Source organism: Nostoc sp. LEGE 06077 (assembly GCF_015207705.1).
Taxonomy (GTDB): domain Bacteria; phylum Cyanobacteriota; class Cyanobacteriia; order Cyanobacteriales; family Nostocaceae; genus Nostoc_B.
Genome location: NZ_JADEWI010000026.1, coordinates 1 through 84,106, shown reverse-complemented (window position 1 = coordinate 84,106; position 84,106 = coordinate 1). Strand labels below are relative to the sequence as shown.

Here is an 84,106-nt window from a genome sequence, read left to right as displayed (position 1 = left end):
TGTTGGGTGAGCGTCTCGACGTAAATGTTTCAGGATTTGTAATTCCACATCCATTGCCCTGCTTACCTTCCAGAGTTTTTTCTTTTAATCCTTTTATTTAGAATACTCGGAAAGTGACAGAAGAGGGATATAACTAAATTCAGTCGCCGCTGATTATCTAAAATTAAATCTCTGACTTTGCCAACCAGTTGCCCTTGGTTATCAATTACATCAAAATTGGCAACCTTTATTTTTAAAGTTGCTAATAAATTATAAATACTAGGTTTTCGATTAATTTGTTCAATATTATTTATCATTGCTTGGCTATTCATCACCCTAATTTGAGAATTTTTAGTACAGGTAAAGCCAAGTAAACAGCATCACCTGTACTAGGTCTAATTAATAATTAGTAAATAATTAAGTAAAAGAGAACAAGACTGATTTCGGGATAGGAGGAAATAGGGAAAATTTGATACTTTTAATTTATTTTCTCTTCCCTATTACCTGTTCCTTATTCCCTACCCCAAAGGGGTTTATTCACTCATCATTTTGTTAATTAGCGTTCTTCAATTGGGAGGCCGGGAGCATTCACATCTAACTCTTCCCGACGGATTGTTTCTTGAGCCTCAACGGTGTCTTGTTCGACCACTTTTCTGACTCGGACTTCTTCTCGGACAAATGCTTCTTTGCGAATGTCAGCAGTTTCTTCGTAGATTTCTACACGCGCAACTTCGCCTTCACGGAAGTCAGCTTCGCCAGGAGAAATCGTCCTACCCGCATCATCTGGGGTGATGCGTTCAATTACAACATGTTCGCTTTCTACTGGTACTGCAACTCTTGCAGTTTCAGTTTCTATGCGCTTACCAACATTTACTTCACCAGTTTTTTGTCTTCTCTTGTTAGCAACCAAACGCTCTTCATATAGTTTCAAGGTTTGATGATTTTGCTCATTTAAACCAAATAAAGAAGGCTCTTCGTTATAGTTATAGCTGTCACGGCTGAAAGTTGGCGTGGTGACTGGAGTAGTTGGTGTAGCTGTATAACCAGTATCTAATGTTGCAGTTGTATCTAGAGGTGTGGCTGTGTCTACATTTGTGCTGCTATATTTGGGATTACGATAAACACCACGTACCCGTTCTTCATAATCGTAATCAACTTGGCGTTCATCAAATTCTGGCAAGTCTTCTGCTTGTTCTCTGGTCATACCAACAGCGTAAACGCGATCGCGACCATAATCAATGCGGCTTCGACCTACTGGCAATAATACTTTTTTCCCAAAAATCCAGAAACCTAAGTCAACAACTAAATAGCGAAAATGTCCTTCGTCGTCTACTAAAACATCATTGACGCTACCTATTTTTTCATCGGTTCCTTCTGTATACACACCCAATCCTTTAATATCGTTACCTTGAAAAGATTCACGATAGTCAGGATCAAATTCATTTAATTTGTAAAGAGCCATTATATTTTACCTCTGAACTCTCATAAGACTTTCAATTATTAATGTAAAATTTTATTCATTAAGATACCTCTTTCTATCGAATGAATTACATCAAGTAAAGATTATCAAAAGTCATAGATTTTTATACATGGATAAATCCAAGTTTAATTAGCTCATGATTCGGAATACAAAATGAAATTTTTGCTGATTCCGTCTCACTAAAATTTATCTATAAATAAATGATTATGAGTCAATAGCCATGTGTATATACAAATGACTATTGATCTAGGAAGATTTTTACAGGTGGTTAAGCAATTTAGCGGAATCGTCGCTTAATTAAATAGTTTCCTGTCTATTCCGAGCCGCATCATCTACACGCAATTCACCTGTAGTGTTAATATCTAACTCTTCCCGACGAATTGTGTCTTCTGCTTCGACTGTATCTTGCTCTACTAATTTTTTAACTCGTACTTCTTCGCGGACAAACGCTTCTTTACGAATTTCTGGTGTTTCTTCATAAACTTCTATGCGTGCTACTTCACCTTCATGAAATTGAAGTTCATTAGAATCAACAACAGTTCCTGTTTCTGTGGGTGAAACTCGCTCGATGACAACACGCTCTTTTTGAATGGGGACTGTAACTCGTGCAGTTTCTGTTTCAATATGTTTACCCACTGCTACTTCTCCGGTTTTAACGCGATGCTTATTAGCAATTAGACGTTCTTCGTAAAGTTTGAGAGTTTGATGAGATTGATCATGCAAATCGTATAAATTAGGTTCTTGTTGATAATTATATGTATTGCGATCGTAGTTTACGTTACTGTCTACTGGACGAAATACACTGCGAACTTTTTCTTCATAATCTTCATTAACTGTATAGCTTTCGTGGTATTCAGGTAACATTTCTACTTGCTGCTTACTAAGTCCATCAACATATACCCTTTGTTCGGGATAATTGATATGGGAAAGACCAATTGGTAGTAATATTCTCTTCCCAAGAGTATCAAAGCCTGTGTCTATAACTAAATAGCGAAAACGCCCGTCTTGGTCAACTAAAGCATCACTTACTGAACCAATTTTGATTCCGCCTTCAGTATAGAGATCCAAATCTTTAACATCATCACCGCCAAATGTTTCCCGGTATTGGGGGTCAAATTCTTCGAGTTTATAAAGAGGCATAGCTGAGAAATTATTGAGGATATATTTTTATATCTCTAAGCTAAAAATTATTGGGTTTTAAATCCTCTGGCTGACGGCTGACTTTAAGTAAGAGATTTATTGTTAACGACTGATACTTTATGATGAAAATATCAATAGATTACTCTGGATTCATCACCAGTTAGCTTAATACTTAAGTTGGATAAGATAGCACAAAAAATATTCCACCAGCAGGAAGATAGTTTAAGCGATCGCCTGCATATCATAACCAGGTCGATGTTAAGAATTGTCGTTATGAGCAGCCAGAAGGCAAGAGGGTTTTAGTACAGTTGATTTTTCTGGGTAGTTATACTTAATTTGATCTATAAATGTGTCACGCTGGTAGAAAAGAATTTTATGCCTTATTTCAAGTCCCAGCGAGAATGTCTAATCAAGATTGGTTATTACAGTTGCGAAAAAACAGAGCGATCGCCGTTGTCCGTGCCTCAAAAATAGAATTAGGCGAACAGATGGCAATGGCGGTAGTATCTGGGGGAATGCAGCTAATAGAGATTACCTGGAATAGCGATCGCGCCGCAGAACTGATCGCTAAACTCCGCATGAAATTACCTGATTGTTTGATTGGTACAGGTACATTATTCAACGTGCAACAGTTACAAGATGCGATCGCCTCTGGAGCGCAATTTTTATTTTCGCCCCATCTTGACATAGAAATGATTAACGCCGCCGTCGCTAAAGATGTGCCAATTATTCCTGGGGCGCTGACTCCGACGGAAATTGTCAATGCTTGGCATCATGGCGCTAGTTGCGTGAAGGTATTTCCGGTGCAAGCTGTGGGAGGAGTCAGTTATATCAAGAGTCTACAAGCCCCATTGGGGCATATTCCTTTAATTCCAACTGGTGGAGTGACACTAGAAAATGCGCCAGAATTTATCCAAGCTGGGGCTGTGGCTGTTGGATTAAGTAGTGAATTGTTTCCGAAAAAGTTGGTAGCAACAGAAAATTGGGAGGCGATCGCTCAATCTGCCAATAATTTAATTCAGCATTTAGCGTAGCAAAATACACACTTACTGAATTTTTAGGCTACAAAGTAAAAAGGAAAAAATTCTTAAGACTCCCTCATTCAAGTGCATACATCATGAAAAGTCTGATTGATTCTCACCCCATACGCCACTTAAAAAAATTGGTTATAGGTGCAGCAATATGTTTGAGTGTGATTGGTGTTGGCACAAATGCAGTCACAGCCAGTTCTAAAAACGAGACAATCAAACAAAACATCCAAACTCTACAAAAATCTAACCAACGTTGGATTCAAATTAATCTCTCAACCCAAAGATTAACCGCATGGGAAGGGAAAAAACCTGTTTATGCAGTGACTATTTCCACTGGTAAACAATCCACGCCCACAAGGATTGGTAGCTTTAAAATTCAATCTAAGCATAAATCAGCACGAATGCGCGGCAGAGATTATGACGTTCCCAACGTTCCTTATACAATGTTTTACCAAGGTAACTACGGAATTCACGGAGCCTACTGGCATAACAAATTTGGTACACCAGTAAGTCACGGTTGCATCAATGTTGCACCTAATCATGCTAAATGGCTATTCAATTGGGCATCGTTAGGAACACCTGTGGTCATTCATAAGTAAGCAGATAGGCAAATGACAGCAAATCAAGACATTGCTATAGTCATACTCCGGAATCGCCATAACTTAACTTGAAGTAAGAAATAGAAGACTAGAGTACTCTAGTCAGCCGATATATTTTTGCGTAAGTCCTGTGGAAAATTACAAGTGCAAATATCGAATTAAGTAGTTTGCACTTTTTCAATTCACAAAGTTAAATAAATCGCCGTCAATACTCGAACAAAGTTGAGATAACTTCAGCAGTGAGAGGCAAATCAACTCTAGGCACAAAGGGATAGAAATGTAGGGGTATAAGTGATGAAAACCCTGGTATTCCTACTTCTTTCGACCTAGTTACAAGATCCAACCTTGGTACGTAGCTGTTTTAGCGGTCTCACCTGATACTGGTATTGGCGGATAATTCGCGTAGACATTCCATAAACAACTAGAAATTGTTTTGGCAATTTGGAGCGTTTATGAAAACTACAACATATTTTTCGCGTTGTTAGCAGGTGATGCAGAATGCAAACCCGAAGTAGAACTGTTGGAATTCGTCGCTCAGGAAATTTTTGTACAGGTGTCGCGCTGCTGTTAGCCACTTTTCTCTCCTCAGCGCTACCAACAGCTGACCCAAATTCTGTGATAGCTACAGCCGCGTCACTCAACAACAACAGCATCAAAATATCTGACAGTCGGGGAGTATCCCAACCTCGCCGGATTGAAATTGATTTATCCCAGCAACGCTTACGAGCCTGGGATGGTGAAAAGCTGGTTTACAACTTCCCCGTATCCACAGGTAAACGCGCTACCCCTACACCCATTGGTAGATTTCATATTCAGTCGAAGTATCGCACTAATAGAATGCGGGGTAGGGGTTACGACATTCCCGATGTTCCTTACACAATGTATTTCTATGAAGGTTATGCGATTCATGGCGCTTATTGGCATAACCGTTTTGGTACTCCAGTCAGCCACGGTTGCGTGAATTTACCAGTGAAACAAGCGCGGAAGTTGTTCAACTGGACGAAGCCAGGGACTGTAGTAGTGGTGAAACGGTAAGGATTAATTTTGTTGAGGATAGGCTTTTATAGCAGAAGGCAATACTTTTCGGTTAAGACATCTCTTCGTTGAGGCAGCAGGGGTACAGGGGGGATAGGGAGAATGAGCAGTATTGACTACCGCTATAGCTTGTCCTCAATTACTTTATTCTTTGACTGATTGCAGTGCTAAAAGTTCTAAAATGACTCCATTAGTCCAACCAAAACCTATTTCGTTAGAACTGTAGCCAAAGCAAATCTCATCAGAAACTTGGGCAGAACATCGCTCAACGTCATATTTTTCGACAAAAAAGCCACATCGTGTAAATTCTTTAATTGCCATAGTGAGGAATTTATCAGCAATATCATTGGCCTCTGAATGATATCCATAACGGTGCAGACCTTGGACAGCAATTAATGTTAATGGCCCCCAGCCAAAAGGCGCATCCCATTGATTTCCGGTGACGTGGGTACTGGTGAAAATTCCCCCAGGTGCGGCGAATAAAGTCAAATTTTTGACAATCTTTTGGGCTTGGGTAGAAGAAGCCAGCCCTGTCCATAGAGGATAGAAGGTAGTAGCAAACTCATAATGACGACGTTGGTTACTGTAGAAGTGATAGTCTAAATACAGTCCTTGGTCTTCATCCCAAAGGTATTGATTGATACGTTCATGGCGGAGACTAGCGCGATCGCTCCATTGTTGTCCAAGTTCAGGATTCCCTAAAATTTCGTGGATTTGCGCCAAGTCTTGTTCCATTTGATAAAGCAGACTGTTTAAGCACACTGGCGCATAGTGGATGATATCAACACTAAAGGGGCCAAAGCGGTTAGTGATATCAAACCCAGACTCGCGCATGGAGCGATCGCCTTTGTAAAATAAGTCTGTCAGTTCGTCTTTTTCTCGGTCATAATACAGACTGACATCATAGTCATCAATCTCAAATTTTTGATAATATTCCTTGACGCGTTCGTAGTGGCTGCGTCCGGCTTCATCTAGTTCCGAAAACAAAACTTCTGGTGCTGGCCCTTCGCCTAAAGCATAATACCGAGATAAGCCTGTTGCCGAATTCAGGTGGGGCGGTACTACCCAGTAGTAATAAAATTGTTCTAATAATGGCAGGGTTGATTTTAACCATGCTTGGTCTTGGGTATGTTGGAACAACGCCAACACCATCATACTCAGGACGGGGGGTTGCGATCGCGTCAGCATATAGGTACGGTTGGCATTGAGAATCGTCCCGTAATGCTGGACTTGATAAAGTAATTGATCTACTTGACTTTGAGCAAGTTCCCATTCTTCATCTCGCAGTAAACCGAGCAAGATAAAATAGCTATCCCAACCATACATTTCGTTAAAACGTCCGCCAGGAACAACATAAGCGCCAGGGAGATATAACAACCCGTGTTCTTCGATGGCTTCGACTTCGCTGGGTAAGGTGCGAATTTCTATTTGCTGCATTTCTTGGGCAGATAGCGATCGCTCTAATACAGATTTGACTGTATTACAGTCTTCTTGGGGGGAGATGTAAATTAGCCACGGGGTGTTGGGTTTGTGTTCTAGTTTGGTGTCTTGGGCTGATTCTAATAAGTGTTGGTGGGAACGGGTGAGGGTTTTCCAGGTTTGTTTGATGTAGGTGCGGACGCTGGTTATTGGGGGGCTGGTAAGTTGTTGGGTCATGTTTTTTAACGCAAAGGTACGCAAAGGTTGGCGCGGAGGTACGCGGAGAGGGGGAAAGAGAGATTTTCTGATTACGTGGGTTGTATAAGTTACTCAGAAATTAATAGGGCTACGGGGAGATAGGAGAGGGCGGTGGCGATGGGTAGGGTGTTTTCTGTGTGGAGAGTTTGCTGGGTGAGGAGATTTTGCCAAGTTTTGCTGGGGAGTTTTAGGTGTGTATCTTGCCATACCGACTCGCCGAGTGGGGTTTGTCCTGGTTGGATGAGGGTGGTGAGGAAACGGGGGATAATGGCGATCGCGGTTTGATTGTGATGTTGTCTGGCAAAGGCGATGATATGGTTGGCGTGGGTTCCGTGGATTTCTATTGGTTGGTATTCGCCGTTTTGGAATAATGAGAGATATTTGATTCTGGCTGTGAGTGCTTGTAGTGTTAGAAACAGTTTGATTCTCCCATCGGTTTTATTGGTGAGGAGTTCTGTAATTAAACTGAGAATATCGGTTTTGATTTGCTCTTGGATGGTACTCAAGTAAGTACGTCGTAATTCAAAATCTACGGGACGGCGGTTATCTGGATCAACTAAGCTTAAATCCCAGAGTTCTGTTCCTTGGTAGAAGTCGGGGACACCAGGCGCAGTGATCTTCAGGAGAGTTTGAGAAAGGGAGTTAAATATGCCATATTCGGCAATTTTTTGGTGAAAAGGGCGGAAGCTTTCGAGAAATTGCGGTGATAAGTTGGGGTCAAGAATTTTCTGGATTAAGGTGGTACAGGCTGCTTCGTATTCATCATCAGGGCGCAACCATGCAGTGTGAACTTTTGCTTCGCGGATGGCTTTAATCATATAGTCTTGCACCCGTTCGACAAAAGAGGCTTGTTCGTGTTCCGCAAAGGGAAATGCGCCGACTAAAGTTTGATAAAGAAAATATTCATCGTTGCGATCCACAAGGCTACGATGTTGTTGATTGAGTTCACTCCAGTTATTTACTTGTTGTTCCCATTCTTGGGGAATTTCGGACAACACATTTAACCTAGCTCTGACATCTTCACCGCGTTTGGTGTCATGGGTAGCTGTGGCGTTCATGGTGTGAGGCCAATTCGCTTGATGCTGTTGGTTAAAGTGATGAAATTGCTCGATAGTAATTCCAAAATGACTAGGGTTTCCGCCGACTTCGTTGAGTGAAATTAGTCGGTTGTAAACATATAAAGTAGTATCTTCCACACCTTTAGCCATGAGTGGGCCTGTGTATTGCTGCATCCGCAAGACAAAATAGATCCACTGTTCTTTTTCTGTTTGGCTAAGAGACTCATCAAACTGCAACAACATGACTTTTTCTAAAAAGTTCATTTCATGCTGTAACAGAGGTACTTGTTTTCTCGCCGTGTTAATTACTTGTTGAATACAGGCTTTATCACTATCTGGAATTGTATCGGGAGTGATATAAGTACGGTAGACGGGGAATAACATCAGGACTTCCGCGATCGCTCGTTTCAATCCATTCAATGTAAAATCATTACCATAGCGATATTTGCTGGCAATATTCTTCAGCAAGCTGGCTAAATTATCCACGTCACCCGCTAAATTCTTTTCGAGAATTAGATGTTTTTTCTCTTGCACAAGTGATGGATAATTAAAGCGTGAACCAATAAAGTAACTGTATATCTTATCAAATAATTTTTCATTTTGAACTTGACAAAATACACCATTAACATAATTCAAAAAGTCATATCCTGATGTACCTTGAATCTGCCAATAATTGGGTAAATCTTCTGTTAGTTCTAAAATCTTCTCGACGGTAATATAAACATCGCCCATTTTTTCTTGCAGCCGTTCTAAATACTGCGTCGGGTTATATAAACCATCAATATGATCAATTCTTAAGCCAGTGAATACACCCTCGTCTACCAACTTATGAATCAAACTATGAGTATTGTTAAACACGCGCATTTCTTCAACTTTCACCGAAATAAGTTCGTTAACAGTAAAGAACCGGCGATAGTTCATTTCCTCCGCGCCAACTTTCCAGAAAGCGAGACGATAAAACTGGTCGTTGAGTAAATCATCGAGTAAGTTAAAACTTTCTGAATTACCTGGCTCTCCATTAAATATTTTCAGATTTTCGGTAATGAATTCTCGGATATCATCATTACTGTTATACAGTTCCCAAATCAAACCTTTAATAAAAGCAATTTGGTCTTGACGCTGCTTCCCTGCAACTTCCGAGGGAACGCTTTTGAGAATATAAAGAATACCTAAAAGTTTAATAAAATCAGGATGATTCCTGCCTAAAGTGCGGGTGAGTTTCCCTAAATTGTAACTAATAAACTTAGTATAAGACTCTAAACGCAAAGGTAATTTTAAACTGTAATAGTTAACAGTTAAACCATTTTGTTCATATTGCAGTTGAATATCTCCCTTTTCCAGAGCTTCACCATAGAAATCTCCCAACAAAGGCGCAAGGATTCGCTCATGGCTATTAGCAAATGGAGAATTCCAGCAAACATCAAAATAGTCTGTATAGCTAGAATCTGCACCATGCTCCAACACATCCATTAAATAGGGATTTTCGCTACTATAAGCATTATGATTCGGCACAATATCCTGTAGCCAACCCATCCCCAAAGATTGTAATTTCGCTACTAAATTCTCAAAGTCTTCTGTAGTTCCCAATTGAGGATTTAACTGCGTAGCGTCTACCACATCATAACCATGTGTACTATCAGTCCTCGCCTTAAAAATTGGCGAAGCATACAAATCAGAAATACCTAAATCTGATAAATAGGCTGCGATCGCTCTAGCATCATCAAACCCAAACTGGGGTGTAAACTGAATCCTATAAGTTGCCTTCGGTATCCGCATAAATTCCTCCTCTAGTTCTCAAAAAACACTCCGCGCCCCTCAGCGCCTACCTCAGCGCACCTCTGCGTTAAAAAGCTTTTAAACCTCCACCTCATACAAAACCAAACTTGTGGGTTGTAATCTAACTTCGTCCCCCACAGATAGTTTGTCAGAGGCTTGAGAACTGTCTGCTGAGTCCAACAACTTCCGCGCACGTTGCTGAATAGGTAAACTCACCCCCACCGACGACGAATTAAAATTCATCGCCAATATCACTTCCTTCGATTCACACCAACGCCGTACCACAACTATCTTTTTCTCCTCATCACTCGTTGCGGCGATACTGTCGCGGTCATAATTCAACAACGCCGGATGAGTTTTGCGTAAATGAATTAACTGACGATACCAATCCCATAAAACCTTGTGCTGTCCTTGGTGACGTAATTCCCAATTCAATTTACATTGCAAAAAAGTCTCCGCCGATTCGGGATCTGGTGGATCTTCTGCATAATGGAACGCCTCAAACTCTTGTTTGCGTCCAGCACGCACAGCTTGAATTAAATCGGGGTCAGAGTGGCTGACAAAATAGATAAAAGGTGCAGTTTCACCATATTCTTCACCCATAAACAGCAACGGTAAATAGGGTGACAACAACACCGCACCAGCCGCTAACTTCAAACCTGCAAAGGAAATCCGCGCACTTAAGCGTTCCCCCTTCATTTGATTCCCTATTTGGTCGTGGTTTTGAATACAGACAGAAAACTGAGATAATGGGCGATCGCGGCAAGATATCCCATGAAATCGATGACGATGGGGAGCATAGCGCCAATCGTAGACAAAAGTATCTTGATAAGCTTTAGCTAAATCTGCACATTTACCGAAGTCTTGATAATATCCTAAGCGATCGCCTGTTAACAATGTGTGCAATGCGTGGTGAAAGTCATCACTCCACTGTGCATCAATTCCATACCCCCCCAACTCTGGCGGGCGGATAATTTGGGGATTATTCAGGTCACTTTCCGCAATTAAATGGCGTTTCCATGTCTCCCCACGAGAGAAATTATGTACAACTTCCGCCAGTTCCCACAAAAAATGCTTTGCGCCTAAATCATAAATTGCTTGAATCGCATCTAGCCGCAAAGCATCTATGTGAAAGTCCCTCAACCAATACAAAGCATTTTCAATAAAATAATTTCGCACACCTTGACTATGGGCATCATCGAAATTCATCGCGTTGCCCCAAGGTGTCTTATATGTTTTTGTAAAATAGGGCGCAAACTGACCCATATAATTACCTTCTGGGCCAAAGTGGTTATAAACCACATCCAACACCACAGCAATTCCATTGGCGTGACAAGCATTCACAAAGTGCTTTAAATCCGCTGGACTACCGTAGGAATTCTGTACTGCATAAGGATAAACGCCATCATATCCCCAGTTACGGTATGCCAAATCAGGCTGAATATGAGTATCGCCGGGAAATTGAGCGATCGGCATAATTTCAATCGCGTTAATTCCTAACTCCCGCAGTTCTGGTAAACGAGGAATAATCGCTGCAAAAGTTCCTTCTGGCGTGAATGTCCCCACATGGAGTTCATAAAAAATCATCGCTTCTAAAGGAACACCCGCCCAAGCTGCATCTGTCCAATCAAACTGATGATCGATAACTTGGGAGGCTCCATGAACGCCTTGGGGTTGAAACTGCGAAGCTGGATCAGCAAAGGCTTCCAGGTCATTTAATCTATATCGATAAAGTGTATCTGGATACACATCATTGACTTTTATCTGCCAGTATCCTTCTGCTTGGGGTTTCAGCGGAATTAACTGCGGCTCTGGCGTTAAAATTTCTACTGCAATACTGTTTAATGTGGGAGACCAAACAGTAAACTCACACTCTCCGTTACCTAAGTAGTGAGCGCCAATTTTCACACAGTATCCTCCCTTTACATAATGTTTTAAATAAATATTTGCTAACGGCAAATGTCATCAAATACACACTTTTTCGTCATTTTCCAGATAGCATCATGGTCTGTTTCTCAGTTATTTCACCAGTGCCAAAAGACAGATTTATGAGTAAGCATTTATTTGCAAATAAAAAGACCAGCCTCCCACAGCTGGTCTATCAAATGTTTTTTCGCGTTGTCTTCTCAATAGAGTTAAAACCCGATTGCGCGTTCCCAAAAATGCAACGGGCAACTTTTCTTAACAATATTGTAACAGCCAACACAGTTTTTTCTTAAAAATTTACTAAAAAAAGATAAAACCATTTCGGATTTACTTCCATCTTTGAGAATATTTCACCAAACCGCAAGAGATAGGGGAAGAAGGGGTATGGGGGTCTAAGGGTGTAGGGATTATCTGCAAGATATGTGAGAACTAAGTAGAACGGCGCGCAAAAACAAAAGTACATAACAAACAGTAAAGTTGCCCAAAAGCTTCTTACCTCCTGCCTCCTGCCTTGTCATAACGACAATTTTTAACGCCCACCTACTTATTAACTATTGGCCCTTAACTGATTGCGGTTTCCCCCAGAGAATGCGCTCTTGTTTGTAAATTGCAATTCCCGGCTTGGCTCCTTTGGGTTTGTAAACGTGTTTTGGTTGAGTATAGACTACTGGTACTTGGTCACTTTGTCGGGCGCGACTGTAGTAAGCAGCGAGGTTAGCCGCAAATTGCAGGTCATCTTTGTCGGGAACAGTACCCGGTTCTAAACGCATTAGGAGATGGCTTCCGGGAATTTCTTGGGCGTGGAACCACAAGTCATAATCTCCGGCTATGCGAAAAGTTAATTGGTCATTTTGCCCATTATTCCGGCCAATTAAGATTTCTACGCCGTTAGGAGTGCGATAACGACGGAAGTTAGTGATAGCAGTTTCGTTAGTACTGCGATTGCGATATCCTGGATCTTCTAAATATTTTTGTCCAACTAGCTCATCGCGGATTTCTTCTAAAGCTTGCAAGTCTTCGGCTGTTTCGTAGTTTTCAATTTGGGCGATCGCTGCCTCTACTTGCTCTAAATAATCAATTTCTGACTGTACTTCCAATAATAGCGGTTCTACTGCGGAACGAGCGCGTTTGAGTTTTTGGTGCTGCTTGTAAAAATATTGAGCATTTTGTACGCCATTTTTATCAGGCTGAAGTGCGATCGCGACTGGTTCCCCTGTCTCAAAATCAGCTAAGGTGATTTCTTTCATTCCCGGTTCCCAATTTTGCAAGTTAGCCATCAACAAATCTGCTTTTTGACGATAATCATCAGCTTGATCTGATTGCTGCAACCGGGTTGTAAAGGCTTGTGCTTTAACTTTTAACTTCGCCAGAATATTGTTTAACTTCTGACTCAGTTGATGGCGTAATTGGCTAAATACCTGTTGATTTAGTTGGTCAGTATAATACTTATTCAACAATGATTGAGTATCTTTAACTGGTGCAACAGCACCCCAACCCATCACGGTGTAACCCGTTGCTGTCCAAGCTGGTTGAAATTTACCTACATCTAAAGCTTGTAACCATTCTTGCCAACATTGAAACAGTTTTTGCCAATCTTCAGAACTAAGTTGATCAGTTGTGGTTTCTGGTGCAATATTCGCGGCCAACAATAGAGAATCTACCAGCGCCGTACTTAAACCGCTATAACTTTTGATTAGCTGACGCTTAATTGCACCGGGAACTAAGCTCACCCTTTCTTGCCAACGTGCGGGAGATTCGCTCAAACTGGGAACTGGGCCTGTAAGCTTGGGGGGAAATTCGTAAAGTTGTCCAGTTTGAATCGGTCGAACACTGGATTGTTGCTCACTAACTTGATGGGCAGCCGTAATGATGAAATTATTGGCATCAGTGAGAATAGCATTACTGTATTTGCCCATAATTTCCACATACAAGTGATATAGGGCAGATTCTCCCGGACGACGAGCAAATTGTAAATCTATTGCCCTCTCCCAAGGAGCGATCGCTTCAATCCCAATTAAAGCCAAACCACCCAATTGGTGTACTAATTGTTGGCTAAAAGTAAAAGTATCCGGCGATCGCGGTGGCGGATCACCAATACAAATTCTTGCAGCTTGGGGATGCCAAGAAACTTCCAGCCAGCCCCGTTGTTTGAGGGTGCGTAATGCAATAGAAATAGTGTAGCGATCGCGCTGATAAACTTGTTCTAAACGCGATGGCAGCCAGTAAGCGCGTAGTTCGCTACAAGCAGAAGTCAGGGTCGTAAAGTCAACTGGTTGCACAACAAAAAGTCCGATGCTCAGTATATGCTATCTTGTCTATAGGGTTCCTACGGGATTTTTGTCAAAATTCCGTACTGCGGCCAAAGTTTTTCCTGTTCCCTGTGGCCTTCCGAGAAAATAATTTCAGGAACCAAATCAGATTGCTATAGCTCTGCTTGGCACAACATGAAAAAGATGAAATACTCCATATCCTACAGCCTAGTTATGGCTACATTGGTGACTATAGAAGCATTGTTATCAATCACTCCAATCAATGCTCAACAAATCCCTGAAACTGTAGCTAACGGTATATACCATCCCAGAGAATCCAGCTTTTTCCGCGAGGGAAGAGAAAAATTTGAAAGAGAAATCGGATTTTTGCAACAAAATAGCAGTTATTCCCCAGAAAGCATTCTCAAAATTACTCCACAATCAACACCCATCATCAAGCAGCCACCTCTTGAAAATCCTCAATATTTACCGAATAACAAAGCTCTACCATCAGATTAATCAGGGAATCATTAGTGAACGAATAGATACCCGACTTCTTCAAGAAATCGGGTATCTAAGCTTTTTAATGATATTATCGTTTGTCTGACAGCTTACCGTTTAGGCGCACTCAAACCACGACGCTCAAGAATTTGTCGCACCTCTGGGCTAGGAGTGTAGTTATAGCCGTAAGAAGAATTTTCCGAATCATCCATAACTTGAGGTGTGAGTAACACAATTACCTCATTACGCTGATTGTTTTTGTTTGTTCTTCTAAACAGTGAACCAATCAGTGGTAAATCTCCCAAAATAGGGATTTTAGAAACGGTTACTCGGTCTTGGTCTTGAATAATCCCTGAAAGAATTAGTGTCTGACCATCACGTAAACGAATTAAGCCAGAATTGAGCGATCGTTCAGATACTAAGAATATACTTTGACTATTACCACCAACATTAATCTCTGCTGAAGATTGAGGAGCCTTAACAACAGGAGCTACTGATAATGAAACAAAACCATTATCATCAATTCTGTCAACTTTGACAGCTAATGTTAGACCCACACTTGTTTTCTCAGCAGTAACTGTTTGCACAGAAGTATTATCACCACGAGTTACTTCATTCTTAATATTGCCTACTACTTCTTGAGTCAGGTTAACATTAGCAGTCTGACCTTCTTGCACAATTAACGTGGGGTCTGTCAAAATCTTGGCATTACCACTTGTCACCTGAGCTTGCAAACTAGCAAGGAAACGTCTAGGGAATTGATACAGAGATGGCAAGCTGTATGTGTATGTAGCCGGAGTACCCGCAGTTGTAGTGGTCTGAAAGCCGTAGCTAGTTGGTTGTCCCGTAGTAGGATCAATTGCAGTTGGTACAATCGCAGTTGTACTTGTTCCCGCAGTTCCTGGTGTATATGCTGTAAGTCCTGTTTGTAAAGGGTTGGAACTAACACCAGCACTAGGTGTTCCTGTACTCGGATCAGTTGAGTTGAGGAAAATATTACCTGATTGAAGTGGGTTACTAGTAACGGGAGTACCAGTTAAGTTATTTGCTGCCTCAGCACTAGTAGCTGGTCTAGAACCACCAAAGTTTAGAACTGCTGCACCACCATCATTAGTAAAGTAATTATTGCCAACACCAAAGGAAAAACTAGTGTTAGTATTATGAGTATTTAAAAGGTTAACATCGACAATTTTGACGTTAACTGCCACTTGACGACGACGGATATCCAGCTGTGTTAGTTGAGAAATTGCTATATCAATCTGTTTAGCAGGGCCAATCAAAGTTATAGAATTTGTCCGTTCATCCCCTAATGCTTGTAACCCTCGCAATAAAGGTGTTGTGTATTTAGAATCATCAAGAGTGAGGCGTTCAATTCTTGTTTCTGTAGTTGTCTGACTTTGAGTGACTGGGTTAGATCCAGCGCCCACAGGTACAGCCGTAACATTGGTTACTTGCCTTTCTCTGGTGACTGCACTTTCAGCCCCCATCCCTACTAAAAAGTTCAACGCAACTCCCACGTTTACCTGATTTAGCCGCAGGCTACGCACAACAACATCACGAGTTGAATTAGGTAATTTAGTACCAACAAAAATTGTACGACCGTTGCGGTTAGCTTCTAAACCACTTAAACGCAAGACATAGTTAAACACATCTTGCACTGGCTCATTTTCTATATCTAAAGAGATTGTTTGAGAGCCAGCAGCATTTGCAGGAGCAGCACCTTGTTGACCTCCAGAAGTATCAGCGCTGATGTAAGCTAAATTGAGATTAGCTGCACGAGCCAAAAGAGATAAAACTTCTCGTACTGGCGCATCTCGCAACACCAACCGAGGAACGCGTTCTTGGCTTCCTAAATCAATCACGCTCGGAGAAGCATCTGTAGCCGAAACTGCGATATCTCCCACCGGTGGCGCGACGGCTCTAGGCAAAAAAGGCGGAGCTTGGCTTGCTGGTTGACCAGGGCCTGCGGCTTGAGCAGGTCTGCCATCAATACTAATTTCCGGGTTAGGAACAAGAACATCTGGCTTTTGATTTGGTTGCACAGGCACAGGCACATTTGCAGAAGGCACTGTCGATGTTGTTGGTGTTGGGACTGATGCAGTAGTTCCTGTTGATGGGGTAAAGCCGAGGGTGATTCTGTCATCTTTTCGCAATACTGGTTGACTACCAGGCGCATCGTTGTCACCAGTTACTATCACCCGAATACTATTAGCATCTAGTTGAACGACTTCAACAGAAGCAATTCCCGCCGCAGGTTTATCTTGACGAAAGTTACTGCCCCGTGGTAAACGTAGTTGAGCATTAATAATATCAGAAACTAACGTTTTGCCTCTTTTTGTTGTAAAAACTTGCGGACGAGAACCTAAAGAAGTTTTTAGAACAACGTTAATGCCACCATCAACAGGATTTAACTTGACCTCATTAACTTGAGTTATCTGCGCCCACCCTGGTTGAGCTGCCAAAAATGTCAAAGCAGCAGCACCCAATATTAAACTATTACCGTGAAGCTGTTTCACAGTTCATTCCTCACTTGATAAACATTTTTAAGCAACACTTATTGAGAAAAAGCACTTAGCAATTTCATTAAGGCTTAGGCGGCGCTTTAGGAGCGGCCGCAGCCAATTCTTCTGGCGTAAGTGGTATCAAAGCCTGTAATTGGAAAGATGTAGTAATTGGCGGAGGCCCTACTTGACGTACGACTTTGCCTGATTGGGTATTAGCTTGTACTGGAGCTAATACCGACTGATAATCTCTAACTATTAACAAAGGCTGTAAACGCTCTATATTCCGCAGAATCGATTGGGTTTGCTCATAAGTACCAATAAATTCGACATTTATATTCAAACGTTTCAGCTTGTTGTTAACTGCTGCACCCAAAGAGCCATCTGTAATAATTTCTGCTTGATTAGTAACAGGTGTAAATTTTTGAAGTTTAGCTTTGACAGCGTTAGGAGGTACTTGAGCATTACCAGACTCAACCAGTCGATTTAAATCTAGCAGCAAAGTATCTAAAGTTTTTTCATTAGAAAACAAACCTAATACCTGAATTTTTTGTTGTTTTGCATCGGCTAAGTCTTTTTTTACTTGGTCGATTTGTTTGAGGGTGGCTTTTTTCTGGTCAATTTGTCCTTGCAGTTCACCACTTTTTGCTTGCTGCTGTTGATAGTTATCCCATGCTGGTAGCACAAGGTTGAGTACGATGAATAAAGCTCCAGCAAGTCCCAGTACTCCCGCGATCATGCCAATAATTTGGGGAGTAAAGGTAATACCAAAGACTACGGGATAGGGTGATGCACCTGAATCAAATTCTTCGCCTTGATCGGCAAAATTTAAATCTTCACTCAGCGTCATTTTGGGATGACTCCTGTTTGTTGCATAGTGCGAATTCGAGCTACTAGTCCTATCGTGCCTTTCTGTTCTAACTCCCGGACTAACTCAGAAGCGGGAACATCACTTAAACTTGATTGGATACTGTATTTAACTATTGGTGGCGGTTTGATTTGTACTTTAGATGTGGCCGCAGTTGGTGGTAGCGGCGCATCTATTAAGTTTGCAGTGGTAATTCTGCTTTCTGAAGCTTTTAAAAATTGAGACTGTTGCAGACTCAATAAGAAATCGTTGACCTCATTAAAAGACCGAGCGACTCCTGTGATTTCGATACCACCAGCCGGATTACTAGGCGGTTGACCTTCGGCGGCTGCAATAGGTGGAATTTGTTTGACGTTTTCAATTTGGACTGCGGCTGGAATGCGATCGCGCAAATCTTGTAACATCGCTGACCAAGGTCGAATTTGGTCAAATACAGTTACTAAACTTTGAGTTTCTCCTTTAACTGCATTTGTTTCTTCCTTGATTTTGTTAATATTTCCTATTTCTGTATCTAATTTAGTGACTTCTTGCTGTAACTGTGCTATGTTCTGCTCTAGTTCACCATTTTTACCTTGCAGTATCCACCAACCAGCCCCTGCAAAAATCGGTAAACATAAGCCCAAGCCAACTCCCAAAACAATTGGTTTAGGGTCTCCCGCTGGAAGCTTTCGACCCGCTTTTCTATCACTCTTATTTTGGTAAATTGGGCGATCTTTAAGAAAGTTAACATCTAAACTGTACATTTCGTTATACCTCCCGCATTCCGAGGCCAAGTACAATCGCTAAACTAGAGCGTTGTAAAGCTGGATATTTTTGTTCGTCAACTTGCAAAGATAATCCTCCAACCGGATCTATTGCAGTAGTTGGCAAACTTAAGCGTTGTGTGAAGAACTCATCTAGCTGTTGCAGCCCGCCACCTGGCCCAGCCAATAAAATCTGCGCGATTTCCAAATTTTCACTTTGATTCAAGTAAAAATCGATAGAACGGCGTAGTTCATCCGTTAGTTCTCCCAAAACTCTCATCATCGCTGCCATACCAGGGTTGATTCCTGTCACCCCAGTTTGCCCACCATCCATAGGAGTTGCCGGAATGGTCATTTCCTGCAAAAGTTCCATATCTCGTGATGTCGGTAAACTCATAGCCCTGGCAAGGGCTTCTTGCATTTGATAAGTGCCAATCGGCACAGTCCGCGAAAATTGTGGTACTCCGTTCACGATGATGGCTATTTCTGTACTATCAAACTCAATGTCAACTAGTACAGCCGCTTCCTGTGGGCCAAATTGCCGCAGTTGGTCACGGATTGTCCGAATCAGTGCAAAACTGTTAATCTCTAAAACATCGATTTGCAATCCTGCCTGCTCAAACGTACTTAGATAGGCATCTGTTACCTCCTTGCGAGTGGCAACTAATAATACCTGTACTTTTTCAATGCCATCCTCATCTACAAAGTACCCAAGTTTTTGATAATCTACATCAGCCTCCTCACGGGGATATGGTAAATACAAGCCAGCTTCATGATTTAGCACCATATCCCGTAATTCTTTGTCATCCAACTCAGATGGCACTGGGATAAGACGTACGATAGAATCTCGTCCAGGTACACCGGTAGCAACACGAGAAGCCTTAATTTTACTTTCAGCCAATCCTTGCTGAATGATTTGTGCCATTGTTGGAGGGTCAGTTATTTGACCATCTGTCACCACACCTTCGGGAACTGGTACAGATATCAAAGATTCTAGTTTTACGCCTTGGCGCTGCTTGCGTAACTGAACGATATTTACCCGTTCTGATGCAAGTTCGATGCCAACCCCTTTATTAGATTTGCCAAACAGGCTATTAAAGCTTTTCACCACAGTTCCGCCGGACTACTAAAATTGAAAATTTAAATTGTCAACGCAGTATATTGCGTTTTTACGGGTAATTGATTTAGCCTATAATCTCGTTAATTCTCCATAAGCTTTTCATTTCTATCAAGGGTGAAAATACTGGTAAAATGATTCGATTGCAAAAATTCAAACAACTAACAGCTTGGGCAATAATTGGCTTATTGACCAGTTGGATTATTAGTTGCAGTTCAGGTAACGTCGGCACAAGTCCAAAACAAGCGACAACGGAAGTAGCCAATATTGAGTTTTGGACAATGCAACTCCAACCTCAATTTACTGACTACTTTAAAACTTTGATTTCTAATTTTGAGTCACAAAATCCCGGTGTAAAAATTAACTGGGTTGATGTGCCTTGGTCTGCTATGGAGAACAAAATTTTAACAGCTGTCTCCGCAAAAACGCCACCTGATGTTGTTAACCTCAATCCAGATTTTGCGTCCCAATTAGCAGGACGAAATGCGTGGTTAGACTTAGATACCACAATTCCCCAAGATGTGCGTTCTGCATATTTACCTAATATTTGGAAAGCCAGTACACTTAATGGCAAAAGTTTTGGAATTCCCTGGTATCTCACAACACGGTTAACTATTTATAACACTGATTTATTGAAACAGGCAGGTATCAGTAAACCACCGGCTACATACGCAGAATTAGCACAAGTCGCACAACAAATTAAAGATAAGACTGGTAAGTATGCTTTCTTTATCACTTTTGCACCGCAAGATTCCGGTGAAGTGATGGAGTCTTTGGTACAGATGGGAGTGACTTTAGTCGATGCTGAAGGTAAAGCAGCTTTTAACTCACCACAAGGTAAAGCTGCATTTCAATATTGGGTTGATTTATACAAAAAAGGACTACTCCCCAAAGAGGTGTTAACCCAAGGCCATCGTCATGCTATTGATTTATATCAATCTGGTGAAACTGCGTTTTTAGCTTCGGGGCCAGAATTTCTCAAAACCATAGCTAATAATGCGCCAAAAATTGCACAAGCATCAGCTATAGCACCACAAATTACTGGCGATACAGGTAAGAAAAATGTAGCAGTGATGAATGTAATTATTCCTCGCGCTACTAAACATCCTGATGCGGCGACTAAGTTTGCTTTATTTGTGACTAATGATGAAAATCAATTAGCTTTTGCTAAAGCTGCTAATGTTTTACCTTCGACAACTAAAGCACTATCTAATAGTTACTTTAAAGATATGTCAGTTAATGCTTCTACAGTTGAAAAAGCCAGAGTTATTAGCGCTACACAATTACAACAAGCTGAGGTTTTAACACCAAAACTAAAAGATTTCAAGAAATTGCAAAAAGCAGTTTATGACAATTTACAAGCAGCTATGTTAGGTCAGAAAACTGTAGATAAAGCTGTTGAAGATGCAGCGCAACAGTGGAATAATCGTTAACTTTGAAAGTCTCATAACCCCGACTTCTTGAAGAAGTCGGGGTTATTTTTGTTTATGCGTGATTTAATGTTGCTAAGAAATGACCAATTAAATAAAGGGAACCACACAAAACTACTAAATTATTTGTGTCAGTAAATGCAGATTCTAATGCTGAGGATAAATCATTGTATGTCTGACAAAAACTTAGTCCTGGAAAAATATTATTAGCCAGATTTGCTAATTCTGTGGGATTGGCTGAACTATTATCTGGGACTGGGACTAAATATAATTTATCGCCTGTTCGGAGTAAAGCTTGAAAAATTTTGCTATGCTCTTTTGTTGAGAGCATTCCCATGATCCAAGTTACATTTTGATTATTTAAACTATCAATATAATTACGCAATACCTGAGCCGCTGCGGGGTTATGTGCGCCATCAATTAATAGTTTATGATTGTGCCAAATCAGCCATTGCATTCGTCCTGGCCATTTGGTGTTTCCCATACCGTTGATGATGGCTGATTGAGAAATTTTCCATCCTTTTTGTTGGAGAATTTCTAATGTTGCTAAAGCTAAAGCTGAATTAGTTAATTGAATTTGCCCTTGTAATGGTAAAGGATATTGAAGTGTCTGATATTCTGCCCATCCGGGAGATATTTGCAGGGCGGGTTGGGGTGTAAATATTGGAGATTGTAATTCTTCGGCACGCGATCGCACAACTTTTTCGGCATCAGTTGGCAATGAACCCATAACAACCGGACACCCAGGCTTGATAATTCCTGCTTTTTCTCTAGCAATATCAGCTACCGTCGGCCCTAATTGTTGCCAATGTTCGCGGCTAATGGAAGTAATCACTGTCACTAAAGGTTCAGAACAGACATTAGTCGCATCTAAACGGCCACCTAACCCAACTTCTATTACTGCGATATCAATTTGTTGCTGGGCAAAATACAACCAAGCTGCTGCGGTAATAATCTCAAACTGAGTGGGATATTCGTCATCACCAGAAACAGCCGCCTGGACTGTTTGTACAAGTTGACTCAATTCCTCTGAAGAAATTGGCTGTTCATTGATACAAATTCTTTCTGTCCAATCAATGAGATGGGGCGAAATGTAACGCCCTGTGCGATAACCCGCTTCTGTAAGTACTGAAGAGAGATATGCACAGACAGAACCTTTACCATTTGTACCAGCAACGTGAATTACTGAAATGCGATCGTGGGGATTGCCTAGGTTTGCCAACAGTTTGACAATGCGTGAGAGTCCCAGATTTACACCAAAATGTTGCAAGGGTTGAAGTAAGGAGTCGATATTCACAAATGAAGTATGAAGTGTGAAATTTTATTTTTTAACCTTCTGCCTCTGGTTGGTGAGCGACTTGCCTTGAGCGAAGCCGAAAGGAGCCGAACCACTGCCTTCTGCCTTCTATCAACAAAACCGACTGCCCTTTACCAGAAACAGTCGGTTTGAAGGTGGTAATGTAAATTTATGTTTAGGCTTCTCTGTTTAAAAAGTTTTGAACTTGTCTCAAAGCTGCTGCACCAATGTTAAACACAGCCCAGCCAGCTGCAACAGCGATAGGCGCTAAAACGATCGCTACACGAAAATCGATATCCATAATTTAGAACCCCTCTGTTAAGTAGAAATTAAAGTTTTATCAACTCTTCTCATTTTTATTTTTAGCTGAAGTGGGCATTTTTTCCCAACTTCTATGTAAAGAAAGATTAAATTTTGTCATTAGTCATGAGTTCTTTTCCCTTCCCTTGTTCCATTTTCTCCTTCACGGAGCATAAAACCCAAGTCACTACCCTTGCCAGCATGAACTAAGGCTAACTTTTTGTAACGTTCAGCGTGTTCGATTAGTTCTGCGGCTTCGGTTTCGCTCAGTTGACGTAAAACTTTACCAGGAACACCCACAACTAAAGATAAAGGCGGTACATCTTTGGTCACGACTGCGCCTGCACCGATAATACTACCACTGCCCACCCTGACACCATCTAAAACTACTGCCCCGATGCCAATCAAACTGCCACGTTCAATATAGGCAGAATGTATCACAGCACGATGTCCTACAGTCACATGATCTTCTAAAATAGTGGGCAAACCAGGGTCGCCGTGGAGAATGGCTCCATCTTGGATATTGGTGCATTCACCAATCTCAATTCGTTCGACATCTGCCCTAATGACTGCTCCATACCAAATGCTTACACCTGCTTGAATTTTCACAGAACCAATAACAACAGCGTTATCTGCGACGAAGGCTGCTGGAGAAAAATCAGGAGATGGCCAGTAAGAAGCAGTAGACACGATAGAATAGAAATATGGTACCCAGGAACACTGGAGAAACTCCAACCTTTGCGGGGCTGGTTACACAACTAGATTATCATGTTGTTAAACCTCTACACTGAGGAAAACACAGTTTACAATTGTTCTAAACTGCAAACACGTTTCCGTGCAGTTGCCAACAATTTGCCCAAGATGGAGGAGCCGAAGTGTAAAATCGAACCTAATGGTGCTAGTGAAGAAGAAATTATGTTTGTACGCACTTCATGATGAATCCAGGTTTGCAGTACCCAATATTTGGTCACGAAATTCAGTGTCCCCATTGTCGGCAAACTATTCCGGCTTTGACACTTACAGATACCTACCTTTGTCCTCGTCATGGCGCGTTTGAAGCCAACCCTACGACTGAGGAGTTAATTCATCTACAGTCAGGTCGTCATTGGCGCAGATGGAATGGGGAATGGTATAGACAACACACTCATCCTGATGGGATACGGTTTGAAATTCACGAAGCTTTAGACAAACTGTATACCCAAGGCTACCGAGCAACAAGGGTAGTTATCGCCAGACGTTATCAGGAGTTGATGAGTGGCTACTTAGAACGCAGCACTCCTTGGCGTTCTGGACAGCCAGAGACGACATCGGCGCGACTTTATGGCTTACCAGTAGAATTTAGTCCCGATTCCGCAGAAGAACCGTGCTGGGAAGTGATTAATTTCGATTTGGAAAAAGAGCCGGGAGTTCCTGTGCGCTACCCTTATTTTAGGTTGTTTGAATAAGACTGAAGTATGAAGTATGAAGTATGAAATTACTTTAACTATTAAATCTGGGAATTTTTCTAGGTATAAAAAGTGAGTAAGTACAAAAGATTTCTTAACTTTATCCTTCATACTTTACACTTCATACTTTTTAAACTATGCACCACGCTTCTATCCGTACTGGGAATATTTATCGAGCGATCGCATTTTATGAGTTGTTGGGGTTTACAGTATGTGAACGCTTTACTACAGGCTATACCCTGGCTTGTTGGATGGAAGGATTAAGCGGTCGAATTGAACTGATTCAAATTCCCGAACCAAAACCAGCGCCCGATGCTTTTGATGATGAGCATTATGTGGGGTACTATCATTTATCCTTTGATTTAACGGATTTCACCCCAGATTTACCTAGCTGGCTAAGAGATTTAAAAACACGCTTTGCATTAGCATCACAAAGCCAGCCAGAACAATTATCACCCCTCAAAGTCCTGTTAGAGCCAACACAACAGCAAATAGGCGATCGCATCTGGGAAGTAGCCTTTATTGCAGACAGTGATAATTTACCTTTAGAATTTATTCGGCTTTTAGCTCAACTTGGTTAAGTTAGCTGCTCTCTTTATATACTTTTATTACTAGACTAATTTTTATTTGGTAGTGTCGCTGATTTCACTGATCCCAAAGAAAGACTAGACTATTGTGAACCGCGCTTATAAATATGTAATTTAATTTAAATACATCTACCAAAAAAATGTCTGTGTTTTTTAGAGGGTATAGATATCGTTGGTCATTATTACTGTTAAGTCTCTGGATAATTACAGTATTTTGTCTAGTTGATCAACCAGCTAACAGCAAGTATACAGCTATATTAAAATCCGAAAATATTAAAACAAAATTGATTGCAAGTCATATAAATAACTCAACTATCACAGCAAACGTGCGTAAAACCGTATTAGAAAATGGTCTGACTATTCTCACTAAAGAAGTACATACTGCGCCAGTTGTGAGTGTGCAAATGTGGTACAAAGTTGGCTCACGCCACGAAATACCAGGGGTGAATGGGATTGCACATCAACTGGAACACATGATGTTCAAAGGTACAAAAAACCGTCCAGTTCAATTTGGTAAGTTATTTAGTGCTTTAGGTAGTGACTCAAACGCTTTTACTAGTTATGACCAAACAGCTTATTATGGCACCGTAGAACGTGACAAACTCAAAGCACTGCTAATTCTAGAAGCAGATAGAATGCAAAATGCTCTCATTGAGCCTGAGCAACTAGCCAATGAAAAACGGGTAGTAATATCAGAATTACAAGGCTACGAAAATAGTCCTGAATATCGCCTCAACCGTGCTGTCATGCAAGCACTATTTCCCAACCATGCTTACGGATTACCTGTTGGTGGTAACAAAGCAGATGTAGAAAAGTTCCAAGTTGAGCAAGTTCGGGAATATTATCAGAAATTTTATACTCCTGATAATGCTGTATTAGTGATTGTCGGAGATTTCCAAACTACAAAAACTCTAGAAACAGTCAAAGAGATATTTGGTAAATTACCGAAGAGGCAGGAGGCAGGGGGCAGGGGGCAGGAGGAAGGGGAAGAATTTTTTACTCAAAACTCCACACGGGCTAAACGCCCCGCTACAGAATTCAGCACTCAGCACTCAGCACTCAAAACTCAGCACTCAAAACTCAGCACTCCCATCTTACTTAAAGAACAGGGCGCTACAGCAATGCTGCAAGTAGTTTATCCACTACCTGATTTAAATCACCCAGATATCCCTGCTTTAGAAGTGATGGATTACATTTTGACAGAGGGAAGGAATTCGCGGCTATATCAGGCTTTAGTGGAATCTGGTTTAGCGAGTGAAGTCACAGCATCTGTCTCCACCTTGCAAGATGCTGGCTGGTATGAGTTGCTAGTTACAGCAGATGATCATCAAGATTTGCAAAAGATTCAAACCGTATTAAATCGAGCGATCGCTAATTTAGCGCAAAAAGGAGTCAAGCCAGAGGAAATCACTAGGGCTAAAATGCAGGTAGAAGCTGGAGTGATTTTGAGTAATCGTGATATCACCAGCCAAGCAATGCAATTAGGTAACGATGAAACAACCGCAGGTGACTATCGTTATACTGAACGTTATTTAGCCGCTGTTAGTCAGGTGACAGGCGCAGATATTATTAATGTAGTCAACAAATACCTCAAACCAGAAACCCGTGTAGTTGGGTTGTTCCAGCCAACTACTCCAGACGCAAACGAAACTGGTAAAAAATTACACTTAAACCAAACTACAGAAAATTTAGCTGTTGCTACCTCTGCAACTGTATCCGAGTTAGATAAGTACCTACCAGCAATCGAGGAAACCACAGAGGTTGTTAAGCAAGCCTCCCACAGTGCAAATCATAAAACTTCTAACCCAGCGCTACCAGAGCAATTCACTTTAGATAACGGTCTACGAGTATTACTATTACCAGATAAAAGTACTCCTACTGTAACTTTAAACGGCCATATCAAAGCCGGAACAGAATTTGATTTAGAAAATCAAGCTGGACTAGCATCTCTGGTGGCTGATAACTTAATGAGTGGGACAAAAAGCAAAAATGCCTTAACTCTGGCTAAAGCCTTAGAAGATAGAGGCGCATCGCTCGATTTTACCGCTTATCGTGAAGGTGTCAGAATTGAAGGTGATGCTTTAGCCGCAGACTTACCCATCTTGATTCAAACTTTAGCGGATGCTGTGAAAAACAGTACATTTCCCAAAAAAGAATGGGAATTGAATCGCCAGCAAGCTTTAACTGACTTAAAACAAGAATTAGATGATCCCGCAGAAGTTGCCAAAAGAATTTTTGTTCAATCCATTTACCCGAAACAACATCCCCTGCATACTTTTCCCACCCAAAAGAGTCTGCAAAGAATTAAGCGTGAGGATGTGATTGCTTTTAAAGCCAAACATTACCGTCCAGATACAACAGTGCTAGTGATTGTAGGAGATTTTGCACCTATCGAAGTGCGATCGCTCATCCAAAAAGCATTTGACGACTGGCAAGTTAGCGGTCAAGCACCAACAATACAATATCCAACAGTGAATGTACTTAACAAGGGATTAAGTGTAAACCCTGTAATTGTCGGTAAAGCTCAGTCTATTACTTTTATGGGTAACACAGGGATTAACCGTCAAGACTCGCGATATTACGCGGCTTTAGTATTGAATCAAATCTTGGGGGGCGATACCTTATCTAGTTACTTAGGTGCAGAAGTGCGCGATCGCCAAGGCTTAACCTACGGTATTTATAGCTACTTGCAAGCGCAAAAAAATGTCGGGACATTTTGGATTGAAATGCAAACTAGTCCTGAAGATAGTCACAAAGCGATCGCTAGTACCCGCAAACTCTTACAAGAAATTCATCAACAAGGCGTAACAGCAAATGATGTTGAAACAGCCAAGAACACCTTAATTAGTACCTACAAAGTTTCCCTCGCTGACCCAGAAGAATTAGCACATACCATGCTGATGAATCAGGTACGAGGTATGGAAATCACAGAACTACATTCCTTCGCGGATAAAATCAAACAAGTTACCCTTACCCAAGTCAATCAAGCCGCCCGTGAGTTACTCCACCCAGATAAAATTGTGGTGGTGACAGCAGGGCCGACTGTTGTCGCAGATAAATAATCATTTATCATTTGTTTTTAGCGAGGACAAAGAAGTAATGAAAAAATTCCCTGTCAAAGCATTTAGACTTCAGACTTTATATTTCATACTTCAATTGTCTTTGATACTAAGTCTAAATTTCATCCTACCTCCTGCTTCAGCTATTGCAGAAAATGTATCTAGTGATTTGCTAAAGCAACCAGCCACAGAAATTACCGTCAACTTAAGTAATTCTGCTAACGAACTCAAATTTGTACCAAATCATCTAGAGTTAATTGCTGGTAAACGCTATCTACTACAACTCAAAAATCCTAGCCAATCAAAGCATTACTTTACAGCTAAAGATTTTGCTGATGGCATTTGGACACAAAAAGTAGAAGCAGGCAAAGTAGAAATTAAAGGCGCAATTCACGAACTAGAATTAAAGCCAGGTGCTGAAGCTGAATGGGTTTTTGTCCCCTTAAAAACCGGAAAATATAGCTTACGCTGTCCCATTCCAGGACACACTGAAGCCGGAATGACAGGAGAAATTATCATTGGTAATTCGTAATTACTTTGAATAAATCAGTTATCAGTTCTGAGTTAGATGAGGACATAAACTAATCAGCGAACTCTAGACACCAACAGACTTTCAAGGGTATTACCTGTTATAACTTAGATATAGATATAGTTTCTCAATTATCCTAGAACAAGCACCGACACCGTAGCGACAAAGCATTAGTAATTATTATCAGCACATGAACATTTTTAGCAACTTGCTTTCTCAACCAGTTAAAATCACACCGTCCAAAAAACAACGCCGAGGAATAGAACTGAAATCGCCGCGAGAAATTGAAATTATGCGGCAATCGGCGAAAATAGTCGCAACGGTATTAAAAGAAATTTCTGCACTGGTCAAACCAGGAATGACAACAGCTGACTTGGATGCTTACGCAGAAAAACGCATCCGGGAAATGGACGCAACTCCCAGCTTTAAAGGATATCACGGGTTTACTGGCTCTATTTGCTCCAGTATTAACAATGAAGTAGTACATGGTATTCCCAGTCCGAAAAAAGTCATCCGTGCTGGAGATGTATTAAAAGTAGATACAGGCGCTTATTATCAAGGTTTCCACGGCGATTCTTGCATCACAATTGCTGTCGGTGAAGTTACCCCAGAAGCTGCTAACTTAATTCGTGTAGCTGAAGAAGCTTTATATAAAGGTATAGAAGAAGTCAAAGCTGGTGCATATTTACTTGACCTAGCTGGCGCTATAGAAGACCATGTAAAAGCTAATGGCTATAGTGTCGTGGAAGAATTTACCGGACATGGTGTTGGTCGGAACTTGCACGAAGAACCTTCAGTATTTAACTTTCGCACACGAGATATGCCGAATGTGAAATTGCGCGCGGGAATGACTTTAGCCATTGAACCTATTTTAAATGCAGGTTCCAAACACACGCGCACATTAGCTGACCGTTGGACAGCGGTAACAGTAGATAATTCTCTATCGGCTCAGTTTGAGCATACAGTATTGGTGACAGAAACTGGTTATGAAATTTTGACCGATCGCACTAAAGTTTAGCAGGTGATAGGTGACAGGTTACAGGTGACAGGTTACAGTCTTTTACGGTCATTTATAATTGCCTGATATCGTGACTGTGTTAGCGATCGCAATTCATCCCAACAGCGCACTTGATAAATTAACGTTGGGATGAATTTTTGCTGTTTAAGTTCAATATCTGGAAAGTTCATCCTAGAGAGACTGAACACAGAAACCAGAAATTAGTTCAATCAAGAAGTAGATAAGACTTTAGCGTTTGCGAAAATGACCACTATTCAGTGCCAAAATCTAGAGAATCAACAGCAGGCTAAAACTAGTCTGCCAAACTTAGGCTTAGTTTGTATCACAGTTTCTCAGCAAGTCCGCTTTAAAACAATTACCCGTACACGCTATTTAAAACTCTCCCTGGATGAACGGGAAAGTATCTTGAGAGAACTTTATCAACATAACTTGCGGCGTTTACATGATGCGCTTTCTTTTTGTAAGCAAAATCAAATTCGCCTTTATCGAATGACTTCTAACTTATTCCCGATGAATGATTTAGAAGACCAAATTGGCGAGAATATCTTAGAAGAAATGAGCGCTGATTTGGGCAAAATTGGTCAACGAGCAGTAGCATTGGGTATCAGAATGGTACTACATCCTGATCAATTTGTCGTGCTGAGTTCCGATTCGCCGGAAATTGTGCAAACAAGTATCAAAATATTATCAAGACACGCGCGGGACTTAGATTTACTCGGTTTACCTCGTTCGCCTTGGTCGTTGATGAACATTCATGGTGGTAAATCTCAACGCGCCGAACAGTTAGTAAAAGTGATTTCTCAATTACCAGAAGCGATTAAAAGTCGCTTAACTTTAGAAAACGACGAATACGCCTATAGTGCTAGTGAAATTTTAGCAGTCTGTCAAGAAGCTAAAATACCCTTAGTATTTGACGCTCATCACCATATTTGCCACGAAAATTTAGATAGCTATGATGATCCGAGTGTCGCTACTATGCTTGCAGCAGCGCAATCAACTTGGAAAAATCCTGATTCGCAATTAGTGCATATTTCCAACGGTGAAACAGCTTTTAAAGATCGAAAACACAGCGATTTGATTACTGATATGCCCAGTATCTATCATCAAGCACCGTGGATAGAAGTGGAAGCCAAACGCAAAGAAGAAGCGATCGCCCATTTGCGTAGTTGGTGGCTTATGGGACAATAATATGTTTGTTGAGAAAATTTTGCGCCTTTCGATGAAATAATAAAGAGACTATGGCGATCGCAATCGATTTTGGTACTAGTAACACAGTTATTGCCCGTTGGAACCCTGTCACCCAAAAGGCAGAAACTTTGTCTTTACCTGGTTTATCAATTCAACAAAGTCTCAATCCCCCACTCATCCCCAGCTTGGTGTATGTAGAAGACGCAGCCCAGGGTAAAGTTTTAGTAGGGCAACAAGTACGCGATCGCGGTTTAGATCTCAAAGGCGAAGCAAGATTTTTTCGCAGCTTCAAGCGCGGTATCGGCGCAGAAATTCAAGGCTTTTTACCAGAATTAGACGGACAAGCAGTCACCTTTGAACAAGTAGGACAATGGTTTCTCGATCAAGTAATTGCACAACTAGCACCCTTAGAAGGAGGCTTAGACTCGCTCATATTAACCGTCCCGGTAGATAGTTTTGAAGCTTATCGCCACTGGTTAGGAACGGTTTGTCAAAGCCTTCCCGTCGAACAGGTGCGGATGCTAGATGAACCTACAGCCGCCGCCTTGGGTTATGGCTTGGCTGATCAAGAAAATTTATTGGTGATTGATTTTGGTGGCGGTACTTTAGATTTATCTCTAGTCAGCTTGGATAAAGGCGCACAAGGAAATACTAAACCCATCGGATTTTTGCTGAAGTGGGGGAACAAATCTTTAGCCGAAAATTCCAAGCAAAAAGTCAAAACAGCGCGTGTATTGGCGAAAGCTGGGCAGAATTTAGGCGGTACAGATATTGACAATTGGTTAGTTGATTACTTTGCCAAAACTCAAGGCTTGGCAACCAGTCCATTAACAACGAGATTAGCAGAAAAAGTCAAAATTCAACTATCAACGCAAAACCAAGCCAGTGAAGTTTATTTTGATGATGAAACATTTGAGAGTTACGAATTAAATTTAGACCGCGATAATTTAGAAAATATCCTCAAAGAACACGGATTTTTTGAGCGATTAGATGAGTCGATGACAAATCTGTTGCAGCAAGCCCGTCGCCAGGGAATAGAATTAACAGATATCAATGCAGTGTTGTTAGTTGGGGGAACGGTGCAACTCCCAGCAGTGCAGACATGGGTAAAACAGTATTTTGAGCCAGAAAAAATCCGTTGTGAACGGCCGTTTGAAGCGATCGCCCAAGGTGCATTGCAGTTATCCCAAGGCGTGGAAATCAAAGACTTTCTCTACCACAGCTACGGAATTCGTTACTGGGATCGGCGCAACCAACGCCACAGTTGGCATCCGATTATCAAATCAGGACAAGCTTACCCGATGAATCAAGCTGTAGAGTTATTTTTAGGCGCATCTGTCGAGAATCAACCCAGCATTGAATTAATTATCGGGGAATTAGGCGCAGACACAGGCAACACCGAAGTTTATTTTGATGGCGATCGCTTAATTACTCGCCGTCTCGATAGCGGTGAAACCACCGTCAAACCTCTAAATGATAGTGCAGGCGCGAGAACTATTGCTCAACTCACCCCACCAGGATATCCGGGGAGCGATCGCGTGAAAATCCTCTTTCAAGTTGATGACAAACGCTTTTTGCGTATCACCGTTGAAGATTTGTTAACAAATGACACATTGCTAGAAAATCAACTCGTGGCACAGTTGAGTTAATAATAGACAGTAAAAACTTTACGAACCAATAACTCAAAACGCCGCAGACAGATAATCTTTCGGTGGTCAAGTGCATTGGGTTTTTATATGCTTATCAGTAATCATAATCACCATCTACCCACCAGTCTGGAGCAATATTTCCAAAATCTATACTGATAGGCGATTTGGTCTCAACTTCAACATCATCCACTTCAACCTCTGCACCAATTTTATCCAAGTCACCTACAAACGTAATTAAAACTTCTATCTCCAAATAAGCTTGAGTATTTACACTATTGCCACCCATTCCGATGTAATCTTTGTCGATAGAGTCATATACTGAGAAAGAAAAACTACACTCAATGTTAACATCAACAATCAGTTTTGATTCAACAATCAAACCATTATCATAATTGACCGGCCTAAATATTAAATTAGGAGTTTCAAGTACTCTAAAATCAAATCTATTAACATTTATATATTTTTCTTCTTCTTCATACTCAAAAGAAGAATGAACTTCTGGATAAATATCAATATCAGAAATGTGATACTCTAAAGCATTTATAACAGCTTCTTTTACATCATCAAGATAACCTTGCTTATATCTTTCCGATAAATATCTACATATATCCTCAGCATCTTGAAGTTGAAACAGTCCCAAAGCTCCTGCAAAATCATTGGTAGAGCAAAGTCTTTCAGAATCTTTGCAGAAGTTAGCCCAGTCATTATCCGAGGTGACAACAATAATTTTTGTTTGATTTTCCTTAGCCCATGCTTCAAGTGACATTAAAGCGATTGCATCAGGAAATTCACTTTTCTTTTTTCCTGATTCTGAAAATGGTGGTTTAGCTTGAAAATATTTTTGTATTAAATCACTGACGATTAGATAGTTTTGAGCCTCTATAATTTCTAAAGATGTAGCATCTATAAATTTACTAAATCTATCTAATGTAATTTCTTGTGCATCACGTCCATCAAAAACTAATTTTTTAATATTTTCAATCTCACGATTCTCAAGTTGCCAATAATCCTTAGCCTGTTTTAAATATTTCTCAAGTTCTCTTTGTGCATTTTTTGTTTTTTCAGTTAGGTGTGATAATACTTCTTCTTTAACTATCTCAGAAATAATCACCTTGGTAGAACTATCTCGAAATTGCTCTAATTGTTTAAGTAATCCAGATTCCAGCCTCAAACCTTGAGCATCAAAAACTGAAGTATCTATAGTAATTGCACCAAATTTCCCCTGTCTGACAAGGCTCTTCAGTTCATCTAACTCCATATTTTTATTCATAGCGATATAGATGACTCTCGTAGCTCAAAGATGTATATTATTTTATTATCGCGTTTTAGAAAATATCTAGAAATTCTCATTTAAATATTGAATTTTGTGATCACTTAATTATCCGCACTTTAGATAGCGGTCAACCAATCACACCTTGTTAGAAAATCAGGTTATTGCACATTTGAGTAAAGATAAAAAGCTTTGTTACAAAAATCAGTATATTTGTACTATAGACAGATTTCGTCTATAATGATGTTTGTTGGTGTTCTACAAACTTGTTAAGATAGAATGCTTATCTCAAGCTGCCTATTAGGCTATGATAAACTGTCTTATTGCGGCTCGTTACTTTATTATGAGAGCTTATGAAGATTGTATAGAAGCTGAAATGACCAATATGAAAGTTCAGAAGCTTCTGTATTATGCTCAAAGCGTACATTTGGCACTCTACAATGAACCTTTGTTTGAAGAGGAAATTCAAGCATGGCGCTACGGCCCTGTTTGTCCTCCCGCATACAGATTTTATAGTGAGTTTGAGGCTAAACAGTTACCTATCCCTGGTCAAGAAACCTTGTTGGAACTTCCTGGGGAGCAGAAAGAACTTTTAGAAGAAATTTGGGAATACTTTGGTGGATACCATGCTTATCGATTGAGTAATATGACTCACGGAGAATTTCCTTGGAGGAAAGCTCGTAAAGGTCTACCACCTAAAGCAAGCTCAACAGAGCCAATACTTCTAGATGATATGAAAGCATTGGGCTATCAAAAACTTGATTTGATAGAACGTGATAATCCTGCATATCAAATAACAATGTCTGAAACTTTGCAGGATACATTAGCTTCAGAGTCCTCAAATCGGATTGGTAAAGGAGAAGTGCGTGACTGGCTCAACTCCCTTCTCGATTGAGGAATCCGATAATTTCAAGCGTTCTTTTAAAAAACTTGCAAAAGTTTATAAAGATAACTTTGTTGAACTGATTGCAAAAACATTAGAAGATTTGATTGATGACCAGTACCCAAACAACTCTCGTAACGAACCTCTACCTGCAAAGATTCAGTTACCAGAAGGATGGACATTTCATAAGCTAGAAATTTGGTTTTCCAAAGGGGCTTCAGGGCAAATTAGGCTGATGTACTTGGTCAATGCAGAGACTTACACAATTAAGCTAGTTTGGATTTATAGTCATGAGCAATTTGCAAAACGCCCTGCTGATGTAGATTTGAAGAGTGTGATTAGAGAAATTCTAGATTTTTAAGTTTGTGTTTTAATAGGTGATTATTCTTTAACAGCGATCGCATAAATACTTTAAGACTATTTTGGATATTTTGCGAGAGAAAGCCTCATTTCGTATCTTAAGAGTGATCGCCTCATTCATATTTTGTTTCTCAATCAATTGCTGAAACGCGGCTCAAATTTTTTGATTGTGCTTTGCAACAAGTCCAATCAATTGTCGAATTTACGTTTGTTTCTTTCCAAAAATGGGTAACTTGAGTAAGTAACATACGGAAATGAATCCATGCTCATGTTACTGTTTAACGTTGGCAATGAACGGTACGCGATCGCCTCTCAAAAGGTTGTGGAAGTTATCCCGCTGGTTTTGCTGAAAACCTTACCACACACACCACCACATATAGCTGGCGTATTTAACTATCGTGGTCGCATTGTACCAGTAATTGATGTATGCCAATTGATGGAGGGTAAACCCTGTGGCGATAACTTGAGTACGCGAATTATATTAACTAACTATTGTCGAGATAATCATACTCAACATATTTTGGGCTTGATGGCAGAACAAGTTGTGGAAACATTACACAAATCTGCAAGTGAGTTTATTGATTCTCGTATTCAAATAGAGACTGCACCATACTTGGGCCAGATGATCTTAGATGAAAAAGGGATGATTCAGTGCGTACAAATTGAGTACTTGTTATCTGAAGCCGAACAAGTTAACTTCTTGGCGGAAAATTTTTTAAATCCAGCTATTTAGTTTAAAGACAGTAATAATGGCACAGTCTGTCATCGAAGCTTTACTGAGAAGCAAAATTGGTTTAGATGTGAACTCAATTGGTTCTGGTGCGATCGCTAGTGCTATTTCTCAAAGAATGGCAGATTGTAGTATATCGCAAATATCTGACTATTTAAGACATTTCCAGGATTTTCCTCAAGAATGGGATGCACTGATCGACCGTGTAATTGTCCCAGAAACTTGGTTTTTTCGTGAGCCGGAATCATTTGCACTGCTCAAAAGCTATGTATTATCGGAATGGTTGCCCAAGAAACCACAATGTGTATTGCGAGTTTTGAGTGTACCTTGCGCTACAGGTGAAGAACCATATTCGATTGCGATCGCTCTTTTAGAAGCCGGATTAACATCTGCTCAATTTCACATTGATGCTGTTGATATTAGCAAACAATGCTTATTAAAAGCTCAACGAGCAATTTACGATAAATATTCATTTCGAGGGAATAATTTTGATTTTCAGGAACGCTATTTTCAATCAATAAATTCACAATATCATCTACAAGCCTCAGTCAAAAACTTAGTAAATTTTATTAACGGCAATTTAGCTGATGCTAATTTTTTAGCTAATCAAAAAGTTTATAATGTGATTTTTTGCCGCAACTTATTAATTTACTTTGATAGTGTTACTAGAGAACAAACTACTCACATTCTCGAAAATTTACTAGTTACAGGTGGGTTATTATTTGTCGCCTACGCTGAAGCTGCATTACTTATGAAAACGCAATTGCTATCTGTACGTCAATCGTCGGCTATTGCTTATCGAAAGTTGAGTAAACAGCAAAATTTTGTGCAGAAATCTGATATCACTAATAAACCAATAATTTTGCCGAAATTACCCGAACTCGCTATCAACAACAAAGTAGAAATTGCTCCACAAAAACAGATAGTAGGAAACAACCTTAATACAGACTTATTAGACCTAGCTAAAACTGCGGCTAATCAAGGTTGCTTAGATGAAGCCGTACAACTATGTAACGACTACATCAATCAAAATCAAATGAATGCTGAAGCTTATGTTCTCCTGGGGGAAGTGCAGCAAGCAATGGGAGAAAATGAGCAAGCGGAGCAATATTTTCGCAAAGCAATTTATATCCAACCTAATCATGAAGCAGCATTAACTCATCTAGCATTACTCAAAGAACAACAGGGAGATAGAGTTAGTGCTAGTTTGCTGTGGCAGCGTATCTACAGATTAAAACGCTAGAAGTGAAGACAGCATCTTAGTCAATTGAGCAAAATTTACACTTATTTAAGTAAATTAATAATATTTCTAAAATTTAAATATATTAATTGTTACTTTGGTCTTCAATTTGGGAATTTTAGTATTTGTAAGCTTTTCTAGTTTTAATATTAGTCTCTGACTATTTTTAGGTTAATCATTCAAAGACTTTATTAATTAACTTGTGAATTATATAAATAATTCTAGCAGGACTAATTGGCTAGAAAAATATAGTTTTAGGCTTGCATTTTTCTTCTAATTCAATATAAAACATAAAAATGCTAAATAAATGGAAGCTCAAAGATAAAATTTTACTAGGATTCTCGATACCCACAATTTTAATTTTTATTTTTAGTGTCATAGTATATGCCACTAGCAATCAGACAAGAATCATCTATAGACAAGTGGGCAGGTCAAACGAAGCCATTATTGGGACAAATTATATGGCTTTAAGTATAGCTAATATGAATCTGGCAATTCGTCGATATTTATTTGATCCGCAAAAGCACCAAGATGCACTGGAAAGATACAGGATTTTTCACAAAGGTTTCCAGGATAATTTTAATCGCACATCTAATGTTGTTGAAGATAAATTACAAATGCAAAGATTACAAGTAATGCAAAATATCTTGGAGGACTTTGATAGTTTAGTGAAAGTTACTATTACAACACCAGGGTTCGATAAAAATAAACAATTAATTGATCAATATCTGGAAAAATCCAGAGATATGTCCGATAAATTTCGCCAAATAAATGAGGAGTTTGCCAATCGACAAAAAGAAATTATGGGACAAAGAATTGAAGGTACAAAATTAATGCTCAATTTTATGAGCTTATTAGCAGTGTTGGTCACACTTGCAAGTGTAGCGATCGCAGTTTTTACCACGTCAGTAATTTCCCAGTCTTTGGGTAACAGAGTAGCTAAGGCTTTAACTGTAGCCAATCAGATTTCTGCTGGTGATTTAACCTTATCTTTGGCTGAGAGTGAATTTAATCATCAAGATGAAATTGGCCAAATCTTGGAATCTTTTAAAAAGATGACGCAGAAATTGAGTAGCTTAATTCGCCAAGTGCAAGGATCAGGAATTCAAGTGACAACCTCAGCGACACAGATAGCAGCATCAGGGAAACAATTAGAAGCAACACTAGCAGAACAAGTAGCTTCAACCAATCAAGTCACAGCCACAGCCAAAGAAATCGCCAGCACAGCCAAAGAACTAGTGAACACAATGGAACAAGTGGTCACAATGTCACAAGCCACAACCAGCGCCGCCAACATCAGCCAAAAAGATTTAAGGGGAATGGAAAATAGTATGCGCCAGTTGGCACAAGCCACAAATACCATTGCATCTAGGTTGGGAATTATTAGCGAAAAAGCCAACAACATCAATAATATTGTTCTGACCATTACGAAAGTCGCCGACCAAACAAATTTGTTATCGTTAAACGCTGCCATCGAAGCTGAAAAAGCCGGGGAATATGGCTTAGGCTTTGCCGTAGTCGCCAGAGAAATTCGCCGATTAGCAGATCAAACCGCAGTCGCCACCCTGGATATTGAACAGATGGTTAAACAGATGCAATCTTCTGTATCGACAGGGGTAATGGAAATGGACAAATTTGCCGCGGAAGTTGGACGGAGTGTGACAGATGTCAGCAGCATTAGTACGCAGATTGGGCAAATTATCCAACAAGTACAAGACTTAAATCCACGTTTTGCATCTGTAAATCAAGGGATGGAAATACAGTCGGAGCGCAACAAATTAGTGAAGCAATGGTGCAATTGAGTACTACCTCAGTGCAAACTGCTGATTCTCTGCGGGAAATTAATCAGGCGATCGCTCAACTTAATCAAGTTTCCCGTGGTTTGCGTCAAGAAGTTTCTATCTTCAAAGTCAACAACAATATTGTGGAACCGACTTTATCGTAAGTTCAATATAATTATCCTCAAATACGGATGTCAATCTTCCTCTAAAAAAGCTATTAATGGCTAATTCGCCTAGCTTCAGCTTTTGTTACATATTCAACTTTACCAATGATAAAAACTATTCTTAGCTATTCATAATTAATAGCTATTTTGATAAAAGCAAAAATAAACTAGGAAAATAATATGGCACAAGCTATCAAAATTAATCAATTTGTTATGGGTGGATGTGCAATTATCGTTGCGTTAACAGCTTTTACTAACTATATTTCTAATTCAACTACCAATTCCTTAATAGATTCTAACACTTGGGTGAATAATACTTACGCCATTAAAGCTCAGTTAAAAGAACTGGAGAAATTTTTAATTGATGCGGAAACTGGTCAACGGGGTTTTATAATTACCAAGGAAGAAAGGTATCTAGAACCATTTAATGTAGCAAAAATAAAATTAAAAGATACTTTTTCAGAAATAAATAATAAAATTTTAGATAATTCATCTCAAATTAGAACTCTGAGAGAAATTGAAAATTTGAGCCAAATCAAAATGATGGAGTTGGAAACAACTATCAACATGAAACGAGTTGGTAAAGAAAAAGAATTATTAGCTCTGATTCTTTCAGATAAAGGCAAAAAACTGATGGATGAAATCAGAGTCAAAATGAATAAAATGTTGGAAGTGGAAGACAAAAGTTTAGCAGAACAAAAAAAACAAGCTAATCAAGTTCAGAGCTTTGTAGTCTTGGTTAATTGGGGAAACTTTTTCTGTATTGTGATTGTGACAATTGCTGTTTGTTTAGGGATTATCCTCATTCCCAGTCGGGAGTTGGCTCGTGCTTTACAGACTGCATTTCATTTAGCAGACCGAGTTTCTACCGGAGATTTGACGAGTAATGTGGAAATCACCGCCGATGATGAGATTGGCAAGTTAATGACAGCACTCAAAACAATGACGCAGAAATTGAGTAGCTTAATTCGTCAAGTGCAAGGATCAGGAATTCAAGTGACAACCTCAGCGACACAGATAGCAGCATCAGGGAAACAATTAGAAGCAACACTAGCAGAACAAGTAGCTTCAACCAATCAAGTCACAGCCACAGCCAAAGAAATCGCCAGCACAGCCAAAGAACTAGTGAACACAATGGAACAAGTGGTCACAATGTCACAAGCCACAACCAGCGCCGCCAACATCAGCCAAAAAGATTTAAGGGGAATGGAAAATAGTATGCGCCAGTTGGCACAAGCCACAAATACCATTGCATCTAGGTTGGGAATTATTAGCGAAAAAGCCAACAACATCAATAATATTGTTCTGACCATTACGAAAGTCGCCGACCAAACAAATTTGTTATCGTTAAACGCTGCCATCGAAGCTGAAAAAGCCGGGGAATATGGCTTAGGCTTTGCCGTAGTTGCCAGAGAAATTCGCCGATTAGCAGATCAAACCGCAGTCGCCACCCTGGATATTGAACAGATGGTCAAACAGATGCAATCTTCTGTATCAACAGGGGTAATGGAAATGGACAAATTTGCCGCGGAAGTTGGACGGAGTGTGACAGATGTCAGCAGCATTAGTATGCAGATTGGGCAAATTATCCAACAAGTACAAGACTTAAATCCCTATTTTGCATCTGTAAATCAAGGGATGGAAATACAGTCATTAGGAGCGCAACAAATTAGTGAAGCAATGGTGCAGTTGAGTAGTACTTCAGTGCAAACTGCTGATTCTCTGCGGGAAATTAATCAGGCGATCGCTCAACTTAATCAAGTTTCCCGTGGTTTGCGTCAAGAAGTTTCTATCTTCAAAGTCAAAAGCGATGATCTTTCATCCTTAAACCCAGTTGATGCAGCTGCTTAATCAAGAGTTAAGGAGTCCGGGGTGCAGCGGCGGCGGGGAGAGAATAACGAGCTAACAACTAACTATTGACTGTAAACTATTGACTCTTGACTTATGACCACTAAAGTTGAACGTTGTTGGAATGTAATTGGGATTGAAGGCGATCGCACTTGTTCGCAATTATCTACCTATGCTCATTGTCGCAATTGTCCAGTTTATTCGGCGGCTGGTCGCTACTTACTAGAACGCCCAACCCCAGAAAAATATCGTCATGAGTGGACACAATTACTGGCAGAATCTTCATCTGAAAAAAATTCCCATTTGCCTACCTACGCTGTGCGGACAACGGAAACTTTGACAGTGGTGATTTTTCGTTTGCAACGAGAATGGCTGGCGCTTCCGGCTCAAGTCTTAAAAGAGACAACTCCTCCTAGCGTGATTCATACCCTACCCCATCGTCACAACCAAGTCTTAAGGGGATTAATTAATATTCGTGGTGAATTGCTATTGTGTGTTTCCTTAAGTCACTTGTTAAATATCGAATCTAGCGATGATACTCCTCTACAAGGGCTGAGTCCAGTAGTGCATTCCGGAATGGTAGTCATTGAAAAGGCAGGTAACGCTTGGGTATTTCCAGTAGATGAAATCTATGGTGTCCACCGATTTCATAGTCGAGAATTGCGTGATGCTTTGAGAAAGATGACTCAATCAACCCAAACTTATACGAAAGGGTTATTTTCCTGGCAACCTGCTAATCACCACATATCGCACACAGTCAGTTATTTGGATGATGAACTCTTATTTACTACTTTGGCGAGGAAGGCGCAATAATGATCGAAGACTCCGATCTTAGCCAGCTGTCTTTGTTGGATTTATTCAACATGGAAGTCAAAACTCAGGTTGTGCTACTCAATAACTATTTGTTGGCGCTGGAAACTAACCCTGAACCCCAATCAGAATTAGCAGCCTTAATGCGGGCAGCCCATTGTATTAAAGGCGCTGCGAGAATTGTCCGCATTGAGCCAGCTGTCACTCTAGCCCATGTCATGGAAGATTGTTTTAGTGCAGCGCAAGCAGGGACAGTTAATTTAACCACAGATTGCGTTGATGTGTTGTTGCAAGGAGTAGATATGCTGCAAGACATCGCCGACAATCCCAATTTGCAACAAGGTAATCATCCGCAGATTCAATCTCTCGTGGATGCGATCGCTAATATTTCCACTGCTGTCACTATCCCCGCAATTATTCCCCAAGTCCAGATTTTCCAGCCAGAAATCACCCCTTCATCCCCAATAGAAGAATTAGTTAATCCGCAAAACCGCACAGTGCGAGTTAGTACAGATAATCTCAATCGCTTGATGGGATTAGCAGGAGAAACGATAGTTGCCAACAAATGGTTAGAGTCATTTACAGAGTCATTTTTGCAAGAGGTCTAATAATTGGTCTTCCAGGCTCAGTTTCCCAGGTCGTCCTGTTTTCAGCTTGATTTTTGAGCGCGAGCGCACTACCTCTGCCATCTGGCTAAAAGTCTCCGGATGCACACCACACAGCCGTTTGAATTCTTCTGGTTTGAGGTTCTTTACCTTTTCGTAGCTCATAGATGTCAAGAAAGCTCTCAGCTACTTTTCCCACGCTCATGGGACTTTTGCAAGAGGTCTATTGTTTCTAGTGGACAACTTAGTCAGATAAATCAGACCACGCAGCCAACATTGACCAAAACTTACAAGCGAATTTTAGTGGTCGATGATTCCATTACCGTCCGAGAAATGGAACGCAAACTTTTAGAGAATAACAGTTATCAAGTTGATGTCGCCGTTAATGGGATGGATGGTTGGAACGCAGTGCGCGGTAGTGATTATGACTTAGTAATTACAGATATTGATATGCCACGGATGAACGGCTTTGAACTCACCAAGCAAATCAAAAGTCATGCTAAGTTAAAACAACTAATTCAAACCGAAAAAATGTCGAGTTTGGGTAGAATGGTTGGTGGATTAGCCCATGAAATAAATAATCCTATTAGTTTTATTCATGGTAATTTTAATTATCTCCATGAACATATTCACACTCTTTTAAGGTTAATACAGATGTACCAGAAAGAGTATCCTGAAGCGGAAAAATTCATAGAAAATGAAATTGGTGATATTGATCTGGACTTTATCATCGATGACTTTCAAAAAATCCTCTCATCCATGAGAGTAGGCACTGATAGAATTAAAGATATAGTGCTATCTTTAAGAAACTTTTCCCGGTTGGATCAAGCTGATAAAAAAGCTGTCAATATTCATGATGGAATTGAAAGCACATTATTTCTATTAAATCATCGGCTGAAGCAAGAAATAGAAATAATTAAAGAATATGCAAATCTACCACTGGTAGAATGTTACCCAGCAGAATTAAATCAAGTATTTCTCAATGTTATTAACAATGCCATAGATGCTTTATTAGAGAATAAAAATGCTGACGTTCAAAAGCAAATTATTATTAGAACTGAAGGCACTGACTCAAAAACAATCAAAGTTAGAATTATAGATAATGGTGCGGGAATTAACTCAGAAATCCAAAGTAGAATATTTGACCCATTTTTCACCACTAAACCTGTTAATAAAGGTACAGGTCTAGGTTTAGCAATTAGCTATCAAATTATTGAAAAACATCACGGTAGTATTGATGTAAAGTCTGAGCTTGGTAATGGCGCAGAATTCATCATTGAAATTCCAGTTAGCATCAACAGTTAATAGCAGAATTTCTCCCCAAACTAAAAGTGTGCCAATTATCAGCCGTGTATGAGACTGAGCGTTGACACAATTATTCTGGTAATATTTACTCAAATTAACCGAAGATACCAGCGAAGAAATCAAGTGTTTCCTTTAATGCTTTGATGAATACGTCAATTTCCGCACGGGTATTGTAGAAAGATAAACTTACCCGTGCGGTTGCTGGTAAATCTAAATAGCGGTGCAATGGTTGAGTACAGTGGTGTCCAGAACGGATGGCAACGCCTTCTTGATCTAATAATGTAGATAAGTCGTTGGCGTGGACATCTCCGGCTGTGAATGCAGCTAAAGCGGCTCTACCTTCTCCATAAGCATTAGGCTTGGGGCCGTAAATGCGAATTTGGGGAATTTTCTCTAATTGTTGGAATAAATAAGCGGTTAACTCAGCTTCATAGGCATGAATTTTATCCATCCCTATACTTGATAAATAGTCTATCGCAGCACCGAGGGCGATCGCTTCTCCAATTGCAGGTGTCCCAGCTTCAAATTTGTGGGGCAATTCTGCATAGGTAGAATGATCTAAATATACCTCGGCAATCATTTCCCCACCGCCAAAAAATGGTGGCATTGCTTCTAACAATTCCAGCTTGCCATATAAAAAGCCTATGCCAGTGGGAGCGCACATTTTATGTCCCGAAGCCACCAACCAATCACAGCCGATGTCTTGAACATCGACTTTCATGTGTGGCACACTTTGACAAGCATCAACTAAGAATTTCGCACCGTATCTGTGAGTAATATCAGCGATTTCTTTCACTGGGTTAATACAACCCAAGGTGTTAGAAACATGAACAATTGACACCAGTTTTGTTTTTTCAGAAATCAGTTGTTTAAACTGTTCTAAATCAAATGTTTCTTCTGGTGTTAAGCCAACGAATTTGAGAATTGCACCTGTTTTTTGTGCCACAAATTGCCAAGGCACAATATTACTGTGGTGTTCCATCACCGACAGAATAATTTCATCACCCTGCTGCAAATTGTTCATCCCCCAGCTATAAGCAACTAAGTTAATTGCTTCGCTGGCGTTGCGGGTGTAAATAATTTCCTGACGGGATGCAGCATTAATAAATTGGGCAATTTTATCGCGTGCTGCTTCATAAGCATCAGTGGCTTTTGCACTTAGAGTATGAGCGCCACGATGGACATTAGCATTGTATTGCTCGTAATAATTCCGCAGGGCATTTAAGACAAGCAAGGGTTTTTGCGATGTCGCCGCATTATCGAGATAAACCAAGGGTTTACCGTTGACTTCCTGGTGTAATATCGGGAAGTCAGCGCGGACTTTATCTGCAAGGGTTTTGGTAGCTGTAAAAGTCATTGGTTAAGAAAAAGTATGAAGTGTGAAGTATGAAGTGTGAAGTGTGAAGTATGAAGTGTGAAATATATAAATTTTGTCCTTAAGTTTTTACTCTTCGGATTTTCAGCTTTCATTGTTCATGCTGCAAATTTTTTCAGAATTCAGACTTCAGAATTCAGACTTTTTTAGTCGTTTGTCAGAGACTTAAAACTAGTGACTGTGTTTAGCAAGATGTCTCTCAGGGAAGCCACAGGAACTTTGTTGATGATTTCGGTGGCGAAGGCGTTAATTAATAAATTCCGCGCTGCACTTTCATCAATTCCGCGGCTTTGCAAATAGAAGATTTCATCATCTTCTAACTGACTCACAGTTGCACCGTGAGCGCATTTGACGTTATCGGCGGTAATTTCTAATTGGGGCTTGGTATCGACTCGCGCCTTGGAGGACAGTAGTAAATTGCGATTTAACTGGGCTGCGTCAGTTAGCTGGGCTGGTTTAGGTACAAATACTTTACCATTGAACACAGCATGAGCGCGATCGCCAACAATACATTTGTGCAATTGTTCACTTTTACCATAAGGATAATTAAGAGCGATCGCACTGTGAGTATCCGCGACTTGCTTCCCGGCTATCATCGCCAAACCGTTGAGCGTTGTTTCTGTTTGCTCACCAGTTTGCAAAATCTCTAAATTGTGACGCGATAACTTTGCCCCTAAACTAAAAGCATTACAGGTATAGCGACTATAACGAGCTTGGTTAACCGCAGTTTTACCAATATGAAACGCCTCAGCGCCTTCTCTCTCCACCCTAGTATGATTTACCGCCGCATTCTCACTAACCCAAACCTCCGTCACCGCATTGGTAAAGTAACTCTTACCCTCCGCGCCCTCTGCGCCTCTGCGGTTCGTAAACTCTTCTATTAAAGTCACCTGCGAACCAGTTTCCGCCACAACCAAACAACGCGGCTGAGAAATCGTCGCTGTCTCCCCAGCACCCGAAATAAATAGCAGATGAATAGGTGTGTCAACCACGACATTTTTACTCACCCAGACAACTGCTGCATCCGTTAAACCAGCAGTATTCAGAGCCGTGAATACTTCCAACGCGCCCTCAGCTTGAGCGAGGTATTTGCGGATGCGATCGCCTTCAACTGTTAAACCAGCTAAATTACCAACTACAATACCATCAGGTAAATTAACAGCAGACAACTCCGGCACATAAACACCATTAACAAACACCAACCGATTATCAGTTAGATAAGTTACCTTCAACGCCGCTACATGATTAACTGGCTGCGCCTTGCGAAATTCCACACCCCGCAACTCAGACAAATCAGTAAACCGCCATTCTTCTTCGCGGGTAGTGGGGATAGTTGAGTGACGCACCCAATTTGCAGCTTGTTGGCGTAACTCCGCTAACCCATCTGCTTGAGTTACACTTACTTGATTTAACAACCCAGTCAAATAACCATCTCTATCCAACAGAGAAGATCCCAAACTGACTGCATCCGAATTAGGAATAGCACTAGGAGAAACTTGAATAGACATTACACACCCACCTCAACCGCACTTTCCTCCAAAATCCAGTCATAACCGCGCGACTCCAACTCTAACGCCAGTTCCTTACCGCCACTGGTGAGAATTTGTCCCCGCGCCATCACATGCACAAAATCCGGCACAATATAATTCAAAAGACGTTGGTAGTGGGTAATCATAATCGTCGCATTGTCTGGATTAGTCAGCTGATTTACCCCATGCGCGACAATTTTTAGCGCATCAATATCTAAACCTGAGTCTGTTTCATCCAAAATTGCCAACTTAGGTTCTAACAACGCCATTTGCAGAATTTCATTCCGCTTTTTCTCACCACCAGAAAAACCTTCATTCACACTGCGGTTGAGGAAAGCTGCATCCATCTTCACCACATCCAACTTTTCCTCAATCAAATCATCAAAATCAAACGCGTCTACCTCTTCCAACCCCTGCGCCTTGCGCCGAGAATTGTAAGCCACCCGCAAGAAATCCAAATTACTCACACCAGGAATTTCTAGAGGATACTGAAACGCCAAAAACACCCCAGCCCTAGCCCGTTCTTCCGGCTCCATTTCCAACAAATTTTGTCCTTGGAAAATCACCTCACCGCCAGTCACCGTATACGCCGGATGTCCCGACAACACCTTAGAAAACGTACTCTTACCAGAACCATTCGGCCCCATAATCGCATGAATCTCTCCGGCGCGAACCTCCAAATTCACACCCTTAAGAATCGGCGTACCACCAACCTCAGCCGTCAAATCCTTCACCGACAGCAAAACTGCACTATTTTCAATAATCATCTTCTCTCTCTCTTCTCTCTTTTCTCTCCGCGCACCTTAGCGCATACCTTAGCGCCACTTTGCGTTTAAAACCTAACCCACACTACCCTCTAGTTTCAAACTCAACAACTTATCAGCCTCCACCGCAAACTCCATTGGTAGCTGATTAAACACATCCTTACAGAAACCGCTAATCATCATCGAAATAGCATCTTCAGAAGAAATTCCCCGTTGAGCAAAGAAAAATAGCTGATCTTCGCCAATTTTAGAAGTCGAAGCTTCATGCTCCACTTTTGCAGCTTTATTTTGGACTTGAATATAAGGGAAAGTATTAGCGTGAGCATTATCCCCAATTAACATAGAGTCGCACTGAGAATAATTTCTCGCGCCTTCAGCCTTCGGGTTGATTTTCACCAAACCCCGGTAACTGTTACTAGAATTACCTGCGGAGATTCCTTTAGAAATAATCGTACTGCGAGTATTCTTACCGACATGAATCATCTTCGTCCCGGTGTCGGCTTGCTGCATATTGTTTGTCAACGCCACCGAGTAGAACTCACCCACAGAGTTATCCCCAACTAACACACAGCTAGGATACTTCCAAGTAATCGCGGAACCAGTTTCTACCTGAGTCCAGGAAATCTTAGAATTTACACCTTGACACAAGCCGCGCTTGGTAACGAAATTGTAAATCCCACCTTTACCGTTAACATCGCCGGCGTACCAGTTCTGCACAGTAGAATATTTAATTTCCGCATTATCCAAAGCCACCAGTTCCACTACTGCGGCGTGGAGTTGGTTGCTGTCATACATTGGCGCGGTGCAACCTTCCAAATAGGAAACATAGCTACCTTCTTCAGCAACAATCAAAGTCCGTTCAAACTGTCCCGTATCGCCAGAGTTGATGCGGAAGTAGGTAGACAATTCCATTGGGCATTTTACGCCTTTGGGAATGTAGACAAAGGAGCCATCACTGAAAACAGCGGCGTTTAAAGCAGCAAAATAGTTATCAGCAATGGGGACAACACTCCCCAAATATTTCTTGATTAATTCTGGGTATTCCCGCAGTGCTTCGGAAATGGAACAGAAGATAACGCCGTCTTCAGCTAGTTTTTCTTTGAAGGTAGTAGCGACGGAAACGCTATCAAAAATGGCATCGACGGCGACATTTGCGAGTCGCTTTTGTTCTGACAGGGAAATACCAAGCTTCTCGAAGGTTTCCAGGAGCGTCGGATCTACTTCGTCTAAGCTGTTGAGCTTTTCTTTCTTTTGCTTGGGCGCAGAGTAGTAAATGATATCCTGATAATTAATCGGCGGATATTTGACGCTAGGCCAAGTTGGTTCTGTCATTTTTAGCCATTGGCGGTAGGCTCTCAGACGAAACTCCAGCATGAATTCCGGCTCGTTCTTCTTCGCGGAAATCAAGCGAACAACGTCTTCACTAAGTCCACGCGGGATGGTATCGGCTTCGATATCTGTAATAAAGCCGTACTTGTAAGGTTGGTTGACTAGGGATTTGACAGTGGCACTCATCGGTAGTAGTCTCTCGTGTTCCGTAAATGGATCTCTTGAAGGATGGAAGACGGGCTGGTTTCTCGCCGATGCCGATCTCGCATTATCGAGTGGTTCACACGGCTGTTAGAATAAGGATGGAGATTAAAACAACATCGATGTTGTTTAATGTATCTTCATTTTACGCTAAATTAACAACAACAATGTTGTTAAAGTCAAATTTTCTAAAAAAATTTTAGGACTAAGATGGCGACTACCCAGCAGTCCTCAACGAAGCAAGAGATCCTCGAATATCTGCTAAAACACTCACAAGCAACCGCTTTGGAGCTTTCAGAAGTTTTAAATGTTAGTCCGCAAGCAATTCGTCGTCATCTCAAAGATTTGGAGACGGAGGAATTGATTACCTATTCATCTACTGCACAGGCGGGGATGGGGCGGCCACAACATATTTATGAACTGAGTCGTCAAGGACGCGATCGCCTACATCGTACAACAAGCGATCGCTTTGGTGATGGTTACGGCGAATTTGCCGTTTCACTGCTGGATACCTTAGCAGAAACCGTCGGCCACGACAAAATGAAGACAATTTTACAAAAACAATGGGAACGCAAAGCCCAAGAATACCGCGATCGCGTCGGTAAAGGTTCTTTAAAAGAACGGGTAGAAACTTTAGTTCAGTTGCGAAAAGCCGAAGGATTCATGGCAGAGTATCACTCTGTAGAACCAGAGGAGCAAAATTCTGCCGATAAAGGCGATCGCTTTGTTTTAATAGAGCATCATTGTGCCATTTCCAACGTCGCCGAGTCTTTTCCTAGCATCTGCGGTCACGAATTGGAAATGTTTGCCGCTGTGCTACCAGACTGTATCGTAGAACGTACTCACTGGATTATCAACGGTGAGCATCGCTGTGGCTATTTAGTCCAGGCTCGTCAATAACTACGGAATTAATTTCTAATTCATATCCACATTAGGATAAGGTTAATAGCCAAATTAGTGATAGATTTTACTAATTATCAAGTCAACAGCTAAGAGTTGAGAGGAAAATTATCTGACTCAGCAGTATTGACCAATGACTATTGACAAATGACTATTAACTAATTTATGGATTTACCATCACAGCAACCATCAACCCAGTTTTTAACTTTGGAAGAGTCTGCAAAAGTTGACGCAGCTTTGCTATCTTCCCCAGAAAAGTTTTTAACAAGATTGACTATTTCATCCCATAAACTCTTGCAGCAAATTGCTCAAGAATACAACGTTACTATTGAAGATTTAACAACTCAGCAAATTATTAGTTGGTTTGAGAAAGACAGCAAAATTAGGCGTGAACAAGGAATTGAAGCTTCGTTTTTGAAGTGGTAACGAGCAATTTACAAGTTGAAAGTTATCTTTTGTGTGTTCCTTGTTAATTATATATTAATGTTATTTCTGAACTAAAAGGCAGAATGTGGTCTAAAATTCTAATCTCAAGGCTGTATTTATCTTCAAGGGCATTCAACACTCAATACATTTAGGTTAACCAAAAATTTCAATTTTGAGATTCTCAAAATGTTGATTATTATGTTCCAGTTTTGAGAATAAAGTCAATTCTTAACCTTATCCGAACAGTATTGATTTAACACATATGTCTTCAGATTAGTCTTGTTCCATACTTTTGATGGAGTAATTTTATCATGGACACTAGGCTAATTTACTGCTTGCTGTCGTCTATGCCTCTAAGTCTTCTATTGTCTCTCAATTGTGACATACAGACGGCTAAAATCTCTGGAGAAATGCCAATTGCATCGGCACAGATACTTTTAAAAGACCGCAATGAAGCTTTGCGGCTATACACAAAAGGTGTGCAGCAGTATAGAAAAGGAGATTTGCAAAAAGCTTTAGAGACGTTTGGCCGCAGCTTAATTCTGCTCAAAGACGATCAGCCTCAAGATCAAGTGAATATCTTGAACTATATGGGGAAAATAAATCAGACTTTGGGGCAAGATACAAAAGCGATCGCGTTATATCAACAAGTCTTAGCAATTTTCCATAAATACCGCGGTTCTCATCAAGATAACTTGACTAAAACTTCAAGCATTAATGAAGGTATTACTCTGAGCAATATTGGATTAAGTTATCAAAATTTAGGACAGTACGCCACAGCCCTAAAATTTCATCAACAAGCATTAGCAATTTTTCAGAAAGTAGGTGATCAAGAGAGTAAAAACCTTGCACGGTCTAGCGAAGGAACGACATTAACCTACATTGGACAACTATATACAAGTGTGGGAGAGTATCCGAAATCACTGCGTTTATTGCAACAAAGTCTGACAATTATGAGAGAAATGCATAATCGTTCCGGTGAAGGAATTGCATTGAGAAGTCTTGGCGAAGTATACAACAGTTCCCAACAATACCAAAAAGCACTGTCATCTTTACAAGCAGCTTGGGAAATTGGGAGAATGGTAGGCGATCGCGTTGAACAAGCTGCCAGTTTACTGTCTCTGGGGAGAGTTTACAGTAATCAGGGGCAGTACCCCAAAGCATTAAATTTATATCAGCAAGCTCTGACAATCACTCAACAATCAGGTTATCGTCGCCTTGAAGGTGCAACTCTTCATGAAACGGGGGTTGTTTATCAGAATCTCAAGCAGTACCCCAAAGCATTAAATTTATATCAGCAGGTTCTGGCAATAACTATAGAACAGAAAGACCCACCAGCCGAAGCATTAACCCGTACTAGCTTAGGCAGTACCTTGTTAGAAATAGGTCAAGCAGATGCTGCTGAAAAAATGCTAATGACGGCAATTAATATTTGGGAATCTCTGCGACCAGGATTAACAGATGTTTATAAAGTTTCAATTTTTGACACTCAAGTTCAAACATACCGTCACTTGCAACAAGCTTTGATTGCTGAAGGGAAAATTAATTCGGCTTTAGAAATTGCCGAACGTGGTAGAAGCAAAGCTTTTGTAGAATTATTAACCTCACGGCTATTACTCAACCCCCAAAATCCATCGGTTACTAAACCCTTAACAATCAACCAAATACAGCTTCTGGCAAAAAAACAAAAAGCTACACTTGTTGAGTATTCAATTGTTTCCGATAAACTACTTTATATTTGGGTAGTTCAGCCAACAGGTGTAGTTAGTTTTAAGCAAGTTGATCTCCCACTGACACCTCTAGCAGAACTTGTGAGCAGTAGTCGGAATTCTCTTGGTTTGAGAGGTCGCGGTAGATCCCCAGCACCAAAAAGCGAGGTAGTTTCTCAAATCAGCCAACAAAAGCAACTATACAAACTCTTAATTGAACCAATCGCCAATTTATTGCCCACTAATTCAAATCAACATATTATTTTCATTCCTCAAAATGAACTATTTTTAGTTCCATTTGCAGCACTCAAAGACCAAAATAATCACTACTTAATCGAAAAATACAGTATCCTCACAGCCCCAGCCATACAGGTGTTAAATCTGATCAGCCAGAAACGAGAACGTACCGGTAGTCACACTTTTGCTTCTCTACAAGGCAAAAATGCTTTAGTAGTAGGAAATCCAACTATGCCAAGCATCATAACTAAAACTGGTGAACAACCGCAGGAGTTACCAACTTTACCCGGTGCGGAAGCCGAAGCTATTGAAGTTGCCAGACTCCTGAAAACTAAGCCAATGACTGGGAAAGTTGCCACAAAAGCTTCTATAGTGCAACAGATGAAGAAAGCGAGAATTATCCATTTAGCCACTCATGGGCTACTTGATGATTTTAAAGGATTGGGTGTGCCTGGAGCGATCGCTCTAGCCCCTGACCATACTGGTCAAATTAATGATGGGTTACTCACATCTGATGAAATTCTGAGTCTGAACCTTAATGCTGTATTAGTTGTCCTGAGCGCCTGTGACACTGGCGAAGGACGCATTACTGGTGATGGAGTTGTAGGACTCTCTCGCTCATTGATTAGTGCTGGTGCATCCAGTGTTATCGTTTCCTTATGGGCAGTATCCGATGATGCCACAGAATTCTTGATGACTAAGTTTTATCAAAATCTGCGGCAAAATCCTGATGAAGTTGCTGCATTAAGAAACGCTATGCTGTCAACAATGAAACAATACTCCAGTCCCTACGAATGGGCTGCATTTACCTTGGTCGGTGAATCTTGATATCTCGTTTCATCTGTGAAAAAAGTGGGATTTTAGCAGACTCCGCGCGAGTTGTAGAGTGGGAAGTGCATATTGGCCGCGATCGCTTTTTCTAGGGTAAATGCTAAGTTTATCCACAAAGTGCGATCGCCAGCAAAAAATTATCTAAACTTTTTATATCTATAGTTCAAATCCCCGACTTTTCAAAGAAAATCGGGGATTTGATTGTTCACCCATTATTGAAAATGAATCAATTTTAATCTTCAATTGGTGCGTCAGGAATTTTGGCATCAATATCAGCTTGTGTCAAATTAGGAATTAACCAATCAATGCCACCTGATTTGAATACATTCGCAGGGGTGATATTAAATTCCACAACACCAGTCTCCAGATTAGTTTTTGCTACTAATTGAGTACCATCAACAACTTTAATAGCCAAAGGTTCTGTTAATCCTTCTGTATCTCCAGGTAATTTAGTCCCAATTGGTAAATAAACACCATCACAATCCCAATCATTATCAGTAACTTGACCATTACCCAAAAAGTAGAGAGTATTGCCTTGAGCTAACTTTTTCGGCTTATGTGCATAAACAGCCAAGGTTTTACCCGTTTCATTACGACACTGCGCCCAATCTTGGGCTGTTTCTAAAATATATTTTTGTAATTTTAAATCACCCAATTTCTGGGCAATTTCTTCTGGGGTATATGGTGAATCAGCCGGAGTTTCTTTTAATTTTACAAGGTTATCAATTGCTTGTGTAACTTCGGTGTAATCAGTACCCTGTGTTAGATTTGGTTTACTAGCCCAAGAAGGTGGGGCGATGACTAAATTTACTAAAAGTACTAAAGTTACAAGCGCAATGCGGAAGAATTTCATGAGATTTATCCTATTGAGTGTAAAAATTTGGGGAATTGGTCTGACTGGATTCACAAACATTGATTACTAAATTTGCCAGTCAGCATCTGCCGATGTTTCTGTCTGTGCATTGATACCATACAGTTTGACTAATCCCGTTAATACTAGACAGCTAACTGCTAAAGCAATTGGTGGTAATGAAGCACTATCTAAAATGATGAAGACACCTAAACCAATCAACACAAAGGGAACAATATTGTTACCATATTGCGAAATTAAATTACAGATAGCTGGTTGGCAGGTAAGTTTATATGTTCCATAGCACCAAACACCAACTAGTGATAAAAATACGGCAATAATAACTAGTAAACTAGAGAAGTCTGCATTAGCAAATAATGGCATATAAATACTAATGTTATCACTACCATTACCAATAGTAATCGCAGCTACACTCAAAGATTGAGAAGATAAAAAGCCAGAAAAGGGAGAAGATTTAGTTAATTCTTGCTCTGATTCTGTTGTTGATGGTGAATCTTTATCTGCATTCAATAAACGATTTAGCCCAATAGCGATAGGTGCAAAACCGAGAAACCCCATCCAATGAGATGGTAAAACTAAACCACCCAGAAAACCAGCTAAACTAGCAATTACCAATGTACTAAAACCAAGATATTGACCAATTACAATGTGCCGACGACGTAAATGTGTATTTACTTGAGAAAATAACAGCGTCAGAATGACTAAATCATCCAAATTTGTAGCGGTAAAAGCTGTTATCCCAGTGGGAATTCCAGAAAAAATTCCATTCATTTATATTTCTCCTTTATCTACACATTGATGTTGTGTGTCTTGTTCTTGATTTATGTCTGCGAATACTTGGGAAGTTGCTACTTTGTCAAACGTAGAGATGTAACATCACAAGTTAACTGAATATTTGATTTTCGGAAAATACTGCAAATGCTGGTTCTAAGTTCAAAGTGGTAGAGTCAAGATTTTAGTCTAGAACTGGATCGAGATATTTAAAATTTAGACTCTCACTGTTGGTAATTCATGATTATCAACGAATATATTGATCAATCACTTTGGCATTATCGCCAACTGATTTATGTTGTTTTTTGGCTGGGTTAACAGGTGCTTCTTTAGGAAATTTATCGTTAATTTGCACAATCAGTCCTGGTGCTAAGGCGATACGATTATCTTTAATTTCTTTGGAAGTAGCTGCTAAATTTACTTTCATTTCTCGCAGCATTTGCTGTTGTTCTTTCACAATTTGAGTTAGTTCAGCAATTTGTTGAGTGTGTAATGTATCTAACTTTTCATGAAGTAGTTCAATGTTTTGTCCGGCGCGTAAGTTTACTTGATGGTCAATTTCCGCGTTGATGCGGTCAGTCTCAGATTGACGGTTTTGACTCATTAAAACTATTGGTGCTGTGTAAGCTGAAGCGAAGGAAAACACCAAGTTGAGCATAATGAATGGTGACTCATCCCAATGAGGAACTCCTGGTGCTAAGTTCATTCCCACCCATCCAGCTAAGATGGTACTTTGGCAAATCAGAAATTTCCAAGAACCTACCTGAGATGCTAGTTTATCAGCTAGGTGTTGTCCGCGAGTTAATTCTTCCGTGGGAATTTGTGGCGGCTGTGATTTTTGTCTAACTACTGGATTCATAATTTACCTCTTTAGGTGATTCCCGTTTGGTTTTTCTTTATGGGTTTAATTTATGCTGTTCCTCTGATAAATACAAATATTATTATTTTTTAAATTAATAAATTTAAGTGATTAATACAGACATATACCAAAAAGTACTTAGATGGTGTTTGAGCGATCGCCCTCCAACTGTATCTATTCGTGTAATATGAGTTAGCTTTTCCGTCTCACCAACACTCTTATGAGTCAACTGACATCTAAAGATTGGATTATCATTCAACAACGACTCACTCCATATTTGTTTTTGCTACCTGCTTTAGTGCTGTTGGGGTTAACTGTTTTTTGGCCTGCGTTACAAGCCTTTTACCTCAGTTTCACCAGCTACGAAGATATTTCTCAACCGCCACAATGGATAGGCTTTGCTAATTTTTTACGTCTGTGGAAGGACGCAGTTTTTTGGAAAACTTTAGAAAATACTTTTCTTTATCTGGTGGGTGTAGTACCAATTTTGGTAATTGCTCCTTTAGGGTTAGCAATTTTAGTCAATCAAAAATTGCTGGGAGTCAGTTGGTTTAGAGCCGCATATTACACCCCAGTAGTTATCTCAATGGTAGTTGCAGGTATAGCCTGGAAATGGTTATATGCAGAAAACGGCCTACTTAATCAGTTGCTGAAAACTTTGGGAATTTTCCCCGAAGGAATTCCTTGGTTAACTAGTCCAGATAAAATTTTGGGGATTGTACCAATTTCTCTGGCCAGTGTTATGGCTGTCACTATTTGGAAAGGATTAGGCTATTACATGGTAATTTATTTAGCTGGGTTACAATCTATTCCCGCTGATGTGTACGAAGCCGCAGCTATTGATGGCTCAGATGGTATTCGCAAACATTGGGATATTACTATACCTTTAATGAGACCTTATTTAGCTTTAGTCGCAGTAATTTCGGCGATTTCGGCAACGAAAGTTTTTGAAGAAGTGTATATTATGACCCAAGGCGGGCCATTGGATAGTTCCAAAACTATTGTTTATTATTTATACGAACAAGCTTTTAGTAATTTAGAAATTAGCTATGCTTGCACAATTGGGCTGGTATTATTTTTAATAATTTTAGGTTTATCAGTGTTGCGATTAGCTATTAATCCCCAGGGGGGAGACAATATTAGTATTTGATGTATAGGAAATTTTTACAAAATTTTTAATAGGTGAAAGCAAAATGAACTTATCCGCTTTCTCAATCAAAATGATCTCGGCAAGAGTTTGGGCTAAAGTATCGTGAATTTTTTGTGTCACCTGCTAAGATGATCGTAGTTTCCCAAAATCAGGAAAATTTAATGATTGACTCTATCTAAAGATAGATGTAACATTTAGGTTAATCGAAGGGGAGTAGCTACTGGCAGGAACTATCAGGCCAGTTCATCTGAATCAACATACTGGTGATAAGCCTGGTTCAGATGTCAAATATAAATATTTGAAAGCGAGACCTTCACTAAGTTCACAGACAAGATGTGAGCTTGGTGAGGTCTTTTGACTCTCTTCAAGCTCACATCGCTAAAGATGATTCAGGAGCTTGAGAGAGTGTTAACAGCTTTTACCGCAGGTTTGTTATTAATTACCGTTTCTGAGCTTGGCGATAAAACTTTTTTTATCGCTGTAATTTTGGCAATGCACCATTCACGGCGCTTGGTGTTTATTGGGGTGACAGCAGCTTTAGCCGCAATGACGATCCTCTCAGTGGTATTTGGGCAAGCGGCATCTTTACTACCAAAAATTTACATTCATTACGCTGAAATCGCTTTGTTTATCGCCTTTGGTATTAAGCTGTTGTACGACGCGAGTAAAATGGCGGCTGCGAGTTGTGATGCAGATGTCGTAGAAGAAGCAGAAACTGCGGTGAAAAAAGCAGATGCACAGCTACCAAAGCGCAAAACCCCTTGGGCAATTATCACCGAAGCCTTCTTATTAACATTTATGGCAGAGTGGGGCGATCGCACCCAAATTGCCACTATTGCCTTAGCTGCTGGTAATAACCCAATTGGGGTAACGATTGGAGCGATTTTAGGACATAGTATTTGTGCCGCGATCGCAGTTATCGGTGGTAAACTCATCGCCGGACGCATTTCTGAACGCCAACTCACTTTTGTCGGGGGATGCTTATTTCTCATTTTTGGTGTGGTTGCTGCTGTAGAAGGAGTGTAAAGAGGAAAAATAGAGGCTTTGAGTTTTATTCCCCTTCCCTTGTTGGGAAGGGATAAGGGGTTAGGTCTGTATTCCATTCAACTGCAAACCGCATAGTCTCTAACCCCGCTCATAAAATTAAAGATTTTCTCCATTTAAGATAATTTTGAGCGCAAACAAGGGATAACTAAAAATAGTTCCATCTCGGTAACTATTTTCTGAATGCTTCTATGACCTATTGCCTAAGAATTGCCGACATCCCCACAAATGAACGTCCGCGTGAGCGTTTGATGACTCATGGCCCCAAAATTTTAGCAACAGCAGAGTTAATCGCAATTCTTTTAGCCACTGGTCAAGGGCCAGGAAAACTTTCGGCTGTAGGTTTGGGACAATATCTTTTGCAAGAATTAAGCAAATATCAACGTGACCCATTAGCCGCATTACGAGAAGTCACCCCAGCAGAATTAATGCAAGTTCCTGGTATTGGCCCAGCCAAAGCCACAACCATTTTAGCTGCGGTCGAACTAGGTAAACGTGCGTTTCTCTCCCGCCCTTCAGAAGGCACTTTAATTGATAGTCCATTGGTGGCCGCAGCTGCACTCAGTCAAGATTTAATGTGGCAAACGCAAGAACGGTTTGCAGTATTGTTATTAGATGTGAAAAATCGTTTATTGGGTACACAAGTCATTAGCATCGGTACTGCAACTGAAACCCTAGCTTCCCCACGAGAAATTTTTCGAGAAGTAATTCGTCAAGGTGCAACACGCGCAATAGTCGCTCACAATCATCCTTCTGGGAATATTGAACCAAGTCCAGAAGATATAGAATTGACCCGTCAATTGTTAGCAGGAGCGCAATTATTGGGTATTCCGTTACTAGATCATGTAATTTTAGGAAATGGAAATCACCAAAGTTTACGTGAAATCACAACGTTATGGAATGATTACCCTCAAGGTGATTAGGTGAGAACAATGTTAATAAGTCAAAGCCTTGAATTTATAGGTTTTATACTCAGCACTTTGCTGTAGCATTGTCATGCTTTTGTCAAGAAGCTATTGACAGCAAAATTAATCTATGTATTCGCAAAATTTGTATCTTATTGCCAGATTTTTCTCCAACCCAAATGCATAATAAAAAAACCCATTTCTCACTCTGTTGACTCTACTAGCTTCTCAAATCATAACGGGGAGAGGAATTGTCGAGGAAATGGGGAAAATAAATACTGTTTTCAGTAGAGGTTTGGCGAGAATTCTCAGATAAATCTGACACGCTACCAAGTCAAGATTTATCAGAAAACCTTTCTGGAAACATATCCTAGAAAATTACACCTGTAATACTGCATCACATTAGTGCATCGAATGTTTTTGTCAAACTTGTGAATTTACTAGGATATCTCCGCACATCTAAGTTGGAAGACAGATGGAAATTTCTTACCGCAACATTAATTATTCGCTTAATTCTTCTTCTTTGAAAGATTTTCCAGTTCTTCAAACCGATAAGTATATCTTGCGACTGGCCTCAACTGAAGAAGAATTAGAATCTATCTTCCGTTTGCGGTTTGAAGTCTTTAATTTGGAACTAGGTTTAGGATTTTCTAGTTCTAGCCTCACCCAAATGGATCGAGATAAGTTTGATGAAGTTTGTCATCATTTAATCTTGATTTCTAAACATACTGGTCAAACAATTGGCACTTATCGGATGCAAACTTATCAAATGGCATCTCAAGGATTGGGTTTTGATGCTGCTGATGTGTTTAATCTCAGCACAATTCCTGATAATGTGCTGCAAGCATCCGTGGAAGTTGGACGTGCGTGCATTGCCAAAGAATTTCGCAACAGCCAAGCATTACTATTACTGTGGGAAGGATTAGCTAATTATCTTATTTGGAGTCAAAATAAATATTTTTTTGGCTGTGCTTCATTACTCACACAATCTCCTAGACAAGCTGCTTGTGCATATAATTTTTTTCAAAGAAACAATTTCATACATTCGAGTATTGTAGTCTATCCCAATGCTCAATATTGTTTAGAAGTTACTCACCATTGTTTAGATAAATGTGAAGTAGAAATTCCCAAGATTGTCCAAGCTTATTTGAGTATTGGAGCTAAGATATGTAGTTTGCCAGCCATTGATCGGCAGTTTAAAACAATTGATTTTTTGACTATTTCTAATCTAGAAAATTTTACAAGATGGCATTTTCCTAAGTGTTTTACGAAGAAAGAAAATTTATCTCGATCAAAAAAGCTTTTACCGTAAATTAAGTAGCGATCGCCCTAATTTTTCCCCAATTCATCTAACTATGCAGCAGAACACAATCATTCCGAGTTGGTTGCGGTTTTTAATTATTGTTTTGCTGGTGATGGCTGTATTGTTCCGCTTTTTTAACCTAGACAGTAAAGTTTATTCTCATGATGAAACATATACATCATTACGAATTTCTGGTTATACAGTTGCGGAAGTCAAACAGCAATTATTTAATAGTCGTGTAATTACTCCTGAAAGTTTTGCTCAGTTCCAAGGTATTAATCAACAAAAAGGACTGAGTGATACGATTATGTCTTTAGCGAAAGAAGACCCGCAACATCCACCACTTTATTATGCGATCGCCCGATTTTGGTTAGGTATCTTTGGTAATTCAATTACAGCAACTAGAAGTTTATCGGCTTGTATTAGCTTGTTAGTTTTTCCTAGCATTTATTGGTTATGTCGGGAATTATTTTCTGTGCCATTATCTCTACCTTGGTTAGCGATCGCTCTGACTGCTGTCTCTCCCATTTACTTAATATACGCCACAGAAGCCCAAGAATATATTCTTTGGTTAGTCACTATTATAGTTAGCAGCGCCTCACTAATTCGAGCTTTGCGCCTAGAATCAAAATCTGAAAATAAATTAGCCCCAGATCAGTTTACTAATTGGAGCCTTTATACAGTCATTTTAGTATTAAGTCTATACACCTCTTTATGGAGTGGATTTGTGGCGATCACACATGGAATTTATGTGATCACAACTGCTAATTTTCAATTAAATAAAACTGTTAGAGATTATTTGTTAGCATCCATTGTCGCCTTTTTTGCCTTTATTTTTTGGATGATCATTGGATTAGCCAAATTTTTTCAGTTTTTAATATCAAATCAGGGTGTAAAAACAGAGTTAGCACCAATACCTTTAGTACCCTTCTTACTAAGACAAATCAACAGAATATTTTTTGATTTAGATTTTGTATTAGATAATAATGCCAATTATTTAATCTGTGCATTTTTGCTAATTTTAGTAGGATGCGCGATTTATTTGCTTTGTCGTACTACTAACTATCAAACTTGGCTATTTATTGTAATTTTAATTGTAGTACCATCACTACCATTAATCTTACCAGCTTTAAAGTCTGGTGAAATTAAGCTAGGTTCTGAGCCATATTTTTTGCCATCTTATTTAGGTATTCAAATTGCTGTGATTTATTTGTTAGCTGCACAACTTTATAATGGCAGTTTGGCAAGACGCAGAATCTGGCAAACAATCATAGCACTATTAATTATTGGTGGATTAGTTTCTTCGCGGGTATATTATCAAGCTGAAACTTGGTGGCATAAAGGAGCGAGTTATCATAATCTCCAAGTTGCCCAAATTATTAATCGTTCTCCGCGTCCATTGTTAATTAGTAATGCTGAAGGGATTAATTTTGGCAATGTTGTTTCTTTAAGTTATCTTGTGGAGCCACGAGTCCGATTTAAATTAGTCAAAAATCTGATTATTCCTAATATTTCTAATACCTATACTCAGGTTTTTTTACTCGATATTGCGAATACTTGGCGACAGCAATTAGCCCCTCAAGACCAATCCAAACTAAATCTTGTTTATCAAGATGAGTATTACTCACTCTGGGAATTACGCAAAAATAGTGACTCTCGCTAAGGTGTAATTTGGTAAGACAATTAGTTTGCTGGTAGTTGAGAATATAGTAAGATATAGCAGTGCTAAATAATTTATACATAACAAGATACCCAACTTATTGAAGCCGTAGGGTATATGACTATTTTAATTTTCATATATTATGAGAAAGCTTATTAATCAACTAATATCTTTTAAAAAGATTAACTTTCCAAGTAATAGCTATATTTTCGTAATTTTAATGTGGCTGGTAAGTCGACTGGTCATTATCGTTGCTATGCAAGTTGTTGTGCCTTTAATGTACACATCACCTGTGCATACGTACTGGCAACCGCCATATCCATTAGGTTATGCTCCTAACTTTGTTCCTAAACTGAGTTGGGAACTATTTTCTCATTGGGATGGTAAGTGGTATCGCAGCATTGCAGTTGAAGGTTATAACTATGCGAATGATGGCAATCAACATTCAATTGCTTTTTATCCCTTATTTCCCTTAATTAGTCGTGGAATCATGATGTTCGGCTTACCTTTTGAAGTAGCGGGTACAGTCTTGAATAACTGTGCTTTTTTGGGGGCGCTACTTATCCTTTATTCTTGGGTAAAAGAACGTCATGGTACTCATGTGGCCAGATGGACAACGGCTGTCGTGGCTTGGTGTCCATTTTCTTTATACGGCACAGTTATTTATACTGAAGGTTTGTTTCTACTGTTGACTACGGCAGCTTTGCGAGCATTCGATAATCGTCAATATGTTTGGGCTGCGGTTTGTGGTGCATTGGCTAGTGCAACTCGCGCTACAGGAATTACATTATTACCTACTTTTCTTTTGGTTGCTTGGCAAGAAAAGAAACCATTAAGTGCTTATATTGCGGGACTTTGTGTACCATTAGGATTAATTTCATTTAGTTTATATTGTGCCATTGCTTTTAAAGATCCTTTAGCATTTGTGCATATCCAAAAAACATGGGCGCAACCAAGTTGGTGGTTTATATTGAATGATGCTATCTCTGTAGGCAGAGATAGTTTAATTAAAGTTGTGATGGTATTTGGTGGCGGCTATATGTTGTGGTATTTTCGCCACCAGTTGAGTAAGACTGCTGTAGTCTACGGTTATTGCTCATTGTTACTCATCATATTCTCTGGAGCGCTGATGTCTATTAACCGTTATGCTTATGGCATTGTGTCGCTTTCATGGGCATTAGGCTTGGTGTTTTCTCGCCATCATCGCTGGGGATACCTAATATTAATTTGGTTTGCTATATTACTATATTCATATTCCTTTAACTTTACTATTTGGAATTGGGTGGCGTAAAAACCTCATCTGAATAAGAGCGATCGCTCTTTTCTTACTGGAATCAGACAATCACTTTTATAGACTTGAGGGTTTAGATCAGGGTGAACTGCCATTCGCCCTGACATTTGAGGAAAAATCAAACTGCGATCGCTATCATTAACAATAGTGCGATTTAGACCTTAGTCACCACCACTGGACTGACAGAAATTTTTCTATCAAAAATAATGCGGGGTTTCAGCAAGATTCTCAACAGTAATAAGAGGGAACTTAACTCCCCTGGTGCATTCTGACGCTTCCATTGTCCTGGACGACAAAATAATATTTCTACTAAACGACGATGTTGACTGATACTTACTGATGTGAATTGAATGCGGATGATGGGAAATTCATTAGCAAATCCAGTACTCACTATTTCTGCGCTTAAGTGGAAATTTTCTTCGGCGATTTTGATTGTTACTGGTTGACTGACAAATAAATTAATGGGGAGTTGCTGAGTTATTGCTATCTCTGCACCAATTTCCGACATCATTGTGGTTACACCCCAATAACTCTCATGACCAATTTTTAACTCGACAACTCGTCGTAAATCAAACCATTCAAATGTATCGGTTTTGGGCGCATCTAGCAAAACTAGGATAGCCGAACCAATCATGAGTAAATTATAGATACTCCATAGCCAACCTACACCCATACCCACAGTTTGTTCCGCCATTGCTGGTACTTGTGCAGCCATAGCCTGTTTGAGTATGTACATACAGATGGTTTGCCACAAACTAATAGCTGTAGCGATAAATAATATGATTAAAGGTAAGGCTAATTTCCAGTTGAAAGTATAGCGATCGCTACTGATTCCTTTAGGCGTGACTTTAAATCCTGTGGAGAATGGACGTAGTAGAGATTGCAGTACAGTCCACGCTATAGGAAAGCATAATACTAAAAAATAGATATCTGATAAAAAAGCAGAACGAGAATATTTATTCAACCAAGCAAATACTGTAATATTCACTAAGTAAAGCGGCAACCAAAAATAAATTAATTCTGGTAATTTTGCCCGAATCGGAATTACATCTAAAAACGAATAAACTAGGGGCATTAAAAGAAAATAAATTCGAGAAATAGTCGTAAACCAACTCAAAAATCCTCCCAAATGAGCTAATCTCTGAGTCAGACTAAATCCAGGAATGATCAGCGGATTAGATTTAATAAAAAGTCCTTGGAGTGTACCTTGCGCCCAGCGCAAACGTTGAATTGCATAAGCAGCTATATTTTCTGCGGCTAAACCAGCACTGAGTAATTCATTTAAATAAATGATGCGATAGCCGTAAGCAGTTAAATTAACCCCTGTAAAGTAATCTTCTGATAAAGATTCAGTGATAAAACCTCCGGCTTTTTCTAATGCAGTCCGGCGAACAATGAAAGAAGTACCAGCACAGATTGCACTTTCTGAACTATCTCGCATTGACTGAATATGTCGATGAAAGACTTCTTCATCGGGGGTAAGAATATTTTCTAAGCCCAGATTTCGGGCTATGGGGTCAGCATTATAAAAGCTTTGTGGTGTTTGGACGATGGCTATAGTTTCATCTTGAAAAAAGCCCACCGTCCGAGTGAGAAAGTTTTTTGTCGGGACAAAATCAGCATCGAAAACAACAATTAGTTCACTACTAGTTTGGGTGAGTGCATTATTTAAGTTTCCGGCTTTGGCGTGTTGATTATTGGCTCGTTTAATGTAGTGACATCCGAGTTCGTCTGCTAGTTTTTGCATTTCTAAGCGCCGATTATCATCCAAAAGATAGATATTTTTTTGGGGATATTCTAGAGCTTGACAACCAATAATCGTACGCCGCACAATGAATTCTGGTTCGTTGTATGTAGGAATGAAAATATCTACAGATGGAGTAAAATCACCATTAATCACCGCGATGGATTTTTCATCTGCTTCCCGGTGACGTTCTTTAATGTTTAACATTAAAAACAGTTCAATCAAACTGCTACAAATCATCAGAATTTCTAAGGCAAATAACCCCAAACTAATTGCGCCATTTAACGGATCAGCTAGGTTAAGGGTAGAGAGCGATCGCCATAACACATACCGCAAAGTTAAAACTATTAATATAGCAACTACTAACCGCTGTGACCAAACACGAGGCTGAGGCGAAAGTTTCATCACGACAAATATTGTGATAAGCAACGCTAAGGTTAGCGAAAGTAAATACTTATTATTTACCATTGGCGCTTCTAACCACATTGGCGGATTCATTTGCCAAATATCAATTTGAGCAAAAAATCCATTAATTCTCATCTCACCAGCGAACCAACCTGCTACAAGTAAGCCAGATAAAATTACAATACTCAAGAGCATAAACGCCACTAAGCGAAAGAGAAAAACTCTTTGAGGAATAAGACTATCAGCCTGTTTCTGTTTCCCATTCAAAAGATTAAATCTGGCAATTTTACGTTTTTGCACTTGATTAATCTCCTAAAAAAATAAAGATTATGATTTATTTTAATGGAAATATTATATAGTCTATTGACGAAATTACGCCTCAATTATTGCGAAAAAAATCAATTTGATATTTATTTTCTTGATGAACTTAATTCATCAAGAAAATAAAATTAAATTCTGATAAAAATGACTGAACTAAATTTTTAACTAATTCTCAGCTTAATTTAATATTCATCATCACAGACGGCTATAAATTTTCCTCATATAGATATATTTGAGGATCTAAACACTATGAAATTTAATAGTTTAGCTATTCTGAGTCTAATTGCAACTGTTAGCCTAGGCTCTATTCAAGAGGTAACTGCATATCAAACACCCACTGCTACACCTGTTGCAACTACTGGAATTAATCAAATAGCTGCGGCTGTGGGTCAGTCGGCTAACTTTCGCCGTGGTGAACACGCAACCCAAGGAAAAGTCAGCATTGTCAAGAAGAACAATACAAGATACTTACAATTTGATCGGAACTTTAGAACCAGCAGTGGCCCAGATGTCTACGTAATTTTACATCGCTCTTCTGCACCCCAAATCTATGGTTTGAGGAGAAAAGATTATGTTTTAGTTGGTCGTTTGAGAAAGTTTAGCGGTAGTCAAAGCTACGCTATACCAGCTAATCTTCAATTATCTGGATATAAATCAGTAGCAGTCTGGTGTCGTAAATTTAATGCTACTTTTGGTTATGCAAGTATAGGCGGTTAAATAATTTCGTCATGCCTATCTAAACTATAAGTAGGTCGGTGTTAAAAATTGTCGTTATGACAAGGCAGGAGGCAGAGGGCTGAAGGCAGGAGGGAAGAAGTTTTCAAGCCACTTTACTTTTCGTTACATAGTTCTGTTTATTTGCGCCGTTCTACTTATGGCTGAGGAATTTTAGAGTTCAGTAATATTAGTATTTGAGTTTAATTAGTCAGTCTAGAATACTAATTCTATCGCCAGTTAACAGTAATAATCATACAAAAAAATATGGAAATAGCAGATTTTCTAGGACTTTTACATCCGGCGATCGCAGTTATTTTTGTCTTTCCTTTAATTGGCACTGTTATTAATTTTGCTTGGCAAACACGTCAACGTCGTTTGCAAAGTTTAAATGAAGGTAAGAGTAAAATTCCCCCTAGTGTTGGTAAAGAACATAAACAGTTAGGTGATTGGTTAACCAGCGCCGTTGTTGGATTGACATTAGTTGGTTTAGCCTATCCCATTGGTAAAAATATTATGAAGAAGCAATTGTGGAATACGGCTAATTTTCAAGTAATTTTCATATTATTAATGTTTGTCGCAACTATTGCTTCTTTAGTATTACTTTATCAAGCGAAACAAAAGTTATGGCGAGGGATTTTTGCTACCTTAACTGGTGTTGGTTTAGTAGTTCTAGGCTGTCAAGATGGTGTTTATCGCCTGACTAATGAATGGTACTGGTCACACTACTATATTGGTATTACCGCATCACTACTGATGGTTTTTTCTTTGGCAATTGTGCAAGATATTTATAAGTCTTATCGCTGGCGGTTAATTCATACAATTTTAAACTGCGTAGCTCTTTTACTATTTATTGGACAAGGATTAACAGGTACAAGAGACTTATTACAAATTCCCTTGAGTTGGCAGGAACCTTATATTTATCAGTGCGATTATGTTAATAAAACTTGTCTAACACCAACCCCTCAAGCACCGAAGTGAATCAAATCCAGAAAATTTTTCGCATAGTTGATCCTTCTTCATTACGAGTTCGACTCACCATAGGAATTGCTGCTGTTTCAGCTTTAGGATTAGGTAGCTTGGCTACCTGGACAAGCTGGAAAATGCAGCAATTTTTAATTAATAATTATAAAACTAATATTCAACAGATTAACCAACATTTGCCTTATTATGTAGAACTTTATACTGAAATTCTTCCTGGGGAGAATGGGTTACAAAAGGCAATTAATAATTTAAGTACTTCACATACATATTTATGGGTAAAAAGTCCGGAAAATCAGGTATTGGTGCAATCTGATAACTTAGATAAATTACCGCAGAAGGAAATATCTGAGTTAATTAATATAAGTGAAATATCAATGAAACCCATAGTCCAACAAATGGGTAAAAGTTACTTTGTGATGTGCGGGAGTACATTAACATTAGGAGATCAGGCTGTGGGGACATTATTTGTCGTACAGGATGTTACCCGCGAACAAAGTATGTTTTTAGTAATTGTGCAGAGTTTGGGAATTGCTAGTATTGTCACAATTACAATTATTTCTGTAGCGATCGCATTTTACATCAAACGTTCCCTACAACCTCTACGCCAGTTAAGTCAAATGACAGAAGTCATTTCCATTGCAGACTTAGGACAAGCACAACTGTATTTAGACAACGCCCCCAGCGAAGTTAGAGAATTAACTCAAACATACAACATGATGTTATCGCGTCTGTTCCAATCTTGGGAGCAAGAGCGACAGTTTGTCAGTAATGTATCTCACGAATTACGCACACCCCTGACTATCGTACATGGCTATTTGCAAAGCGTCTTACGACGGCAGAATAATTTAACCGAAGTTCAACAAGAAGCTTTAGCAACAGCCGCATCTGAAGCAGAACGTACCATTCGCCTGTTACAAGATTTACTAGATTTAGCGCGGGCGGATAGTGGTAATTTGCTATTTCGTCTAGAACGCTGTTTATTGAACGACTTAGTGACAGAAGTTGTGGTCATGGCCAAAACTTATAGCGATCGCCAGATTACAATTGAATCAACTAACCAGTCAATTACCGCTAAAGCTGACTACAATCGTCTCAAACAAGTTTTACTCAATTTAATCGATAACGCCTTTAAGTATTCTGCTCCCGAAACCTCTGTGACTATAAAATTTTATCAACAAGCAGATCAAGCCATCATAGAAGTTTGCGATCAAGGTTATGGTATTCCTTTACAACATCAATCGCGGATTTTTGAGCGATTTTACCGCATAGATGAAGCTCGTACTAGTTCTAATGGTGGCTGTGGTTTAGGATTATCTATTGTCAAAACTTTAGTTGAAGGGATGAATGGGAATGTGACCGTGCGATCGCGTTTAGGTGAAGGAAGTATATTTACAATTATCTTATCTGCTTATTTACCAAGCTCTAGCTAATCATTATTAATATTCTTAGATTCATAAATTCTTTAACCCTGACAAATAATAGCCTTTATTCCTTAACTTTATTTGTAGTCAACTATTTACTCTCGCCATGATAATTTAATGGCAGTCTGACTATTACCGTAGTTCCTATATTCTGCTTACTTTCTATACTAATCTCACCACCATGTAAATCTACACACTTTTTCACCATAGCCAACCCTAGCCCTGTCCCTTGAATTCGCCGCGCATTACTAGCTCTGTAAAAAGTTTGAAATAGATTTATTTGGTCTTTTTCAGGGATACCTATTCCCTCATCTCGAATTTGAAAAATCGCCATACCATCTCCACAGTTTAAATTAAACCAGACATTACTTTGTGGCGGAGAATATTTAACAGCATTGGAAATTAAATTAGTTAAAATACAATAAAGTAATTCCTCATCCATGTAGCTGAGATTGGATTTTCCTACATAGTTAAAGATAATATTCTGCTGACCAACCGCCTTCATTTGCAGAACATCTGTGATTTCTTCACAAAAGCTAATTAAATCTAAAGATGCAGGTTTATATTCTAATTTAGCAGCTTCACTTCTGCTCAGGAACAACACTTCATCGAGTAATTGGAGCATATGATTGATTGAGTCTTGCACACGTTCAAAATAGAAACTTTTGCGCTCCTCATTCAATTGAGTTTGATTTTGCAGTATATCCATAGCAGTCCGAATTGTCGTCATTGGGTTACGAAACTCGTGAGAAACCATTGCCACAAAATTAGACTTTAGCTCATTTAGTTGTTGCTCTTTAGCTAATGCTTGACGACTAATTTCTTCACTCTCTCGTAACTTATTGAGAATTTCTTCCCGTTCAATAGCATAGCGAATAGCACGTATTAACCGCTGGATTGTAATTTGGTCTTTTACTAAATAATCTTGAGCGCCTTCTGCTAATGCTTGCATAGCTAATTCTTCATCATCAAGACCCGTTAGAATGACTACAGGAACATCCGGTACTGCGGCTCGATATTTTTTCAAAGTATCTATTCCTACAGAATCAGGTAATCCTAAATCTAACAAGACTACATCAAATTTATCTTGTTTGAGATTTGTACTTTCCCAACCATCTTGTAAGTGTTTCTTATCTAATACACTTAACTCTATTGCTTCAGATAATCTTTCAACATGCAATATTTTTAGTTCTTGTTGATAGGCATGTAAAAATATTTGATGCAGTAGTCTGGCATCACTCGGACTATCTTCGACCAGTAGAACTTGAATCATCATTTTTTGCATAAAATATTTTTATAGAAATCTGCCCAATAATCATTTGATTTTTTCATTGTAAAAACAACGCTCAATCATAATTCATATGGGACAAATAGAAAAAGACAATATTAAATTGATGAATCTGGTGGAAGCGTGACTGCTGCTAACCAAAAATCTTTAATTAACTGCACAACCTCAATAAACTGGTAAACATCAAGGGGTTTTGTCACATAGCAATTAGCACTGAGATTGTAAGAACGTAGTATATCTTGCTCATCTGCTGAGGTAGTCAGCACAACCACAGGAATCCGTTTCAGGCTGGGATCAGATTTCAGTTCTGTCAGCACTTCCCGTCCATCCATCCCTGGTAAATTCAAGTCGAGTAAAATTAAATCTGGACGTGGCGCATCAACGAACTTTTCTTGCTGGCGGAGATAATTCATTGCCGTTTCACCATCTTCTACCCAGTGTAAATTGTTGGCAATTTTGGCATTGACAAAGCCTTTCATCGTGAGATTAGCGTCGCTAGGGGAGTCTTCAACTAGCAAAATTTCTACACGCCGACATACCTGACTATTTTCAATACTGTTATTAACCATATATTACATGTCTTTATCCAAAATTTTTCCGGTAACTGATTCATGAAGAGTAAAGTAGAAAGTTGTCCCTATCCTTAACTGAGATTCAGCCCAGATGCGACCATGATGACGTTCAACAATTTTTTTACAAATAGCCAAACCAATACCCGTACCCGGAAATTCTCGCCGGGTATGCAGGCGACGGAAAATTTCAAAAATCCGGTCAAGATACTGGGATTTAATGCCAATACCGTTATCCCGTACTGAGAACAACCAAACATAGGGCGAGGTATTTAGTGCTGAGTCCTGAATAAAATCTTCTTCCCCTACACCCCTACTTTTTTCCTCTTTGAGTACACTAATATGAATTCGTGGCGGTATATCTTTGCGGTGAAACTTAATGGCATTACCAATCAAATTTTGAAATAATTGTATTAACTGAGTTTTATCTGCGAGTATGTTAGGTAATGGATCACAAGTGATGATAGCTTGACTTTCTGCGATCGCCACATCCAAATTACGCAAAACTTCTCCAACTACAGCATTACAATCAGTAGGGGTAAATTCTCGACCACGTGTGCCTACACGAGAATAGGCCAGCAAGTCTTGAATCAACTGCTGCATTCGTTTTGCACCATCAATGATGTAATCTAAATATTCTTGGGCAGACTCATCTAGCCGCTCTTGATATTCTTCCACTAATAATTGGCTATAGCCGGTTACCGCCCGCAATGGTTCTTGCAAATCATGGGAAGCCACGTAAGCAAATTGTTCTAGTTCTTGATTCGAGTTCCTCAGTTCTTCATTCAACTTTTGCAACTCGGCTGTACGTTCCTCAACTTTAATTTCTAGCTCTACTTTTGCCTGTTGTAGTGCTTCCTCCGCTAGTTTGCGGTCTGTAATATCAGTATGAGTCCCTATCCACTCTTGAACTTGATTATCAGCATCCAATATGGGAATTCCCCGCACAGCAAAAAATCGATAGCTACCATCAGCCACTCGCACACGATGTTCCAACTTATACGGACTTTTCCATTCCATCGCCTGATTCCATAAAAACTGAGAAAAATCCCGATCTTCAGGATGAATTGCCTTCAGCCATCCCCATTCAGCAATTTCTTCCTGACTTTGCCCTGTCAAAGCTATCCAAGATGAATATTCTTGAGGAAATCCCCTAGCATCAGCTATCCAAACTGCTTGAGATGTTGCAATTACCAATGAACGATAGCGTTTTTCACTTCTTTCCAAAGCAAGTTCTGCTGATTTACGGCGGGTGATGTCTTGAAAGAAAATTGATAACCCTTCTTGACTAGGATAAATCCGATTTTCAATCCAGCGCTCCCACGGTGGATAATATTCTTCCATCTCAATTATTTTCTGTTCTGTCACAGCTTGGTAATAAGCATGATAGAATTTTTCTCCTATTGCTTCGGGAAACTCTTCCCAGATATTTTTCCCAATCAAGTCTTCAGGACGACGATTAAAAATTTGCCCCGCCCTTTGATTAACATAGGTGTAACACCAATTACAATCTAAAGCGACAAAAGCATCCGTTACAGTCTCTAAAATGTTTGCCAGCTTTGCTTTTGCCACTTGCTGTTCTAGAAGAATTGCTTCTGCTGACAAAACTTTATTAATCCGAATTTGCTCTTGCAGCAGCCAATAAACCACTAAGATCAGAAAAAAACTTAAACTATATCCTAATCCCATCACAAAAATTATCTGACTAAAACTCTCATCTGTATTTGCTATCCGCTGTTGCAATAAAGTTTTTTCTTCACCCTCCATTGCTTGAGTGATATTTTTAAGTTGTGTATCAATATTTGTAACCTGATTATTGTTAGCGATTTTCACCGCTTTTGACAAACCTTGTTGCTCGAAAATATCGATAGATTTCTGTAACAAGCCAAATTTCTGTATAACTTTGGGTTCCAATTGCTGAAGTCGGTCTTGTTGCTGCAAGTTATCCCTAGTCAAATTACTGATAGATTGAATCTGTTGATTTAAGTTTTGCTTTTCTTGCTGATAAACTTTTTTATAAACTATCTTGCTTGTGGAAATATAGCTATTGCGTGCGCTTTCCGCATTGCTCAGACCAAGATGCAGATTATCTAAAGCTTCTATAACTTGATAGGTATGAATTACCCAGCGCTTTTCTTCTGTTAACCGCTGGAAACTGAGTAAAGAAGTTATACCAACACCACATAGTAGTAGTAATGCCACACCAAAACCGCCGGCAATAAATTTTTCAGAAAGTTTATTCATGCGCGACTCGCACAAGTTCATTTGGTAAATGAATAGTATTTAGTCTTAATAACTGAACAATAGCCTTCTGAAGCGAATAATACATTCACAATGTATACAAATCATCCAAATTTTGCTTATCTTTAATATTTATGCTTTCATTAGTTACTGCTTTAACAAGTCAAAATTCATCAAAGATAACAAATTATCCTAATATCCCTGACTTGTCCTAGGAGTTTGGGGATATAAAATTTTGATTTTAAATATCAAAATGTATATCTATTGATAGATGACAAAATTAATAATTAATACTCATTACTTAAAATATATAATTACAAAGGAATAAAAAGTGTTTATTTGATATTTTGCTAATACCTCATAACCTAAAAAATTATCTAATTAAACTTTTGTAAAATTAATGAATACCGAAAATCTATCTTTACCATCTGGATGTATTTTGCGTCGAGCAACTGCTGCTGATAAATGGTCAATTTTCGCATTAGTATTTTCAGCAAAACTTGACCCTACACAATTACGTTGGCAACAATTCTTTGTGGTGGAATCTGAAGGTAATTTAATTGCTTGTGGACAACTGCGTAACTTTCCAGGCGCACAAGAACTTGGTAGTTTGGTTGTTACACCAAATTGGAGAGGTCGCGGTTTAGGCAGTTTACTTACCCAACATCTGATTAATCAAGCCACAGAACCACTCTACTTAGAATGTTTGGGTGAAAAACTATCACAATTTTACAGCCGCTTTGGTTTTATCACAGTTTCTTTTGAAAATCTTCCTTCATCTCTGGTACGTAAGTTTGGCATCTCTCAATTAGCTAAAAAGCTGTTCAGAGTACCTGTAATTTTCATGAAATATCAAAGTAAGTAGACTGTGGGAAAGGATAGAGGAACAATCAATAATGACCATTGACTAATGACCTTTTGCAAAAATCGTTAGCAAGACAGGCCCTAATAAATAATGATGACTCACACACATAAGTCCAGATGCAGAACCTAAAATTTCGCGCTGTTTGGGACTGTAGAACCGCACTCCCAAAGGCGAAATTGGTGTTTTTTTCGGTTCTGTCTCTTGTTTAGAGGTAAAGTCAACTAAGTAAAAGCGTCCCCCTGGGGTAAGAACTCGCGCTACTTCACTCAGCACTTGTTGAGGTTCTAGATAATGTAAAAAGCTGATACTGTTGAAAACAGCATCAAACTGAGCTTCACCGAAGGGTAGAGACTCTGCATTACCCTCAACATAAATTAAGCGAGGCTGATGGTGGTTGCTAAGTCTGGCTATACGCAACATATTAGGAGATAAATCTAAACCTGTACCACGCAGATGAGGAAATTTTGTGGCTAGTCGTGCTAATAAGCGTCCAGTACCGCAACCTAAATCTAGTACGTTGACTTGATCGGATAAATCAACATATTCTAATAACCGTTGATGGATAGCTCGATAAAATACTGAGGGAAAAATCCAATCATAGCTTGATGCCCAGTTGTTAAAGAGGGATTTCTTGTTAGCGAGAAAGTTGTCAGTCATTGCTTCGCACTTACATAGCAGCGATATCTAGCCTAGCGTCCAATACAGCAAGTATGGGAACTAAGAGATGATTCCGAAATCTAAATACTAGGATATGTATTTAAAGACGTTACCCCAGAAAAAGATTATCTGTGAGTGTAGCAGCCACAAGCGATCGCTACATTAATTCCCTCAAGCTAATTAACTCAAATCTATATTTGATAGAGGTTCTAACCTCATTCAGGTGAAGCACTATGACATCGATTACTTTAGTTCATTTACCCAAAGACCTTTTACAATCAGTTCGTGGGTGGTTGGAAAGCCAAGAAATTCACAACACTCAATTAGCTCATTTTTTGTGTAGAGTTATACCATCCCAATGTCCTTTTGAACGAGATGTAACTTTGTTTGGCCGGAAACTGTTTCACATTCCGCCAATGTGTAAACTCAATCCCTTTTATGAGCAATTAGTAAGTCTGCGTTTTCGAGCGCTGTGTTATCTTGCTGATGAATGTGGTGAAGACATAACAGTTTATTGCTAAACTTTGAAAGTCACAAATAGTAGCTATCGGTAATTACAGACGTACACTTGTTATCTGATTCAATCTATACTAAGCTATTTTAGAACCAATTAGACATACATCAAAGTAGTAGAACACGGCGTAAATAATAATCCATTGCAAATTGTCAACAAGGTTGCCCTATAAGCTTTTTGACTTTTGACTTCCGCCTTGCGGTACTATCTCTGTGTCTGTGTTAATTACTGTCTTACCTTGCTGAAATCATTAAAATCATCAATATGACGCACATCTTACTTGTAGAAGATGAGGTCAAACTGGCACGATTTATCGAATTGGAACTGAATTACGAAGGTTATCAAGTCAGTGTCGCCTACGATGGATTAACTGCACTTACTGCGGCGCGGGAGTTACATCCAGATTTAGTTATTTTAGATTGGATGTTACCAGGGTTATCAGGATTAGAAATTTGTCGCCGCCTACGGAGTACTGGTGATAAAGTCCCAGTAATATTATTAACAGCGAAAGATGAAGTCAGCGATCGCGTTGCCGGTTTGGATGCTGGTGCTGACGACTATGTAGTTAAACCTTTTAGCGTCGAAGAACTCCTAGCCAGAGTCCGCGCTCATTTGCGGCGCAATCAAGAAGCAGACGCAGCAGATATCTTAGAATTTGAAGACCTCAGCTTAAATCGCCGCACTAGAGAAGTTTATCGCGGCGGCAGATTAATTGAATTAACCGCCAAAGAATTTGATTTGCTCGATTATTTACTTTCCCATCCTCGACAAGTCATTACCCGCGATCGCATTCTCGAAGAAGTCTGGGGTTATGACTTCATGGGCGATTCCAACATTATCGAAGTTTACGTCCGCTACTTGCGCCTCAAGCTAGAAATCAATCAGGAAAAGCGCTTGATTCAAACCGTCCGCGGTGTTGGCTACGTCCTACGCGAGTAAATGTGTGAAGTGTGAAGGGTTGTAAAGTGACACCCTAACCTGTCACTTGTTACCTCTAACCTATAAACCTAATTGCAAAAAACCGTTAAACTTCATTGCGAAATAATAAATGCCATCCAATCAACGTGATAAGTTTTGATGATGTGAAGCAAAAGCGCGACAAGGAGAACATAGTGGCAATGGAATCCAACTTACTCACGGGCAAAGCTGTACAAAATGACGACTTTAGCGAATATGTCGCCCACTTACAGCTGCATATGACTCTGCAAGCTCGCAATCTGGTTCCAACCCTCAAGCATACTGTAGAAGATAGTAGGCAACAACTCCTCCATCAAACCCAAGCCAACTTTGAAAAGCTAATTTCTCGGCAAGGTTTGTAAATATAGGAAATTTAACTAAAAGTCAAATAAAATAAAAGCAGGTCTTGTTGGGTAACGCCAATAGCTTACTCATCCAACCTGCTTTTTTGCTTGTTTAAGTATTTAATCACCAAAATTAACCTTTTGAAGCAATAGCCCACAACGGAAAGCCGTTAAAATTATTATTGCCGCAGTTCCACCCAAGAACAGTTAGTTAAGGCTACATGGCCGCTTGAATCAAAATGACTTCATTACTTCCTCGAAATCTCAGCGTTGTCATCCGGCCAGTCCACTATCGGGATCTGGATGGAATTGAGCAATTAACCCAAGAGTCATTCACCGCAATGACTCCTAACGACTCTAGTTGTGACAACCATCAGATGCAATCGCTGCGTCGCTGGTATGGATTACTCAAATTTTTGAGTTGGTTTCCTAATCCGCTACAGTATCGTTTCTGTGCATTCGTAGCAGAACAGGGACGGATGCTTTTAGGGATGATTCAAGTTTCCCCATTTAACCGCACCCGGAGTACTTGGCGCATTGATCGGGTACTGTTAGATCGAAGTGCGGATAAGCAAGGAATAGGCTCACAATTATTACGCCATTGCTTTGAGTCGATTTTAGAAGCTCGGACTTGGTTATTAGAAGTAAATATTAATGATGTAGATGCCCTAGCACTGTATCGACAAAATGGATTTCAACGTCTAGCAGAAATTACTTACTGGAAAATTGAAGCAGATTTACTGGCGGAATTGGCACAAGCAGAGCCAGATTTACCAAATTTGCTTCCAGTAAGTAATGCAGATGCTCAGTTGCTTTATCAACTAGATACAGCATCTATGCCGCCTTTAGTCCGTCAGGTATTTGACCGCAACACCCGCGATTTCAAAACCAGCTTGTTCGGTGCTTTAACCGATGCAGTCAAGCAGTGGATCACCAAAACTGAAGTTGTCAGTGGTTATGTGTTTGAACCTCAACGCAAAGCCGCCATTGGCTATTTTCAAGTACAGCTTGACCGCAAAGGCGAAACTCCCCATGTGGCTACGCTGACAGTTCACCCTGCTTACACTTGGTTGTATCCAGAGTTGCTTTCGCAATTGGCGCGGATAGCCCAAGATTTCCCCCAACAAGGTTTGCGGCTGGCTTCTTTAGACTACCAGCCAGAGCGGGAAGAATATTTAGAAAGGATTGGTGCTAAACGCACCGAACACACTTTGATTATGTCTCGCTCAGTGTGGCACAAACTCCGAGAATCAAAATTTGTCTCCCTCGAAGGCATTCAATGGACTGATGTACTGCAAGGTTTGCAACCAGCACGTAAACCGATACCAGGCGGGATGTCTTGGATAAAAACCGGACAGCCGCCATCCTCAGATATACCAGTACCAACCAAATCAGAACCTCTAACCTTTAAGTGTAATAACTGTAAAATTGAGCCACCTTGCCACAATGACTCAGTAGATACACAGCCAGAAAAGTAGCATTAGCAGCGAAAGTGCAGAGAAAAGATATCTGACTCAAAACGAGATAAATGCCCCGCTATCGCTCTAAGCGCAGCTATGCCCACAAGGCTTTACAGCACTTGAATACTTCAATAGGAGGCAAAAAGCAAAAAATTATAATGAATATAAAACAGTATATTTCAGCACTAGGGTTAGACGTTGGCAGCAAGCGAATCGGCGTAGCAGGATGCGATCGCACTGGTTTAATTGCTACGGGAATTATGACAGTTGAACGCTCATCTTTTGAGCGCGATGTTGAGCAATTCCAAAATATAGTCAATGAACGTCAAGTAGAAATCTTAGTAGTTGGTTTACCTTATTCAATGGATGGTACGTTGGGATTCCAGGCGCGTCATGTGCAGAAATTTGCCAACAGACTGGGTAAAGCTCTTAAATTACCCATAGAGTATGTTGATGAGCGCCTAACGTCTTATCAAGCAGAGCAAATGCTCATAGCAGAAAACCTCTCACCATCTCGAAATAAAGGTTTAATTGACCGCAAAGCAGCGGCATTAATTTTACAACAATGGCTAGATACTCGACGATCTGCCGCAGTTAAGGTGCTGTCGAGTATGGATAGCTTTTGACATGATATTCTGAAAGCAATTACCTAGTAGTTGTGTTTGAGAGTGAAACTATTGGCTTGACATTATTTGTCATTCAACAGGCAAGCAATTTTCACAGTTGCGGGTAAAGATTAAAGTTTAACTAATCGGCTATGTTTTCCTCTCCATTTTCTGAAGATAACGATCGCGATCGTACAGGTTCCATCACCTTGACTGATGACACAGGGCGAACCCTCGAATGTTACATAGAACATTCGCTCTCTGTAGATGGGCAAGAATACGTCTTACTTCTTCCTGTGGACTCACCCATAGAAGTTTTCGCTTGGGAAGGTGAAGACGAGGAAGAAGAAGCCGTTTTAGTAGAAGATGATGCTATCCTTGACGAAATTTTTGGTACCGCCCAAGCAGTTTTATCTGAGCAAAACCTGATTCTCAAAAATACGGCTTACGCTTTAACCGTTGCTGGTGAATTACCCGCTGTAGATGAGTCGGAACTTTTTACCTTAGAAATAGAAGACGACGAAACCGATTTAGAACCAGAGCAATTACAGTTACTCGCCAGCTTCTATCACCAAGAACAGGAGTATGCTATCTATACCCCCCTCGATCCCTTGCTATTTTTTGCCAGAATTACAAAAGAAGGTAATCCTGAATTACTCTCGCCCGAAGAATTTCGCCAAGTACAACCACTGCTAGAAGAACAACTTTTTAACGAAGTGGAATAAAATTTTCAAAATTAAAAATTAAAAACTAAAATGGCACAGTTTTAGATTTTTAATTGCGAATTTTTACTAGCATAATCCCACAGGAATTTAAGGACTTTCCATAAGAAACGCGTAAAACAATTTTTCTCTGGACGCTAACCAGAGGGGCAAAGCTTTGCTCCTCTGGTTAAAATTAAATCATCCTAATTCTCTCAAAATTCCCGATAAGCGCTCAATGTCTTAATGGAGAATTGGTAGAACTTATTTCTTGACAGTCAATTTTCAGAAAGTGACTGTTAAATTTTAATTGCTGACTATTAAACAAATGCTCATAATTAAGAGCATTTTTCATTGTGATCCTTAAATGTCTATGACCTGGAACAATCTCTTACAGCCTGACTTGATTTTACACGGTTCAGTATTGCGATTGACTAAAAAAATTATTCAACAATATGGGCTGAAGGGACTGGTGTTAGATGTGGATGAAACTTTAGTTCCCTTTACAGTGGGGACTCCTTCACCAGAATTGAGACAATGGGTAGAAGAAATCCGCATCGACGTTGATTTGTGGTTAGTGAGCAATAACTTAAGTGAATCTCGCATTGGTAGTATTGCTCGTTCGTTGAACTTACCTTACTACTTGGGTGCAGCCAAGCCCTCTCGCCGGAAAATTAGAGCGGCTGTGCAATCAATGGATTTACCTGCACATCAAGTAGGGATGGTGGGCGATCGCTTATTCACTGATGTCTTGGCTGGTAATCGCCTGGGAATGTTTACAATTCTTGTAGAACCGATTATTCATCCTGATGCTGCCCTGCGTTCCCATCCTGTGAGAAATTTTGAAGTTTGGTTTTCCGAAATCTTGGGAGCCTCTATCACTCCTAAGCAAAATACAATTCACAAAAAGTAACAAATCGTCAGGAAAAGAAAGCTAAAGAAATAATTAAGAATGATTTAGAAACACACAAAATGGGAGATTATAAGTATTAATAACATGGGGTCAGCCAAAAAAGACCCTAGTAAATAGCAAATAACTATAAACTGGTAAAGCGTCACCTTCACTATAGAAGGCTTGGCGCTTTACTTTTTAGTCTAGAGTTCATAGTCTAAAAAATCATTAACGAGAAAAGATGAACTAAAGGGAACAGGAAACAGGGAACAGTGCAGGCATTAACTAAAGTATTTCAGACTTCCTATTTCAATTGACCAATGACCAAAACGATTGTCGTCAAAATCGGTACTTCTAGCCTTACCCAACCAGAAACCGGGCAACTAGCGCTCTCTACGATCGCTACTTTAACGGAAACACTTTGCAATTTAAGGCAGCAGGGCAATCGAGTGATTTTGGTTTCCTCTGGTGCTGTAGGTGTGGGTTGTGCCAGATTGGGTTTAACCGAACGCCCCAAAGCGATCGCTCTCAAACAAGCAGTAGCCGCAGTTGGTCAAGGGCGGTTAATGCGGATATATGACGATTTGTTTACTACCTTGCAACAGCCGATTGCCCAGGTTTTGCTGACTCGCAGCGATTTAGTACAGCGTAGCCGCTACCTTAACGTTTACAACACCTTTAAAGAATTGCTGGGACTGGGTGTAATTCCGGTAGTTAATGAAAATGACACAGTAGCTGTCGAGGAACTGAAATTTGGTGATAATGACACCCTGTCGGCATTAGTAGCGAGTTTAGTCGAAGCCGATTGGCTGTTTTTACTCACCGACGTAGACAGATTATACTCAGCCGATCCCCGTTCTGTACCAGATGCCAAACCCATTTCCTTGGTCAGTAATATTAAAGAATTGGCGCAACTGCAAATCCAAACAGGTGGACAAGGCTCACAATGGGGTACTGGTGGGATGGTGACAAAAATATCCGCCGCCCGAATAGCGATCGCCGCGGGAGTGCGAACCGTCATCACCCAAGGGCGATTTCCCCGCAATCTCGAAAAAATTATCCAAGGGGAACCTTTAGGAACACACTTTGAACCGCAACCAGAACCCACATCAGCTAGGAAACGCTGGATAGCTTATGGACTTGTGCCAGCGGGAAAATTGTATTTAGACCAAGGTGCGATCGCTGCTATATCCCAAGCTGGAAAATCATTATTAGCAGCGGGTATCAAAATTATAGAAGGAGAATTTGACACCCAAGCAGCTGTGCAATTGTGCGACACTAACGGCAACGAAATTGCCAGAGGGCTAGTAAATTACAGCAGCGATGAACTGCAAAAAATCTGTGGTCGTCACTCTAGAGAAATTCCTGAAATTTTAGGGTATGTTGGCACAGATACCGTAGTGCATCGAGATAACTTAGTTTTGACTTAATGGTTTTATACGCTTATTGGTTGGTACACAATCGAACAAATGAACGATTAAAAATGTGCAACTATTAAGGTGTGTGTCAAGCCTAAACATTTGCCTAGCGTAGAGCTTGATGCAGCATTGTAAGTTGTTACGCTTGCAATTTACTTTTAAAAGAATTCAACTTTTGACATATTGGGACTAGTTCCTACCTCCTCTCAAGCTGCTATCAGTTGCCTAATCTTTGCCAAAAAAGCGGCTTGGAGAATTGTCATGTCTGTATCTAACAAACCTCATTTACCAATAGAAAATCAGATACTCGCCGCACTATCGGCTCCTGAGTATCAACGCTTAGTTCCTTACCTAGAGCGAGTTGAACTTTCAATTAATCAAATACTCTACGAAGCTGGCGAACCAATTACCTACGTCTATTTTCCCAATCAGTCCATAGTTTCTTTAGTCTGTATCCAAGAAAACGGCGCGACCGTTGAAGCTGGTGTGGTGAGCAAGGATGGTATGGTGGGTATGCCTGTAATTTGGGGTGGTATTTCTACAACCACAACGGCATTAGTACAGGTTGCCAATGGTGCTATGAAAATGAAGGCAGAACATCTAGTTGCCGAGTTCCAGCGGGGTAGAGAACTGCAAAGTTTGCTGTTGCGTTATACCCAAGCGCTGTTCACCCAAGTGACACAAACAGCAGCCTGCAACCGTCTGCACACAATTGAAGAAAGACTCGCCCGTTGGTTACTGATAGTATCTGACCGTGTGCAATCAGATACATTCCCTCTGACTCAGGAATTTATTGCTCAGATGCTGGGTGTACGCCGTGCTGGTGTAACTGTGGCAGCTGGCATTCTTAGTCGAGCCGGAATGATTAGCTACAAGCGTGGCAATATTAACATTTTGAATCATGAAGACTTAGAACAGACAGCTTGTGAATGTTATTCCATCATCAAAGATGAGTACGCTCGCTTGCTAGGCAGACAAAGCTAGTTCTAGTGAATAAGTGGTGAAGCACTGAATTTACGAGTCGTGAACAGTAGGCACAATCGATAATTTATCTGCCTGATGTGCGAAATCGTACTGACACCCAACCTGGAAAATTTGTACAGTTAAGAAACAAGCATTTTAAGCCATTGCTATTTAAGGTTTGAAAAGTATAGGAAGTAATGATTCATGTCTTGCCAATCCATCAGTGTTGATGGTCTACGCTTGCTAATTATTGACAACCATGCCGACAGTAGAGAATTGCTCAAGATTTTCTTTGAAGCAGAGGGATCTGAGGTTAAAACGGTTGCATCATTTAGCAATGCCCTAAATATAATCCTGCATTTTCAACCGGACATACTGATCAGCGAAATCTATTTACCAGATGAAGCCGCCCACTCACTGCTCCCAGAAATCAGAAATTTAGAGGCAAAGCGTGGAAAATACATTCCAGCTATTGCATTGACTAGTTTTACTACCGATGAAGACCGTGTGTATGCACTCAAAGCAGGTTTTCAGATGTATTTATCCAAGCCAATTGACTTAGATGAGTTGGCGTATCTAGTTGCTAATCTGTCTAGATCGAAGCAGTTAAATGCGCCAATATTCAGATATTAATTGATCTATAAAGTTAGATAGATCAGCTTGGCAATATATCTCTAATCTTTATCCTAGGCGCGTGCCAAAAGGGGAGCCGCAGCTAGTAGTGTTTGAGTGTAAGGGTGCTGCGGATTAGCAAAAATTTGTTTTGTCGGGCCAAGTTCGACAATTTTACCGCCATTCATCACCGCAATACGATCGCACAAAAATCGTGCTAACCACAAGTCATGAGTAATAAATAGATAAGTTAACTCAAATTCTTTTTTTAACTGCAACATCAAATCCAATACTTGTGATTGCACGCTGGCATCTAACATACTCACAGGTTCATCGCAAATCAACAGTTTAGGGCGAGTAATTAAAGCTCGCGCGATCGCTACCCGTTGCTGTTGTCCGCCAGATAAATCTGATGGGTAACGTTGATAATAAACGAATGGTGGTGTTAACCCAACTTTTTGTAACATCCACAATACTTCTTCTTTAGCCTTAGCCGCATCAGCAAGGTTGTGAATTAACAAAGGATCACCTATACTTTGCCCTACTGTCATCGCCGGGTTAAGACAAGCATGGGGGTCTTGAAACACCATTTGCATCTGTCGTCGAGAAGCGCGAATTTCTGGGCGTGATAGCTTGGTTAAATCCTGTCCCAAAAATTCTACTTTGCCAGATGTCGGACGAATTAACTGTAAAATAGTCCGCGACAGTGTACTTTTACCGCATCCTGACTCACCAACTAAACCTAAAATTTCCCCTTGGTAGAGTTCTAGATTGATTCCATCAACAGCTTTGATTGTTTGATTTTCTGCTTTAAACAGTCGTTCAATAAAGTTGGGTTCTATGGTGTAATGTTGCTTGAGTTCTGTAACCCGTAACAGTGGTGATTGGGAAACATTTTTCTCATCGCCTAAACCCCAGTCCGCCGTTACCTCATCCACAGATTGAATATGCAAAGCGGCTTGTAGAAGCGATCGCGTATATTCATGTTGAGGGTTGCCAAATACTGATGTCGTCGCCCCCATTTCTACCATTTTGCCTTGGTACATTACACCGATGCGATCGCAATATTCCGCCACCATTGCCAAATCGTGAGAAATCAGCAGCAGCGCCATATTTTCTTCCGCACACAGACGAGTTAATTCTTGTAAAATCTGGGCGGAGACAGTCACATCTAAACTAGTGGTAGGTTCATCAGCCACAATTAATTTAGGATTGAGAAGGAGGGCTAGAGCGATCGCTACCCGTTGTCGCATCCCACCACTAAACTCATGAGGATACTGACTCCACCGACTCGCCGGGATTTTTACCTTTGCCAAGGTCGCCAGTGCTTTTTCCTTTGCTTCCTTGGCGGATAATTCTGGTGAATGTGCTTGAAGCGTTTCAATGCAATGTTTACCAATCGTCATCAACGGGTCAAGGCGCGTCATTGGGTCTTGGAAAATTAATGCTACTACTTCCCCCCGAAATTTCCGCAACTGAGTTGGCGTTAAATCAAATACCGGCTCCCCTTGAAAAGTTACTCGTCCTTCAATCTGGCTGGATGACGGTAACAACCGCATTACCGCCCGTCCTAACGTAGATTTACCACAACCAGATTCTCCTACCAAACCCATTCTTTCCCCAGGTTGGAGCGTCAAAGATACATCATCCACTGCCCAACTGAGTTCTTCCCCACCGCGCTGAGGATAAGCAACTCGCAAATTTTCTATACAAAATAAAGCTTCACTCATATTTATTTATCAGCCCAGAGCTACCAGCTAGAATAATTTCAAATTTTAGCTAGTGTATCAAATTCCCCAAAGCTCCTGCTCCAAATAAAAAACTCAGCGTCACTTTGTCTAACTCCAAACTAAAAAAGCGCCCCCCATAAGGAGAGCGCCTTTCATTCAAGTTATTGCTTCTATCTCAGAAGATTAACCGTTGATAGCAGGAGCAGTGAGAGCAACAGGAGCAACATCACCAGCAGCCAAGTCTAAGGGGAAGTTGTGAGCGTTGCGCTCGTGCATTACTTCCATACCGAGGTTAGCGCGGTTGATGATATCAGCCCAGGTGTTGATCACGCGACCTTGAGAGTCAATCACAGACTGGTTGAAGTTGA

The 84,106-nt window shown here is 40.0% G+C and carries 73 protein-coding genes and 2 pseudogenes; 44 read left to right on the top strand and 31 right to left on the bottom strand.

Annotation, left to right across the window (positions count from 1 at the left end; translation table 11 throughout):
- Nucleotides 1-62: 62 nt before the first annotated feature.
- The 3 genes from IQ244_RS17605 to IQ244_RS17595 form a co-directional block, all read right to left on the bottom strand.
- Nucleotides 63-311, bottom strand: coding sequence for a hypothetical protein (locus IQ244_RS17605; RefSeq protein ID WP_193896341.1), 249 nt, complete (start codon nt 309-311; stop codon nt 63-65).
- 224 nt (nt 312-535) lie between these two features.
- Nucleotides 536-1,441 (bottom strand): DUF2382 domain-containing protein, encoded by a 906-nt coding sequence (locus tag IQ244_RS17600; protein ID WP_193896327.1) that lies wholly within the window; start codon nt 1,439-1,441, stop codon nt 536-538.
- Between the two features lie 315 nt (nt 1,442-1,756).
- Nucleotides 1,757-2,599, bottom strand: a complete 843-nt coding sequence (locus tag IQ244_RS17595) for a DUF2382 domain-containing protein (protein ID WP_193896325.1) — start codon at nt 2,597-2,599, stop codon at nt 1,757-1,759.
- A 401-nt stretch (nt 2,600-3,000) separates the two neighbouring features.
- Here IQ244_RS17595 and IQ244_RS17590 point away from each other — a divergent pair, with 401 nt between their 5' ends.
- The 3 genes from IQ244_RS17590 (at nt 3,001) to IQ244_RS17580 (ending at nt 5,264) form a co-directional block, all read left to right on the top strand.
- Nucleotides 3,001-3,633 (top strand): bifunctional 4-hydroxy-2-oxoglutarate aldolase/2-dehydro-3-deoxy-phosphogluconate aldolase, encoded by a 633-nt coding sequence (locus IQ244_RS17590; RefSeq protein WP_193896322.1) that lies wholly within the window; start codon nt 3,001-3,003, stop codon nt 3,631-3,633.
- Between the two features lie 83 nt (nt 3,634-3,716).
- The gene (locus tag IQ244_RS17585) at nt 3,717-4,229 is read left to right on the top strand and encodes a L,D-transpeptidase (protein ID WP_193896320.1); all 513 of its coding nucleotides are present in this window, start codon (nt 3,717-3,719) and stop codon (nt 4,227-4,229) included.
- A 498-nt stretch (nt 4,230-4,727) separates the two neighbouring features.
- Nucleotides 4,728-5,264: a L,D-transpeptidase gene (locus tag IQ244_RS17580; protein ID WP_193896318.1), complete on the top strand. Its 537-nt coding sequence runs from the start codon at nt 4,728-4,730 to the stop codon at nt 5,262-5,264.
- 144 nt (nt 5,265-5,408) lie between these two features.
- On the opposite strand, the gene IQ244_RS17575 is transcribed toward IQ244_RS17580, so the two are convergent.
- The 4 genes from IQ244_RS17575 to IQ244_RS17560 form a co-directional block, all read right to left on the bottom strand.
- Nucleotides 5,409-6,920 carry a trehalase family glycosidase gene (locus tag IQ244_RS17575; RefSeq protein WP_193896316.1) on the bottom strand — a complete coding sequence of 504 codons (1,512 nt, stop codon included), beginning with the start codon at nt 6,918-6,920 and terminating at the stop codon, nt 5,409-5,411.
- Nucleotides 6,921-7,009: 89 nt separating this feature from the next.
- Nucleotides 7,010-9,775 carry a malto-oligosyltrehalose synthase gene (gene treY, locus IQ244_RS17570; protein WP_193896314.1) on the bottom strand — a complete coding sequence of 922 codons (2,766 nt, stop codon included), beginning with the start codon at nt 9,773-9,775 and terminating at the stop codon, nt 7,010-7,012.
- Nucleotides 9,776-9,853: 78 nt separating this feature from the next.
- Nucleotides 9,854-11,683: a malto-oligosyltrehalose trehalohydrolase gene (treZ, locus tag IQ244_RS17565; RefSeq protein WP_193896312.1), complete on the bottom strand. Its 1,830-nt coding sequence runs from the start codon at nt 11,681-11,683 to the stop codon at nt 9,854-9,856.
- Nucleotides 11,684-12,252: 569 nt separating this feature from the next.
- Entirely contained in the window at nt 12,253-13,980 is a 1,728-nt protein-coding gene (locus tag IQ244_RS17560; RefSeq protein ID WP_193896310.1) for an Rqc2 family fibronectin-binding protein, read from the bottom strand.
- A 174-nt stretch (nt 13,981-14,154) separates the two neighbouring features.
- Between IQ244_RS17560 and IQ244_RS17555 the strand changes: the two genes are divergently transcribed.
- The gene (locus tag IQ244_RS17555; RefSeq protein ID WP_193896308.1) at nt 14,155-14,469 is read left to right on the top strand and encodes a hypothetical protein; all 315 of its coding nucleotides are present in this window, start codon (nt 14,155-14,157) and stop codon (nt 14,467-14,469) included.
- A 92-nt stretch (nt 14,470-14,561) separates the two neighbouring features.
- Here IQ244_RS17555 and IQ244_RS17550 read toward each other — a convergent pair whose 3' ends face one another.
- The 4 genes from IQ244_RS17550 to pilM form a co-directional block, all read right to left on the bottom strand.
- Nucleotides 14,562-16,967, bottom strand: coding sequence for an AMIN domain-containing protein (locus IQ244_RS17550; protein WP_193896307.1), 2,406 nt, complete (start codon nt 16,965-16,967; stop codon nt 14,562-14,564).
- Nucleotides 16,968-17,034: 67 nt separating this feature from the next.
- A complete protein-coding gene (locus tag IQ244_RS17545) occupies nt 17,035-17,802 on the bottom strand; it encodes a pilus assembly protein PilO (RefSeq protein WP_193896305.1) in 768 nt (255 codons plus the stop codon).
- Nucleotides 17,799-18,563 (bottom strand): PilN domain-containing protein, encoded by a 765-nt coding sequence (locus IQ244_RS17540; protein WP_193896303.1) that lies wholly within the window; start codon nt 18,561-18,563, stop codon nt 17,799-17,801. Before IQ244_RS17540 ends, IQ244_RS17545 begins: the two co-directional genes overlap by 4 nt.
- 4 nt (nt 18,564-18,567) lie before the next feature.
- Nucleotides 18,568-19,674: a type IV pilus assembly protein PilM gene (pilM, locus tag IQ244_RS17535; RefSeq protein ID WP_193896301.1), complete on the bottom strand. Its 1,107-nt coding sequence runs from the start codon at nt 19,672-19,674 to the stop codon at nt 18,568-18,570.
- A gap of 140 nt (nt 19,675-19,814) precedes the next feature.
- Here pilM and IQ244_RS17530 point away from each other — a divergent pair, with 140 nt between their 5' ends.
- Nucleotides 19,815-21,113 carry an ABC transporter substrate-binding protein gene (locus IQ244_RS17530; protein WP_193896299.1) on the top strand — a complete coding sequence of 433 codons (1,299 nt, stop codon included), beginning with the start codon at nt 19,815-19,817 and terminating at the stop codon, nt 21,111-21,113.
- Nucleotides 21,114-21,165: 52 nt separating this feature from the next.
- Here IQ244_RS17530 and IQ244_RS17525 read toward each other — a convergent pair whose 3' ends face one another.
- The 3 genes from IQ244_RS17525 to IQ244_RS17515 all read right to left on the bottom strand — a co-directional run bounded on the left by IQ244_RS17525 (nt 21,166) and on the right by IQ244_RS17515 (nt 23,397).
- The gene (locus IQ244_RS17525) at nt 21,166-22,407 is read right to left on the bottom strand and encodes a bifunctional folylpolyglutamate synthase/dihydrofolate synthase (protein WP_193896297.1); all 1,242 of its coding nucleotides are present in this window, start codon (nt 22,405-22,407) and stop codon (nt 21,166-21,168) included.
- Between the two features lie 175 nt (nt 22,408-22,582).
- Nucleotides 22,583-22,708, bottom strand: a complete 126-nt coding sequence (locus IQ244_RS17520; RefSeq protein WP_096581838.1) for a photosystem II protein Y — start codon at nt 22,706-22,708, stop codon at nt 22,583-22,585.
- A gap of 119 nt (nt 22,709-22,827) precedes the next feature.
- Nucleotides 22,828-23,397: a gamma carbonic anhydrase family protein gene (locus tag IQ244_RS17515; RefSeq protein WP_193896295.1), complete on the bottom strand. Its 570-nt coding sequence runs from the start codon at nt 23,395-23,397 to the stop codon at nt 22,828-22,830.
- A gap of 242 nt (nt 23,398-23,639) precedes the next feature.
- Here IQ244_RS17515 and IQ244_RS17510 point away from each other — a divergent pair, with 242 nt between their 5' ends.
- The 5 genes from IQ244_RS17510 to map all read left to right on the top strand — a co-directional run bounded on the left by IQ244_RS17510 (nt 23,640) and on the right by map (nt 29,345).
- A complete protein-coding gene (locus tag IQ244_RS17510) occupies nt 23,640-24,152 on the top strand; it encodes a TIGR02652 family protein (RefSeq protein ID WP_193896293.1) in 513 nt (170 codons plus the stop codon).
- A gap of 137 nt (nt 24,153-24,289) precedes the next feature.
- Nucleotides 24,290-24,733 carry a VOC family protein gene (locus tag IQ244_RS17505; RefSeq protein WP_193896291.1) on the top strand — a complete coding sequence of 148 codons (444 nt, stop codon included), beginning with the start codon at nt 24,290-24,292 and terminating at the stop codon, nt 24,731-24,733.
- A gap of 146 nt (nt 24,734-24,879) precedes the next feature.
- Nucleotides 24,880-27,801: a M16 family metallopeptidase gene (locus IQ244_RS17500; RefSeq protein ID WP_193896289.1), complete on the top strand. Its 2,922-nt coding sequence runs from the start codon at nt 24,880-24,882 to the stop codon at nt 27,799-27,801.
- A gap of 37 nt (nt 27,802-27,838) precedes the next feature.
- On the top strand, nt 27,839-28,330 hold the full coding sequence (locus IQ244_RS17495; RefSeq protein WP_193896287.1) for a cupredoxin domain-containing protein: 492 nt from the start codon (nt 27,839-27,841) through the stop codon (nt 28,328-28,330).
- 187 nt (nt 28,331-28,517) lie between these two features.
- Nucleotides 28,518-29,345 carry a type I methionyl aminopeptidase gene (gene map / locus IQ244_RS17490; RefSeq protein ID WP_193896285.1) on the top strand — a complete coding sequence of 276 codons (828 nt, stop codon included), beginning with the start codon at nt 28,518-28,520 and terminating at the stop codon, nt 29,343-29,345.
- A gap of 32 nt (nt 29,346-29,377) precedes the next feature.
- Here map and IQ244_RS17485 read toward each other — a convergent pair whose 3' ends face one another.
- Nucleotides 29,378-29,515 carry a hypothetical protein gene (locus tag IQ244_RS17485; protein ID WP_193896283.1) on the bottom strand — a complete coding sequence of 46 codons (138 nt, stop codon included), beginning with the start codon at nt 29,513-29,515 and terminating at the stop codon, nt 29,378-29,380.
- 73 nt (nt 29,516-29,588) lie between these two features.
- On the opposite strand from IQ244_RS17485, the gene uvsE reads away from it, so the two are divergent.
- Both uvsE and IQ244_RS17475 read left to right on the top strand, forming a co-directional pair.
- On the top strand, nt 29,589-30,533 hold the full coding sequence (gene uvsE, locus IQ244_RS17480) for a UV DNA damage repair endonuclease UvsE (RefSeq protein WP_193896281.1): 945 nt from the start codon (nt 29,589-29,591) through the stop codon (nt 30,531-30,533).
- A gap of 50 nt (nt 30,534-30,583) precedes the next feature.
- The gene (locus IQ244_RS17475; RefSeq protein WP_193896279.1) at nt 30,584-32,182 is read left to right on the top strand and encodes an Hsp70 family protein; all 1,599 of its coding nucleotides are present in this window, start codon (nt 30,584-30,586) and stop codon (nt 32,180-32,182) included.
- Between the two features lie 94 nt (nt 32,183-32,276).
- On the opposite strand, the gene IQ244_RS17470 is transcribed toward IQ244_RS17475, so the two are convergent.
- Nucleotides 32,277-33,440, bottom strand: coding sequence for a PIN domain-containing protein (locus IQ244_RS17470; protein WP_193896277.1), 1,164 nt, complete (start codon nt 33,438-33,440; stop codon nt 32,277-32,279).
- A 397-nt stretch (nt 33,441-33,837) separates the two neighbouring features.
- On the opposite strand from IQ244_RS17470, the gene IQ244_RS17465 reads away from it, so the two are divergent.
- From IQ244_RS17465 to IQ244_RS17430, 8 genes and pseudogenes are all read left to right on the top strand, one after another.
- Nucleotides 33,838-34,347 carry a Panacea domain-containing protein gene (locus IQ244_RS17465; RefSeq protein WP_228058982.1) on the top strand — a complete coding sequence of 170 codons (510 nt, stop codon included), beginning with the start codon at nt 33,838-33,840 and terminating at the stop codon, nt 34,345-34,347.
- A complete protein-coding gene (locus IQ244_RS17460) occupies nt 34,319-34,696 on the top strand; it encodes a hypothetical protein (protein WP_193896273.1) in 378 nt (125 codons plus the stop codon). Before IQ244_RS17465 ends, IQ244_RS17460 begins: the two co-directional genes overlap by 29 nt.
- A gap of 261 nt (nt 34,697-34,957) precedes the next feature.
- Nucleotides 34,958-35,428, top strand: a complete 471-nt coding sequence (locus IQ244_RS17455; protein WP_193896271.1) for a chemotaxis protein CheW — start codon at nt 34,958-34,960, stop codon at nt 35,426-35,428.
- A 16-nt stretch (nt 35,429-35,444) separates the two neighbouring features.
- Nucleotides 35,445-36,668 (top strand): CheR family methyltransferase, encoded by a 1,224-nt coding sequence (locus IQ244_RS17450; protein ID WP_193896269.1) that lies wholly within the window; start codon nt 35,445-35,447, stop codon nt 36,666-36,668.
- Between the two features lie 293 nt (nt 36,669-36,961).
- A pseudogene (locus IQ244_RS17445) lies at nt 36,962-38,610 on the top strand (methyl-accepting chemotaxis protein).
- 180 nt (nt 38,611-38,790) lie between these two features.
- Nucleotides 38,791-40,461, top strand: a complete 1,671-nt coding sequence (locus IQ244_RS17440) for a methyl-accepting chemotaxis protein (RefSeq protein ID WP_193896267.1) — start codon at nt 38,791-38,793, stop codon at nt 40,459-40,461.
- Between the two features lie 93 nt (nt 40,462-40,554).
- Nucleotides 40,555-41,271 (top strand): chemotaxis protein CheW, encoded by a 717-nt coding sequence (locus IQ244_RS17435; RefSeq protein WP_193896264.1) that lies wholly within the window; start codon nt 40,555-40,557, stop codon nt 41,269-41,271.
- A complete protein-coding gene (locus tag IQ244_RS17430) occupies nt 41,271-41,876 on the top strand; it encodes an Hpt domain-containing protein (protein WP_228058981.1) in 606 nt (201 codons plus the stop codon). Before IQ244_RS17435 ends, IQ244_RS17430 begins: the two co-directional genes overlap by 1 nt.
- On the opposite strand, the gene IQ244_RS17425 is transcribed toward IQ244_RS17430, so the two are convergent.
- A complete protein-coding gene (locus IQ244_RS17425; protein WP_193896339.1) occupies nt 41,856-42,038 on the bottom strand; it encodes a hypothetical protein in 183 nt (60 codons plus the stop codon). The genes IQ244_RS17430 and IQ244_RS17425 overlap by 21 nt on opposite strands.
- Nucleotides 42,039-42,149: 111 nt before the next feature.
- On the opposite strand from IQ244_RS17425, the gene IQ244_RS17415 reads away from it, so the two are divergent.
- Entirely contained in the window at nt 42,150-43,178 is a 1,029-nt protein-coding gene (locus tag IQ244_RS17415) for an ATP-binding protein (RefSeq protein WP_416209782.1), read from the top strand.
- 94 nt (nt 43,179-43,272) lie between these two features.
- Here the strand turns inward: IQ244_RS17415 and IQ244_RS17410 are convergent, their stop codons facing one another.
- The 4 genes from IQ244_RS17410 to sufB all read right to left on the bottom strand — a co-directional run bounded on the left by IQ244_RS17410 (nt 43,273) and on the right by sufB (nt 48,361).
- Nucleotides 43,273-44,535 (bottom strand): cysteine desulfurase, encoded by a 1,263-nt coding sequence (locus tag IQ244_RS17410; protein ID WP_193896262.1) that lies wholly within the window; start codon nt 44,533-44,535, stop codon nt 43,273-43,275.
- A 164-nt stretch (nt 44,536-44,699) separates the two neighbouring features.
- Nucleotides 44,700-46,061 (bottom strand): Fe-S cluster assembly protein SufD, encoded by a 1,362-nt coding sequence (gene sufD, locus IQ244_RS17405; RefSeq protein ID WP_193896260.1) that lies wholly within the window; start codon nt 46,059-46,061, stop codon nt 44,700-44,702.
- Nucleotides 46,061-46,849, bottom strand: coding sequence for a Fe-S cluster assembly ATPase SufC (sufC, locus tag IQ244_RS17400; RefSeq protein ID WP_193896258.1), 789 nt, complete (start codon nt 46,847-46,849; stop codon nt 46,061-46,063). Before sufC ends, sufD begins: the two co-directional genes overlap by 1 nt.
- Nucleotides 46,850-46,921: 72 nt before the next feature.
- Nucleotides 46,922-48,361 (bottom strand): Fe-S cluster assembly protein SufB, encoded by a 1,440-nt coding sequence (sufB, locus tag IQ244_RS17395; protein WP_193896256.1) that lies wholly within the window; start codon nt 48,359-48,361, stop codon nt 46,922-46,924.
- 225 nt (nt 48,362-48,586) lie between these two features.
- On the opposite strand from sufB, the gene sufR reads away from it, so the two are divergent.
- The 3 genes from sufR (at nt 48,587) to IQ244_RS17380 (ending at nt 52,476) form a co-directional block, all read left to right on the top strand.
- The gene (sufR, locus tag IQ244_RS17390; protein ID WP_193896254.1) at nt 48,587-49,276 is read left to right on the top strand and encodes an iron-sulfur cluster biosynthesis transcriptional regulator SufR; all 690 of its coding nucleotides are present in this window, start codon (nt 48,587-48,589) and stop codon (nt 49,274-49,276) included.
- Nucleotides 49,277-49,441: 165 nt separating this feature from the next.
- The gene (locus tag IQ244_RS17385) at nt 49,442-49,702 is read left to right on the top strand and encodes a hypothetical protein (protein ID WP_015112306.1); all 261 of its coding nucleotides are present in this window, start codon (nt 49,442-49,444) and stop codon (nt 49,700-49,702) included.
- A gap of 410 nt (nt 49,703-50,112) precedes the next feature.
- A complete protein-coding gene (locus tag IQ244_RS17380) occupies nt 50,113-52,476 on the top strand; it encodes a CHAT domain-containing protein (RefSeq protein WP_228058980.1) in 2,364 nt (787 codons plus the stop codon).
- A gap of 235 nt (nt 52,477-52,711) precedes the next feature.
- On the opposite strand, the gene IQ244_RS17375 is transcribed toward IQ244_RS17380, so the two are convergent.
- From IQ244_RS17375 to IQ244_RS17365, 3 genes are all read right to left on the bottom strand, one after another.
- Nucleotides 52,712-53,392: a hypothetical protein gene (locus IQ244_RS17375; protein WP_322746080.1), complete on the bottom strand. Its 681-nt coding sequence runs from the start codon at nt 53,390-53,392 to the stop codon at nt 52,712-52,714.
- A 6-nt stretch (nt 53,393-53,398) separates the two neighbouring features.
- Nucleotides 53,399-54,121, bottom strand: a complete 723-nt coding sequence (locus IQ244_RS17370) for a cadmium resistance transporter (RefSeq protein ID WP_193896252.1) — start codon at nt 54,119-54,121, stop codon at nt 53,399-53,401.
- A 247-nt stretch (nt 54,122-54,368) separates the two neighbouring features.
- Complete coding sequence (locus IQ244_RS17365) at nt 54,369-54,980, bottom strand: DUF1003 domain-containing protein (RefSeq protein WP_193896250.1); 612 nt, start codon at nt 54,978-54,980, stop codon at nt 54,369-54,371.
- A gap of 220 nt (nt 54,981-55,200) precedes the next feature.
- On the opposite strand from IQ244_RS17365, the gene IQ244_RS17360 reads away from it, so the two are divergent.
- The 6 genes from IQ244_RS17360 (at nt 55,201) to IQ244_RS17335 (ending at nt 62,333) form a co-directional block, all read left to right on the top strand.
- The gene (locus IQ244_RS17360; protein WP_193896248.1) at nt 55,201-56,130 is read left to right on the top strand and encodes a carbohydrate ABC transporter permease; all 930 of its coding nucleotides are present in this window, start codon (nt 55,201-55,203) and stop codon (nt 56,128-56,130) included.
- 405 nt (nt 56,131-56,535) lie between these two features.
- Nucleotides 56,536-57,156 carry a TMEM165/GDT1 family protein gene (locus IQ244_RS17355; RefSeq protein ID WP_193896333.1) on the top strand — a complete coding sequence of 207 codons (621 nt, stop codon included), beginning with the start codon at nt 56,536-56,538 and terminating at the stop codon, nt 57,154-57,156.
- 209 nt (nt 57,157-57,365) lie between these two features.
- Entirely contained in the window at nt 57,366-58,097 is a 732-nt protein-coding gene (gene radC, locus IQ244_RS17350; RefSeq protein ID WP_193896246.1) for a RadC family protein, read from the top strand.
- Between the two features lie 457 nt (nt 58,098-58,554).
- Nucleotides 58,555-59,391, top strand: coding sequence for a GNAT family N-acetyltransferase (locus IQ244_RS17345; protein WP_193896244.1), 837 nt, complete (start codon nt 58,555-58,557; stop codon nt 59,389-59,391).
- 43 nt (nt 59,392-59,434) lie between these two features.
- Complete coding sequence (locus IQ244_RS17340; protein WP_193896242.1) at nt 59,435-61,045, top strand: glycosyltransferase family 39 protein; 1,611 nt, start codon at nt 59,435-59,437, stop codon at nt 61,043-61,045.
- A 139-nt stretch (nt 61,046-61,184) separates the two neighbouring features.
- The gene (locus IQ244_RS17335) at nt 61,185-62,333 is read left to right on the top strand and encodes a hypothetical protein (RefSeq protein WP_193896240.1); all 1,149 of its coding nucleotides are present in this window, start codon (nt 61,185-61,187) and stop codon (nt 62,331-62,333) included.
- 154 nt (nt 62,334-62,487) lie between these two features.
- On the opposite strand, the gene IQ244_RS17330 is transcribed toward IQ244_RS17335, so the two are convergent.
- The gene (locus tag IQ244_RS17330; RefSeq protein WP_322746078.1) at nt 62,488-64,782 is read right to left on the bottom strand and encodes a glycosyltransferase; all 2,295 of its coding nucleotides are present in this window, start codon (nt 64,780-64,782) and stop codon (nt 62,488-62,490) included.
- Between the two features lie 270 nt (nt 64,783-65,052).
- On the opposite strand from IQ244_RS17330, the gene IQ244_RS17325 reads away from it, so the two are divergent.
- The 3 genes from IQ244_RS17325 (at nt 65,053) to IQ244_RS17315 (ending at nt 67,931) form a co-directional block, all read left to right on the top strand.
- The gene (locus IQ244_RS17325; RefSeq protein ID WP_193896238.1) at nt 65,053-65,520 is read left to right on the top strand and encodes a DM13 domain-containing protein; all 468 of its coding nucleotides are present in this window, start codon (nt 65,053-65,055) and stop codon (nt 65,518-65,520) included.
- Nucleotides 65,521-65,784: 264 nt separating this feature from the next.
- The gene (locus tag IQ244_RS17320) at nt 65,785-66,498 is read left to right on the top strand and encodes a DUF4079 domain-containing protein (RefSeq protein WP_193896236.1); all 714 of its coding nucleotides are present in this window, start codon (nt 65,785-65,787) and stop codon (nt 66,496-66,498) included.
- Nucleotides 66,495-67,931, top strand: a complete 1,437-nt coding sequence (locus tag IQ244_RS17315; protein WP_193896234.1) for a sensor histidine kinase — start codon at nt 66,495-66,497, stop codon at nt 67,929-67,931. Before IQ244_RS17320 ends, IQ244_RS17315 begins: the two co-directional genes overlap by 4 nt.
- 82 nt (nt 67,932-68,013) lie before the next feature.
- On the opposite strand, the gene IQ244_RS17310 is transcribed toward IQ244_RS17315, so the two are convergent.
- From IQ244_RS17310 to IQ244_RS17300, 3 genes are all read right to left on the bottom strand, one after another.
- Nucleotides 68,014-69,198 carry a hybrid sensor histidine kinase/response regulator gene (locus tag IQ244_RS17310; RefSeq protein ID WP_228058977.1) on the bottom strand — a complete coding sequence of 395 codons (1,185 nt, stop codon included), beginning with the start codon at nt 69,196-69,198 and terminating at the stop codon, nt 68,014-68,016.
- 110 nt (nt 69,199-69,308) lie between these two features.
- On the bottom strand, nt 69,309-69,779 hold the full coding sequence (locus IQ244_RS17305) for a response regulator (RefSeq protein WP_193896230.1): 471 nt from the start codon (nt 69,777-69,779) through the stop codon (nt 69,309-69,311).
- Between the two features lie 3 nt (nt 69,780-69,782).
- Complete coding sequence (locus tag IQ244_RS17300) at nt 69,783-72,023, bottom strand: PAS domain S-box protein (protein WP_193896228.1); 2,241 nt, start codon at nt 72,021-72,023, stop codon at nt 69,783-69,785.
- A 397-nt stretch (nt 72,024-72,420) separates the two neighbouring features.
- Here IQ244_RS17300 and IQ244_RS17295 point away from each other — a divergent pair, with 397 nt between their 5' ends.
- Nucleotides 72,421-72,885: a GNAT family N-acetyltransferase gene (locus IQ244_RS17295; RefSeq protein WP_193896226.1), complete on the top strand. Its 465-nt coding sequence runs from the start codon at nt 72,421-72,423 to the stop codon at nt 72,883-72,885.
- A gap of 42 nt (nt 72,886-72,927) precedes the next feature.
- Here IQ244_RS17295 and IQ244_RS17290 read toward each other — a convergent pair whose 3' ends face one another.
- Nucleotides 72,928-73,542: a class I SAM-dependent methyltransferase gene (locus tag IQ244_RS17290; RefSeq protein ID WP_193896224.1), complete on the bottom strand. Its 615-nt coding sequence runs from the start codon at nt 73,540-73,542 to the stop codon at nt 72,928-72,930.
- A gap of 233 nt (nt 73,543-73,775) precedes the next feature.
- Here IQ244_RS17290 and IQ244_RS17285 point away from each other — a divergent pair, with 233 nt between their 5' ends.
- The 10 genes from IQ244_RS17285 to IQ244_RS17240 all read left to right on the top strand — a co-directional run bounded on the left by IQ244_RS17285 (nt 73,776) and on the right by IQ244_RS17240 (nt 82,029).
- Complete coding sequence (locus IQ244_RS17285; RefSeq protein ID WP_193896221.1) at nt 73,776-74,063, top strand: Mo-dependent nitrogenase C-terminal domain-containing protein; 288 nt, start codon at nt 73,776-73,778, stop codon at nt 74,061-74,063.
- A gap of 257 nt (nt 74,064-74,320) precedes the next feature.
- Nucleotides 74,321-74,995, top strand: coding sequence for a response regulator transcription factor (locus IQ244_RS17280; RefSeq protein ID WP_193896219.1), 675 nt, complete (start codon nt 74,321-74,323; stop codon nt 74,993-74,995).
- A gap of 179 nt (nt 74,996-75,174) precedes the next feature.
- A complete protein-coding gene (locus IQ244_RS17275; protein ID WP_193896217.1) occupies nt 75,175-75,375 on the top strand; it encodes a hypothetical protein in 201 nt (66 codons plus the stop codon).
- A 221-nt stretch (nt 75,376-75,596) separates the two neighbouring features.
- Nucleotides 75,597-76,835 (top strand): GNAT family N-acetyltransferase, encoded by a 1,239-nt coding sequence (locus IQ244_RS17270; RefSeq protein ID WP_193896215.1) that lies wholly within the window; start codon nt 75,597-75,599, stop codon nt 76,833-76,835.
- 146 nt (nt 76,836-76,981) lie between these two features.
- Complete coding sequence (gene ruvX / locus IQ244_RS17265; protein ID WP_193896329.1) at nt 76,982-77,443, top strand: Holliday junction resolvase RuvX; 462 nt, start codon at nt 76,982-76,984, stop codon at nt 77,441-77,443.
- 131 nt (nt 77,444-77,574) lie between these two features.
- On the top strand, nt 77,575-78,147 hold the full coding sequence (locus IQ244_RS17260) for a DUF3727 domain-containing protein (RefSeq protein ID WP_193896213.1): 573 nt from the start codon (nt 77,575-77,577) through the stop codon (nt 78,145-78,147).
- A 349-nt stretch (nt 78,148-78,496) separates the two neighbouring features.
- Nucleotides 78,497-79,036 (top strand): YqeG family HAD IIIA-type phosphatase, encoded by a 540-nt coding sequence (locus IQ244_RS17255; RefSeq protein WP_193896211.1) that lies wholly within the window; start codon nt 78,497-78,499, stop codon nt 79,034-79,036.
- Between the two features lie 299 nt (nt 79,037-79,335).
- Nucleotides 79,336-80,445, top strand: a complete 1,110-nt coding sequence (gene proB, locus IQ244_RS17250) for a glutamate 5-kinase (protein ID WP_193896209.1) — start codon at nt 79,336-79,338, stop codon at nt 80,443-80,445.
- Nucleotides 80,446-80,694: 249 nt separating this feature from the next.
- Nucleotides 80,695-81,417: a Crp/Fnr family transcriptional regulator gene (locus IQ244_RS17245; RefSeq protein WP_193896207.1), complete on the top strand. Its 723-nt coding sequence runs from the start codon at nt 80,695-80,697 to the stop codon at nt 81,415-81,417.
- Nucleotides 81,418-81,600: 183 nt separating this feature from the next.
- The gene (locus IQ244_RS17240) at nt 81,601-82,029 is read left to right on the top strand and encodes a response regulator (protein WP_193896205.1); all 429 of its coding nucleotides are present in this window, start codon (nt 81,601-81,603) and stop codon (nt 82,027-82,029) included.
- Nucleotides 82,030-82,082: 53 nt separating this feature from the next.
- Here IQ244_RS17240 and IQ244_RS17235 read toward each other — a convergent pair whose 3' ends face one another.
- Together IQ244_RS17235 and IQ244_RS17230 are read right to left on the bottom strand one after the other, a co-directional pair.
- A complete protein-coding gene (locus IQ244_RS17235; protein WP_193896203.1) occupies nt 82,083-83,738 on the bottom strand; it encodes a dipeptide ABC transporter ATP-binding protein in 1,656 nt (551 codons plus the stop codon).
- Nucleotides 83,739-83,921: 183 nt separating this feature from the next.
- Nucleotides 83,922-84,106 (bottom strand): annotated as a pseudogene (locus IQ244_RS17230) (photosystem II q(b) protein); the annotation flags it as partial.

Coding starts and splice junctions, on each gene's coding strand:
- IQ244_RS17605 (WP_193896341.1), bottom strand. CDS start 311: ATGAATAGCCAAGCAATGATAAATAATATTGAACAAATTAATCGAAAA.
- IQ244_RS17600 (WP_193896327.1), bottom strand. CDS start 1,441: ATGGCTCTTTACAAATTAAATGAATTTGATCCTGACTATCGTGAATCT.
- IQ244_RS17595 (WP_193896325.1), bottom strand. CDS start 2,599: ATGCCTCTTTATAAACTCGAAGAATTTGACCCCCAATACCGGGAAACA.
- IQ244_RS17590 (WP_193896322.1), top strand. CDS start 3,001: ATGTCTAATCAAGATTGGTTATTACAGTTGCGAAAAAACAGAGCGATC.
- IQ244_RS17585 (WP_193896320.1), top strand. CDS start 3,717: ATGAAAAGTCTGATTGATTCTCACCCCATACGCCACTTAAAAAAATTG.
- IQ244_RS17580 (WP_193896318.1), top strand. CDS start 4,728: ATGCAAACCCGAAGTAGAACTGTTGGAATTCGTCGCTCAGGAAATTTT.
- IQ244_RS17575 (WP_193896316.1), bottom strand. CDS start 6,920: ATGACCCAACAACTTACCAGCCCCCCAATAACCAGCGTCCGCACCTAC.
- treY (WP_193896314.1), bottom strand. CDS start 9,775: ATGCGGATACCGAAGGCAACTTATAGGATTCAGTTTACACCCCAGTTT.
- IQ244_RS17555 (WP_193896308.1), top strand. CDS start 14,155: ATGAAATACTCCATATCCTACAGCCTAGTTATGGCTACATTGGTGACT.
- IQ244_RS17545 (WP_193896305.1), bottom strand. CDS start 17,802: ATGACGCTGAGTGAAGATTTAAATTTTGCCGATCAAGGCGAAGAATTT.
- IQ244_RS17540 (WP_193896303.1), bottom strand. CDS start 18,563: ATGTACAGTTTAGATGTTAACTTTCTTAAAGATCGCCCAATTTACCAA.
- IQ244_RS17530 (WP_193896299.1), top strand. CDS start 19,815: ATGATTCGATTGCAAAAATTCAAACAACTAACAGCTTGGGCAATAATT.
- IQ244_RS17520 (WP_096581838.1), bottom strand. CDS start 22,708: ATGGATATCGATTTTCGTGTAGCGATCGTTTTAGCGCCTATCGCTGTT.
- IQ244_RS17510 (WP_193896293.1), top strand. CDS start 23,640: ATGATGAATCCAGGTTTGCAGTACCCAATATTTGGTCACGAAATTCAG.
- IQ244_RS17505 (WP_193896291.1), top strand. CDS start 24,290: ATGCACCACGCTTCTATCCGTACTGGGAATATTTATCGAGCGATCGCA.
- IQ244_RS17500 (WP_193896289.1), top strand. CDS start 24,880: ATGTCTGTGTTTTTTAGAGGGTATAGATATCGTTGGTCATTATTACTG.
- IQ244_RS17495 (WP_193896287.1), top strand. CDS start 27,839: ATGAAAAAATTCCCTGTCAAAGCATTTAGACTTCAGACTTTATATTTC.
- map (WP_193896285.1), top strand. CDS start 28,518: ATGAACATTTTTAGCAACTTGCTTTCTCAACCAGTTAAAATCACACCG.
- IQ244_RS17485 (WP_193896283.1), bottom strand. CDS start 29,515: ATGAACTTTCCAGATATTGAACTTAAACAGCAAAAATTCATCCCAACG.
- uvsE (WP_193896281.1), top strand. CDS start 29,589: ATGACCACTATTCAGTGCCAAAATCTAGAGAATCAACAGCAGGCTAAA.
- IQ244_RS17475 (WP_193896279.1), top strand. CDS start 30,584: ATGGCGATCGCAATCGATTTTGGTACTAGTAACACAGTTATTGCCCGT.
- IQ244_RS17470 (WP_193896277.1), bottom strand. CDS start 33,440: ATGGAGTTAGATGAACTGAAGAGCCTTGTCAGACAGGGGAAATTTGGT.
- IQ244_RS17465 (WP_228058982.1), top strand. CDS start 33,838: ATGAAAGTTCAGAAGCTTCTGTATTATGCTCAAAGCGTACATTTGGCA.
- IQ244_RS17455 (WP_193896271.1), top strand. CDS start 34,958: ATGCTCATGTTACTGTTTAACGTTGGCAATGAACGGTACGCGATCGCC.
- IQ244_RS17450 (WP_193896269.1), top strand. CDS start 35,445: ATGGCACAGTCTGTCATCGAAGCTTTACTGAGAAGCAAAATTGGTTTA.
- IQ244_RS17440 (WP_193896267.1), top strand. CDS start 38,791: ATGGCACAAGCTATCAAAATTAATCAATTTGTTATGGGTGGATGTGCA.
- IQ244_RS17435 (WP_193896264.1), top strand. CDS start 40,555: ATGACCACTAAAGTTGAACGTTGTTGGAATGTAATTGGGATTGAAGGC.
- IQ244_RS17430 (WP_228058981.1), top strand. CDS start 41,271: ATGATCGAAGACTCCGATCTTAGCCAGCTGTCTTTGTTGGATTTATTC.
- IQ244_RS17425 (WP_193896339.1), bottom strand. CDS start 42,038: ATGAGCTACGAAAAGGTAAAGAACCTCAAACCAGAAGAATTCAAACGG.
- IQ244_RS17410 (WP_193896262.1), bottom strand. CDS start 44,535: ATGACTTTTACAGCTACCAAAACCCTTGCAGATAAAGTCCGCGCTGAC.
- sufD (WP_193896260.1), bottom strand. CDS start 46,061: ATGTCTATTCAAGTTTCTCCTAGTGCTATTCCTAATTCGGATGCAGTC.
- sufC (WP_193896258.1), bottom strand. CDS start 46,849: ATGATTATTGAAAATAGTGCAGTTTTGCTGTCGGTGAAGGATTTGACG.
- sufB (WP_193896256.1), bottom strand. CDS start 48,361: ATGAGTGCCACTGTCAAATCCCTAGTCAACCAACCTTACAAGTACGGC.
- sufR (WP_193896254.1), top strand. CDS start 48,587: ATGGCGACTACCCAGCAGTCCTCAACGAAGCAAGAGATCCTCGAATAT.
- IQ244_RS17385 (WP_015112306.1), top strand. CDS start 49,442: ATGGATTTACCATCACAGCAACCATCAACCCAGTTTTTAACTTTGGAA.
- IQ244_RS17380 (WP_228058980.1), top strand. CDS start 50,113: ATGCCAATTGCATCGGCACAGATACTTTTAAAAGACCGCAATGAAGCT.
- IQ244_RS17375 (WP_322746080.1), bottom strand. CDS start 53,392: ATGTTTGTGAATCCAGTCAGACCAATTCCCCAAATTTTTACACTCAAT.
- IQ244_RS17370 (WP_193896252.1), bottom strand. CDS start 54,121: ATGAATGGAATTTTTTCTGGAATTCCCACTGGGATAACAGCTTTTACC.
- IQ244_RS17365 (WP_193896250.1), bottom strand. CDS start 54,980: ATGAATCCAGTAGTTAGACAAAAATCACAGCCGCCACAAATTCCCACG.
- IQ244_RS17360 (WP_193896248.1), top strand. CDS start 55,201: ATGAGTCAACTGACATCTAAAGATTGGATTATCATTCAACAACGACTC.
- radC (WP_193896246.1), top strand. CDS start 57,366: ATGACCTATTGCCTAAGAATTGCCGACATCCCCACAAATGAACGTCCG.
- IQ244_RS17345 (WP_193896244.1), top strand. CDS start 58,555: ATGGAAATTTCTTACCGCAACATTAATTATTCGCTTAATTCTTCTTCT.
- IQ244_RS17340 (WP_193896242.1), top strand. CDS start 59,435: ATGCAGCAGAACACAATCATTCCGAGTTGGTTGCGGTTTTTAATTATT.
- IQ244_RS17335 (WP_193896240.1), top strand. CDS start 61,185: ATGAGAAAGCTTATTAATCAACTAATATCTTTTAAAAAGATTAACTTT.
- IQ244_RS17325 (WP_193896238.1), top strand. CDS start 65,053: ATGAAATTTAATAGTTTAGCTATTCTGAGTCTAATTGCAACTGTTAGC.
- IQ244_RS17320 (WP_193896236.1), top strand. CDS start 65,785: ATGGAAATAGCAGATTTTCTAGGACTTTTACATCCGGCGATCGCAGTT.
- IQ244_RS17310 (WP_228058977.1), bottom strand. CDS start 69,198: ATGATGATTCAAGTTCTACTGGTCGAAGATAGTCCGAGTGATGCCAGA.
- IQ244_RS17305 (WP_193896230.1), bottom strand. CDS start 69,779: ATGGTTAATAACAGTATTGAAAATAGTCAGGTATGTCGGCGTGTAGAA.
- IQ244_RS17300 (WP_193896228.1), bottom strand. CDS start 72,023: ATGAATAAACTTTCTGAAAAATTTATTGCCGGCGGTTTTGGTGTGGCA.
- IQ244_RS17295 (WP_193896226.1), top strand. CDS start 72,421: ATGAATACCGAAAATCTATCTTTACCATCTGGATGTATTTTGCGTCGA.
- IQ244_RS17290 (WP_193896224.1), bottom strand. CDS start 73,542: ATGACTGACAACTTTCTCGCTAACAAGAAATCCCTCTTTAACAACTGG.
- IQ244_RS17285 (WP_193896221.1), top strand. CDS start 73,776: ATGACATCGATTACTTTAGTTCATTTACCCAAAGACCTTTTACAATCA.
- IQ244_RS17280 (WP_193896219.1), top strand. CDS start 74,321: ATGACGCACATCTTACTTGTAGAAGATGAGGTCAAACTGGCACGATTT.
- IQ244_RS17275 (WP_193896217.1), top strand. CDS start 75,175: ATGGAATCCAACTTACTCACGGGCAAAGCTGTACAAAATGACGACTTT.
- IQ244_RS17270 (WP_193896215.1), top strand. CDS start 75,597: ATGACTTCATTACTTCCTCGAAATCTCAGCGTTGTCATCCGGCCAGTC.
- IQ244_RS17260 (WP_193896213.1), top strand. CDS start 77,575: ATGTTTTCCTCTCCATTTTCTGAAGATAACGATCGCGATCGTACAGGT.
- IQ244_RS17255 (WP_193896211.1), top strand. CDS start 78,497: ATGACCTGGAACAATCTCTTACAGCCTGACTTGATTTTACACGGTTCA.
- proB (WP_193896209.1), top strand. CDS start 79,336: ATGACCAAAACGATTGTCGTCAAAATCGGTACTTCTAGCCTTACCCAA.
- IQ244_RS17245 (WP_193896207.1), top strand. CDS start 80,695: ATGTCTGTATCTAACAAACCTCATTTACCAATAGAAAATCAGATACTC.
- IQ244_RS17240 (WP_193896205.1), top strand. CDS start 81,601: ATGTCTTGCCAATCCATCAGTGTTGATGGTCTACGCTTGCTAATTATT.
- IQ244_RS17235 (WP_193896203.1), bottom strand. CDS start 83,738: ATGAGTGAAGCTTTATTTTGTATAGAAAATTTGCGAGTTGCTTATCCT.